Genomic DNA, 115343 nt, shown 5'->3' on the forward strand with positions numbered 1-115343 from the left:
TCGTTGGGTTCGGATCGATGGCCCACACCGAACGGCACGTACATCATCGGGGATCTGCATGATTCGTTGGTGATGGACTCCGAGACGTTTGGCCTGTCCAAGGAGGACGGTGGGTATAAGACCACCGTGGACTTTGCCACGCAGATGTCCTATTCGGGGATCTACGTGCACGCCGCGCCGTGGTCGGTGTGGGCGCAGGGCAATACGAATACCTCGCACGGGTGTATCAACGTCACCGACGAGGCCGCGCAGTGGTTCCAGAACACCGTCAAGCGCGGGGATATCGTTAAGGTGCGCAACACCATCGGCGGGGAGCTCAACGGGCTTGATGGGTTGGGGGACTGGAACATTCCCTGGGAGCAGTGGAAGGCCGGCAACGCCGAGGAATAAACCCGCCCGCCCCGCGGCGTCGCGCGGCCTTGCCATCCCTGGCGCGCGGGCCTGAGCTACCTTCGGGTCACGCCGTAGTCCGTGCGGCTGATCCACGCGGCGTTCTCGGCGTCCTCGCTGGGGTAGATGCGCACCTGCCCGTTCTGGGGCAGCTTCTCCACACCGCTTCTCCAGGCAAGTTCCCCCTCCCCCTCAGCACAGATCGTCCACATCCGGTAGACCCGGATCGCCCAGCTCTACATTCACCTCAGCCAAGGGCACCGTACCCGCTCGCCCAGCACGAATATCCGCCGCAATATCAACCACTCGGCACTCCCACTCCTCTTGCCGTCAGCTCAAAACTGGCCCCTCTCTTCAATCGACGCACCTCTTGTATTGACACTGCAATGAGCGACGGTTCATTTCCCCCACAAAGTCTAAGCCCCAAGAACCACGCCCCCGATAAGTAATTCCCTTCCCCTCCGATCACCCGGCTCAGCGCAGCGGGCCGAGCGGTGCCGGGCCCTCTGACCCCGGCACCGCGAGCCCCCACGCCCACCTCCATTACGACGTCAGCGGAAGGCGAAGCTCCAGGTCCCCCACCAGCTCGATCAGCTCCCGATCGTGCGTGATGACCACGAGGATCGCCCCGCGATCGGCGCATCGACGGATCACCGCCGCCATCGATTCCATCGACCGCAGGTCCAATCCGGAGGTCGGCTCATCAAAAACGAGAACATCGGCACCGCGCCCTCCCTCGCCCCCCACCGAGGCCGTGGCCACCGCTAATCGCTGGCGCTGACCCCCTGACAGGCTCAGCGGATGGCGGTCTTCGAGCCCCGCGAGGCCCAGTTCCCCCAGGATCCGCTTCACCTCGGCGGGTTCCGGCCTCCCCCTGCCCACCGCGAGCTCCTCTGCCACGCTGAACCCCACGAGCTGACGGTTCACGTCCTGCATCACCGCCGCGCACCGTCGGCGTCGCGCGGACCGAGAGAGTTCCACGCCATCCAGGGCCACGGAGCCGCGCGCCCGGTGAAGGCCGAGGAGAACGCGCGCCAAGGTGGACTTCCCCGCACCATTCGTCCCGGTGATGCAGGTCACCGCGCCGCGGGGCATCTGGGCATAGGGCACCGTCCACAATCGACGCCCACCCCGCGAGGCCGCGAGATCACGCAGTTCCAGCCCCTCGCCCGGCGCGCCGTGTTCCTCCAACGCGGAGGGAAGGGAGGGCTCCGCCGGTGCCTCGAGGCTGCGGAGCCGGGCCTCGCGGCGAGCGTCCTCGCCCATCGCCCAGAAGGCCTCCGCCGGTCGGTCCTCGGCGATCCGCCCCGCCCGGAGCTCCACCACCCGATCGACCACCCGCCTGAGGTGGTGCACCCGGTGCTCCGCCACGAGGATCGTCGCCCCCTCCCGGCGGAGCGCACCCACGGCCTCGGCCACTGCGGCGGTGGAGGCCTCGTCGAGGTTCGCCGTCGGCTCGTCCAGAAGATACACCGCGGGGCGCGCGACGAGGGCGGAGGCGAGCGCCACCCGCTGGCGTTCCCCGCCGGAGAGCTCGGTCATCTGCCGGTCGAGGAGGTGCTCCAGGCCCAGCCGCCGCGCCGCGGCGGCTACCCGCTCCAGGATCTCCTCGCGGGGAACGCCGTGATTCGCGGCTCCGAAGGCCACCTCGGAGAGAACATCCGTGGCAAAGAACTGTGTCCGGGGGTTCTGGAACACGGTGGCGCCCACCCTCCCCGCATCCGCCAGCTCCACATCGGCGGGGGTGATGCCGTTCACCGACACCGAGCCCTCGATCCGAGCCGGGCGCACGTGGGGGATGAGGCCGTTGAGCACGCCGATGAGCGAGCTCTTCCCCGCCCCGGATCCGCCCGTGACCAGGGCGCACTGCCCCTCCGGAACGTGCAGCTCCACTCGGTCCAGCAGGACGGACGGCTCATCGCCCCCGACGCTGACGGTGAGATCATGGGTGCGGATCATCCGACGCTCTCCTTGAGGGCTAGGGCGACCACGGCCGCAGTGAGAAGCACCGCGATGATGTCCACTGCGCCGAAGCGCAGTCGAACGACCGAGGTGGGCCGCCGGTGACCGCCGAGCCCCCGCAGAAGCGCCGAGGCGGCGATCTCATCGCCGGTGCGCAGGGAAGACGCCACGAGCGGAAGGACCGCGTGGCGCACCGCCGTCACCGGATGGAAAAACAACGCCGTCCCGGAGCGGACGACTCCCCGGAGCACCAGGGTTTCGCGCAAGGCCCGGGCATCATCGACCACGACCGGGAGGAACCGCACGGCGACGATGGCCGGGACCGCCAACACCCGCGGCACCCGCGCCCAGCCCAGCGCGGCCTGCAGCGCGCCAGTGGTGATGCCGCCAACGAGCACCCACGCGATGACCCCAGCGATAACGAAGCGGAGGGTGAGTCCCCCGGCGAAAAGCACAGTAGCGAGGATCTTTTCGGCCGTGCCCGCAGCGTCGGGAAGCACCAGGTGCACGAGGACCAGCAGGAGCGCCTCCGCTGCCACCAAGAAACCAGCAGCGAGAGGCCGACGTGCGGCTACGAGGCACAGCGCGGCGACGCCCACCCCCGCGACCTCCATGACCTCCGTGCCTACCGTCAGCAACGCCGTGTCCGCGATGAATAGGCACAGGATGGCCACCCGTGGATCGAGCGCACCGGCGAGTGTCCGGTTCACAGGCCGGCCCGGGAGAAGTAGGTGCGCGCCATCCACTGGCCGAGCCATCCGCCCGCCAGTCCCCCGAGGAAGAGGAGGACCCCCAGCGCGAGGATCATCGGGGCGGAAAAGAACTCGCTGAAGGCCCGGATCCATTCCTCATTGGGCGTTCCCGCATAGCGTTCCACCATCGCATCCCGCATGAACAGCAAGGGCAGCAGGTTCCCCAGCGGGTAGAGCCCAAACACGCCGTATCCCAGGACGCTGCGGCGGGGATCCGCATATCCGCCGCCGCGCAGGATCGCGTCCGCCAGCAGCCCGACGAGCACGGCGATGGGAACACCGACGAGGCCGTGGCCGAGCATCGCGGAGATCAGGCCCAGCAGCGTGGCCATCACGGTCACCAGGCCGAAGTGATGGACGCGCCGAAGGAACAGAATGAAGGGGATCCCGTTAAGAATGGCGGCGATGACCGCCCCCACGGGCTGGATCTGCGGCCCGAGGACGCCGATCATGTTGCATACCGTGCTGACCACGGCGATGATCACCGTGAACACCCCGAGGGATACCAGCTCGCTGCCCGTGGAGGGGCGGCGCTGCGCGGTGTGATCGGACTGTGTATGAATATTATTCGCCATCGTGATGACCTTTCTGTGATGTGCTGATGCCTACGCGTGGCGATAGGCGTGATGTGTGATTCCCGTTGGCGGGATGCGCCTGCCGGGCATCGCTCGGTGATCGGGGCCGAGGGCGGAGCGGCGTACGCCCCGCCCCCTGAACTGCGCGATTCTCAACGATCCGCCGCAAGATTCCAGCGGCCCGCCTCCTCCCGGAGCGACCAAAACCGCCGGTAGCGCTCGTCCGAGGCCGAGAGCTCCTCGTGAGTTCCCTCGGCCGCGATCCTACCGTGCTCCACCAGCAAAATGCGGTCCGCTCTGCGGATCGTCTCCAACTGATGCGCCACGACCACCACGGTCGCGTCCCTAGCGAGGTCCTCCAGGGCGGAGGTCACCGCGCGCCGGGTCGAGGAGTCGAGGGCGCTACTCGGTTCGTCGCACAGCACCAGCGGTGCCCGGCGGAGCAGCGCGCGCGCCACGGAAACTCGCTGGCGCTCGCCTCCAGAGAGCAGTCGACCGCCCTCACCCACCCGGGTATCCCAGCCCTCGGGCAGCCGCTCGACGATCTCCGTTACCCTCGCCCTCTCCGCGGCCTCGAGCAGCTCGGCCTCCGTGGCGTCCTCCCTGCCCAGCATGACGTTGGCCCGGAGCGTGTCGTCGAAGAGGTACACGTCCTGGAAGATCATGGAGATGTGCGCGTGCAGGTCCTCGGAGGCCATATCCCTCAGGTCCACGCCGCCGATGCGCACTGACCCTCCCGTAACATCCCAGAGCCGGGCAAGGAGCCTCACGATCGTCGTTTTTCCGGAGCCCGAGGGCCCGATCACCGCCGTGCAGCTGCGCGCCGCAAAGCGGGCGCTCAAGCCCTTCAGGACTTCCTCCTTGCCATAGGAGAAGGTGACGTCGTCCATCACCACCTCCGAATGGCGGGGATACGGCACGGGGTCGGTGGGCTCTGGCAGCGGCGCGGTCTCCAGCACCTCCCGGACGTCGTTGATCTCAGCCTCCGATTGATGCAGCGCGGTCTGCATCGAGGAGACAACCCGAAGCGGGCCGGCAGCGAGAGTGACCAGGCCGATAAGCGCCACCGCAGTCACGGGGTCGGCGCCGTCCAGGGCCGACCACACGGAGAGCGCCACGGCAATGCCGAGGACAGTCTGGATCACAAAGCCCTGGATGACCATCCCCCCGAGGGAGAGCCACAAGGCGCGCCGCCCCGCAGCGCGCTGCGCCTCCACTGCGCGACGCAACGGGGGATAATCGCCGGCCATCCCGGCGGAGCGCAGGACCTCCTGGTTACGCGAGAGCTCCAGAAGCCGCAGGTCCGTCTCGGCGCGCACCCCGCGCACGCGATCCTCGCCCGCCGACTCCCACCGGGCCGCCAGCCGCGAGGTCAGCCACACCACGGGCGCGGCGGCAACAAGGGCCACCCCCATCCGCCAATCCACCAGCAGCGTGCCCACGGCCACCGTCGCCGGCATGGCGACTCCGACGAGCAGCGGTACAAGCACATCCATCGCGGCAGTGGCCACGAACAGCGTGCCCCGGACCACCACATGGGACGCGCGGCCCTGGGTCTGCGGCCCAAACCAACTCAGCGGCAACCGGACCAACCTCTCCCCCAGCCCGCGATGCATGGACCGGATCACGCCGAGCGACGCCGTGAACCCGGCGAAGGTTGCCACGATGGTTACCGCGGCGTGCAGCACGAGGAAAACGGCCATGAACAGCGCGGCGTGCATCGCCCCCTGCCAATCGGCCCGCGCGATATCCGCGAGAACGGGAATGACGCATAAAACGACGATGCCCTGGGTTACCCCGGACAGGACGCCGAGGGCGACGGCCGTCAGCAGCTGGCGCCGCCCGGCCCCACCGGAGAGGGCAATGAGAGCGCGAATCATTTGGTGACCTCCTCTTCGTTCTGTTCCATGTCCTCCCACAGCCGGGCGTAGCACCCGCCCGCCGCCAGGAGTTCGCGGTGCGTTCCGCGCTCGACCACCCGGCCGCCGTCCATGACGAGGATCGCGTCAGCGTCGACGACCGTCGTGAGCCGGTGCGCGATGACCACCACGGTGCGCCCCGCGGTGAGCCTGTTAAGCCCCTCCTGGATCGCAGCCTCGGCCTCCGGATCCGTCGCGGAGGTCGCCTCGTCCATCAGTAAGATCGGCGCGTCCGCCAGCAGCGTGCGGGCGATGCCCACGCGCTGGGCCTCACCCCCGGACAGGCGCGCATCCTCCCCGATCACGGAGTCATACCCCCGGGGTAGGCAGGCGATGCGGTGGTGAATGTTCGCGGCCCGGGCCGCCGCCTCCACCTCCGCATCGCTCGCGCCCGGCGAGCCGAGCCGAATGTTCTCCGCGACGCTAAGGACCATGAGCTGCGGGTCCTGGAACACGGTGCCCACCAGGCCCCGCAGTACCTCCGGATCGATGTCCCGCACATCGACGCCGCCGATGGCGACCGACCCGCCGTGCGGGTCCCGATGCCGGGCGATGAGCGAGGCCAGCGTGGACTTGCCCGACCCGGAGGGGCCAACCAGCGCCGTAACCCCGCCGGCGGGGAGATCAGCGGTCACGTTGCGGACCACCGGATGATCCGGGTCATAGCCGAACGTGAGGTCGCGCAGCGAGACGGCGGTGCCGCTCGGGCGGATCGGCCGCTCGGGGCGCGGCAGCTCGGGTTCGTCGAGAACCTCGCTGATGCGCCGCGCGGCATCCACGGCCTGGGTCAGGGAGCGCTGACTCACCGCGACGGTCTGCACCGCGGCCGGCAGGAGCATGACGATCACGGTGACCACCACGAGGTCCGCGGGGCGGCTCCAGCCCGCACGAACGAACCACAGCCCGAAGGCCACCTCCACGGCTCCGGCGGTGGCGGCGGAAAGGAAGATCACCGCGCCGGCGTGGGCGCGCATCTGCGGGCGGACCATCTCACCGAACTCGGTGAGAAAGCGGGTGGAGCGCTCGGCAAAGCGGCGCGAGCCCTGCCCGGCCCGACCAAAAATCTTGAGGACGGCGATGCCGTTGACGTACTCCACGATGGCCTCGGATACGCCGGCCAGGCCCTCGTGAATCCGGTCCATGACCTCCGCGTTCGAGCGCGGGGCGAGGAGGCTATAGGTCAGGACGTAGAGCACCGCGGGAATTAGCGCGACGAGCCCGAGTCGCCAGTCCAGCACGCAGCAAACGATCAGGCTCACCAGCGGAGTGAGCACCCCGGCGGTGAACTCCACGATCGTGTGCGCCACAAGCTGGTGCAGCGAATCCACGTCATTCTGCGCGAGCTGCCGCACCCGACCGGACGAGCGGGCATCGAACCATCCCAGCGGCAGCCGGGATAGCTTGCGGGCGAGCTTCAGGCGCAGCCGGGCCTGAAGCTCCACGTCCGCGATATGCGTGACCAGCAGCGCCAGGGCGCCGCCGAGCACGGAGAATCCCAGGGCCGTGAGGAATAGCAGAGTGGGGCCCTGTAACGCGGCGGCGTCGCCGCCCCGGGTGAGGAGCCGGTGAGCAAGTTCCGCGAGGGCTAGGAACTGGATACCGGCGAGGACGGAGCCCACGATCTGGAGAACCAGCGCCACGGCAACGGCGGAAAGAACCGGGTGTATCGTGCGCAGGGTGATCGTCAGGGCCGACTCCTTGCCACCCTCCTTGTTGCTCCCCCGGGCGGGAACCGGAGCGGTCGAGGCGACCTCGGGGGCGCTCATAGCTCCGCTCCCTTCCTCGCGAGGCCGCCGCACAGGAGGGCGAGCTCGGGGCGGGTGAGGTGGTGAAGGTGGTCCCCGGGCACGCGGACCGGCCCCGTGACCCGCGTTCCCCAGCGGTGCCACCCGGCCGCGGCCTCGAGGGGAAGCTCGGTGTCCTCGCTTCCCCTTACTACAACGATGTGTGATGTCATGACGCTCTCCTGACGTCGAGTTGATCTATAGGTTTCAATGAGTCGGTAGTCCTCCCGGATCGCGGGGAGGTGCAGGGCGGCCACGTCCGGGTCCGCGAGCGCCCGGGCCGTGGAATCGCCGATCCGGCTCACGTCGGCAAGCAATTCCTCATCGGAGGCCCGATGTAGGCCGCCTCCGCCCGCGAGGTCGGGCGAGGCCTGGCCGCTGACCACCAGCACGGGTGGCCGCCGCACCGCACCCCGCCGCCGCAATTCCAGCGCCGCCTCGGCCGCCACCGTGGCGCCCAGAGAATGGCCGGCGAGCACGGCGGGGGGCTCCGGGAGGCGGACGAAGGCGTCCGCGATCTCCCTCGCGAGATCCTGGAGGGTAAGGGGATGTGGATCCGACATCCTCCGGTCCCGCCCTGGGTAGATCGCCCCGAGGACGCTCGGCGCCCCCGGGATTCCGGCCATGGCCCTGCTCCACGCGGCGTATTGCCGGGGGCTTCCGCCCGCATGGGGAAAGACGACCACGGCCGGGGCCTCGGGACCGCGCCACCCTCCGGGGACGGGCACGAGCACGCCGCTCATGGCTCCACCTCCGGGGGCTCGATGGGCACCGGCTCCCGCGAGGTAATCCGCGCCGGGGCGGGGAGCCGAGCGGAGACGTCGTACCACCACCGCAGCACCAGGAGGGTGCGGCGATCGCGGCGGCGGGCCTCCTCCGGCGACGCCCCGCCCTCCGTCAAGTCGGCGACGGCGGCGCGAATCGCCTCCGGCCACACGCGCCCCACGACGCCGCCCCACGTGGATGCGTCTGCATCCCCGCCCGGTGGCAGCCACGTCACCTCGGTGGCCCCCTCGGGATCGGCGATCCGCCCGCCGCGGGAATGCGGGCGCGGGTGCCACCGCGGCGCGGCCGCAGGCCCCTCCCACGTCAATTCCCCGTCCGCGGTCTCCACCACGGCCGACATGAAGGGTTGCGAGTGGTTATCCGGGTCCCTCGGGTCGAGTCGCCGCGCCACCATCACGTCCACGGGAATGCGCCCCCACCGCCCGGACACGAGCGCCCATTCCGGCGCCGCGGTGCCAGCGGAAGAGTGCGACCCCACGGGGACCGCGCCCAGCGCCTCCGCGAGGATGAGGCCGGCGCGATCCATGATCTGATGGCTAGTCCGGAGGAGGACGTGCGTCACGCGCGTCCGGCGCCGCAGGTGCTCCACCGCGCGAATAAACCACCGGACGGGGGCCGTGTACTCGTAGAGCCCGCAGGCGAGGAATCGGGTGCCGTGCCGCCTCGCCAGCGTCAGCTGCCGCGAGACCGCATCGGGCGCGAGGGGAAGCTCCTGAAGCACCGGGATGCCGGCGCGGAGAAAGCCCTCCGCGATCCGATCCCCCTCGCCCCCCACGATCTCGCTCCGCACAGCCACCACCGCGCCCGCAAGCGCGCCCGGCATCCGCTCCCACGAGGGGATCGAGGCGTCACCGAGGCTCACATAGGTCACGCCCAGCTCCTCGGCCAGCGCTCGCCCGGAGGGGCCGCCGCGCCCGCCGATGCACGAAAGCCCCGACCGGGGCGCGCCCGCGAGGGCCCGGGCGTAGTGCGCCCCGAAGCCCGCGCCGATGACGGCTATGCCGCCGGGCTGCCCTTCCCTCCGCTCGCAGGAGATCGTCACCTCCGGCCACGACGCCCAGGGATCGGCCGCCGCCGTGGCGGAGGCCCAGTGCGCCCCCGGCGCGATCGCGCCGCCGGTTCCCCGACCCACCACCGTCCTTGCGGCCTGGGCCGCCGCCATTCCGCTAGCCGCATAGCTGTCCTCGCACCGGAAGCGGGCGCGGACCTCCAGCCCCGTCGCCCCGCTGACGTGGACGTCGATGCCAAACCACGGCCTCTTCCCCGCCGCATCGCTCGTGGTCTGCGCCACCTCCTGCGCGGATACCTCAGCCACCGCAGCGGCCGTCATTTCCCCGGCCACCCACCGGCGCATCGCTGAGACCGTCTGCGGGGCGTCCATGAGGTTGGCCGCCCGGAGCTCGCCCACCCCGAGGGCGCCTGCGCGATGCGCGTACTCCTCGTCCAGGTGCACGCTCACCGTCGTCCCCTCCGGCGGCGCGTAGCCGGGTATGGCCACCTCGGAGTACCCGTGGCCGCGAAGCACCCGGCCGTCCCGCCAGATGGCGCCCGGCCACCCGCCGTCAGCGGAGAGGGAGCCCAGGTACTCGTCGAGGGTGGAGCGGGTGAGGCGCTGCTTCCCTCCGACCAGCATCGTGACGCGAGACTCCGCCGGGTCCCCGGCCAGGAGGACCGCCCGGGCCATCATCATTCCGGTCAGTCCGGGCTGAACCCCCGCCCCGAAGAGCGCCGCGCGGTCACCCTCGCGCGCCGGGCCGTCCGCCTCGCCGATCACCCGGTCCGAACCGCCGGGGTCCACCACGTGAAAGCCCGCGCGCAGGGCGGCCGCGGCGAGGGGAACGCTCACGGACGCCGAGGGGCCGATGGCGTTGAGGAGAACGGCCGAGCCGCCCGCCACCGCGCCCGACACCGCGGGGTGCTCCGCGATTCGATTCAGCACTGCCGACGCGGCCTCGCCGATCTCACCGGGGCCGCCGCCCGCGGGCAGGGAGAGCTCCTCGCACCACACGACGAGCGTGGGGTTCTCGGCGTTCGCCTCGCCCCGCAGCGCCTCGAGCCGGTCCCCCGAGCGGCCCACGAGCACCAGGGCGTCGCCCGGCCCGAGCCCTCGGGTGAGCTCCCGCACTGCGGCGGCCCCCACGGCTCCGGTCGCGCCGGTCACCACGGCCACGACCGGGCGGGGCACACCCCGCGCCGTCATTTCGTTCACGATATCTCCTTCGGTCGGTACATCAGGTCGGCGATGGCCGCGACGTGGCGGGGATCCAGGCAGGAGAAGTGGTCGCCGTCCACGTCCACGACCTCGAGCTCGCCCAGGCAGTGCTCCCTCCAGAAGGAGGTCATGTCCTCTCTCAGGCCCGGGAGGAAGGAGAGGGCCCCGCGCTGGCGCAGGAACCGAACCGGAACGGCCACGGGCGGCTCCGAGTACGCCACGACGGCCGCGAGGCTGTGCACGTAGACCTCGCGCAGGGATGCGAGGGATTCTCGGTCCCACTCCGGGTGAACCGCGAGGAATGCCGCCAACCGGTCCGCGCTCCCCGAGGGCGCCTCCCGGAGCTGAGCCCGCAGCCGGGGATCCGCGTGCCGGTCGAGCGCCTCTGCGGTGATGTCCGCTACACCCGCCTCCCGGGCGGAGCAGATCGCGGAGCCGAGGAGTTCCTCGTCTACGCCCAGGCCCATGTCCTGCGGTCGGGCCCGCAGGAGACGCGCGAAGCTGAAGTCGAGCAGCCTCGGATCCGTGACTATGAAGGGCATCCGGTAGGAGCTCACCACCGTCGCCTCGGCCTCGAATCCGCAGGCCGCCAGCCGATCCGCGATGCCCACCGCGAGCAGGCCGCCCATGCAGTACCCCACGACGGAGACGGGCTCCTCGGTGCTCCCCAGGGCGTCCAGGAGGGCGTCGCTATACCGCTCGGTGAGCTCGTGGAAGAGGATCCCGGCGTCGGTCTCCAGGTACGCATCGCCCGGCGAGCGTTCTATCCCGAGGACGGCTCCGGCGCCCCTGCTCCGCAGCTCCTCGACGAGGTGCCCGTAGGGGCCGAGGGTTCCCGAGCCGTCGTGGATGAGCACCGTCACGGGCCCGGATCCGGCGACGAGGGAGGTGATTCGCGGCGGGGCAGGGTCGGGTGCCGCGGCTGATGCTCGCCCCGGCGGCGCGGGCGGTGCGTCCGGCGCGGGGGCATCGCCGGGCGTCGCCACGCCGAGCGCGCGGCGACATCCGTCGGGCGTGGGGTCCGCAACAATAGCACGGAGCGTTTCATCCCAGCTGGGCAGGTCTCCGCCGAGGTCCCGGCGCATCTGCCCGATGCAGCGCGCCAGCAGGAGGCTATCGCCGCCGAGCTCGTGGAAGTCCGCGTCGCCGGGGAGGGCCTCCGTGGAGGGAAGGTCGAGCACCTCCCGCCAGGCCCGCTCCACCGCGTCCCGGCCTCCCCGCCGAGGAGCCGGGGCGGCGGGCGCCCCCGGGGTCGCCTCCCGCGCGGCGCGCTCCCCGACTCCCGCGAGGCCCACCACCGCCGATCGGTCGTGCTTTCCGTTCGGCGTCATCGGCAGCGCATCGACGACCATCACCCGGCGGGGAACCATGTACTCCGGCACGAGGCGCGCCACGGCCTCCCGGACCGCCTCCGGAGTCGGGGCGGCCGCCGCTCGCGGCGACGCTTCCCCGCCGTCCGGCCGCCGGAGAACGAACACGTGCTGCGCCCCCCGCTCCAGGACGTCGCCCGCGGGGGGCATGACCGCCACGGTCTCCAGGGGGGAGGCGTCGAGCGCCTCGCGCCATTCGGCCAGCGCGAAAAAGGGCGAACCCGTACGCGCCCGGGCGTCGGTGGCCCCAGTCAACCCCTCCTTGAACTCCATGGACGCCATAAGCGGCGCGTTCGTGGCCGTGGAGTCGATGATGGTTGCCACCCCGCCCGGGGCCAGCATCCGGAACACCGCCTCCACCGCGGCGCGAATATCCCTGGCATTGTGCAGCACATTGGCGCAGACGACCACGTCGGCCGAGCCATCCGGAACGCCCTGCCCCGCCGCGGGGCGGTTGATGTCCAGCAGTCCGGTGCGCAGCGCGGGCCATTCCCGCGCGGCTAGGTCCGTGAAGTACCGGGAGACGTCGGTGAACAGGTAATCCCAGCGGGAGGACGGCACCCCGTCGAGCGCGGCGAGAATATCGGCCGTCGTGCCCCCAACGCCGCCGCCGATCTCCACGATGCGGCACGGCCGCTCGTCCGTCGCCGCGCCCACCCGATGCGCCACCACCTCCGCGCACACCGCGTTGAGGTACGAGGAAAGCATGTTGCCCCCGTACGCCGCCCGGGCCACGTCGGTATCCCCCTCCGGAAAGAGAAGGCTCAGGGGATCGACCGAGCCATCGAGCAGGCCCGGCAGGGAATCGAGGCACCGGCGCAGGTATTCCAGCTGCACGCTGCCATAGCCGATCTCGCGGTCGAGGCGGCGGATCTCCGCCCAGCGGTCCTCGCGCGCGGCGGGACTATCCGGTGCCACGACCGACGTCACCGCCCCGTCGTCCACCGTGATCCGCCCGGCGGGGCGCAGCTCGTCCAGCCACCGCGCGATGAGCCCCGCACGCCCCTCGGCTCCCAGGGCAGCGGCCAGCTCCACGGCGGTCACGCCGCGATCGTCCCTGGGGTGGCGCTGAGACACCACGGCATCGCGGGCCCGGGCCACCTGCGCGGCCATGGCGTCCCGGGCGGCGTCCACCGCGAGGTCGCGGATGCGGCGGAAGGCCTCCGCGGCCGCGCCATCGACCCGGATGCGCTCGTGGAGCAGGCGCAGCCGCTCCGCGAGGGGGTCCACCTCCCCGATGGGACGCCGCTCCGGGACGACCACGGCGACGAGCTCCTGCGCTCCAGCGTTGCTCGGGGGGCCCGCCGCGACCAGCGCATCGGCTATCCCCTCCACCGACCGCACGGCGTTCTCCACGTCACCGATCTCGATCCGATGCCCCCGGATCTTGACCTGCCCGTCCCCGAGGCGTCCACCGAAGAAGATGACCCCGTCGCGGCGGCACACTCCAGCATCCCCGGTCAGGTATCGGCGCTCCCCCGTCGCCTCCTCCACGCCAAAGGCGCGCCGTCCGGCCTCGTCGGAGCCGAGGTATCCGACGGCAACCCCCGCGCCGGCAATCGCTATCTCGCCCCGCTGGCCCGGCGCGGCGGCCTCGCCGTCCCGGTTGAGCACCCACACGGCCTGGCCGGAGAGCGCCCTGCCATACGGAATGGGGCCACCCGCGTCGGTGGGGTCGCACCTGTGGGCGATCGACCAGATCGACCCCTCGGTGGCGCCCCCGAGAGCGAGAAACTCGGCCCCCGGAGCCGCCTCCCAGAGGCGGGCAGGCTGATCGGCGGGCACGCGATCCCCGGAGACAAGCACGCGCCGCAAGGGCAGGGGCCGCGCTGAGGGCGCGGCGGCATCCGCGCAGCGGTCGAGGAGGATCGTCAGTTGGGCGGGCACGGAGTTCCACACAGTCACGTCGTACTCCCGGATGTCGCGCTCCCACGTCTCCGGGTCGGGCGTGGTTCCACACGCCGGAATGACCACGGCCCCGCCCGCCCCGAGCAGGCCGAAAACGTTGAAGATGGCCAGGTCAAACGATGGGCGAGAGACCGCCAGGACGCGGTCGCGGGGGCCGAGGTCCAGGCGCCCGTGCATGTCGTCCAGGGTCGCTCGCACCTGGGAGTGCGTCACCGCGACGCCCTTCGGCGTGCCCGTCGAACCGGAGGTAAAGATGACGTAGGCCAGATCGCCCGGCGTCACTGCCCCCGCGCCCGAGCGCGCCCCCACCACCGGCCGCGCCAGGCCGCCGGCCAGGGCCTCCCGGAGAGCGCCCCGAGCCTCCTCCCACGCGGGGGCCTGCTCAGGTGCGGCATCGGCCGTCGGGAGCTCCACCGGCTCCCCGCGCACGTGCGCCGATGCCCCGGCGAATTCCCCGGCGGCGCGCCGCAGGACGTCCGCGACGCTGCGCCGCCGGACCTCGGGCCAGTGGGGATCGACGGGAACGAAGGGGCGCCCCGTCAGAAGGGCCGCGAGCTGGGAGGCGATCTGCGCCACGCCGGGCTCCTCGGCCACCACCACGGGCCCCTCGCCCTCCGGCAGGGTCCGCGCGATCCGCACCGCCTCCGCGTACAGCTCACCGCGGCTGACGCTCCGGCCCTCGTGCAGGACGGCGGGCGCGTCCGGATCCTCCAGCACCCGGCGGAGGAAGGGACCGTGGAGGAACGCGTCCGCGGGATCGCCGGAGGCCTCCGCCAGGGTGAGCGCGCGCCCGGCGGGGGCGGGGGTGCGCGGGGGAAGCGCCGCCGCCTCCCCCGTGGCGGCCGTCCCCTTCACCGCGATCCGGAAGTCCTCAAACGCCTGGTCCAGCACGTCGGGGTGGAATCCGCCGTCGCGGGAGTCCCAATCCAAGGTGACCCCCTCCCCCACGGGGGAGAGCTGCACATCCAGCAGCACCTGCGGGGTTTTGCTGATCGCGCTGTAGGGAACCAACCGCAGCACCCGGGGTTCCTCCTCGGCGCGCACGCCCACGGTGGAGGTGAACACCACCGGCACACTCCCGCGGCACTCTCCCCCGGCGGCGCGGAGATCCCGCAGGACGCGGACCCCGGGATACTCCGGGTGCTCCAGCGCATCCATCAGGCAGCCCTGAACGCCGAGGGCGTTCTTCCTGGGATCGGCCTCCAGCGGCGCATCGACGAGGACCGTGGAAGTGAAGTCCCCGACTACCCTGGACAGATCCCCGGGGCCTTCGGCGCGATCCACCGTGGTCACCGTCACCAGGGCGCGATCCTGCTCCGCCAGATCCAGGTCCGCGTAGCGCCGGGCGACGGCCATGAACATCCCCAGGACCAGGGCGGAGGGCGTCACCCCCGCATCGGCCGCGGCCTCGCAGAATCGGTTCCACTCGGCTTCGTCGAGGGCGAGGGAGCGGCGCGTGGTGCCCGCATCCCCGGTGGGGTCCGCGCCCGCGGCGTCCGGGGAGAAGACGAGCGCCGGGGGTAGGTCCCCCAGCCGGTCCCTCCACCACGCGCGGTCGCGCTCGATCGCGGCGCGCCCCTCGGGGGTTCGTCGGCGCCGGGCGCGCTCCTCGATCCAGTCCCGGAAGCTCGCCTCGGGCGCCGGCGGGGGCGAGCCCGGCTCGGCCAGGCACCGGTCCAGGTCGGCAACCACCGTCCGAATGCCCACGTAGTCGGTGATGATGAGGTCTACCGAGAGGTGGAAAACCGGATCCCCGTGGCCGAGGGTGAGCACGGCGTCCAGCATCGGCGCCTGGCCGATCGGATAGTTCTTTTCGCACAGCTCCCTCCGAACGTCGGCCCGCACAGCCTCGGCGGCCCCGGCCTCCCCCGGGACCTCGATCACGCGCAGGGGAACCTCGGCCCGGCGGTCGATGCGCTGCCTACCCTCGCGGTCGATCACCGCGCGCAGCATCGGGTGAAGGGAGACGACCCTGCTCCACGCCTCGGTCACCGCCGCGACAAGCTTCCGCGCCGGGTAGCGCTCGGGGTACTCCCCCCTGGCGCTCGCCAGGAGGGACACATCCACCGCGAACTCGGCGTACCCCTGGCAGGCTATTCCGCCATCCCGATAGGCCGAGGACCTCCCGAGAAGGTAGCTAGCCTGGACGTCCGTGAGGTCGAACCACTCATCCCCCTCGTCCTTATGGCCCGGGCCTTCGGGGGTGAGCTCACTGCGGAAATCCCCCAGGGTGGGGCGCGCCAGCAGGCTTCGCAGGGAGACCCGCATTCCGCGATCCCGCAGGCGGCGCACGACCTCCGTGGCCCGCAGCGAGTCCCCACCCTCCCGGAAGAAGTTGGTCTCCTCGGTGAGGGAGGACGCCGGGATGCCCAGGGCCGAGGCCCACGCCTCGGCGATCGGATCGGGCGTTTCGCCCGGCCCCCTGGGCGATTCCGTGCCGCCGATCAGCGCCTCGACGGTCCGGTCTACGATGCGCTGAACCCTCGCCTCGGGGAGAAGCTGCGTCAGGTAATCGGCGGTCAGGTGCAGCCCATCCCGGTCGTCCGCGACTTGGAGATCGAGCACCACCTGCGGGGTGGTGGATCCCGCGGCAACCCGGGTCCCAAAGCTCTGTTCCGCGAAGGCCCGGTTCCGGTTCGGCCCCCCGCTCAACCCGAGGCCGCAGGTGAACACCACCGGGAAGAGCCCGGCGGCCGGGTTACCCGTGGCGCGCACCGCGCGGGCCGCGACGCGGAGGGTGTCGCGCTCCGGCTCGCCCGCGCGGGCGAGCTCCGCCTGCGCCTCGGCGGCCGTCCCGGCGAGGGCCCCGGACCGCAGTCCCCTCAAGGACACGAGGCTAAGTGCCGTGAAGTCCCCCGCAACCTCGGGGATGCCCGGTGCCGTGAGGTCGCGGTCGAAGCGGGTGACGTTGATGGTCAGCGAGTCCGAGTGTGTCTCATCTGCCAGCACGCGGGCGAAGGCCGCGAGCACGCCCGCCGCGGGGGTAACCCTCAGTTCCGCCCACCGCGCGCACGCTGCCTTCCACCGGTCGGCGGGGAGGTCCGCGGAGACGCGCTCCATCCTCGGATTATTGAGGGAAAGCACGTCCGCGGCGGGCGGAACCAGGGGCGCGGGGGGCGCCGCGGCGAGCACCCGACCCACCTTGCTGGCGAGGTCCCCCGGGGCGAGCATCCCGGCGGCGGTGGGCACGGGGGCGGACTCCTCCACGAGCCACGGGCGCCGCGCCAGGTACTCCGCGAGCGTCGCCGCCCCTTCCCCCATCTTCCTCACGGCGCCGGGGTCCTCGTATGCCCGCGAGAGATCCTCCATCACCAGCATCATGGACGCGCCGTCGAGGAGGAGGTTGCTCATGGAGATCCCGAGCCGTCGGCCGTCCGCAAAGAGCGCCAGCGGGCCGGTTTCCCGGTGATCCGGCGCATAACCCCGCACCGCGAGCTCGGCGTCCGGTACCTCGGAGAGGATGGGCGGCGCGTCCCGCGGCGGCTGGATCACGAAGGCCTCGCCCGGGCGATCGAGGAGGGCGCGGAGCGCCGGATGCCGCTCCGCCACGGCCCTCACCGCCGCACGGAGGCGATCGACGTCCAGGCGCGGCGAGTCGAAGAGGAACCAGCACCGGGCCGGCACGCCCCCGAGCAACTGGTCCGGGTTCTCCCCCGCGAGATACGCGCGCTGAACCCTCGTCAGCGGCCATCGGTCGAGCGGCACCCGCGGGGCCTCCCGCGTCGGCTCCGCCTCGGGTTTCGCCGTGCGCCGCGCGCTGTCGGTCCGGGACCAGCGCTCGAGAAAGCCCCCGAAAGTGGGCTCGTTAAAGAGGTCTACCGCGCGGACCCCCTCGTGCCCGGCGGCGTGGAGGTCGGCCACCACCCGGGTGGCGATGAGCGAGTCGCCGCCCCGGTGGAAGAAGTCCGTGTCCCCGGGCAGGGGCGAGGGCACAGCGTCGAGGTCGGGAAGATGCCGGCGCCAGATTTCCTCCAACGAGGCCGCGGGCGATCGGGGCGCATCGCCCTCCCCCGCCTGGTCCGGAACCGGCGCCGCGACGGCGGGCACCGTGGTTCCCTCGCCCGGCGCGGCGCGCAGCACGAGGGTGTGGTCGTCCTCCGCCTCGAGGTACCGCAAGGCAAGGCCCCGGTCGCGGAGCAGCCCAAGAAGCTGCTCGGCATCGCTCACGGCGAGGTCGCCCCGGAGCATCGCGGGGTTGAGCACCGCCGCAGAAAGGAGGGAGGCGGCCGTCATCCGCCGAGCCTCCACGAGGTGCACCTCCGCCTCCGCACCCAGGGGAACGGAGGCGAGCGCCGCGGGCAGCCGCGGATCCCTGTGGAGGGTACCGCAGGCGAGGACCAGGTCGGCGGGGCCCTCGAGCTCCTCAACGCCGCCCACGCACGTCCGGCCCTCGACGGTCGCCAGGTCCGCGATCCGATCATCCGGTTCCACGACCGTCCAGCTGCCACGCCCCGGGGACAACGACGGGTCCGCGCCGAACCCGATCTCGACCACGGAGGCCCCGGGAGACAGGGCGATCCGCTGGCGCACCACGTCCATCGCCCGGATCACGGCGGGCTCCACGGAGACCAGCTCGCGCGGGGAGAGCACGGGGTGTTCCAGGAGCGAGTACCGGCGGGCCTTTCCGCACACGACGTCGGCCAGGTACCGGGCATCCCGCTCGGACCAGGACACCGGCGCGTCGCGCAACCCCGTGCCCTCGGGGCCCTCGCTCACGAAGCGTCGCCAGGCGGCGACGATCGGGCGAGCCCACGGCACGACGTCCGCGCCCCGCGCGTCAAGCTCCCTCGTGACGGCCTCGAGCAGCCCCGACGCCATGCCAATGCCGGGGGCCGCGCCCCGCGGCGGCGAGGCCTCAGCGACCGTCGCCCCCACCGCCTGCGCGAATCGCTCGAACATCGAGGAGAGCCGGGGCTCGTCGAGGACTCCCCGGGGAATATCCCACCGCAGCTCCACGAGCCCGCGATCGGCCCCGAGGGCGCAAACCTGGCAATCGATGAGGACGCCGGGGGTTCTGGTGAGCGACCACACGGGTTCGACGACCGCGCCCGAACCGCCCCCCGCCCCGGAGAGCGCAGCGGAGTCGTAGCCCAGCACCGAGGTAAATACCGCCGGGTATGCCCCCCTCCTCCCCTCGGAGACGGGCGCGGGGGTAAGGCCCGCCATCCCCTCAACGAGTTGATCCTGCACCCCACGGTGGTCCGGGGACCTGCGGCAGCGGCACACCGCCAGCTGGGAGAAGCAACCGAGGAGGGGCGGCCGCCCGGCGCCGGCCTCGGCGGGCCGATGAATGAGCGGCACCACGACCCCGACGTCCTCAAGTCCGGACTCGCCCGCGAGGACCGCGCCGTACTCCGCGAGGAGGTAGGCGGAGGGGGTCACTCCCAGCCGACGCGCGCGGCGCGCGAGGTCGGAGGCGGGAACCGTGGCGCGGAGGCTGTGGAAGCCCACGGCGCGCTCGGGGATGCGTATGACGGGGAGCCGCGGCGGACGCGGGGCGGAGTCCAACAGAACGCCGCTCGGCGGCGCGGCCGCGCGGCAGAAGGCCGCGAACTCCGCGATTGACCCGGAAAGCTCGCGGTGGCTTCCCGCCAGGGCGTCGGAGAGCGCCCCCACGATCTCCGCGAGGCTTCGGCCGTCGAGCGCAAAGTAGTCGATGGCCACGCCGAGCTCCGGGGAGTCCTCGCGGGGAATGATGAGTTCCAGGGGCGTCCGGGGTTCCCAGTCCTCCAGCGCCTCGCGCAATACTCCCCCGTGTTCCCCCATGACGGTGACCGTCACCGCCTCGTCGGAGGGGATCGCGCGCTGGGCGTCGTCCCCCGCCCGGACCACCCGCAGGGACGGGCACCGGCTGGCCAGGTCCCGCGCCACCGCCGTGACCTCGGCTCGGGTGAATCCCTCCGCGGGGGCAGCCCCGGGCCCTTCCCCGCGGCGGCGCAGGATCGCCGCGTAGACGGTCAGGGAGCGGACGGTTCCCCGGATTCCGTCGGCACCCAGTGCATAGGAGCGTTGGAGCGGGGACAGGGGAAACGCCTCCCCCTCGTCGGCGGGATCGACGGCCCCGGCGGGGGCGCTCGCGCGCCCGGCGCGCGGGTCCGGCGCAGGGGGCTGGGCGGCCGCGCACACTGCGGCGAAGTCCTCCAAGCGGGGGTGGGCGAACAGCTCCGCGGCGGTTACGCCCACTCCCCTGGCGCGCAGTTCCGCGCACGCCTCGGTGGCGGCGAGGCTGTCCCCGCCCAGCGCAAAGAAGTTCGCCTCGAGGCTCATCTCGCCGCTCATCTCGCCCGGCGCGTCGTTACCCAGGGCGCGCGCCCACGCCTCGCAGATCAGGGTCAGGGTCGCGGCGCGGTCGGGTCGCGGCGCCAGGCCCGGGTCCTCGTCCCCGATCCCGGCGATCGAGGCCACGTGGCGCGCGGCCCACGCGCGATCGAGCTTCCCGTTGGCCGTGAGCCCCACGGACTCGACCACCGCGATCTCCCTGGGCACCATGAACTCCGGGAGGCTCCTTTCGAGGTGGCCTCGCACCTCCTCCGGGGTCACCCGCGCCCCGGCGGCGGGAATGACGACCGCGGCCAGCGCGCGGTGCCCCGGCTCGGGGAGGGCGATGGCCTTGTCCACCCCGTCGACCTGGCACAGGTGGTGCTCCACGTCTCCGAGTTCCACGCGGTGCCCTCGGATCTTCACCTGATCGTCGCGGCGCCCGACGAAGAACAGCAGGTCATTCCCCTCCCCGGCCGTCTCCTCCGCAGCCCAGTAGCCGAGGTCGCCGGTGCGATACCAGCGCTGCGCGGGGGCGTTCCCCTGGCGCTGCCAGACGAACCTCTCCTCGGTCAGGTCATCCCTCCCGATGTACCCCTCAGCCAGGCTCCGCCCGCCGATCCACAGCTCGCCGGTCACGCCCGTCGGGCAGTCGCGGCCGTCCTCGTCCACGACGCGATATTCCTGTCCGGGGAGCGGGCGGCCGTAGGGCACCGAGGGCCACCCCTCGGGCAGGTCCGCGGGGCCGTCGAGGATGTACTCGTTGGACCAGATGCCGGCCTCCGTGGCGCCTCCCATGGCCACCACGCGGATCCCCTCGGCGATCGCCCGCAGGCGGCCGGGGAGGTCGAGCGGCACCCAGTCCCCCGAGACGAGGGCCAGCCGAAGCGGCAGGTGCTCCGCGCCCGCGGCCACGGCGAGCATGTCCGCCAGCGCGGGGGCGCTATTCCAGACGGTGACGCCGTGCCGCCGAATGAGCTCCGCCCAAGCGAAGGCGTCCCGACGATCGCCCTCTCCGATGCACACGAGGGCTCCGCCGGCTCCGAGGAGTCCGAAAATGTCAAAGACGCTGAGGTCGAAGTCCAGGGAGGAGACCGTCAGCACCCGGTCGGCGGGACCGATGGCGTGGCGCTCCACGACCGCGTCGATCGTGGTGGAGGCCGCCGCGTGGGAGACCACGACGCCCTTGGGGGTGCCGGTGGATCCCGAGGTGAAGATCACGTAGGCCGGGTCCTCGGGGGCGAGCGCCCTGGGAAGCACCTCCGGGGCGGCCTCGGCGTCGGGGCGCGGGGAGGACTCCTCGTAGACGGAGGGATCGACCCGCTCGATGACCGCAGCGGGCAGCGCCACGGACAGGATCGTGGAGAGCCGTTCCTGCGGCGCGTCCACGCTCACGGGGAGGTAGGTGGCGCCGAGGTACATCGCGGCCATCACCGCAGTCACCTGGTCGCGCCCCTTGGGCAGCCGGATGCCCACCACGTCCCCCGGCGCCACGGCGTCCGCGAGGGAGCGCGCCAGGGTCATCGCCGCGCGGTGAAGCTCCGCGTAGGTCAGCACGCCGCCTTCCGCCGGGTCGATCACGGCGACGGCCTCCGGGTCCAGCTCGACCCGCCGGAGGAAGGGCTCGTGGAGCAGACCGGCGGGGGCCGACGCATCGCGGCGAAGCGCCGCCCTGCGGTCCCGGACCCGGGAGGGCAGGCGCACCACGTCGTCGATCATGAGGCCGGCGACGGCCTCGCCATCGTCGGGGTTCTGCTCGGCGGCGTCGGCGATGGCGGCGAGTCCCTCCACGACCGCATCGAACAATTCCTCGCCCACCTGCCGGGGGTAGGCGCCGCTACGGACGTCCAGGGCCACGTGCACCTCGTCCTCCACGATGCGAAGGACCTGGAGATCGCACAGCACCTGCGGCGTCACCGAGCCGGTGGCTGTCAGCGACCCAAAGACCTCCTCCACGCGGGGATCGCACAATACGGCCTCCCCGCCGCAGGTCAGAACCACCGGGAGGACGCCGGGGTGGCCCTCGCCACGGCGAAGGGCCTCGCCCAGCTCGTCGATGGAGTCCCTTCCGATGCCGATGCGCCGGCGAAGCTCCGCGGTGGCCTCCCGCGCGGCCTCTCCGAGCGTCCGGCCCGCCGCCGCGTCCGGGCGCACGACCCACGTCTGGGTGCGGTCGAGCACGTCGCGGGGGGTGGCGCGGTGATCGAGGCCCGGGACGACGATGCTCAGGGCGTCCCGGCCCGACCACAGACCCACGGCGTGACGGTACACCGCCAAGACGAGCCCGGGACGGGTGGAACCGCACACCTCGGCGGCGCGCCCGAGGGCCTCCCAGCGGTCCGCGGAGAACGTAGTCTCGCGGCGAATCACGCCGTGCCCAATCGTCTCCGCGCGCCCGAGGAGCCCCCCGAAGGTCGGCGGGGGCGGGAGGTGATCGTATTCCGCGGCGCGGTCGGGTTTGGGGCCCGCGGCGGGGGCGCGGCGCCGCCCCGCGCGCTCGTCGCGGGCGATGTCGGCGAAGGTGCGCACGCCGGGGCGCTGCTCGTCGCCGGCCTCGGCCCCGCCTGCGTAGGCCGCCGCGAGGTCGTTGAGGACGACGCCGACCCCGGCGAGGTCCGCGGCGACCAGGGACACCGCGACGTGAACGATCTCCGTGGTCTCCCCGCGCAGGATGTCTATCCATCCCAGCTCGCCAGCGCCGTAATGGGCGTGCCGCGCCAGGATCTCCGCTCGCCGCCCCGCACAGATCTCCTCGATGTACCCCGCACCTTCTGTGTCTTCTGCGTCCCCTGAGCCCGCAGCGCCCGCAGTGCGATCGTGGCGTGCATCGTCCACCGAGATCGTCAGGGGGAGGCCCGCGCCTCCCTCCTCGGCGGGGGTGATCTCCCGGTGCTCGCCGTCGAGGATCGCCGAGCGCATGACGGGGTGGCGGCGCAGCGTTGCCACGGCCGCGCGGAGTCGTTCTATGTCGAGGTGGTCTCCCCCGCCGACGTCACGGTGGAACTCGAAGAGGGCCATGCAGTCTACCCCGCCCAGGGGCTGTCCGGGCTCGCGTCCGCGCAGGTAGGCGCGTTGCGTCGCGGTGAGCGGACGCCGTTGCCCGTCACTCGTGGCGGGGTCCGATCCCCCGCAGAGGGCGTCGGTGTGCGCAGGGTCGACATCGTGGTTATCCAGTGATATCCGGGGTCGATTGATCATGATCGTTCACTATACATCACTATTGATAATGATTACCATTATTAGTTAATCTCTCGACCTTTTCGACGGGTGAGTTAGAAAACGCTTAGCTAAGCACATGGCACATTAGGCCACCCTAGCCTATCCAGCCACACCACGATAGTGTACTATTCAGTCTATTGAACTTTTTGTCCATGGGGAATATCACCCTCCCCACCCCCGATTTTCACCCCCATCTTCGTCCCCCTATCCGAAGGACTTCTCATGAAAGCAGGCCTGACCACTGCCGTGGTCGCACTGTCCGCCGCGGTCATGACCCTCGACATGACCGTCGTCACGATCGCCCTCCCGGACATCGGTCGCGATCTCGACGCCGGGCTCCAGGACTCGCAATGGATCGTCAACGGCTACGTCCTCATCTTCGCCTCCCTCCTGCTCGGCTGTGGGGCCCTCTGCGACCGCGTGCCCCGCCGCCCCTTGTTCATCGGCGGCCACACCCTCTTCGGCCTGGCCTCCCTGCTCTGTGCCCTCGCGCCAAGCTCGGGCTGGCTCATCGCGGGCCGGGTGATCCAGGCGCTCGGCGCAACCCTCGTCTTTGCCACCTGCATGCCCATCCTCGCGGATACCCACGAGGGCGACGAGAGGGGACGGGCCCGCGCCGTCGGCGCGTTCACGGCCGCCGGGGCTGCGGCCGCCGCATTGGGGCCGCTGGTGGGCGGCGTGCTCGTGGGCGGCGGGGGATGGCGCTGGATCTTCGTGGTGAACCTCCCCGTGAGCGCGGTGGCCATCGCCGCGATGCTGGCGGCGGGGCGGGGAGCCCCCGAGCCGCAGCGGCGCAGCGGCTCCCCCGACTGGCTCTCCACCGCCCTCGTGGCCATCGGCGTGTTCACCCTCAACTACGCCCTGGTCACAGGCCCGACCTCCGGGTGGGGCTCCCCCTCGGTGCTCGCGGCAATCGTCGCAGCCGCCATCCTGCTCCTCTGCTTTGCGCGCCTCCAGCTCCGCCATGGCCGCGATGCGCTGCTGGACCTCCACCTGTTCCGGATCCCAACCTTCTCCGCTGCGATGCTCCTTTCCTTCACGGGCCGCCTGGTGACCTTCGGCCTGCTGCCATACCTCATCTTCTGGCTCTCCGGGCGGCAGCACCTCTCGCCGGTACAGGTGGGGTTCGTCCTCCTGGCGCTCGCCCTGCCGATGGTCGTCATCGCCGCCCCTTCCTCCGCCCTCGGCCACGGCAACCACGTCAACCTCGTCACCGGCGGAGCCATGTCGGTGACGGCAATCGGGCTGCTGTGGCTGGGACTGGCCTTGGGGCCGGATGCCACCTGGGCCCGCGCCCTCGGCCCCCTGTTCGTCATCGGCATCGGCTCGGGCGCGGCGATGCCTCACATGATGAACCTCGCCCTCGCCGTGGTTCCCGCCTCCCGTGCGGGGGCCACTACGGGCGCGGCGAACACCGCGTTCCCCCTGGGTACCGCCACCGGAGTCGCCGTGTTCGGCGCCCTCCTCTCCACCCGGGTGAATGCCCTCCCGTGGGCCCCCGCCCCCGCCCGGGAGGCCATCGCCTCGGGCCGCTTCGAGCTGCTGGGGCAGATGTTCCCCTCCTCCCTGGTCGAGGAGGCCATCGCCGCCTTCACCAGCGGTCTCTCGCTCATCTGCTTCACCGGAACGGCCCTCGCCGCGCTGTGCGCGGTCGTCTGCTTCACCGCGATCCACAGCCAGGACCGCCGGGAGGACTGAGGGCGGCCCGATGCCGTGGCGTCGGCCGCGCGGGGAGGCGTGCGGGGAGCCGCTGATCGCGGCGAGTGCTCCGGCCGCGCGGTTCCGAGGACGCGCCTCAACATCGAGCCGGGGCAGCGCGCGGCGGGCTTCACCCTCCGGCCCGGTGAGGGCCACAACCGACCGACGCCGGGAGCACTGCCCCTCCCCCACGCGCCCCGTCCGGCACTCAAAACCCCAAGCACCAGGGGCGCAGGGCACGCCCCTCCCCCGCGCCATCGCGCTCAACTCCTGCGGGGGTACAAAGCAGCCAAAGTCTATAATCAATGCAAGGATCTCTTCTCATGGCTGCTGGCGGTAGGAGGCCCCGATGTCCATGCTCAACGACCTACTCCCACCCGGCGCCGTGAACCTACACGGCGAGGCGCAGGACTGGCGCGCCGCCCTCAACCTCGCCGGTGGCCTGCTCGAGGAGGCGGGAAAGATCACCCCCGGCTAGACCGCGGCTATGGTGCAATCGGTGGAGGACCACGGCCCCTACATCGTGGTGGCCCCGGGGTTCGCGCTTGCCCACGCGCGCTCCTCGGAGGCGGTCAGGCAAACAGCGATCTCCTGGGTGCGCCTGAACAACCCGGTGCCGTTTGGTAGTAAGGCCCACGACCCTGTGGGCCTCGTCGTGGCGCTGGCCGCCCGGGATTCCTCGGCGCACCTGCAGACGATGAAGGAGCTGGCCGCCCTGCTCGGCAACCCGCAGGTGCGCGCGCAGCTCGACGCCCTGGGCACCGAGGAGGAGCTGCGTAGGATACTCCGGGACGGCACCGCGAGACCCCGGAAGAGCGAGGCCTCATGTGCGTCCGCCCCTGCCGTTACGGGGCGGCGAGGGGATTCCGTGCCCTCGAAGGGCAAGATCTATACCGTGTGCGGCAACGGCCTGGGTACCTCACTGTTCCTAAAGAACACCCTGGAGCAGGTGCTCGACGCCTGGGGCTGGGGGCCGTTTCTCACCGTGGAGGCCACGGACACGATCTCCGCCAAGGGCCGGGCGCAGGAGGCGGACTTCCTGCTGACCTCCGGCGCCATCGCCGCGACGCTCGGCGACGTCGGCGTGCCCGTGCGCGTGATCGAGGACTTCACCTCCGCCCCCGAAATTGACGCCGCCCTGCGCGATCTCTACGACATCTAAGGAACATCGATCATGGATTTTCTTCTCTCCATTGCGAACTTCCTGGTCAACGAGGTGCTATCCGTCCCCGCGTTCCTCATCGGCATCATCACCGCCGTGGGGCTGTCCGCCATAAATAAGGGCGCCGGGCAGGTCATGGGCGGGGCCATCAAGGCGACGCTGGGCTTCCTGCTCATCGGGGCCGGGGCCGACCTCGTCACCGCCTCCCTGGAACCGCTGGGCGCCATGATCACCGGGGCCACGGGCGCGCAGGGCGTGGTGCCCACCAACGAGGCGATCGTGGGCATCGCCCAGGATCAATTCGGCGGGAGCGTCGCCTGGATCATGATCCTGGGCTTCGCGGTATCGCTCGCCCTGGCGCGCCTCACGCCGATGAAGTACGTGTTCCTCACCGGCCATCACGTCCTCTTCATGGCCACACTGCTCACCATGATCCTGGCCACGGCCGGGTACGCCTCCTGGGTGGTGGTGCCCTTCGGCGCGATCCTGCTGGGCGTGCTGATGGTGTCCCTGCCCGCCATCGCGCACCCCTGGACGCGGCGGATCACCGGCGACGACTCCATCGCCATCGGGCACTTCGGCACCGCCGGGTACGTGGCTGCGGGCGCGGTGGGGTCGCTGGTGGGTGGCAAGGGAACCGCGCAGTCCCCCTCTACCGAGGACCTCAAGCTGACGGAGGGCCTACGCTTTCTGCTCGACTCCATGGTCGCCACCGCGCTCTCCATGGCGCTGATGTACCTGGTGCTGGCCGCGATGTTCCTCGCCCGGACCGGGCGGGCGAGGCGTTCGACGCCTTCCCCGACGGCGTCACCGGCGTGGGCAACTACCTCATGCAGTCGCTGACCCAGGGGCTGCAATTCGGCGTGGCCGTGGCCGTGATCCTCTTCGGCGTGCGCACCATCCTGGGCGAGCTGGTACCGGCGTTCCAGGGCATCGCCGCCAAGGTCGTGCCCGGCGCCATCCCGGCTCTCGACGCCCCCATCGTGTTCCCCTACGCCCAAAACGCCGTGCTGGTGGGCTTCATCGCCTCCTTCTGCGGCGGACTAATCGGCCTGGGCGCGCTCTCCCTATGGCTCAACCCCGCGTTCGGCGTCGCGTTGATCCTCCCCGGGCTGGTGCCGCACTTCTTCACCGGCGGCGCGGCGGGCGTGTACGGCAACGCCACCGGCGGGCGCCGGGGCGCGGTGTTCGGGGCCCTCGCCAACGGGCTCCTCATCAGCCTCCTCCCAGCCTTCCTGGTAGGCGTGCTCGGCACGTTCGGCTCCGCCAACACCACATTCGGCGACGCCGACTTCGGTTGGCTCGGATTGCTCTTGGAGTGGGCATCGCAGGCCGGGGGCGCGGTGGGGCTGGCATTAATTGGCGCCGTGGGGGTTTGGGGTGCTGACCCTGGGGTGGCTTTCCCAGAGGAAGCTGGTGGAGGGAAACTGGGTGCCTGCGAGGTGGCGGGGTGGGATGAGTGGTGCGGGGGTTCCGATGAGGTGGCTGAGTCCGAGGGGCGGAGTGAGGTGAGGACGTACCCGAAGATTTTGCCGCCGGAGGGGGCTCCGGTGCCACCGGGGAAGGCAAGCTAAATAAGGCAAGAATGATAGCACAATATCTTACCCGCGAGAAGGCAGACTGGTATGCAAGATTATTTTCGCAGATTAAAATTTTGAAATGGAGAATGGAATATTTACGGAATTGTAGATCAGTAAGGGGGCTATCAAATTAATTTGATAGCCCCCTTACTCTTACCTAACGTTAAATCGGAACTCCACCACATCCCCATCCGCCATCACGTACTCCTTGCCCTCCTGCCGTACCTTGCCCGCGGCACGCGCCTCGGCCATGGAACCCGCAGCATCCAGATCAGCAAAGGAGACGATCTCTGCCTTGATAAAGCCCTTTTCAAAGTCGGAGTGGATCACGCCCGCCGCCTGTGGGGCGGTCGATCCCTTACGGATAGTCCAGGCTCGGGACTCCTTCGGCCCGGCGGTGAGGTAGGTCTGAAGGCCCAGGGTGTCGAATCCGGCGCGGGCAAGCGTCGCCAGCCCCGGCTCGTCCTGCCCCACGGAGGCCAGCAGCTCCCTGGCCTCCTCCTCGTTCAACTCCAGCAGCTCCGCCTCGGTGGCGGCGTCCAGGAACACGCAGTCGGCGGGAGCCACCAAAGCAGAGAGCTCGGCCTTCCGCTCCTCCGAGGTCAGCACCGCCTCATCCGCGTTGAATACGTAGAGGAAGGGCTTGGCTGTCATCAGGTGCAGCTCCCGCAACGCAGCCAGCTCGATCTCCCCCGCCACGGAGGCGGCGTAGAGGGTGCGGTCGTCCTCCAGGATCGCCTGCGCCTTCTTCGTGGCGTCCACCAGCACGGCCTTGTCCTTATCCTTGCGCGCCTCCTTCTCCAGGCGCGGCAGGGCCTTCTCGATGGTTTGGAGGTCGGCCAGGATCAGCTCCATTTGGATCACGGAGATGTCGGCGGCGGGGTCCACCTTACCGTCCACGTGCACCACGTTGTCGTCCTCGAAGGCGCGCACCACATGGCAGATGGCGTCGGCCTCGCGGATGTTGGCGAGGAAGGCGTTGCCCATGCCCTCGCCCTCGGAGGCGCCCTTGACGATGCCCGCGATGTCCACGAAGGACACGGTGGCAGGCAGGATCCGCTCAGAGCCGAAGATCTCCGCCAGGCGGTTCAGGCGCGGATCGGGCAGCTCCACCAGGCCCACGTTCGGCTCGATGGTGGCGAACGGGTAGTTGGCCGCCAGCACATCGTTGCGGGTCAGGGCGTTAAACAGGGTGGACTTTCCCACGTTGGGCAGACCGACGATTCCAAGAGTAAGGCTCACGGTGGCCTATCCTATCAAGCCACCGCCCGGCCGGGCTTACACGTCCGGCTCCGCCGCCTCAAGCGGGTGCTGGGGCTGGGTGAAGGCGTCGGCGTCGCCCCGCGCCTTCTTGGTCACCACGGTGAACGCAGCGCTCACCCCGTCCCAGGGGCGCCGGGCCACGAGCCGTTCCATGCGGCGCGCCACCTCCCCGTGGGGATTGGCCCGGATCGCGGCAAAGAAGGGGCGCCAGTCCTCTATCCCGCCGTAGTCCAGCACGGCGTGGTACACCTCCGCGCCCCAGGTCTCGATGGGGTCGGCGGGGCCGCTGGCGCTGTTGCGGAACATCAGCGGGTCGATCACTCCATAACCTCCCTACCCGCACACCAACAACTTCCCCCACCAAAACCACTCCCGCCCCACATGCTACACTCGCCCACCCCGACCACAAGGACCCTTGCGCCATGAGAAACACCCTCCTGATCGTCCTCTCCGCCCTCCTCGGAGCCGCCCTGGCATGGTACTCCCTGATCTACTCACTCAGCCTCCCCTGCTACTTCCCCCTCCACCGAGCCGCCTTCCTGGGGGTTGTCACCGCGTTCTTCCTGGCCGCGGGCACCACTCTTCGGGGAGAATCCTCCCCCAGGACTATCGCCGTGCCCTGGTGCTGCGGGACGGGCGTCGCGTTCGCGTTCCTGGGCTGGCTCCTTGTCTCTTACGCCCAGTCCGCGAGCCGCTTCGACTCGCTGGGCTAACCCCCACCAAACCAGCCCCACCCCGCTCGGCTCACCCCGCCCCGCCACCCGCGTACCCTCAAAGCCATGAGCATCCTCCACCTCTCCCGCCGCGCCCTCACCGCGATCCTCGGCGTCGCGGGCGTCCTTCACTTCCTCAAGCCCCAGCCCTTCGATCAGATCGTGCCCTCCTGGGTTCCGGGGTCCCCGCGCCTGTCCACCTACGCCAGCGGCGCGGCGGAGGTCGCCCTCGCGGCGAGCCTGAACCACCCCGCCACCCGGAAGGTCGCGGCCAGGGCCGCGGCGGCGCTGTTCGTGGCGGTGTTTCCCGCCAACGTGGAGATGGCCCGCCAGTGGGTGCCGCAGTCGCGCGCCAAGGCCGCGATCTCCCTGCTGCGCCTGCCGCTGCAGATCCCCTTGGTCGCCAGCGCCCTGCGTCTGGCCCGCTAGCACCACACACAAGCCACCCCACACCCGCCGCGCCCACGCAACACGCCAGCGCCCACCACCACACAGCGCCCCCACGCGGCCGACCCCACGCAGCCGAACCAGCGCCCGCCCGGCGCTGGCCCCGCCGTACCTTTATCGGGCACAATGTCTCCTGTGACGGACAAGCAAGATACGCAAGCAGAGGCGGCCGAGCGGCCCGCCGAGGAGTCCCCCCGGGAGCCGTGCCCGCCGCCGGTGGATCGCTCCGTCATCATCAGCGATTCGCTGCGCTCCACGGCCCGGCTGTGCCTGCGCGTGCTCATCATCGTGGCCACGGCCTTCGTGGGCTCGATCATCCTGCGGGAGTTCTGGCAGGGCATCCTCCCGGTGATCCTGGCGATCATCGTGTGCACGGTGCTCTACGGGCCCACGGACTGGCTGCGCCGCCACCACGTCCCCGGAGCCCTGGCGGCGCTGCTCACGCTGCTCGCCTTCTTCCTGCTCATCGGCGGGGTGTTCGTGTTCATCGCCCCGGACATCGTGCGCCAGTCCGGCGTGCTGTATCTGCAGGCCTTCGACGGCATCCAGCGCCTGCGCCTGTGGCTGGAGCAGCCGCCGCTGAACATCGGCTCCACGGAGCTGGACGTGGTCATCAACGAGGCCGCCACCTGGCTTCAGGAGCAGGCGGGCGCGATCGCCGGGGGCATCCTCACGGGCGTGTCCACCGTGACGTCGATAGCCGTCACCCTGGGCGTGGTGCTGGTGCTCACCTTCTTCTTCCTCAAGGACGGCCACCGCTTCCTGCCCTGGGTGCGCGGGGTGGCCGGGCAGCGCCAGGGCTGGCACGCCACGGAGCTGCTCACCCGCTCGTGGCGCACGCTGAGCGGGTTTATCCGCGCGCAGGCGCTGGTCTCCCTGGTGGACGCGATCTTCATTGGGCTGGGGCTGGTCATCATCGGGGTGCCGATGGCCCTCGCACTGGCCGTCATCACCTTCCTCGCGGGCTTCATCCCCATCGTGGGGGCGTTTACCGCCGGGGCCCTGGCGGTACTCATCGCCCTGGTCTCCCTGGGCGTGCCGCAGGCGGTGGCCACGCTCGTGGTCGTGGTGGCGGTGCAGCAGCTGGAGGGCAACATCCTCTCCCCCATCTTGCAGTCGCGCGCCATGAACCTGCACCCGGTCATCATCCTGGTGTCCGTGACCATCGGCGGCAGCCTGTTCGGCATCGTGGGGGCCTTCCTCGCGGTGCCCGCCGCCGCGATGTTCGCGGTGCTCTTCCGCTACCTCCAGGACGTCACCATGCTGCGCTCCGGGGAACGGGAGCTTGCCGACGTCTCCTTTGTCACCCCCGAGGGCTCCGCCGTGGGGAGGCTGAGCGTGGAGAGCGGCCTGGAGCTGCGCGCCAAATATCACAGCCCCGACGATGCAACGCCGCGCTAGGATTGATCGACGTGTCTCATGTGACCCCTCACCCGCGCCCCTCCCAGGGCAGGCCCGCCGGGCTGCCCACGTGGTCCGGCGTGTCCATCGTGGTCGCGGCCCTGCTCACCGGGCTGCTGCTGAGCATGTTCAACCACACCATCGGCGCCCCGTACATCATCCTGTTCGTTCTTTCGAGCCTGGTGGTGGCCCTGTTCACGGAGGCGCGCGGCCTGTTCATCACGGTGGCCTGCATCCCGCTCTCCTTCACCGCGATCACGGTGTTGACCTCCTGGTTCAACGGGCGCGCGCTGAGCCCCAACATCTCGGGCTTCTCCACCACCGCGCTCGTCACGGCGCTCTACCCGCTGCTGCAGCTCTTCCCCGTGCTGTTCTTTGTCACCCTGGGCAGCACGCTCATCGCCTTCCTGCGCCTTTCCCTCCTGCGCCGCCGGGTTGCGGAGGGGGAGCGCCGGGAACGGGAGCTGCGGCGTCGCACCGCCGAGGCCGAGCAGCGCAACCAGGAGACGGTGAGCAGGCTCAACTCCACCTCGGCGGCCCGGCGCACGCGGCACGCCTCCTCCGGCCGCACCCCCCAGCGCCCACCGCGCACCGCCGCCCCGCCGGAGGAGCCCTCCTCCCCGTGGCCCTCGGATCGCGCCCGCGCCTCGTCCCGGCCCCGGCACTCCGCGCAGCACGCGGACCGGGAGCGCCGCACCTACCCCGGCGCGCCCCGGCAGGACTACCCCGGCGCCCGACGCCCCCATCGCCGGGACTACTGATACCGCTTAGCGACGCCCCGCCGCCCCCACCGGCCGCGGGGCGTCGCACTGTTCGGAGGCAGGGCTCGGGTTGAGGGAGCCATGCCGTTTCCACTCCGGGGTGTGACGGGAGTGGTGCACACCGGCCACAGCGCGGAATGAGAACGCCTTGCCACGCCACGGCGTTGCTCCTGGGGCTCCCACCAGCCCCGGGGCGGAATGAAAAGATCGTTCCATCCCACACCATGACGCCAGCGATCCCCACCAGCCCCACACCGGGGTGGAAAACGCCCCGCTATGCCTCACAGGGATAACATAAGCCCATGCACCACACACCGAAGAGAACCACCCCGTCCCCTACGAGAACGGGATCACCGAGGAACACCTCGAGGGGGCCGTCGGCACGCTCGGCTGGCTCCTGGACGTCGTGGACGATTGGGAGGCGTTCGCCGCAGCGGCGCGGGCCGAGGAACTCGCTCCCCAGGAGCTCGTGAGAAAGGCCGTGTCCCGCTACATCCACGCGGCCTAGCCCCCGCGCCGCGCGACGCCCCCGGCTACGTCCGGGCCGGGCGCAGGTCCCTGGGCAGCGCGAAGGTGATCTTCTCGCTGGCGGTGGTGATCTCCTCCACGGAGGTGTAGCCGCGCCGCGCTAGGGATTCCACCACGTCGCGCACCAGGATCTCCGGCACGGAGGCCCCGGAGGTCACGCCCACGGTGTCCACGCCGTCGAACCAGGAGTCCTCGATCTGGTTGGCGTAGTCGATGAGGTGGGCGGCCTCGGTGCCGTGCTTCAGGGCCACCTCCACCAGGCGCTTGGAGTTGGAGGAGTTCTGGGAGCCCACCACGATCATCAGTTGGCAGCGCTGCGCGATGGCCTTCACGGCCACCTGTCGGTTCTGGGTGGCGTAGCAGATGTCGTCGCTGGGCGGGTCCTGGAGGTGCGGGAAGCGCCGGTGCAGACGCTCGCGGATCTGCATGGTCTCGTCCACCGAGAGCGTGGTCTGGGAGAGCCAGATGAGCTTTTCCTGCTCCAGGAAGTCCGGCAGGGCGTCCACGCCGTCGAGGCCGTCCACAAGGTGGGTCACCTCGGGGGCCTCGCCCGCGGTGCCCTCCACCTCCTCGTGGCCCTCGTGGCCGATGAGCAGGATGTGGTAGCCGTCGCGGGCAAAGCGCTTGACCTCGTTGTGCACCTTGGTGACCAGGGGGCAGGTGGCGTCGAGGGTTTTAAGCTGTAACCCCTTGGCCTCCCCGCGCACCTGGGGGCTCACGCCGTGGGCGGAGAACACGAGGTGGGAGCCCTCGGGCACCTCGTCTGTCTCCTCCACGAAGATCGCGCCGCGCTCGGAGAGGGTGTCCACCACGTAGCGGTTGTGCACGATCTCCTTGCGCACGTAGACGGGGGCTCCGTACTTTTCCAGGGCGCGCTCCACCGTTTCCACGGCCCGGTCCACGCCCGCGCAGTAGCCGCGCGGGGCGGCCAGCAGCACCGTCTTGTCTCCGTCTGTCTTGCTCGCGGTCATGCTGACCACAGTAACCAAAGCCCGCCCCACGGGCATAGACTGGGTGAAACGATCATGTCCGCCAGTCAAGGAGAGCCGCATCACGCATGGCTAAAACCGTCACCACGGCCCGCAGCCCGCTGCCGGTACGCGAGTTCAACGCGATGGTCAAGGGGTGGATCGAGCGCCTGGGCCACATCTGGGTGGAGGGGCAGCTCACCCAGGTCAACGTCAAGCCCTCCTGGAAGCTCTCCTACCTGACGCTGCGCGATACCCAGGCGGAGGCCTCCGTGCAGCTCACCTGCCCCACCTCCCTGCTGCGCGACGCCCCCACGCCGCTCAAGGACGGCGACCGCGTGGTGGTCTACGGCAAGCCCGCCTTCTACGCCGGGCGCGGCTCCTTTTCCCTGTGGGCCACGGACATCCGCCACGTGGGCGTGGGCGAGCTGCTGGCCCGCATCGAACACCTGCGCCGCGCCCTGGCCGCCGAGGGGCTGTTCGACGCCTCCCGCAAGCGCCCGCTGCCCTTCCTGCCCACCCGGATCGGGCTGATTACCGGGCGCGGCTCGGCGGCCGAGCGCGACGTCCTCTCCGTGGCGCGGGACCGCTGGCCGGAGGTGGACTTCCGCGTCATCAACACCGCCGTGCAGGGGGCGTCGGCGGTGCCCGAAATCGTGGAGGCTCTGCGCGCACTCGACGCGGACCCCGAGGTGGACGTCATCATCATCGCCCGGGGCGGCGGCTCCGTGGAGGACCTGCTGCCTTTCTCCGAGGAGGCCTTACAGCGCGCCGTGGCGGCGGCGGGCACCCCGGTGGTCTCCGCGATCGGGCACGAGCCGGACACCCCGGTGCTGGACAACGTGGCGGACCTGCGCGCCGCCACCCCCACCGACGCCGCCAAGCGGGTGGTGCCGGACGTGGCGGAGCAGCGGGCCCTGCTCGGGGAGCTGCGGGCGCGCGGCGCGGCGGCCCTGCGGGGCTGGGTGCGCCGCGAGCGCGAGGGGCTGCGCCAGGTGCGCTCCCGCCCGGTGCTGGCGGACCCGCTCACGCCGATCCTCTCCCGCCGCGAGGAAGCCCGGCGCGCGCTGGCCACCATCCGCCGGGACGTGGAGCACACGCTCGGCACGGAGCGGGCCCGGGTGTCCGCCCTGCGCGCCCAGGTCTCCGCGCTGGGGCCCGCGGCCACCCTGGCGCGCGGCTACGCCGTGGTGCAGGTGGTCCCCCGCGACGGCTCCGACCCGCAGGTGGTGACCTCCATCGCGCAGTCACCGCCGGGCAGCCAGCTGCGCATCCGCGTGGCCGACGGCTCGATTACCGCCGCCGGCATGTCCGCCACCCCCGCCGACTAGAGCTTTGTATTAAGGAGAACGAGCATGAGCAATCCCGATACCTTTGGCACCGGATGGGCCGCCGAGCTCCCCGAGGTGTCCACGCTGAGCTACGAGCAGGCGCGCGACGAGCTGGTGGAGGTGGTCAAGATCCTGGAGCTGGGGCAGATGGGCCTGGACGAGTCCCTGGCCTACTGGGAGCGGGGGGAGGCGCTGGCGGCGCGCTGCGAGCAGCAGCTCGACCGGGCCTCCGCGAGGGTGGAGGCGGCCCTAGCTCAGCGCGGCTCGGAGGGCGCGGCCGAGGGCTCTGCCGACACCGCGCCCACCCCCGCGTCCCCCGAGGAGGCCGAGCGCAGGGGCTGAGCCTTGGCCGTGGCCTCGATGAGCGCCCGGAACTCCTCCTCGGTGGCCGCGCCGCTGAGCAGCAGGCGGGCATCCCCGAGGTCGGCCACCCAGAGGTCGCGGACCTCGCGGTCGGTGGAGGTGTAGACCTCGGTGGGGATACCCTCGATCTCCACGGAGCGGTCGCGCTCGCGCGGGTCCTCGTCGTAGCCGCGCACCGCCTCGGCCACCGGCTCCCCGGTCTGGGTGAGCTGGAGGTAGCCCTCGTGGTCGGTGATGTAGCCCACCACCGGCACCGGCTGCCCGCCCAGGCTGGAGCGGCGCGCGGAGTTGGCGGTCCAGCCCTCGGGGACCTCCGGCAGGCGCACCGGGAAGGCGGCGCTGGCGGCCTCCATCCCGAGGAAGGCGGAGGCGTCCGCCGTAGGCACAGGACCGTTTTCCGGGTTGCCCGGCTCGAAGGAGCACAGGCCGGTGGCCCCCACGCCCACCACCATCATCGCCACGATGGCCACGAGGGAGAGCGTCATGTCCCGGCCGTCTTGAAAGATCCTTGGTTTCTCTGCCACGCGCCTTAGTATCCCACTACCGCCGCGCGGAAAGCCACACGGTCCGCGCGGCTGGGTTCGCGGCGGGCGGCGCGGAAGGGGGCGCCGGAAACTCCAGGAGAAGTACGCCTGCCTACCCTCATTTGGGTGCAATATGTCCGCGCTTTGCCCCCGCGGTGCAACAATGTAGGGGTTCCCTGGTACCATTTTGCCCGCAGGAGGCCGCAGTACAGATGAATGAAAGCCGTCCAGAAAACCACAAGAACACCGAGGTGCCGGACCGCAACCTCGCCATGGAGCTGGTGCGCGTGACCGAGGCGGCGGCGCTGGCCTCCGGCCGCTGGGTGGGCCGGGGCATGAAGAACGAGGGCGACGGCGCCGCCGTGGACGCCATGCGCGAGCTCATCAACTCCGTGAACATGAACGGCGTGGTGGTCATCGGCGAGGGCGAGAAGGACGAGGCCCCCATGCTGTTCAACGGCGAGCACGTGGGCACCGGCTTCGGCGCCGAGGTGGACATCGCCGTGGACCCGGTGGACGGCACCACCCTCATGGCCGAGGGGCGCCCCAACGCCATCTCCGTGATCGCCGCCGCCGAGCGCGGCTCCATGTACGACCCCTCCGAGGTGTTCTACATGCGCAAGATCGCCGTGGGCCCCGAGGCCGCCGGGAAGATCGACATCGAGGCCCCCGTGGGCCACAACATCAACGCCGTGGCCAAGGCGAAGGGGCTGCACCCCTCCCAGGTCACCGTGGTGGTGCTGGATCGCCCCCGCCACGCGGACCTCATCGCGGAGATCCGCCGCGCGGGCGCCAAGGTGCGCCTGATCTCCGACGGCGACGTGGCCGGGGCCGTGGCCGCCGCCCAGGACGACGTGGCCAACTCCGTGGACATCATGATGGGCACCGGCGGCACCCCCGAGGGCATCATCACCGCCTGCGCCATGAAGTGCATGGGCGGCGAGATCCAGGGCGTGCTGGCCCCCCGCAACGACGAGGAGAAGGGCCGCGCCCTGGCCGCCGGGCACAAGCTGGGCCAGGTGCTGGGCACCAACGAACTGGTGCGCTCGGACAACTGCTACTTCGCCGCCACCGGCGTGACCAACGGCGACATGCTGCGCGGGGTGACCTACCGCAGCAACGGTGCCACCACCCGTTCCCTGGTGATGCGCTCCAAGTCCGGCACCCTGCGCTACCTCGAGTCCCGCCACCAGCTCTCCAAGCTCCAGGAGTACTCCGCGGTGGATTACCTCTCCGACCTCTGAGGTCATCATCACACCCACCCGGGCGGCGCTTATACGCCATACTGGACCATGGACTAGAACACGCGAGAAGCAAAGGTGATAGCAATGACCGAATACCGCATTGAGCACGACACGATGGGCGAGGTCAAGGTTCCCATCGACGCCCTGTGGCGCGCCCAGACCCAGCGCGCGGTGGAGAACTTCCCCATCTCCGGGCGCGGGCTCGAGGCCGCGCAGATCCGCGCGATGGGCCTGCTCAAGGCCGCCTGCGCCCAGGTGAACAAGGACTCCGGGGCGCTGGACGCCACCCTGGCGGACGCCATCATCGCCGCCGCCAAGGAGATCGCGGCGGGCAAGCACGACGATCAGTTCCCCATCGACGTGTTCCAGACCGGCTCCGGTACCTCCTCCAACATGAACACCAACGAGGTCATCGCCTCCCTGGCCAAGGCCGCGGGCGTGGAGGTCCACCCCAACGACCACGTGAACATGGGCCAGTCCTCCAACGACACCTTCCCCACCGCCACCCACGTGGCCGCCACCGAGGCCGCCGTGAAGGACCTCATCCCCGGCCTGAAGGTGCTGCGCGATTCCCTGGCCGCCAAGGCCGCCGAGTGGGAGTCCGTGGTCAAGTCCGGCCGCACGCACCTCATGGACGCCGTGCCGGTGACCCTGGGCCAGGAGTTCGGCGGCTACGCCCGCCAGATCGAGGCCGGGATCGAGCGCGTGGAGGCCACCCTGCCCCGCCTGGGCGAGCTGGCCATCGGCGGCACCGCCGCCGGCACGGGCATCAACACCTCCGCGGACTTTGGCGCCAAGGTCACCGAGGAGCTGCGCTCGCTGACCGGCCTGGAGGAGCTGAGCGAGGCCCGCAACCACTTCGAGGCCCAGGCCGCGCGCGACGCCCTGGTGGAGTACTCCGGCGCCATGCGCACCATCGCGGTGTCCCTGTACAAGATCGCCAACGACATCCGTCTGATGGGCTCCGGCCCGCTGACCGGCCTCTCCGAGATCCGCCTCCCGGACCTCCAGCCGGGCTCCTCCATCATGCCGGGCAAGGTTAACCCGGTGCTGTGCGAGACGGCCACCCAGGTCTCCGCCCAGGTGATCGGCAACGACGCCGCCATCGCCTTCGGCGGCACCCAGGGCCAGTTCGAGCTCAACGTGTTCATCCCCATGATGGCCCGCAACGTGCTGGAGTCCTCCCGCCTGCTGGCCAACACCGCCCGCGTGTTCGCCGAGCGCCTGGTGGACGGCATCGAGCCCAACGTGGAGCGCATGAAGACGCTCGCGGAGTCCTCCCCCTCCATCGTCACGCCGCTGAACTCCGCCATCGGCTACGAGGCCGCCGCCAAGGTGGCCAAGCACGCGCTGGCCAAGGAGATCACCATCCGCGAGGCCGTGATCGAGCTGGGCTTCGTGGACGGCGAGAAGCTCACCGAGGAGGAGCTGGACAAGCGCCTGGACGTGCTGGCGATGGCCAACACGGACCGCGATAAGCGCTAGAGACCCCTCTGCCCTCCCCGGGGCGCGGCGGCCACGGCCCCGTGTCCCGGGGTTTTTCATGTCTACGGCCCCGGCGTCGAACACCCACAGGCACAAAGGACTGCAAAAGTAGATCGCGTGCATTTTTGCACTCAGTATACTTTGGGGGTACCTTCTTGTCTCGTGCAGAACGACACCACCTCACTCCGGGAAGCAAAGCGGCGCACCACCCTGCGCGCCATCGAGGAGCAGGCCACCCGCCTGGTGCTCGAGCGCGGCTACGAGGCCGTGACCGTGGAGGACATCTGCGCGGCCGCTGAGGTCTCCCGCCGCACCTTTTTCAACTACGTGGAGTCCAAAGAGATCGCCGTGCTGGGCCGCCCGGCGCGCATGCCCCCGCCCGAGGAGCAGGAGGACTTCGTGCGCACCCGCCACGAGGACCTGGTGGCGGCGGTGCTCGACGCCCTCTTCCACGCCTTCGTGGCGGACCATGACGTCCAGCTCCTGCGGCACCGCAAGACGATCCGGCGCAATAATCCCGCGCTCTCCTACAACCACCTCGCGCAGTCCCACGAGGTTCACCACGCGGTGGCCCAGATGGTGCAGCGCTACGTGGACCACCACCCGGACCAGCGGCGGCTGGGCGGCCCCGGCGAGCACGAGGCGCACGCCGTGGTCACCCTGGCCAGCGCCGCGCTGCAACTGGGCATGCGGATGTGGATGGCGGAGCACGACACCACCGCGGAGTCCCTGCGCGCCAGCGGCCACCGCGCGCTGCGCAATCTTCGAGCAATACACCCCTCGACAGAGAAGGAACGATGACCACGCACACACCACAGCACCAGGAACCCTCGCGCAAACAGCGCCTGCCCTGGATCATCGGCGCGCTCATGCTCGCCATGCTCATGAGCTCCTTGGGCCAGATGATCTTCTCCACCGCGCTGCCCACCATCGTGGGCGAGCTGGGTGGGGTCAACCACATGACGTGGGTGATTACCGGCTTCCTCCTGGGCCAGACCATCGCGCTGCCGATCTTTGGCAAGCTCGGGGATCAGATCGGCCGCAAGGGGCTGTTCCTCTTCGCCAACTCCCTCTTCGTCCTCGGATCGCTCATCGGCGGCGCCGCGCAGTCCATGAGCGTGCTCATCCTGGCCCGCGTGCTACAGGGCGTGGCCGCGGGCGGCATGATGATCCTCTCCCAGGCGATCACCGCCGAGGTCACCACCGCCCGCGAGCGAGGCAAGTACATGGGGGTGATGGGCTCCGTCTTTGGCGTCTCCGCCGTGCTCGGCCCGATCCTCGGCGGCTGGTTCACCGACGGCCTGGGCTGGCGCTGGGGCCTGTGGCTCAACGTGCCCATCGGCCTGGTCTCCATCGCCGCCATCTCCTACCTCCTGCAGCTCCCGCCCAAGCCCAAGCGCCTGAACTTCGACTGGCTGGGCATGGTCACCATGTCCATCGCCACCGCCGCCCTGGTGCTCTTCATGACGTGGGGCGGCAACGAGTACGAGTGGGGCTCCCCGGTGATCCTGGGCCTCATCGCCACCGCCGTGGTCGTCGGCGCGCTCTTCGTGTTCGTGGAGACGCGCGCCCACGATCCACTGGTGCCCATGAGCCTGTTTCAGAACCGCAACTTCGTGCTCACCACCGTGTCCGGCTTCGGCATCGGGATCTTCATGTTCGGCTCCCTGGCCTACCTGCCCACCTACCTGCAGATGGTCCACGGCATGACCCCCACCCGGGCGGGCCTCATGCTGCTAAGCATGATGGTGGGCCTGATGGGCACCTCCATCGTGGTGGGCAACCTCGTCTCCAAATTCGGCCGGTACAAGGCCTTCCCCATCTTCGGCCTGCTCATCGTGTCCGTGGGCATGACGCTGCTGTCCACCCTGCACGCCGAGACCTCGCTGGTGATCGTGGGCCTGTACCTCTTCCTCTTCGGCTTCGGCATGGGCTGCTCCATGCAGATCCTGGTGCTCATCGTGCAGAACTCCTTCCCCGTGGGCATGGTGGGCACGGTGACGGCCACCAACAACTTCTTCCGGCAGATCGGCGGCTCCGTGGGCTCCGCCCTGGTGGGCGGGCTGTTCGTGGGCAACCTCACCACGCAGCTCCAGCGCAACCTGCCCGCAGGCCAGCAGCTCGGCGACGGCTCCTCGCACCTGACCCCCGGCGCGCTGGCGGACCTGCCCGAGCCCATCCGCCAGGCGATCGAGACCAGCTACAACGACGCCCTCACCCCCATCTTCCTGCTCCTCATGCCGCTGGCCCTGCTATGCTCGGCGGTCCTGGTGTGGGTGAAGGAAGACAAGCTGAAGGAGACGATCTCTTAGATCATGCGCGAGTGGCAGGCGGCCGCCATAGCGGTGGGCATCGCGAGCGTGATGTCCGCCGCGTGCGCCACGAGCGGGTGGCTGGCCCCGCTCGGCATCGCCCTCACCTCGTTCGCCTTAGCGGCCCGCGCCCTGCGGGCCGACGACCGCCCCGGCTTCTCCCCCGCCGCGCCGCGCGCCCTGATCTGCGCCTCCGCGCTGGGGCTGGCCCTCCTCGCCTTCTCTCCCACGGGACCGCTGGGCACCCTCGGCGGGCTGCTGGGCGCGTCGGCCTTCTGCGCGCTGAGCGTGGGCGTGTACGCGGTCACCCGAGAAAAATAGGCCGGGGCGCACCGTATGCGTCCCGGCCCTGTGAGGCGTACAACGTAGCTTAGTTATCCGGCAGGTCCTCCACCGCGATGTCCGGCTTGGGCAGCAGCTTCTCCCACACGTCCGTGTCGCGCCACTGGCCCGCCATCTCCCCGTAGGGCATCTTGGCCAGGTGGTGGTAGGTGCCCACCTTCTCGAAGCCGCGCGACTGGTGCAGCTTGGCCGAGCCCTCGTTCTCCGGGAAGATCCAGGAGTGGATGGCCCACTTGTCCAGCCTGGCGCAGGTCTCCACCAGGTGATCCAGCAGCGCGCCGGCGATGCCGCGCCCCCGGGCCTCGGGGCCGATGTAGATGGAGTCCTCCACCACCCCGCTGAACACCTGGCGGGAGGACACCGGCGCGGCGGACACCCAGCCGAGCACCTTGGCGTCGTCCTCCTCCTCGACCGCAACAAACACCGTCTCCATGATCTTGGAGGTGCGGAACTTATCCCAGGTGGGCGCCTTGCGCTCGTAGCTGGCATGCCCCGTATCCAGGCCATGCTCGTAGATGGCCTGGACCTGCGGGAAGTCCCGCTCCTCGAACGCTCTGATCCTAAAGGACGCTTGTGACATGCAGACGATTGTGACGCTTTCCACCGCCGCGCGCAACCGAGCGCCGCAACGAGGGGCTCGGCTATACCTCAGTGCTCCTCCAACAGGTCTGTGACCAGCTCCGCGATCGCGGAGCGCTCCGAGCGCCGCAGGGTGATGTGCGCGAACAGCTCGTGGCCCTTGAGCTTCTCGATCACCGCCTGCACCCCGTCGTGGCGGCCCACGCGGAGGTTGTCGCGCTGGGCGACGTCGTGGGTGAGCACCACCCGGGACCCGGAGCCCAGGCGCGAGAGCACGGTGAGCAGCACGTTGCGCTCGAGCGACTGGGCCTCGTCCACGATCACGAAGGCGTCGTGCAGGCTGCGCCCGCGAATGTGCGTCAGGGGCAGCACCTCGAGCAGGCCGCGCTCGTGGATCTCCTCGAGCACGTTGTCCGAGACGAGCCCCGATAGGGTGTCATACACCGCCTGCGCCCAGGGGTTCATCTTCTCGTCCTCGGAGCCGGGGAGGAAGCCCAGGGACTGCCCGCCCACCGCGTACAGGGGCCGGAACACGATGATCCTCCGGTGCTCCCCGCGCTCCAGCACGGCCTCCAGGCCCGCGCACAGGGCCAGGGCGGACTTACCGGTGCCCGCGCGGCCCCCGATGGAGACGATGCCCACCTCCGGGTCGTTGAGCAGGTCCAGGGCCACCCGCTGCTCCGCCGAGCGCCCGTGCAGCCCGAAGGCCTGCTGGTCCCCCGGCACCAGCACCAGCCTGCCCACCCCCACCCGGGCCAGGGCGGACTGGGTGGCCCCCTGCAGGCGCAGCCCGCAGTGCAGCGGCAGCTCGCGCACCGGGGTGCCCTCCTGGGTCTCCCCCTCCGGCAGGTCCACCTCCCCGTGGGCATAGAGGGCGTCGATAAACTCCCCGGGAATGTGCAGGGTGTCCATGCCGGAGTAGCCGGTGAGCACCACGTCCTGGGCGTGGTACTCGTCCGCGTCCAGGCCCACGGCCCCGGCCTTGACCCGCAGGGGCACGTCCTTGGTCACCACCGTCACCTCGTGGCCCTCCTCTTGGAGATTCAGGGCGCAGGCCAGGATGCGCTGGTCGCCGCCCTCCCCGCGCAGGGGCAGCGGCAGCACCGACTGATCCTGGTGGTTGAGTTCCACGCACAAGGTGCCGCCCTCCTCGTTGGCGGGAACCGGCTCGTCCAGGCGCGCGTAGGTGGCGCGCAGCTCCTCGAGGTGCCGCAGCGCCTCGCGGGCAAACCACCCCAGCTCCGGGTGCTGACGCTTGGCCTCCAGCTCCGAGACCACGGCCAGGGGCAGGATCACGTGGTGCTCGGCGAACTTGCTCAGGCACCGGGGGTCCGAGAGCAGCACCGAGGTATCGATCACGTAGGTGCGGGCGTGCGACGAAGGCATGAGGCTCCATTCCTTACAAAGACAGCGGGGCAACGGATAGGTGACGCCACCACGGCAAAAGGCCCCCGCATTCGCAGAATGCGGGGGCGGATGCGCGGATTCGGTGTGACCACGAGGCCAGGCTAGGCACCGCAGGTGGATAGCAGTTGAACGCGGGGTGAAGTTTTCTTACCTCCGGCCCCAGCCCCCCAGCCCCCAGACCCGCAGCCCCGCAAACCCGCGCGGGGCTAGGACTGCACCTCCGCCCCGTACTGGCCCTCCGCGTCCCGGGCCCAGGAGACGCTGCCGCGCTCAAAGCGCTGGATCCATCCGCTGCCGTCCGGCAGCTCCTCCTCCCCGGCCACCGGCAGCCCCACCGGGGCGCCCAGGCCGCCCTCGCGCAGCCAGATGCGGGCGAGCTTGCCGCGCACCCGCTGCACGCCCGTTTCCGGGGAGTACACCACCGAGGAGCCGTCGCTGAACTCCACGAGGTAGCGCTGCGGTTCCTCGGCGGTCACGGCCAGCACCGTCGCCCCGCCCTCCTCCGCCTGCTCCGTGGCGCGGGCCACCTCCGGCGGCACCGGGGTACCGCCCACCTTGTGCTCCGCTGTGGCCGGGGCCGTCGGCTCGCCGGTCCGCTCGGCGGCGGGGTTCTCCCCCGGCGCGGCACACCCCGCCGCGAGCGCCCCGCACAGCGCCAGCGCACCCCACCTCGCCGCCCTCGCCTGCCTGCTCATCTCGTCCTCCTGCGGTTACCCGCGTTCCTGCCCGCCCGGTGTTGATCCCTCTGCGTCTTTTTCTTCTCGCCCCGCGCCCTCCCGGCCCGGCGCTCCTGTTTGGCCTTGGCCTTCTCCCGCGCGCTGCGCCTGGGGGCCGCCTGCCGCGAGGAGTTGCGGGTGCGCCCGCGCGCGATGCCCACGAAGTCCTGGATCGCGTCGCTATCCGCCTCGCGGCGCCACACCAGGGCGATGTGCGTCTCCGGCACGGGTTCTCCCCGCTCGTCCGCGTCCCCGGCCAGGGGCAGGGGCACCACCTGCTTGCGGCTGAGGATCTTGAGCAGGGGGCGCGGGGCGATCGCCACGCCCACGTTGGCCGCCACCACGGCCAGCGCGGCGCGCACCTGGGCCACGTTCACCTCGCCGGAGGCGGGCACGCGGTACTGCACCATCTCCCCGGCGAGGTCCGCGGCGCCCACGGGGTCCCCGGCCTCGGCAAAGATGCTGCCCTTGGGCACCGCCACGCCGCGCGCCTCGGCGTAGAGGCGCACCACGTGATGATCCTGCCCCACCCGGGCGTCGGGCAGGCGGGCCAGAGCGAGGTCCGCCTCGCCCGCCTCCAGCAGGGCCAGGGGGTCCTCGCTGTCCAGGGGCATAAGCCCGCCGTGGTCGGTGCGCTGCGCAAAGCGATCGAACCACTTTCCCGGTTCCGTGCCGGTCACAAAGGCGAGGCGCAACATGCGGATAATGCTACCGTGAGACAGCATGAGTGAAACCAACCAGGACGTGCGCACCCCCTCCGGCACCGCGATGAGAGCGCAGACCGCCGCCAAGAAGCTCGGCATTTACCTGCCCGCCGCCCCCGCCGAGTTCCGCGAGGGCGCCATCACCCACGCCGAGCTGCGCGACCTGCAGGAAAACCCGCCCGAGTGGCTGGCGGAGCTGCGCCGCACCGGCCCGCACCCGCGCCCCGTGGTGGCCCAGAAGCTGGGCATCACCATCGCCGCCCTCAAGCGCAACGACATGGACAAGCCCATGACCACCGCCGAGATCAAGGAACTGCTGGCCCACCAGCCGGAGTGGCTGGGCCGGGAGCGCGCCGCCCTGGCCGAGGGGCGCGCCGCCGGGGAGGACGACGCCGCAACGAGCGGCGAGGCCTAGCGCCCCCTGCCCCACGCGGCACCGAGGCGGCGCCCCACGGCTCCTACGGGAGGACCGGGGCGCCGCCTCGGTGCGTTCTTGCGTTCCGGTACCGCGTGGGTACCGCGCGGGCGCCGTGGGGGCGCCGTGGGGTTTTAGCTCAGCATCCTCCAGTCCTCGATGCCCTCGTAGAGCGGGTAGTGCTCCGCGATCTTGGCCACGCGGGCGCGCAGCGCCTCCACGTCCGCGTTCTGGCCCGCGGCCAGGGCGGTGCCGATCACGTCCGCGACCTCCTCGAAAGCGGCGGCATCCAGGCCTCGGGTGACCAGGGCCGAGGTGCCGATGCGCAGGCCGGAGGAGACTGCCGGCGGGCGCGGGTCGAAGGGCACGGCGTTGCGATTGACCGTGATGCCCACCTGGTGCAGTAGGTCCTCGGCCTGCTGGCCGTCCAGGTTGGAGGTGCGCAGGTCCGCCAGCACGAGGTGCACGTCCGTGCCGCCGGTGAGCACGTCCACGCCCGCCGCGCGGCAGTCCTCGGCGGTCAGGCGCTCGGCCACCAGGCGCGCGCCCTCCAGCGTGCGCTGCTGGCGCTCCTTGAACTCCTCGGTCCCGGCGATCTTCAGGGCCGTGGCCTTGGCCGCCACCACGTGCATGAGCGGGCCGCCCTGCTGCCCGGGGAACACGGCGGAGTTGAGCTTCTTGGCCCACTCCTCCTTGGCCAGGATCAGCCCGGAGCGCGGGCCGCCCAGCGTCTTGTGCACCGTGCTCGAGACGATGTCCGAGTGCGGCACCGGGGAGGGGTGCAGCCCGGCGGCCACCAGGCCCGCGAAGTGCGCCATGTCCGTCCACAGCACCGCCCCCACCTCGTCCGCGATGGAACGGAAGGCGGCGAAGTCGATGGTGCGGGGGTAGGCGGACCAGCCCGCGATGAGCACCTTGGGGCGGTGCTCCAGGGCTAGCTCGCGCACGCGGTCCATGTCGATGCGCATCGTCTCCGAGTCCACCTCGTAGGCCACCACGTCGTAGAGGCGCCCGGAGAAGTTGATCTTCATGCCGTGGGTCAGGTGCCCGCCGTGCGCGAGGGAAAGGCCCATGATCTTATCGCCGGGGCGGGCCGCCGCGTGCAGCACGGCGGCGTTGGCCTGGGCGCCGGAGTGCGGCTGCACGTTGGCGTACTCCGCACCAAAGAGGGCCTTGGCGCGGTCCCGCGCCAGGTCCTCCACCACGTCCACGTGCTCGCAGCCGCCGTAGTAGCGGCGGCCGGGGTACCCCTCGGCGTACTTGTTGGTGAGCACCGAGCCCTGGGCCTCCAGCACGGCGCGGGGCACAAAGTTCTCCGAGGCGATCATTTCCAGGGTGCTGCGCTGGCGATTCAGCTCCCCCGAGATCGCCTGGGAGACCTCCGGGTCCACCTCGGCCAGGGGGGTTGTGCGCACGTCCTTGCTCATCGCGGCCTGAGCCACCTTTCGTTTTTGAGGAAACTTCCCCTGAGAGTCTAGCCGCACCCCGCCCCTTTACCCACCTCTTTATGCCGCGCCCGGCGCTCCCTCGCCGCGACACCGCCGCGACACCGCCACGTGCCGCCGTGTGGCCCCGGTGGCGACCACGCGCCCGGCGCGCCCCCACCGCACCACCCGCCGCGCCCCTGACCGCCACCGCACCGGCGCGATGACCGCACCCGGCGCGGTTCGGGGCACAATGGTGGGCATGTCGCGTGCCCCCGTCGTCAGCCCCTACCTCGACTTCGACCGCCCCCAGTGGCGGCAACTGCGCCAATCCATGCCCCAGGTGCTCACCGAGGAGGAGGTGGTGCGGCTGCGCGGAATCGGCGAGAACATCGACCTCGCGGAGGTGGCGGAGGTCTACCTCCCGCTGAGCCGCCTCATCCATCTTCAGGTGACCGCGCGCCAGAAGCTCAGCGAGGCCACCGAGACCTTCCTCGACGGCACCCAGCGCCCCCACGCCTCCCGCGAGCACCCGCCCTTCATCATCGGGCTGGCGGGCTCGGTGGCGGTGGGCAAGTCCACCACGGCCCGCGTGCTCCAGGTGCTGCTGCAGCGCTGGGACTCTCACCCCAAGGTGGACCTGGTCACCACCGACGGCTTCCTCTACCCCGCCGCCGAGCTGCGCGCGCGCCGCATGATGAACCGCAAGGGATTCCCGGAGTCCTACGACCGCCGCGCCCTGCTGCGCTTTGTCACCGAGGTCAAGTCCGGCGCCCCCGAGGTGCGCGCCCCCGTATACTCCCACCACCTCTACGACCGCGTGCCGGACCGGGAGCACGTGGTGCACCGGCCCGACATCCTCATCCTCGAGGGGCTCAACGTGCTGCAAACGGGCCCCACGCTCATGGTGTCCGATCTCTTCGACTTCTCCGTGTACGTGGACGCGCGCACCAGCGTGATCGAGCGCTGGTACATCGACCGCTTCCTCACCATGCGCCAGGGGGCCTTCCGCAAGCCCGGCGCGCATTTTAGGCACTTCGCGGAGCTTGACGACGCCGCTGCGACCCGCGCCGCCCGGGAGATCTGGCAGTCCATCAACCTGCCCAACCTGGTGGAAAACATCCTGCCCACCCGGGTGCGGGCCTCCTTGGTGCTCACCAAGGACAGCGACCACCGCGTGCAGCGGGTCAGGCTGAGAAAGATTTAGCCCTGCTCGGGCGTATGCCTCGTGGATCATGCGGGCGCCATATCCCACGATGAGCCTTCCCCAGAATCATCTTCTTCCCGACGACAGCTTCTTCTGCGTGCTAAGCCATACCACCGCCACATTCAATGCATATGCCGTGCCTTCCATTTTTGTTCTTGATCTTTTCTCAAAAAGGATGCGCCCCTAGAAGGCTTCCAGGGAAGCATTTTTCACGACGGAGAAGATCGTTTGACCAGATAATAGAGTTTGGAGTGAAATAGCGTGCCCGCCATACGCGCCGGGCAAGATCCACCGACCAACGAGCGTCCGATCCCTCGCAAAAATGATAGTGCGAAATACGCATAAGCAGGGCACATGTCCAATCTGCCAACTGAATGGTTCCGTAGAGACGATTATCCGCCTGGAGTGGGATCTCAATAATGCTATCGGTGTCCCCCTCACGGGAATAGATGGTACGCCCCAGGGTAGCCACCGCACGCTCCCGATTATCCGTGTCGGTAGCATCCATAATGATGAACATATTCCCACCCTTAACCTTCGCATATGTGCCAAGGCGCCGTGCGGTTTGAATCAGACAATGAGCCTCTCGATCCTTCGATGTTTCTCCTGTGACGGAGACAGGCCCGCAAGGCGTCTCTTGGCCAAAGAAAAATATGCGCCCACCCACGGAATCTAATTTTTCATAAATACGTTTCAAAGCAGGGCGTATTTCACCACCATACCTGGAAAGGTTCGTGGAAGTAAGAAGCCGCGCTCCCTTCTTCTCCCATCGGTGTGGATGCGCCCTATCCCTCTCAATCTCCCAGGACAGGAGATCCCACTTTATCTGCTCAAAATAACCACCAAGAGCCCGCGCATGTTCGGCGGGAATAACATAGCCCCCGTAGCCAAAAATCGGGTGAGTGTTATATTTCCTGTGCTCAGGACTGATAAAAGGACCCTGGTGGCCGAACTCATCAAGGTAAGCGATAAACATTTCTTCCCCCATATACGCTCGGAGGTCAGGTCATGCACATGACCTGACCTCCGGAATCAGCGCGGTACGCGTATCCCAACGCCGCCACTGGGTATCAGACTAAGCACCCCTCTTATATCTGTCAAGCGCTATATTCCCGCGGGGCACCCCCTCAATGCACGTGCGCCTCCACCCACTCCACAATGGGCTCCAGCTCCCCCAGGTCCACCCGGTCCACGTCCTTGTTGTAGGCCCGGATCATGGCGCGCTCGTTCTCAGATTTCCCCGGCTTGAGGCGCAGCGCCCCCACGATGCCGCGCAGGATCTGGCGGTGCGCGGTGGAAAGCCGGGAGTAGTACAGGGCGCCGGGGAGGTAGAAGCGGCTCACGCGCGGGGCCTTGTCCCCCAGGATTCCGGCCATCTGGTCCTTGCGGCGGGCCTCCTCCACCAGGGTCATGCCCACGGCCACGCAGGCCACGGGCCGCCCGCCGAGGTCGTGGCGGGCCGCGTAGGAGGCGGCGGCGATGGTGGGGCCGAGGACCGGGGAGAGCACCACGAGCGGCCCGGCGTCCGCCGCGTCGCCGGGGCCCGGGGGCCGCGCGGGGTCGTCAAGCGGCTCGGCGGTGGTGCCAAGCCGCCGGGCTAGGGCCTCGGCATAGCGCCGGGTGGCCCCGTAGGTGGACTGGTACAGAACCTGGGTCATGAGCCTGCCCTACTTTCCGAATCGTCGGGTGCGCTTGGAGTATTCGCGCAGGGCGCGCAGGAAGTCGATGCGGCGGAAGGCCGGCCAGTAGGTGTCGGTGAACCAGATCTCGGAGTAGGCGGCCTGCCAGAGCAGGAACCCGGAGAGGCGCTGCTCGCCGGAGGTGCGGATCAGCAGGTCGGGGTCCGGCTGCCCGGAGGTGTAGAGGTGGTGGGATACGGAGTCCACGGTGACTTTCTCCGCCAGCTCCGCCGCCGGGGTGCCCGCGGCGACCTCGCGCTCCACGAGGTCGCACACGGCATCCACGATCTCCTGACGCCCGCCGTAGCCCACGGCCACGTTGACGGCCACGCCGGTGTGCCCCTGCGTGCTCGCCACCGCCTGCGCGATGCGCGTTCCCACCTCGGTGGGCAGGGCCTCCAGGTGCCCCACCAGGCGCACCCGGCAGTTGTTGGCCGGGGAGGCCAGCTCGTCCACCACGTCCGCGATGATCGCCAGCAGCATGCCGAGTTCCTCGGGGCTGCGGCGCAGGTTCTCGGTGGACAGCAGGTACACGGTGACCAGCTCCACCTGTGTGTCGCGGCACCAGCGCACCATCTCCCCGATCTTGCGCGCGCCCACGCGGTGCCCGTGGCTCACATCCTCGAATCCGGCCTCGCGCGCCCAGCGCCGGTTGCCGTCGCACATGACGGCCACGTGGCGGGGCTGCGGCAGCCCCTTGAGTTCCCGGCGCAACCGCAGCTCGTAGAGCGGGTACAGCAGGCGGCGCGGGAGGAGGTTCACGCGCGCTAGTCTACGCCGGATCATGGGCCCTAGAGCCAGTGCTTCTTCTTGTGATCGAGCACGCCCGCCTGCTCCATCGCCGCGTCCAGGGCCTGCTCGTCGAAGGGGTCGATGCCGTGCTTCTCTGCGAACATGCGGCGGCGATTCATCCGGCTAAAGCGGCGGTGAAAGGCCCAGCCGAGGTACAGCACGGCGGCGGCGAGCAGCACGAGCACCAGCAGGCCGATGGGCGAGGCCTTGCCGAAGTCCGCGCCGAGGGGGCCGCTGCCCTGCTGGGCCAGCACGGAGTACCCCTGAGCGGCGTAGGCGGAGAGATCAGACACCATCATCACGCCCACCAGTGTATTGCCTGCCCCGCGCTACTCCAAGCCCCGCCGCCGCGCCTAGGTCTGATGCTAGGGGCGCTCCACCCCGGCAAAAAGGTCGCTCTCCGGCAGGGCGGTGGGAACCCGGGTGGCGGCCAGCTCGAACTCCTCCGTGGGCCACAGGCGCGCCTGCTCGGCGGCGCGCGTGATGAGGAATCCCCCGTGGGGGTCGATCTGGGTGGCGTGCGCGCGCAGCGCCTCCTCCCGCGCCTCGAAGAACTCGGCGCACGGGACCTGGGTGGTCACCCGGGACATGATGTCCACCTGGTTCTCCTCCATCAGGCCCAGCATCTCGGCATAGGGGCTGGCGTCGCCGCGCTCCACCAGGAGGTCGTGGAAGAGCTTGAGGCGCTCGTACACAAAGCCGTGGGTGTAGTAGAGCTTGAGCGGCTCCCAGGGCTCCTGGGGTCCGCCGCCCTCGGGGTCCTCGGTGGCAAAGGCCGGGTCGCCCGCCTTCTCCCAGGCGATCATGGAGGCCTCGTGCACCTTGAGGTGATCGGGGTGCGGATAGCCGCCGTTTTCGTCGTAGGTGATGATGACGTGCGGGCGGAATTGGCGGATGACCTCCACCAGCTCCACGGCCACGTCCTCGCCGCTTTCCAGCCCAAAGCAGCCCTCCGGCAGCGGGGGCAGCGGGTCGCCCTCGGGCAGCCCGGAGTCCACGTGCCCCAGCCAGCGGTGCTCCACCCCCAGCGCGGCGGCGGCGCGCTCCATCTCCTCACGGCGCACCCGGCTGATGTTCTCCCGAATCCCGGGGCGGTCCATCGCCGGGTTGAGGATGTCCCCGCGCTCGCCCCCCGTGCAGATGAGTACCATCACGCGGTGCCCCTCAGCGGCGTATTTGGCCATCGCGGCGGCGCCCTTGGAGGCTTCGTCGTCCGGGTGCGCGTGGATCGCTAGCAGGCGCAGTCCGCTCACGTGGATCACGGTTCCTTTCCTCTTGTTCGTGCGGCGCGGGCACGTCGTGCCGTTTTTATGTGCCTACATCTTAGGCCCCTCGATTGCCGGGGAGGGCATATAAATCGGCTAGTCTATACAGGACTGTTCGCACACGTTTTGCACTGGTGGTGGAAACACATGGCCTCACAGCCCTTTGAGCGTCCCCGGTCCCGGTACGGCGCCGCCCGCCCCACCGAGGGGTCCAAGGGACTCAGCGGGAAGGTCATCGCCGTCCTCATGGTGGTGCTGCTCATCGCGTTCGTGATCGTGGTGGCGCGCTACCTCTCCACGCGCGACGAGCCCACAGTGAAGGCCGCCATGACCAACTTCGAGCGGGTGGACGACGCCACCATGCACCTGGACATTGACGTCACGCGCAGCCAACCAGGCGTGCCCAGTTACTGCATCGTCACCGCGATGAACTACGACAAGGCGGAGGTGGGGCGCCGCGAGGTGCTGATCCCCTCCGGAGGCCCGGAGACGCAGCGCCTCGCGGTGGAGATCCCCACGCGCGACCGGGCGGTATCCGGGAGCGTCTACGGATGCTCCACGCAGATCCCCTCCTACATGGATCTGTAGCGCGCCTATGCTAGACCTGCACACATAACGATGAATCGGTGAAAGGACACCCACATGGCAGATGAGCAGAAGCAGTACATCACCCCGGAGACCAAGGCCAAGCTGGAGTCGGAGCTGCAGGCCCTGATCAACCACCGCCCCGTGGTGGCCGCCGAGATCAACGAGCGCCGCGAGGAGGGTGACCTCAAGGAGAACGCCGGTTACGACGCCGCCCGCGAGATGCAGGACCAGGAGGAAGCCCGCATCAAGCAGATCTCCGAGATCCTGGCCAACTCCACCACGGAGCGCTCCAGCATGATCGAGGGCGTGGCCCACGTGGGTTCCGTGGTGCACGTCTACTACAACGGCGACGAGAACGATAAGGAGACCTTCCTCATCGGCACCCGCGCCGCCGCCTCCGACAACAAGGATCTGGAGACGTACTCCGAGCAGTCCCCGCTGGGCGCCGCCGTGGTGGGCGCCAAGGAGGGCGAGACCCGCGAGTACACCGCCCCCAACGGCAACACGCTCACCGTGACGGTCGTCTCCGCGGCACCCTATGATTCGGACAAGGCCGCTACCCCCCGTTCCTCCAAGTAAGGTTCCCGTTCTTTCCCCGAGAGGACTTACCCCCATGACCATTTCCCGTTCCCTCGCCCTCGCCGCCGTGGCGGCCTCCGCCCTGGCCATCGCGGCGTGCAGCCCGCCGCACCAGCAGGACTCCGAGGACAAGGTGGCCACCGCCACCAGCTTCTCCGCCTCCCCGCAGCGCGCCGCCTCCGCGCCGGCCTCCACGGCCTCGGCAAGCGCCACCACCAGCTCGGCCCCCTCCGAGCTGAACGCGAACGCCACGCAGTTCATCGACTGCACGCGCACCCCCACCGTCGAGCCCTCGCAGGTGCAGCTCGATTGCTTTGGCGCCAACCAGGTCACCGCCCTGGAGTGGGAGTGGGACACGGACTCCGCCACCGGCCAGGGGGTGCAGATCAACCCGAACGGCTCCACGGAGCGCGTCACCCTGGAGCTGAGCGAGCCGGTGACCGTGGACGGCTCCCCGGTGTTTTCTCAGGTGAGCCTCAACGGGCGCCCCCTCGACGCCTCCTAGATCGCCCTTTCGGGTTCCTCACCACATAGAAGGAGGGCCCGTCCCCTACCGGGACGGGCCCTCCTTCTATGCTTCCCCCGGCGAGGAGGCCGGGGCCCGCGCTTAGTCGTTGCGCAGGTAGCTGAGCAGGCGCAGGATCTCGGTGTAGAGCCACACCAGGGTGACCGCCAGGCCCAGGGCCACGCCCCAGGCGTTCTTCGCCGGGGCACCGGCGCGGATCAGGCGATCGGCCTGATCAAAGTCCTGGAGGAAGCTCATCGCGGCGAGCACGATGCACACCAGGGAGAACACGATGGCCAGCGGGCCGCCGTCGCGCAGCGGGTTGAAGTCGAAGATGAGCGCGGTGAGGAGGTTGCCCAGGGCCAGCACCGCGATGCCCACGATCACGCCGGTGAGGATGCGGTTGAACTTGGGCGTGACCTTGACCGCGCCGGTGCGGTACACCACGAGCATGCCGATGAACACGCCCACGGTGCCCAGGATGGCCTGGCCGATGATCGCCATGTCCGCGCTGCCGCTGCCCGTCATCCCCTCCGTGAAGCCGGTGTTGGCAAAGAGGAAGGAGAAGCCGCCCACGAACAGCCCCTCGAAGGCGGCGTAGATGAGGGTGACGGCGGCGGAGCCGAAGCTCTTGCTAAACGCGGAGACCAGCACGGTGATAAAGCCGCCGATGGCGCCCACGCCGGTGAGCAGCACCGCCAGGCTGGGGTTGCTCATCCCGATCACGAAGTTCACGATGCCCAGGCCGATAATGATGGCGAGCGTGATGCCGGTCTTGGTCACCACGTCGTCGATGGTCATCGGGCGCTCGGCGGAGGCCTGCTGGTAGCCGCCCTCGCGCAGCTCGCGCTCGGTGGTCTCTGTGAGGTTGCTAAATACCGGGTTGCTGCTTCTCATCGCGGTTCCCCAGTCCTTTCCTTTGCTCGGAGCATGTCACTATGGTGAACGCGGCACACACCTTCAAAGTTCCCCTTTTCCGTTTTTGCCCGCTGAGACCCGTCGCGGCTACCATGAGTTCAACCAATTGAACTTTTTATGATCGTGAGGTGAAACGGTGCTTTCCTCCCCCGAGGCCCCCGCCCGCAGGCAGCCAAGGATCACCAGCCTGCTCGGCCCCGCCTTCGTGGCCGCCATCGCGTACGTGGACCCCGGCAACGTGGCCGCCAACCTCTCCGCCGGGGCGGAGTACGGCTACCTCCTGCTGTGGGTGCTGGTCCTGGCCAACCTCATGGCGGCGCTGGTGCAGTACCTCTCCGCCAAGCTCGCGCTCGTCACCGGGCGCAGCCTCACGGCGGAACTCTCAGGGCGGCTCCCCCGCGTCCCGCGCTGGCTCTACTGGGGCCAGGCGGAGATCATCGTGGCGGCCACCGACATCGCGGAGGTCATCGGCGGCGCGGTGGCGCTGCACCTCCTCTTTGGCACCCCGCTCCTGCTCAGCGGGTTCATCGTCTCGGCGGTGTCCCTGGCCATGCTCGCCCTCCAGGGGCAGCGCACCCAGCGCAGCTTCGAGGCTGTGATCGTGGGTTTCCTCGCTGTCATCACCCTCGGGTTCGTCTCGGGTTTGTTCGTCTCCGGGCTCGATCTGGGCGCGATGGCCCAGGGGCTCGTCCCCCGATTCCAAGGCACCCCCACCGTCCTGCTCGCCGCCAGCATGCTCGGGGCCACCGTCATGCCCCACGCCATCTACCTGCACTCCGGGCTGGTGCGCGATCACCGCTTCCGCCCGCAGGTCGAGGACGGCATGCGCCACTACCTGCGCGCCACCAAGGTGGACGTGGGCCTGGCGCTGACCGTGGCGGGCAGCGTGAACATCGCCATGCTCTGCCTGGCCGCCCAGGCGCTGCGCGGCGTGGAGGGCACGGACACCATCGAGGGGGCCCACCAGGCCGTGGCCACGCACCTCGGCGCGGGCATCGGCGTGATCTTCGCCATCGGCCTGCTCGCCTCGGGGCTGGCCTCCACCTCCGTGGGATGCTACGCGGGGGACATGGTCATGCGCGACCTCCTGCACATCCGTGTCCCCCTGCTGGCCCGCCGCTGCATCACCCTCGTGCCCGCACTCATCATCCTCGCCTCGGGGGCCGAGCCCACCTGGGCCCTGGTGCTCAGCCAGGTGGTCTTAAGCATCGGCATTCCCTTCGCCCTCATCCCCCTGGCCTGGCTCACCTCCCGCGCCCGGGTCATGGGGCGATGGGCCAATCCCGCGCCCCTGAACGCGGCGGCGGGTGTGGTGTGCGCGGCGATCGTAACGCTCAACATCGCACTCATCTGGCTCACGCTCACAGGCCAGGCCTAGCCACGGCGTGAGAAAGGCCATAGTGCGGGGGCGCGCAAAAACTGAATCGGCCTGAGTTTTTCGGAGACTACGGGTAAAAGCCTTACTGGGCTTTTCGGGTGGTGTTGAATTCCTCGTACTCCTGCTCGTATTCAATCGGGGGAACGTCACCGATCGACGAATGCAGACGCTGGTGATTGTACCAGTAGACCCACGAGGCCGTTTCCGTTTCGACCTCCCGGGCATCCCTCCATGTGCATGCGGGATCGACGTCGATGAGCTCAGTCTTGTACAGCCCAATCGTCGACTCCATCATCGCGTTGTCCAGAGCATCACCGACCGAGCCGATCGAGCCCTGGAGTCCGGCGTCTGCCAGCGCGTCGGTGAACGCCAGCGAGGTGTATTGCGCCCCGGCATCCGAGTGATGGACGATGCCGGTGGCGGTGAAATCCATGCGGGTGCGTCTGCGGCTGAACAACGCGTGTTCCAGGGCCATGAGCACCATCCTGGTGTCCATCACCGTGGTGACGACCCAGCCAAGGACCTGCCGCGAGTAGGCGTCGACGATGAAGGCGACGTAGCAGAATCCCTCCCGCGTCCAGGCGTAGGTGAAGTCCGCGATCCACCACTGATCCGGATGCGACGGATACCTCCACCGACGGCCTATTCGGTCCGGGTGCCGGCGGTGCGCAGGATTGGCCACGGTCGTCTTCTTGCGGTGCATCCCGCGGGACACACCGCGGATGCCGGTGATCTTCATCAGCCGTTCCACCTGGTCACGACCAATAAGCATGCCGTCACGGATGGCTGCTTTCCAGAGCTTGCGCCGGCCATAGACCTTGCGGTTTTCCTCCCACAGTCGGTAGATGCGGTGGGCGGCGTACGCTTCGTCGAGTTCGGCTCCGGTGGGGCCGAAGCCGCGGGACTGGTGGGCGTAGAAGGTGCTCGGGGCAATCGCGATGCCGTGGGCAGTCAAGGTTTCGCAGATTGGCTCGACCCCGAAGCGGTTCCGGTAGGTGCGGATGAAATCCACGACTACCAAAGTTTGCGGTCGAGCTCCGCTTGGGCGAAAAAGCTGACGCCGTCTTGAGGATCTCATTGGCTCGTCGCAGTTTGGCGACTTCCTTGGCCTGCTCCTGGTAGGCAGCCTGGAGCTGCTCGTAAGACAGGGAGCCGGGCTGGGGTGCTTGTTCCTGCTTTTCCTGTTTTCGGATCCAGTTGCGCAGGGTGGATTCCTTTACGCCGAGCAGTTCGCCGATCTCTCGGCGGGCGGCTGCCTTGGAGATGTCGCCGTCTTCGAGACGTTCGAAGTACATACGTACCGCGCGTTCTTGGGTGGCAGTGTCGTACTTGCTGGGCCGTGCCATGATGCTGATCGTCCTCCTAGGGTAAAACCTAGTCTCCGACCAACCCAGGCCGCCTCAACCAGACCAAACTAAGATGACGCGCGCGTCAAAATTAACGCTGACCTTTAGATAGACGGGTAATTACAGAGCCCGACAGCCCCGTAATCTCGGCTATCTCCCGCGCCGTTATGCGCATGCGTAGCGCAGCAGCAAACGCCTCTCTACGACGCACCTTCGGCAGCTCCACCGCCCTCACAGCTTCCTCATATTCGCGCTGCGCAAGCGTCCAGCAGTCGCCGTTTCTCCGCTTCGTCCATGCCTATCAGCCTAGAGGGCGCCAATACCCCGCAGACCCCCAACTCATCCCACCACCTGGACCCCATAAAGTCTATACATTATATAACCCGGCTCACCAGCAAGGCCAACTTCCGTACACACCCATAATGGGGGGATACGCCTCCGTTTCCACGCAGAGGCCAAGATAATGCCCTAAGGTTCAAGTCAACGGAAAGGAGATACAGGATAGAGAATCGAAAATAAAAAGCGTACCCAGGATTTTTCCTTCACTAAAAACAAGAAAGGTTGAAGCAATGAAAAAACCATTAAAGCAATTACACTAAGCACCGCTCTCGCATTAACCTTTCCCCACAGCGTCGCAAATGCAGAAACCGACAATGAAAAAGAAACCGTCTGGCCTGAAGATGCAATAGTCGAAACGCTAGAAAATATATCGGAAGAGGACCTCCAGTTTGTCGAAAAGGTAGCTTCCATCGGAGAACACTACCAGGGAGCAGAAGACGAAAAACTAACCGTTGACCTGACCGATGAGGAAATCAAGTCAAACTACGATTTCTCAGATTCCGAGCTTGAACAGCTTCACGCAATCATGAATCTCGATCAAGAGACCCTTGATCGCGGCAAGAGTGATAAGCGGATCGTCACAACATATGACCACCGTCTTGGACACATCAGTAATAACGATCTCAAGTACGGTGCTGCAGCTACTCTCGTTGCTGCAGCCGAAGCGGGCCCCTATGCCCTAGAGGCAGCCTTCATTGCCTGGGCATCCATCGAAGCAGGTCCAATCGGGACGCTGGTTGCCTCAGTCGGTGGTGCACTCGGTTTTGCTTTCTTCGCTGATCTCGCCCTTAAAATCACTGGAGCTGTCGCACAGGGTAAGGGGATAACCTTCTATAGCAAGTGGGGATTCCCGCCGCTAAGGGCAGAAATCGAAGATGATTAATATGATGTCACCTACTGGGCCCACATCTCGAATCTATGAGTTGATTGGTGCAGTTTTCGCGGTATGCGCATCTTCCATCATAGAGGTTCATGGGTTTTCCGGTTTTCTCGCAGATTCTTGGTACCCATGGATGTATGCAATAGCCCTGCTTGCAACATTCGGCATGGCTATTCATGCGAAGAGTAATTTACGGGACAGGTGGGCCGAGAAGATTCGCACCACGTTCTTTTTCATGGCAATCATTTTCATTTCCATAGCATTGCCTAATGACATTTCCCGTGTTGCTACTATCATTTTTGCAGTCACACATCTATTTATCCCAACGAAACTTAATTCAAACCGGGATAAAATAGAGGGGAAAATAGCCAAGCAGCCGCACTACAGCGGGTAAATAAAGTGCCATATACGCAGTACATGCACATTAATTTTGGTTAGTTGAGTGTCCTTCCATGGAAGGAAACTCAACTACATCATAAGGGATTCGCCCCCTTTACACCAACGGACAGCGGATGTTCCCAGCTTTGCATAACCCACAATCTTACCCTATTTTTTGAAATTCTATAATTAATACCTACAATCTGCACGACATAAACTGGTTAGAATAATATCCCACTGATATAAATATTGCTATAAAAGTAGAGAAAATATTTCAGGCGTGAAAATCATTTTTTCTTGCACTGGAGAGCTTCTATAATCACGTCTCCCGGCTTACACTCCATAACAAGCGCCGCCAGTACAGCTAGATCACTCTCGTTCAGACTGCGTGGTAGGCGGGCTATTAGTGCAGCGGTGAGTTCTTCGGGGGTCCTATGGCTTGCCAGCGGCCGTCGTCGGCGTCGATGAGGAGCATCATGTTTTGATTAGACTGCGGGGCCGTGGCGCGGGTTCCCTGGTGGCGAAAAAATGTTCTGGTGGTGGGGTTTGGGGCTGGTTTGTTTGTGATGGGTTTATGATGGAAGTGGCTCGTTTCCCCCGTCTCCGACCCTGTTTTCCCTGGTTATAGTGCCCCCAGTCGGACTCGAACCGACACTGAGCAGATTTTAAGTCTGCTGCCTCTGCCAATTGGGCTATAGGGGCCTACGCCACCCGGCCTGGGGAACCAGAACGCGGGCTCCCGGCGCACCGGGCGGGTGCTTCGGTTGAGTATAGCGCGTGAGCGCGCGGCGGGATCAAGCAGGATCGCGGAGGCTGTCGATGATCCCGTCCAGGATGTCCTTCTCCGAGATCACAAAGGACCTCGCGGGCGTTTCCCGCTCGATCACGTCCATGATCTCCTGGACGATGATGGCGCCGGAGCCGATCACGTCGGCGCGCCCCTGGTGGATCACGGGGTTCATGGCCCGCTCGGCCGAGGGGGTCGCGGCGAGCTGGCCGGTGAGCACCCGCAGGGCGTCGAAGTTCAGCTCCGAGCAGTGGATCATGGAGGGGTCGTAGCGCTCTAGGCCCTGGGCCAGCGCGGAAAGGGTGGTGAAGGTGCCCGCGCAGCCCACAAAGGTCGCGGCGCGGGACAGCGGCACGAGGGTGGTGACCGTGTCCAGGCGCTCGCGGATGTAGTCGCGGGCGATCTCCGCCTCCGAGGCCGTGGGCGGGTCGCTGCGCATGATCCGCTCGGTGAGCCGCACGCAGCCCATCTGCGCGGAGGTGGCCCCGGCCAGGTCGCCGTCGTGGGGGCCCACCACGAACTCGGTGGAGCCGCCGCCGAGGTCGATCACGCAGAAGGGGCCGGCCTCGGCGGGCAGGTCCCGCACCGCGCCCCGGAAGGACAGCAGGGCCTCCTCCTCCCCCGAGATCACCTCGGCCTGCGCGCCCGGTTGGACGCGCCCCAGCAGCTCGGCGGTCATGGCGAAGAAGTCCTCGCGGTTCTCGGCGTCGCGGGTGGCGGAGGTGGCCACCATGCGCACGCGCTCCACCTTCTCGAAGAGCATGGTGTCCACGTAGCGTTCCAGCGCGGCGCGGGTGCGCGCCAGGGCGTCGGGGTGCAGTTCGCCGGTGGCGTCCACGCCCTGCCCCAGGCGCACGATCTCCATGGTGCGGTGGATCTCCCGGGGGATACCGCCCACGATCTCGCTGATGAGCAGGCGGATGGAGTTGGTTCCGCAGTCGATGGCGGCGAGTCGAGTCATCGGGTGCCCCTTACGCTCGGGAGAAGTCAAAGTCGTCCAGGTTGATGCCCAGGTCTGCGGCGGTGGGCCAGTCGGCGGGGATGGCGGTACCGCGCAGGTTTCCGTGGTCGGCGGCCATCGCCACGGCCTCCGTTCCCAGCCGCAGCCTGCCGGGCCCCTCCGCGAGCGCGTAGGCGATGAGCACGTGCAGGCACTTCACACGGTCGGGCATGCCGCCGCCGGAGAAGTCGGTGCCCAGGTCCTCGATGGCGTTGCGGGTGGCGAGGTAGTGCTCGTGGGCCTCGCGGTAGTCGGCGGCCAGGGCATCGTCGCGCCCCAGGCGCTCGGTCATCCAGGCCATCACGCGGGCCACCTCGAGGCGCGAGGCCTCCGCCGTGAGCCGGGGGTCGGTGAGGTAGTACAGCGTGGGAAAGGGCGTGCCGTCCTCCAGGCGCGGGGCGGTCTTGACCACGGCGGGGGCGCCGTCCGGGGTGCGGTAGGCGATGTCGAGCACCCCGCGCGGGGCGCGGCCCAACTGCTCGGCAACGGTGGAAAGATCGGCTGCGCTGACTGTCATGCCGATCAGTCTAGGGGACGCCCCTCCTCGATGGGCATGTGCGTGTCCACCTCGCCCGCCTCCAGCGGCTCCTCGGAGGTGGCGGAGTCGGGGGTGGCGATGGAGTCCCACAGCACGCTCCACCACTGCTGCGTGCCCTCCTCGTCCTGGTCCTGCGCGGCCTCGGAGCTGGTGCTCATGGCGGGGTCCAGGATGCGGAAGGCGGTCTCCCCCTCCTCGATCACGCCCAGGCGCTTGCGAGCCTCCTCGCGCTGGTAGGCCTCCGAGCCGTAGCGGTCGATCTCGCGCAGCAGGCGGTCCTTTTCCTCCTGTTTCTGCGCGATGGCCTCGGTGGTACGGGCGATGTCCGTGCGCCCCTGGAAGTAGTTGCGCAGCGGCACCGCCACCGCCCCCAGAATGAGGATGGCCACTACCACGATCACGGCGCTCTCCGCGATGCTCAGCCGCACGGTGGGCACGCGAAGCCGGGCGCGCGGGCCTTCCGGTTCTGTATCGCGGTGGGACACCGGAACGCGCCCGCGCTGGCGCTTGGGTTTCCGGTCGCTGGGTGCCATAGGGTTCTTATCTTAGCGCGAGGATGGATTCCAGCGCCGCAGCACTCACGCTCACCTCGTCTCGCCCCACCCTGAGCAGGGCCATGCCCGGGTAGGGCGGGGGCAGGACCTCCACCCGAGCGCCGGGCAGCACCCCGTGGTCGCTCAGGTAGCGCAGCAGGGCGGGGTCGCGGTCGCGCACCCGCTCCACCACGGCGCTCGCCCCCGGCGGCACCGAGGACAACGCCACCGCGCCCGGCTCGTCCACGTGGCCGTCCACGCCGGGGATGGGATCGCCGTGCGGGTCCCGCTGCGGATGCCCCAGGGCGGCGTCGATACGCTCCACGAAGGTGTCCGAGACGGCGTGCTCCAGCACCTCGGCCTCGTCGTGCACCTCATCGAGGCGGTAGCCCAGGTACTGCACCAGGAAGGACTCGATGAGACGGTGGCGGCGCACCAACTGCACGGCCAGGCGGTGCCCCTGCTCGGTGAGCGTGACGTCCCCGTAGGGGGCGTGATCCACCAGGCCCGCGCCGACCAGCCTCTTGATGGCCTCCGACGCCGTGGATCGGCGCTGCCCCAGGGCCGCCGCGAGGTCGGAAAGGCTGGCCGCGCCGCCGTCCCACTCCTGGCGATCGTAAATCGTCTTCAGGTAGTCCTGGGAGCGTTCCGGCAGGTCCGTGATGTGCATGGGCACCATTGTAAGCAGCGCCCCGCCCGGCCCCGACGCCCGCGCTTGCCAGGTTCCGCGCCGGGCGGAATAATTTCCCCGTGGATATATTTTTCTCTAAAAAACTTGTTGCGTTGACCGCCTGCCTCGCGGCCCTCCTGCACGGGATCGCCGCCCCCGCCCAGGCCGCACCGCTCTTCGACCCCGACGACCCCTTCTACCTCCCGCCACCCACCCTGCCCATACAACCCGGCGTACCCATCCGCACGGCCCCCGCGCCCGATCTCCTCCCCCAGGGCTGGCCCGCCCGCGCCTCCAGGATCCTGTACTCCTCCACGCTGAGCGACGGCGCGCCAGTGGCCGTCTCCGGAATACGGCTGGAACCGACCCTCCCGTGGCTCGGGGAGGGGCCGCGCCCCACCCTCGTCATCGCACCCGGCACCCGCGGGGCGGCCGACGCCTGCGCGCCCTCGCGCGGACTACTCTCCATCGATCCCCACACCGCCGCCCTGGGCATGAACTACGAGCTTCCCATCGCCCACCTCGCCCTCCTGGCCGGGGTCCGGGTGACCATGACCGACTACGTGGGGCTCGGCACCCCCGGGGCACACACCTACGTGCGCCACCGGGAGGAGGCCGCCGCCGTGCTCGACGCCGCCCGCGCCACCCTCCTCGACGCCTCCGCCGACGCCAACTCCCCCGTCGGCCTTTGGGGATACTCTCAGGGCGGCGGGGCCACCGCCGCCGCGGCGGAGCACGCCGCCTCCTACGCGCCCGCGCTCAACATCGTGGGCACCTTCGCCGGGGCACCGCCCGCGAACCTCGCGGAGGTCATCGACGCCGTGGACGGCAACGCCATCTTCGGGGTTCTGGGCATGGCGGTGATGGGCTTTTCCGAGCGGAACCCCGCGATCTTCCGCGAGGAGATCGCGCCCCTACTCAACGCCGAGGGGTGGCGCTACTTCACCGAAACCCCCGCCATGTGCATACCCGACGCCATCCTCGCCTGGGGCGGGCGGCACAGCAGGGAGCTCTCCACCACCGGGGAGTCCTTCTCCGAGACGATCGCCCACTCCCCCATGCTGCGCCGGGCGCTCGACGCGCAAAGGCTGGGCCAGCGCGCCCCCACCGGCCCCGTGATGATCCACGCCGGCGTCAACGACGACACCATCCCCTACCCGCAGGTGCGCGCCCTGGCCGACGCCTACTGCGCCACCGGAACGCCGGTGCTCTTCCGCAGCGACCCGCTGCCCGAGGTCGCGCCGGGCAGCACCCTCAACCACGTCCTTCCCCTCGCGGGCGGCCTGGGCGATAGCTTCGGGTACCTGCTGGACAGGTTCCAGGGGATACCGGCGCCAAGTAACTGCGGCGAGCACTAGACGCGCGCGGGGGTATCCGACACTCGGTGGTTATAGAGCGGCTTCAAAGAGGCGGTCGATGTACTCCTCTACCTCAACGCCCAACCCCCACGACAAATCCGTAAAGGACTCGCTGCCGTACATGTACCACTGCCCCGCCACACCATCTGAGGTAAACACATACCCCGACCCCCACGACAACGACGGCCCCTGACCCGGATCCAACACCCAATTGCGATCCCTCCACCACTGCACACTCGCCCGGCCCGAACGGACCTCCATCTCCGGCGGGGCAGGCACCACCAGAGGTTCGGGCCGAGGCCCCTCAGGCGCAACCTTAAGACACGAACACCCCGGGGCTAGCTCGCCTTGGAAAAAGGAGGTACGCCCCTGCTGCCTCCACTGCGGAGACAGGAGGAAGTGCTCCAACACCAGCCACCACATGACCTGCTTCCAGGCCACCTCAAAACAACCCGCCTGCGCGATCCCGCCGGAGGCCTCCCTGCCACGATCCGTCAGCACGCACGGCCACCAGCCCGCAGGCTGCTGCCGCTTGCGGCGCACCCCCACATCCCCCGGGCCCGTTTCCAACGGCCCGTCCTCGCCGTACATCACGTAGGTATCGCCCACCCACACCGAGCGATCCACCTGCCGACCGAGGTGCCGCTGCACGGCCTGCTCATAATGCTGCACGCCCCGCACCACCGTCTGCCAGTCCTCATCGCTTAACGGCGAGAACGGGACGTACCAGGAGACAGCATCCGCGTTGTTCTCGGCCAATGATAAAGCCGCAAAGTCCGCTACCTTCATACCCTTTACTCCTCTGCTTCCCTACCGCCGTCGTCTGCGAGAGGTTTGACGATGCCCCTTGCGATCAACTCCGCAACGGATACCGGCTCGACCCCTACGCAGGTATCGCCAACGTAAATCTGTTTTTCACACAGATGCTGGGTGCCACCCCCGGGCTGCTCGAACGCGGGGGCAACACGCCCCGAGCGGATGTGTATTCCCTCCGGGAGGGATGTGCGGGTGTGCTCGAGCCGCAGGTAGGGGTCAAGCTGTATCCACGGGGGCAAGGAGCGCATCGGAAAGCTATCCGTAGCATTCCACATATAGTTGCCCTGCACCCTGCCGATGCGATCCCACATCATGCTCTCCTCTTACTCTTGAAGGCTTTGTACGTTTTCTTCTGGCTACAGACTACGAGGCGACCACCACCACTGCGTACACCGCTGCCGTGCGCACCACCACACACCACGAGTGCTTTCAAGACGATCCCACCCGGAACAAGAGATCCACCCACTCCTCTACGCCCAGACCGAATGACCAGGAAAGGTCCGATCTATTTCCCATAGGGCTTTCGATCCATGAATCTTCATCATGCCGATCAAGGAATATATATCCCGGACCAGAAAACGGGGAGGAGTACACACCCTGTTCTCTTATGCTGTAGCGAGACATGACACTATAGTATGCAGCCTCGGCACCTTCGGTGAAGCCTTCCAGAAAATCATTATCACGCCCGATCCTAAAGAGATGAGACCGATCCATGTTCCATGCAGAAAAGAAGGAGCTCCTACGAGATTCATACCACAGGCCGGAAAAGAAGAAGTTCTCCCAAATAAGCTTTCCTATAACATTTTTCAAGACAATTCAAATGTGGAAGACCGAAAAACAGATAGGGTTTCCTCACCCCTGTCGGACAATGATGCAACTTGCCATTGACAGAAACGTACTTGGCGCCGAATCCCTGTATATCCTTCAGTAAAATCCAACGGGCCTTGATCCCCATACATGATATATGAGTCACCACCCCAGAGCCCTTTATCGGGTTGATAACCAAAATAACGGTGCACGCCTTCCTCATACCTGCGCAAGGAACGGGTTACAATATCCCACTGCCCATCGGTCACATGAAAATCGCAAATAGGACCACTATTCCTTTCCGCCAGCCATAGAGAACCGTAAGGCATTATTTTCATAAAACACCGCCAAGGAAGCAGGAGGATATACCACGGAAAGCGCTACACATTGTCAGCATCTTTCAGATCAGAGAATCCCGCCTCAAAGAGAAGATCCACCCAGTCCGATGGATCCATATGAAATGCGTAAGCAATGTCAAATAAATCCCTCAAACGGGTGTGGTACCATAAATCCTTTTCCATATCCGCCCCTATAAGGATTCCAAAACCCATATATGAAGGAGACCCCGGACCATTACAGGGAGGCAGGTTTGTTCGTGAGATGAAAGAATCCCACACCTCTCCACACTCTCCCGAGGGAAATCCTTCACTATTAATTTCAATCCGCAGAACCCCTGGTGGAAGAATTTTTTCAAAGAAAAATATCCCCCCTCCCTTTTCCCATCTTTCGGAATAGAGAAAACATCCCCGCACCAAATCCCAAAGAAAGAACATGCTTCCATGTCAAGTCAAAGGACCCAAATAAATCAAAGCTATACGATTCTTCATCCCGATCAGAAAGGAATACAGACAACCAGGTCGATATTATCCTCTTCCTTGGACCTAGCCGTACACCGACATACAAAGAATCCATCTCTAGCTGGCCAGAATCTCCGTACATAATATACGAGTTACCAACCCAAACCCTCTTATCGGGTTGATAACCAAAATAACGGTGCACACCTTCCTCATACCTGCGCAAGGAACGGGCTACAATATCCCACTGCTCAGCGGTCACCCGAAAATCACACCCAGAACCACTATTTCCTTCCGCCCACCACAGAGAACCGTAAGGCATAATATACATAGAGCTTACACCTTCCTGAGATAATTCTTACCCAGAAGAAATCCCAAACTCGCCATGTCAAACACTCCGGTATTTTCATTAAACTCCTCAAATACGTACTGCATTCCCCCTCCCGACTGTTCAAAAGCGGGAGCGATCTCACCGAACCGAACCCTCATATTATCGGGCAGTGGAACATTTGTCCGTATAGGTTCCGCGTATTGGCCTAAGGCCTTGTCTGGATACATGGAACGCATCGGGAAAGAATCTCCCCTGTTACCTAAGAACTTCCCCTTTGGATGATCAATCCGGTCCAGCTCCACCCTATCAGAAATGCCATATACCACCGTAAGTAAAATATCGAAATATTAGGGTACGATTACAAAAATCTAAGATGGTGAATTAATTTGGAATCTTTAATCATAAAATACCCCAACATTATATAACATGCTAGACTTTGAATTTAATGCCTCAGGTTACCACATCCCAGCTCCTCGGCTCGTCGAAATACAGTCTCCCATTTTCCCGCTCGGGAATCGGAAATTCTCCACCCCTTCCCAGTGAAGAACATTAGCAACATATCAACCCTGCAAGCCCACACGTTGAATAAAACTACTATAGTCATTCTAGTATACGGGACATTAAACAAGTCTCGCACAGAAAGTTCCATCATCAGCATTGAGGGGATGAGAACTAATATTCCCACGACAGGGAGAACTACCGACATGAACAAGAATTGAAAACTAAAAATCCTCCCCTCAATGACATAGAATGCAGAAACGGAAATGAAAACTACAATCAGGGAATGGCAATGTGTGCATGCGCCAATACTCTCGCCCTTAAATCATCATAAGGCATCACTCTATATATACGCAGCTAGAATTGCAACTCAAATAAAAGAAAGGGCTATTATCTGAAATGAAATCATGAATAAAACAACGCCCACTTAGATCCTAACAGTAAATCCCTTCACACTTTCTTGGACTAGAGAATTTTGTCTTGAGCTTTTTGCCCTACATATTCGCCAGCCTGTCCTCCATATTCACTCCCAAAGTAACCTCCAATAGCGCCGCCGAGAGGAACAGTAAGTGGAGCAAAAGGCCCTCCTAGCGCCCCTATCGTCGCCCCTATATAGGTTCCGCCTACTCCACCCCCGATGCCTCCAATCGCTTTCCCAGCACGTCCTCCCGCATGCTCAGAATCCGTAACAACTTGCACAGCTTCCGGGGCAACCGAAATTACAGTTCCCGCCGTACCCATTCGATTCAGTACTTTCGAATTAGATATAGCCTTCCCAGCCTTCTCCATCGAACTAGGTGTCCTATGCTTTCCAACCTCTCGATAGACTTTCTCCCCTCCTATCTTTTCTTTTACATTATCAGCTCTATGCGAAGATTTCTGCATATCCCCGCCAAAGGTAGAAGCCACACCAACAACTTCATGAGTCTTTTCAACGACTTTCCCCTGATCCTTTGGTGGGCGCGGCGGCGGTGCGCCAATACGCTTGATCTTCCGCCTCGGAGCGTCAGACTTCAGCGACTTACCAGCATCACTCTTACCCGAGCCCTTCGCGCCCTTCTTCTCCGGCAACGGCTCATACGGATTAGGCTGAGGCCCTCCCACCGCCTTGATCTTCCTACGAGGGGCATCCGGCGGCAAGGGCTTGCCCACCCCACTGTAATCCGGCGGTAACGGCTTACTCCCCGCAGGATACTTCTTGATCAGGTCCTTGCCCTGCTGGCTCTGCGGGGACGGAGTACAAACATTCTGCGGATCCTGCTTAGGATACTTCCCCAACAAATTCTTCTCTCCCGCAGGAGAAGGCGGCGGAGCACCAACACTCTTAATCTTCCGCCGAGGCGCATCCGGTGGCAAAGGCTTACCCACGCTCTGTGTTTTACCCGCAGGCGGCGTCGTGGGCTTAACAGGCTTACCCTGCCCCTTCCCCGGCGGCGGGGCACCAACACCCTTAATCTTCTTCCGCTCAGGTTTCCCAGCAGCCTTACCAGCCTTATACCCACCAGTACCGCTCTTACGCCGATCCGGATCCGCCAACACAGGCAACAACGTCGTACGCTCCGGATCTACCACCTGCACAAGCTGATTGCCCTCACCCACCTCATACCACGTCGGCACCCGACGCCCGGCGGCATCAAACGCCCACGGCGCATCCACATGCTCCACCACCTCACCGCGGGCATCCACAACATCCACGGACCCATCAGGGTTCTTCACCATCCGCCCACCAACAGTAACATCCATCTCAAACACGTGCTCCCGCGCGGACTCCGGCCCCTCCAGCAGCACCAGGGACTGCTTTCGTCCCCCTCCCCAGTCAATATCCATGCGGTGCGCATCGTCACGACGGCGTATGCGCCTGCCCACAGCCGCAGCCGCTCCTACTGCCGCCCCGACACCACCGAGCATCCCATCTATCGGGGAGTCCCCGCCCCGGCTCACTACCGCCTCAGTGGGCGATGACTCACCACGCACACTCCTATCACCCCGCACGTCCGGGGCCGAAATGGTACTCGTCGTGGTGGGGGAAGATTCCTCGCGGTTTTCTTCAATATCAAAAACCTGCCCACCACACCCTGATCACGGATCACCGACGTGCGCCCATCCTGCGGGTCTATCACCACGACCTCACCGGTGGCCCGCCCCTTGTCATCCACCACCAGGCTACGGCCCTGCTCATCCGCCACCACCTGCACGCGCTGCGGCGTCGCCTCGTCCTGCCCGTTGTGGTCTCGAGAGATCTCCACCTCCCACGCCGCTACCCGAGGAACATTCGAACGCGCCGAATCCGCACCGCTTACACCAGAGAGCCGCCCCGAGGAATCGCCCTGACCTCCGTAACGCCCACCTAAGCGCGTATCCCGCATATCCTGGGAGTACTGGGATTCTCGCGGCCCAAAACCCTCATAATGATGCACCCTCCCCGGATGAGGAGAAGAATCATCCCACCGATGAGTGCGCTGATGCCCAGACTCCTCCTGACTCCCCAAGGGCTGATCGCCCACCACCGGCGGGCTCCCCGCCCCCGGCTGGCTCCCGTTGGGAGCGCCATCAGGAGCACCCGGCCCGCCGACGCATACATAGGGCGGCCACGCACCAGGACCGGGTTCTTGCCCCGGGTGCACCGCTCTCCACAGCGTCTCCTCGGTGGCATTCCACTGGGCAGTCTCCCGCTCACACCGTTGCGCGGGAGTCTCCGCCTGCACCACAGGCGCACCCAACCCGCACCACCACTCCAACACCCCGGCCGCCATCAGCCCCCGACCGTACCTTAACACCGCCTTGGCCATATCACTTCTCTCCCCGCATCACCGACCACAACCCCATCGCCCCCGCCGCAACAAGGCCACCGGTGAGCATCATCGCAAGCATGTACACCAACATCACCGGAACATAACCCCACCGCTGCACAAATCCGACCATGCCCTCGCTACACGCCAACACCGCTACCATGCCGACCAACCCCAACAAGAGTTTGCCCACCGCGACCCACACCGCCACACCAGCAGGCGATGCGGTTGCAGAATCCGCAGGCCCTCCCGTCTCCACCGGATAAACCGCCTCACCCCCACCCTGGTCATACTCGTCTACCACCACGGCCTCATCTACCCCGCCGTCATACACATCATGCTGTCCCATGACATACCCCTGTCTGCTACCCCACGCCTTACCGAATACGCTGGGCATCCCCGTAGACGCTCACCGCATCTACCGAGGTCACCGACGAAGCAGAAACAGTCACATACGAACGCACCGTCACAGGCCCGAAACACCCATTAACCTGGAGATGCGCCCCAGTAAAACCACCACCAGCACGCTTAAACCCCGGGTCAACAGGCATAGACACCAACGCCACATTAGTCACCTTGCCCGGATGAAAATGCCCCCGAATACTCGGCGTCACCTCCGCCTTCGCATCCAACCCCGCCTCCCCCTTCGCCGTAGCATCCCCGCCGACCTCCGCCTTACCCGTGGCATCCGCGCCCACCTGTGGCTTCACCTTCGCATCCGCGCCCGCCGTCAACGACCCCTCCGGCAGGGTCACCTTCACATCAGGCCCGGCCTCCCCAGCAAGCTGCGCACTGGGACCACCATCTACCCCCATGCTGGCGTGCGGGCCACCCTCCATACCCACCGTGGCGTGCGGGGCAACCCCCACCGTCCCCGTCACGTCATAATCCACACCACCGGACACATCCACCCCGCAACCAATCTGATACCCCCGCCTCAAACACCGCACCGGACAACTCCGGGAACCCCTCACCATCAATCCACACCCGACCCGTGACCGTGCCAAAAGCCTCCCCCGTGGTCACAGACGAATCCAAAGGCGGCGCCACATGAATACGCTCCTGGGACTTCACCGCATGCAGCACCCAACCATCCGCCGTCACACGCTCCACCTGACGATCAGGCAACACCTTCTCCCCACCAAAGGGAGCCACCGGGTACGGCAAAAAATCAATCACCGGACCCGCCCTAGCCACACCCGCCCCACAGGCCACCGCTCCGGACAACGCCACAACCACAAACCCCACACGACGCAACATACAAACACCCCCCTTAACACACGATAAACCAACACTGAAAAACCCTGCAATAACCCTGAAACTACTCCCCCACCCACACCCCGTCCACCCCCTCCACAGTGCTATAACCCACACCCCAAAAAGCCACCACCACAACCCCGAAGGTCTATAATCCCCCAGGAAGAAACGCTAAAAATCTAGCCAATTTGCCCGCCCGGACACAAACAAACCGGAAAATCACCAACCCAAAAACGAAAGAAATAATATAGCCAGCGGCCCCCTTCATCGCATGGCCCCCACGCACCCACAAAAACAAAAGCGGTGGGCCGCCCCCCCCCGGCACGGCCCACCGCTGATCTACCCCCGACGCAGGCTCCTAGCCCCGGAAACGCGGGAAGGCGTCGCGCCCCGCGTACACGGCGGCCTCGCCCAGCTCCTGCTCGATGCGCAGCAACTGGTTGTACTTGGCCACGCGCTCGGAACGGGCCGGGGCGCCCGTCTTGATCTGCCCGCAGGACAGCGCCACGGCCAGATCCGCGATGGTGGTGTCCTCCGTCTCGCCGGAGCGGTGGGACATCATGGTGCGGTAGCCGTTGCGGTGCGCCAGCTCCACGGCGTCGAAGGTCTCGGTGAGGGTGCCGATCTGGTTGACCTTGACCAGCAGGGCATTGGCGGCCTTCTTCTCGATGCCCTCGCGCAGGCGGGCGGGGTTGGTCACAAAGAAGTCGTCGCCCACGATCTGCACCTTGTCCCCGATGGCGGCGGTCAGGGCGGTGTAACCCTCCCAGTCATCCTCCTGCAGCGGGTCCTCAATGGAGACGATGGGGTACTCGTCGATCAGCTCCTCGTAGACCTTGGCCATCTCCTCGGCGGTGTGCTGGCCGCCCTCAAAGTGGTAGGAGCCGTCCTTGTAGAACTCCGAGGAGGCCACGTCCAGGGCCAGGGCCACGTCCTTGCCGGGCTCAAAGCCCGCCTTCTTGATGGCCTCCACGATGAGGTCCAGGGCCTCCTTGGTGGAGCCCACGGAGGGGGCAAAGCCGCCCTCGTCGCCCAGGCCGGTGGACAGGCCCTTGGACTTAATCACGGACTTCAGCGCGTGGTACACCTCGGCGCCGGTGCGCAGCGCCTCGGCGAAGGTCTCCGCGCCGATGGGGGCGATCATGAACTCCTGGACGTCCACGCCGGAGTCCGCGTGGGCGCCGCCGTTGACGATGTTCATCATGGGCACCGGCAGCACGTGGGCGTTGGGGCCGCCGATGTAGCGGTAGAGCGGCAGCCCGGCGGACTCGGCGGCGGCCTTGGCCGTGGCGATGGACACGCCCAGGATGGCGTTGGCGCCCAGGCGGGACTTGTTCTCGGTGCTGTCCAGGGCGATCATCGCCTGGTCGATCAGGCGCTGGTCGTCGGCCTCCATGCCGGCGATCTCGTCCGCGATCTCCTCATTCACGTTTTCTACGGCCTTGGTCACGCCCTTGCCCAGGTAGCGCTCGCCGCCGTCGCGCAGCTCGTGCGCCTCGTGCACGCCGGTGGAGGCGCCGGAGGGCACGCCGGCCACGCCGTGCGCGCCGTCGTCGAGGAACACCTCCGCCTCAACGGTCGGGTTACCGCGGGAATCCATGATCTCGCGGGCAAAAACGTGCATGATGTCAGCCACCGTGGCCTCCTATTGCCATATCAATCGGTACTTTCCTGGGACGGGGCGCGCCAGCGCGCCTCCCCGCTCAATTGTTCCAGAAAATCCCCGCGCGTGGGTGCCCGAGTCTGCCCGAACATGCCCGGCTGTGACTAAGGCCCCCTCATAAGGCCCCTCTAGGGTGCCGGTTGGCGCAGCGCGTAGGAGTTGGCGGTGTCGCGCACCTTCACCAGGTACTCCTGGGACATGTTGTAGGAGTGAATGGCGTCCTCCCACTGGTCGGCGTCGCTGAGGTCCCGTCCGGAGCACAGGAGGTGGGCGGCGGTGAGCGCGGCGTCGTCGATCTGCTGCGGGTCCGCCGTGCCGTCGCCGCTGGCGTCGCGCCCGTAGCGCGCCCAGGACTCCGGGATGAACTGCATGGGGCCCACGGCGCGGTCGTGCTCGCTGTCCCCGTCCAGGCGGCCGCCGTCGGTGTCCGGGATCTCCTCCACGCCGGGCGAGCCGTCGAGGGGGATGCCCACGATGGGCGGGGAGACCACGCCGTCCTCCCCGATGCTGGAGTGGCTGAACCACTTGCCGGAATAGGTGCCGTGGCGCGTCTCCACGTAGCCCAGGCCCGCCAGGGTGGTCCACCGCAGGTGGCAACCGGGCCAGGCGTCCGCGGCGATCAGCTCCGCGTTGCCGTAGGCGCGCAGCGCGGCCTCGGGGATGCCGGTGTCCTCCGCGAGGGGCTTGGCCCAAAAGCCCAGCTTGTCCGAGGTACGCCCCGGCGCGTGGACGTCGATCCCGGGGACCTCCTCGCCCGCGCGCGGCGGGATCTCCCGGGGAACAGGCTGGAGGCTGCGCACCCCCTTCTCCCCGCCCAGCACGGCAAACCCCCAGGCCACCAGCGCGATCACCAGGACGAGGGCAAGCACGATGCCGCACCCGCAGCCCGCCGCCCTACGCCCTTCACCCGCCATGAGGATTCATGGTAGCGCAGCGCTCCCGCCGCTTGCCCTCGGCCCACAGGCGCTTCTGCTCGGCCGCCGGCACGACCTCCTCGGTGCCGTCGAAGAGGTACGGCGCACGCGAGCGCATCTTATGCACAAAGCTCATGGCCACGCCGTCCAGGTCAAAGTCCCCGCGCTCCTCCGCGAGCTGGGCGTGAAAGAGCACCTGCAGCAGCACGTCTCCCAGCTCCGCGCGCAGGTCCCGGCTGGTGCCGCCCCCGCGCACCTCCTGGGCGAACTCCGCCGCCTCCTCAAGCAGGTAGGGCACCAGGGTGGCGTGCGTCTGCTCCCGCTCCCACTGCCCGATCCGGCGCGCCCGGCGCATCACCTGGCGCGCCCGCCACACAGGATCGTCCAGGCTCGGCGCCGCCACGGCCTCGCAGCCCTCCGGGATCTCCTCCGGCAGCGTGGTCACCAGCGTGCCCTCCCCGAGCGGCAGCAGCTCCCCCAGCCGCCTCACCACGCCGGGCGGCACCTCCTCGGTGCCGCGCACCGGCCCCGTGCAGCGCCCCCAGGCGTCCAGGGGGATCTGGGCGGGCCAGCGGGCGTCGAGAAGCAGCGCGAGCACTACTGCTCGTCGGGGGTATCGGCCTGAGACTGGCCGCCGATCTTGTCGTCGATGGCGTTGCGCACCTTGTCCACCTGATCGGCCTTGTCCTCGCCCAGCTTGTTCTTGGCCAGGTCCGCGGCCTTGTCCAGCACCTGATCGGTCTGCTGCTCGGCCTTATCGGACTTCAGGAACTCCCCGGCCTTCTGCTTTGCCTCGTCAAGAAAACCCATTGCTTTCATCCTTTCGCTGTTCTTATGCAACTAGCGCCCTCCCACGGTACGGGATATTCGGCGGGCGGGTTTATCTCCATTGCCCAATCCGATAAATTGGTTGGGTGACTGTAGGAATCTCCCAGGAAGAAAGCACCCCCTCCGTCCCCATGTGGACGCTCGTGGCGCTCATCATCGGCTCCACGGTGGGCGCCGGGATCTTCTCCCTGCCCCAGAATATCGCCTCCGTGACCGCGCCCGGCGCCATGCTCATGAGCTGGGCCATCGCCGGGGTGGGCATGCTGTCCGTGGCCTTCGTCTTTCACATCCTGGCCCGCCGCAAGCCGCACCTCAACTCCGGGGTGTACGCCTACGCGCGGGCCGGGCTGGGGGACTTCATCGGCTTTGCCTCCGGGTGGGGCTACTGGCTGGGGTCCGTCATCGCGCAGGTGGGATACGCCACGCTGTTCTTTACCACCCTGGGCCACTACGTGCCGATCTTCTCCGAGCAGCACCGGCTCGCCACCGCCCTGGAGGTCTCCGCGCTGACGTGGATCATCTTCTCCATCCTGGCGCGTGGCGTGCAGCAGGCCGCCCTGCTCAACACCGTCACCACGGTGGCCAAGCTGCTGCCCATCTTCTCCTTCATCGTGCTCACCGCCTTCCTCGGCTTTAGCTGGGACCGCTTCACCCTGGACTTCTGGGGCGCGGCCAGCGGCGCCAGCGTGTTCGAGCAGATACAGGGCACCATGCTGTTTACCGTGTGGGTGTTCATCGGCATCGAGGGGGCCTCGGTGTACTCCCGGCAGTCCCGCTCCCGGCGCGACATCGGACGCGCCACCGTGATCGGCTTCCTCTCCGTGCTGGCCCTCCTGGTCAGCGTGTCCGCCCTCTCCTTCGGCGTGCTCACCCAAGCGGAGCTGGCGGCGCTGCCGGATAACTCGATGGCCTCCGTGCTCGAGGTCGTGGTGGGCCCCTGGGGCGCGGGGCTCGTCTCGGCGGGCCTGTGCCTCTCCGTGCTGGGGGCCTACGTCTCCTGGCAGATGCTCTGCGCCGAGCCCCTCATGCTCATGGCGGCCGACGGCCTCCTGCCCCGCAGGGTGGGCGCCACCAACGGCTCCGGCGCGCCCTGGATGGCGCAGCTCGTGTCCACCGCCGTGATCCAGATGTTCGTGGTGGTGTTCTTCCTCAACGAGACCACCTACGTCTCCATGGTGCAACTCGCCACCGTGCTCTACCTGCTGCCCTACCTCTTCTCCGCGCTCTACCTGGTGCTGCTGGCCGCCCGGGGGCGCGGGCTGACGCACCCGCGCGCGGGCATCGCCTTTAACGACGCCGGCCCCGCCATGAGCGCGCGCGATAACCAGCGCCACCTGCTGGTGGGCGGGGTTGCCCTGGTGTACTCCCTGTGGCTGTTCTACGCCGCCGACCCCACCTACGTGCTCTTCGGCGCGCTGGCGCTGCTGCCCGGCCTGGTGCCCTACGCGGTCACCCGGCTGCGCAGGCGCGAGCCGCTGTTTAGCCCCTTCGAGTGGGCCGTGGTGGCGGTGGTGGTGCTGGCCTCCGCCGTGGCGGCCTGGGGCCTGGGCACGGGCGCGCTGAGCCTGTAGGGCATTTTGTTCCACTCCCAACCACACAAAAATTAAGACCTGTACCAAAAACTCTTTGGTGCAGGTCTTCGCATATCAAAACCGAAAAAACAAGGAAACATAACCATTGTACAATATACACAGCATACTGGCAGCAAGCGGGAAGAATTTATGCTTCTTTTTCAAAAAATTTAAACAACCCTTGCCAAACCGCAAAGACTTGCCTAGGATCGAAATCACACCACCCCATACCCGTAACGGAGTTCATCTTGAAGAGATTTCACACACCTTCCCTAATGACAGCAATCGTAACGACAGTCGCAACAAGCTTTTCCCTTGCACCAGCAGCCAGCGCGGTAGACAATACGTGGTTTGAGGGAATCGTAAAGCCGGGAGAAACAAAAACGGAAGGTGCACCATCGACAGGTTTCCTGCGAAACTCCAGCAGTGCCGATAGCGGCCTTCATGGAAATCCTTTTGTCCGAATGACATGCAGGCTCGGAAACTACACCGCCGTCGGCGGCGATAGCTGTGAAGTGCGTGGTGATGAACTCAATAATGAACCCGCCTCATTCACCTATAAACACATGGAAGTAAACATGGGTGGAGCGGGACAGGAAGCCCCCGCAAAAGCCTGGATTGGTGGTATACTGGACGGAGGTATGACTCTCTTCGCCCAAAATGTACTGGATTACGATCCAGAGTCCCAACGCTGGGAAAATGGAAATCGTCGAGCATACATCAACAAGATTTCCAATGAGATGATTGAGCTTGCCATCACAGATGGCATAGTCACAGCCTCCACCAAAACAGATATATCCACCTACCAGGAGAAGGGCATTCGCAGCGTTCTTGACGATGGAAAAGAACGAACCAGCCTCTTGATATTCCCAGAAGATCAAGAAGTTTTCGAAAACTCTAGCATCGAAAACGCAGAAGTAAAGGATAATGTTGTTAGCCGAAAGGGGAACGAATCAAGAGTCCAAAATATTTCCATAAAAAATGGGGAGAATAAGCTTGAGGTAATGCTCCTATGAACAGAATAGTAAAAATTTCTACCCTAGTATTCTTAACCTCACTTTCCCCTCTCCTTTCCTCATGTTCCACAGACTCGAAGGATGACCAAGCATTACTTGCAGCCACAGAAAAGGCCGCTAGCGAAAGAGGGATTGATTCCGGAAATGTGATACTCACTCTCGCCAATATATATGGTGATGAATGGAAAGAATACGTTGCACTTTGTTCCGATGCACCACGAAATCAGGTAGCAGAAGCACTCAGTGTAAAAGAAAGTGATTTGCCAGAGCTACAGCAGGATGATAATGCCCTACTGCGCCTCGACGGCACAAAAGTCGCTGCCGAGGTCCACCCCAAGGAAAACTTCCTCCTCTGTAGCGGGATTAATGCGCCAGCATATCGCATCACAAGTGAAACTGTCTCCATCTCAGACGGAAGACAGCTTCCCCCCCCCCTAACTCTCTTTGGTGGCTTAGTAGCTCCAATACGGAGCCACTCCTCTAGCCAAGTTAGCCCTCGTGGGTGACCTTGCCGCGCAGCACCGTGGCGGCCACCTTGGTGTGGAACTCCATCCCGGCAAAGGGGGTGTTCTCCGCCTTGGAGGCCAGCTCGCGCGGCTCCACCGTCCAGGGCCGATCCTCCGCCACCACGGCGAGGTTCGCGGGCTCGCCCACCGCCAGGGGGCGGCCGTGCCCGGGCAGCTTGGTGATCTGCGCGGGCCGCTCGCTCATCACCTTGGCCACCCAGCGCCAGTCCGCCAGGCCCTCGCGCACGAAGATCTCCGCGATGATCGCCAGGGAGGTCTCCAGGCCCAGCATGCCGGGCAGCGCGTGGTCGAACTCGCAGCACTTGTTCACCGCCGCGTGGGGGGCATGGTCGGTGGCCACGCAGTCCAGCACGCCGTCGAGGAGCGCCTGGCGCAGGGCCGTCACGTCGGAGTCCTCGCGCAGCGGCGGGTTGACCTTGTTCACCGCGTCGTAGGTTTCCAGGCGGGCGTCGGTGAGCAGCAGGTGGTGGGGGGTGACCTCGGCGGAGACCTCGATGCCCTGCTCCTTGGCCCACTTCAGCAGGCTCACGGTACCCGCGGTGGAGGCGTGACAGATGTGCACGCGGCCGCCGTAGTCGCGGCTAAGCAGCAGATCGCGGGCCACGATGGACTCCTCGGCGGCGCGCGGCCAGCCGCGCAGCCCCAGGCGGGCGGCGGTGGGGCCCTCGTGGGCCACGGCGGCCTCGGTGAGCACCGGGTCCTCGCAGTGCTGGGCCAGCAGCACGTCGTGCGCCTTGGAATACTCCACGGCGCGGCGCATGAGGGCGGAGTTATCCACGCAGGTGCCGTCGTCGGAGAACACGCGCACGCGGGCCTGGGATTGCGCCATCAAGCCCAGCTCCGCGAGCTGCGTGCCCTCGCGGTTCTTGGTGATGGCCCCCACCGGGTGCACGTCGCACAGCCCGGCCTCCTGGCCCTTGGCCCACACGGCGTCGGCCAGCACGGGCTGGTCGATCACGGGGGTGGTGTTGGCCATCGTGAACACGGCGGTAAAGCCGCCGCGCGCGGCGGCCCGGGAGCCGGTGGCGATGGTCTCGGCGCCCTCGCGGCCGGGCTCGCGGAAGTGCACGTGCATGTCCACCAGGCCCGGCAGCAGCACGCCGCCGCGGCCCTCCACCACGCGGTTCGCGGCGGCGTCGCCCGCGTCCAGGGAGGCGATCACGCCGTCGGTGACCAGGACGTTCACCGGCTCGCCCTCGCCGTAGGGGCGCACCTCGCGGATGAGCAGGCTGCCCGGCTCGGGGGCGCCCAGCGGGCCGGTCTGGGGGTAATCGGTTGCCATGATTGTTGTTGTCTCCTCTTGTGAGTTATTCGCCCAGGACGGTGGCAAAGAGCACGGCCATGCGCACGTGCACGCCGTTGGTCACCTGGTTGAGCACCACGGTCTGATCGGAATCCGCCACGTCGTAGCCGATCTCCATGCCGCGCAGCATGGGGCCCGGGTGCATCAACAGCGCCCCCTTGGGCATCTTTGCCAGGCGGCGCGCGTCGAGCCCGTAGCGCGCGGCGTACTCCCGCGCCGAGGGGAAGAACCCGCCGCGCATGCGCTCCTGCTGCACGCGCAGCATCATCACGGCGTCCGCGTCGGTGATCTCGGCGTCGAGATCGTAGGAGGTCTCCACCGGCCAGGTCTCCACGCCAAAGGGCATGAGCGTGGGCGGAGCCACCAGCACCACCTGGGCCCCGACCTTGGTGAGCAGCTCCACGTTGGAGCGCACCACGCGCGAGTGCAGGCAATCGCCCGCGATCACCACCTTGCGGTCCTTGAAGGAACCGAGGCGCTGGCGCATGGTCACGGCATCGAGCAGCGCCTGGGTGGGGTGGGCGTGCTGGCCGTCCCCGGCGTTAATCACGCACGGGCCGTCCCCGCCGGGGGCCACCCACTGCGCGAGCTGCGCGGGCGCGCCGGAGCAGGGGTGGCGCATGATGATGGCGTCCGCGCCGAGCGCCTTGAGGGTCAGGCCGGTATCGCGCAGGGACTCGCCCTTTTGCACCGAGGAGGTGGAGGCGGAGATGTTCACCGTGTCCGCGCTGAGCCACTTGGCGGCCAGCTCGAAGGAGGAACGGGTGCGGGTGGAGTTCTCGTAGAAGAGGGTAAAAACGGTCTTGCCGCGCAGGGTGGGGAGCTTTTTTACCTCGCGCTCGGAGAGGAGCCTTTGAAAGTTATCGGCCTCGTCCAACAGGGAGGTGATCTCCTCCGCGCTGAGGTCCGCGATGCTCAACAGGTGCTTCATTTACTCGGCCTTCTCCTCGCGGGTATCGGGGCTGGTCTCGGGGCCTTCCGGGCGGCGCAGCAGCACGGCGTCGCGGCCGTCCACCTCGTCGAGCAGGACGTCGATGTCCTCGCTGAGCGCGGTGGGCACGCTCTTGCCCACGAAGTCCGCCCGGATGGGCAGCCTGCGGTGCCCGCGATCCACCAGCACCGCCAGCCGCACGGCCTCCGGGCGGCCGAGATCGCGCAGGGCGTCGAGCGCCGCGCGCACGGAGCGGCCGAAGAACAGCACGTCGTCCACGAGCACCACCGTGGCGCCGTCGAGCCCCTCGGCGGGGACGTCGGTGCGCTGCAGGGTCCGGTGCGGGCCGGTGGCGAGGTCATCGCGGTAGAGGGTGATGTCCACCGACCCCACGGCCACCTTCTCCCCCGAGAACTTCTCGATGCACTGGGCCAGGCGCCGCGCCAGCGGCACCCCCCGCGTGGGAATGCCGAGCAGCACCACCCGTTCGCCCTCCGCCGACCCCAGCGCCGTCTTTTCAATGATCTGGTGCGCGATGCGCGCCACGGTGCGCTTGATATCCGCTGCGCTCAGCAGCTCTACCTCGTGTCCGTGCGTGCTCATCGTGACCTCCTTCCCCGCCTCTCTGTGCGGCTACTTAAAGGATGCCTTTATGCGTGAAGCGCAAGAAAACCACGGCCCTTCTCGCTCCACCTCACGCTAGCACAGCGCGCCCCGCGCAACCGGGCGCATGGCGCATCTCTCATCGCCGCCACGGGTACGCTGAGCCCCCTCCCCTCACGCCCGCGCGGCCGCGCACCCAACGTGCGCCCGGCGGCCGCCTAGGACAGGGTGGCGTACATGATCGCCTTGATGGCGTGCATGCGGTTCTCGGCCTCATCGAACACTCGGGAGCGTTCCCCCTCGAACACCTGCTCGGTGACCTCCATCTCCTCGATCCCGTACTGCTCGGCGATCTCCGCGCCCACGGTGGTGGCGGTGTCGTGAAAGGCCGGCAGGCAGTGCATGAAGATGGCGTCCTTGTCCGCCCTCCCCATCAGCTCGGCGGTCACGCGGTAGGGCTCCAGCGCGGCGATGCGCTCGCGCCACAGCTCCTCGGACTCCTCGCCCATGGAGACCCAGATGTCCGTGTACACCACGTGCGCCCCGGCCACCGCCTCCCGGGGATCCTCGGTGAGCGTGACGCTGCCGCCGCTGCCCCGGGCCAGCTCGCGGCAGGTGCGCACGAGATCGTCCTCCGGCATCTGGGCGCTGGGGCCGCAGGCCACAAAGTGCAGGCCCAGCTTGGCGCAGACCACCATGAGGGAGTTGGCCACGTTGTTGTGGGCGTCCCCCATGAACACCAGTTTGAGGCCCGCAACGCCCTGGGGAAAGTTCTCCTCCACCGTGAGCATGTCCGCGATCATCTGCGTGGGGTGGAACTGCGTGGTCAGCCCGTTCCACACGGGCACCCCGGCGTACCGGGCCAGCTCCTCGACGATCTCCTGACCGTATCCCCGGTACTCGATGCCGTCGTACATCCGCCCCAGCACCCGGGCGGTATCCCTGATGGACTCCTTCTTGCCCATCTGCGAGTTGTTCGGGTCCAGGTAGGTCACCCCCATACCCAGGTCCCTGCCGCCCACCTCGAAGGAGCACCGGGTGCGCGTGGAGGTCTTTTCAAAGAGCAAGACGATGTTCTTGCCCTCGAGGTACCTGTGCGGGGTCCCGGCGCGCTTGAGCCGCTTGAACTCCCTGGATAGATCGATGAGGTAGCGGATCTCCTCCGGGGTGTAATCCAGCAGGGTGAGAAAGTGCCGCCCGCTGAGGTTGATGGTCATGGTGTCCCCTTTCTAAGGGATGTCTTATAGAGAAAAGTTGTACCCGCACTCGGCGCCTTGCGGGGCCGAGGAGCGCCCGAGTAGCGCACGCGCGCCCGGTTCCTTCCCTCGACCCGACTCGGCACCCATGGTTCTCACCTTTCTTTCACCCTCTTTCCCCGCGCGGGAAAGAGATACAGAATAATCTAGGCCACAGCGGACCCAAAAGGGCGCATTTGCGTTTTTCTCCGGGGAACACCGCCGCACCCTGGGGGAGGCACCCCGCAGATGCCCCCCGGCGCGGGCCCGCGCCGCCTACTCCCCCACCGAGATCACAGAGTTCCCTGTGTTCCCTGTGTTCCCTGAGTCCGCCGAGGCACCGGCCCCGCCGGCGGCCTCCTCCCGCCCGCGCACGTCCAGCGGAGGGACGTCGAACAGCGAGGTCAGCGCGTTGGCCGCCCACTGCAGCAGCTCCTCGTCGCGCAACTGCGGGTCTGTGACCTTCGGCCCCGCCTTGGGGAAGGGAAGCTGCACCGCCTTGGCCGCCGCCCGGTAGGTGGCCCCCGGATACAGCCGCCGAAGGCGCACCTGCTTGGAATCCGGCAGCTCCACCGGGTGCAACTTGATCCGGGTGCCCTGCACGCCCACGTCCGCGATGCCCGCCGCGCGGGCCTGCCTGCGCAGCCGCGCCACCGCCAGCAGCCGGAGGACCTCGCGCGGTAGCTCGCCAAAGCGGTCCCGCATCTCCCCGACGATCGCGCGCAGGTCCTCCTCCGAGCCCGACGCCGCGATCTTGCGGTACGCCTCCAGGCGCAGCCGCTCCGCGTTGATGTAGGTGTCCGGTATGTGGGCGTCCACCGGCAGGTCGATGCGGATCTCCTTGGGCCCCTGGTCCGTGGCGTCCAGGGGCTGCCCGGTGGCCAGCGCCCGGTACGTCTCCACGGCCTCCCCCACCAGGCGCATGTAGAGGTCAAAGCCCACCCCGGCGATGTGCCCGGACTGCTCCGAGCCCAGCACGTTGCCCGCGCCGCGCATCTCCAGATCCTTCATGGCCACCGCCATGCCCGCTCCGAGGTCGTTGTTCTGCGCGATCGTGGAGAGGCGATCGTAGGAGGTCTCCGTGAGCGTGGCCCCGCGCGGGTAGAGGAAGTAGGCGTAGCCGCGCTCCCGGGAGCGGCCCACCCGGCCTCGGAGCTGGTGGAGCTGGGACAGCCCCATGTGGTGCGCGTTCTCCACGATGAGGGTGTTGGCGTTGGCGATATCCAGGCCCGTCTCCACGATGGTGGTGCACACCAGGACGTCATACTCACGGTCCCAGAAGCCCTGCACCGTGCGCTCCAGCAGCTCCTCGCTCATCTGCCCATGCGCCACCACGATGCGCGCCTCCGGCACCAGCTCGCGCAGCTCGCGGGCCTTCGTCTCGATGTCGCGCACCTTGTTGTGGATGAAAAACACCTGGCCGTCGCGCAACAACTCGCGCCGGATCGCCGCCGCCACCTGCTGGCTCTCCTCCGCTCCCACATAGGTGAGCACCGGGTGGCGATCCTCCGGTGGGGTCAGGATGGTGGACATCTCCCTGATCCCGGACATGGACATCTCCAGGGTGCGCGGGATCGGGGTGGCGGACATGGTGAGCACGTCCACGTGGCTGCGCAGCGCCTTGATGTGCTCCTTGTGCTCCACGCCAAAGCGTTGCTCCTCGTCCACCACGATGAGCCCGAGGTTCTTCCACCGCACGCCCGTCTGGAGCAGGCGGTGGGTGCCCACCACCACGTCCACCGTGCCGTCGGCCAGCCCGGCGAGGATCTCCCGGGCCTCCGCCGGGGAGGTAAAGCGCGACAACCCCCGGATGGTCACCGCGAAGCCCTCCATGCGCTCCTCGAAGGTCTTGAGGTGCTGCTGCGCCAGCAGCGTGGTGGGCACCAGCACCGCCACCTGGCGGCCGTCCTGCACCGCCTTGAACGCCGCGCGCACCGCCACCTCGGTCTTGCCGTAGCCCACGTCGCCCACCACCACGCGATCCATCGGGGTGGCCCGCTCCATGTCCTCCTTGACGGCCTCGATGGCCGCCATCTGATCCTCCGTCTCCACGTACGGGAAGTTGTCCTCCATCTCCCGCTGCCACGGCGAATCCGGGGCGAAGGCGTGCCCCGGCGCGGACTGCCGCTTGGCGTACAGCTCCACCAGCTCGCTGGCGATCTCGCGCACCGCCGCCCGCGCCTTCTTCTTGGTGTTCTTCCAGTCCGATCCCCCCATCTTGGACAGGGTGGGGGCCTCCCCGCCGGTGTACTTGCTCAGCAGGTCCAGCGAGTCCATGGGCACCCAGAGCTGATCCGCGGGCTGGCCGCGCTTGGAGGCCGCGTACTCCAGCACGATGTACTCGCGCCGCGAGGTCTCGTCGCCCGCCCGGATCGCGCGCTCCGCCATCTTGATGAAGCGCCCGATGCCGTGCGTCTCATGCACCACGTAATCGCCCGCCTTGAGCGCCAGCGGGTCCACGCGGTTGCGACGCCGCGCCGGGCGCCGCTTGGCCCCGGCGATGTCCCCCACCCGGTTGCCGGTCAGGTCCGTCTCCGTGAGCACCACGGCCCCGGAGAACACCAGGCCCGCGTGGCTCAGGGCCTGATAGAGGGTCACCTCGCCCGCGCGCGGCTCCCACGCCGGGGTGGCCACGTGCGCGCGGATGCCCTGCTCCGCGAAGCGCTCCGTCATCCTCTTGATGGCCCCCTGGGTGGGGGTGATGTACGCCGCGCGGCCCCCACCGGTGGTGTGCGCCCGCAGCAGCGCCATCATCTCCTCGATCTTGGCGAGGTCCCCGCGCGGGGCGGGCACCGCCTCGAACTCCAGCGGCAGCGTCTCCTCCTCCGGGCCCTCCAGCATCCCCGGCGGAGAGAACGTCCACCACGGCACCTCGGACCCCTCGGCGCTCACCCGCAGCGAGTCGAAGGATCGGTAGGAACTGGCGCTTAAGTCCAGGCCCTCGGCGGAAATGGGGGCCGCGCCCTGCGCGCCCATCGCCGCGGCCTCCCAACCCGCCTCCAGGAACTCCCGGTCGGTGGCCTCCAGGTCCGCGATGCGCCTGCGGATCTTCTCCGGCCCCACCAGCACCATGTGCGTTCCCGGGGCCGCAAGCTCCGGCAGGGTGGCCAGGGGGGCGTCGCTGAGCACGGAGAGCAGCGCCTCCATGCCGTCGGCGGGCTGGCCCGCGGCGATCTTGCTCAGCAGCTCCACCAGGGTCGGGTTGCCCGGGTAGCGCCGCGCCAGCTCCTCGGCGCGGGCCGCCACCTCCGGGGTGATCGGCAGCTCGCGGGCCGGGTACAGCTCCACCTCCGGCACCGTGGCGTCCGGCAGGGCGCGCTGATCCGCCACGGAAAAGTGCCGGATCTCCGTGATCTCATCGCCCCACAGCTCCACGCGCACCGGGTAATCCGCGGTGGTGGGAAAGACGTCGAGGATCCCGCCGCGCACCGCGAACTGGCCGCGCTTGGCCACCATGTCCACGTGCTCGTAGGCCCGGAACACCAGGTGCTCGGTGAGCGCGCTCAGGGGGTAGTCCTGCCCCTCGCGCACCACGACGGGCTCGCGGCCCTCCACCCGCGTGAGGATCGGCTGGCTCAGCGCCCGGGCCGCCGCCACGACCACCCGGTAGCGCGAAAGATTGCGCAGCACCCGCGCGCGCCGCCCCACGATGTCCACGCCGGGGCTGAGCCGCTCGTGCGGCAGCGTCTCCCACGAGGGGAACAGGGCCACCTTCTCCCCCAGCATGGCCCGCAGCTCCGCGCTGAGGTCCTCGGCCTCCCTGCCCGTGGCGGTGACCACGATGACCGGCGCGGCGGACGAGAGCGCCGCCACCGCCCAGGGGCGCACCTGATCCAGCCCCGTGAGGTGCAGCTCCGGGGCGCCCGCGTGGGTGAGCATTCCCGTCAGCTTGGGGTCCTGGCTTACCACCTTGAGCAGGCCCGCCAACGCGGGGGCCTGCGCGGTCTCCTCTGCCACCTGCTTTGTTCCTTCTTCCTTCACGTCGGTTCCTCCCCGCGTCCTCACGGGCGCGCGTGCGGCGCTTTTTTCGGTGCTCGTCGCGCGGCCGAACGCGCGCTCGGACCCCACTTACCCTACGCGGGCGGCGGTTGCATGCGGGAGCGCCCCATGCGCTACAGTGTATTAACGCGCTGGGGCTCATCGCCCGGGCGCGGTTCCCCATGGTGTAATCGGCAACACTACGGTTTTTGGTACCGTCATTCTAGGTTCGAGTCCTGGTGGGGAAGCGGATCGGGGAATCATCGCCAAGGAATACGCGGCAAATGAGCAGGTCGCCCGCTATGCGGCGTGCAGCGCAGTGTTGAGGCATGGCCGCCGCAGAGGCCCGCGCGGGATTGTTGCGGGATCGCCCCTCCGCCGTGCGCGGCCAGCAATATCCAAAAGTACCGACTTCCCGGCAAACCCTTGACACCCCATTCTGGCGATACTTATTCTCGGGCTCTACATTTCCTTTCGTGTTATTCCCCCCCCCACTAGGAGCCACACCATGCGTGCACAGCGTTTCCTTGCCACCGCGGGCGCGGCGGCCCTCCTCACCGCAGGCGCGGTCGTCCCCGCCCACGCCGAGGACGGCGCCGAGAACGCCACCCAGCCCGCCGCCGAGCAGTCCTCCTCCTCGGCGGACGCCGCCAACACCGAGGCCCCCTCGCAGGACCCCCAGGAGGCCCTCTCCCCCGTGGAGCAGGCGGAGTTTGACCTGCGCAAGCAGGAGCTCTCCACCGAGCAGGCGAAGCTCTCCATCGATTCCGTCAAGAGCGTGCTGAAGATCGCCCTGTTCTTCAGCGGCGTGGGCATCCCCCTCGCCCTGGCCCTCTAAGCACCCAACGGTCACCAGAACGAACAGGAGCCACACCATGCGTGCACAGCGTTTCCTTGCCACCGCGGGCGCGGCGGCCCTCCTCACCGCAGGCGCGGTCGTCCCCGCCCACGCCGAGGACGGCGCCGAGGGGTCCGGGGCGCCCAGCGAGGGCTCCTCCCTCCCGGTGGATACCAGCGAGTACGACGAGCTGGACGTCACCCCGGAGCAGAGGGAAGAACTGGTCAAGAGGAAGCAGGAGCTTTCCACCGAGCAGGCCGAGGTCACGTTCGACGTCGCCAAGTCGATCGCGCAGATCGCCCTGTTCTTCAGCGGCGTGGGCATCCCCGCCATGCCGCTGCTCTCGGCTCTCTAGGACGGGGCCACATCGGAGACCTCGCGAACGAGGCGGCCCCGCCGGGCGCGACGGCGGGGCCGCCTTTCCTTATCCCCCCGCCGTGGGGCCTTAGCCGTGAGGCGGGATCTTCTCCCAGGACTCCACCCCACCCGGGGTGGCATAGAACAGCTCGTGCAGCGGCGCGGCGTCGCCGGGGGTGGCTCCCTCCTCGATCACGGCAGCCCACCGGGGATCGCGCCGCGTCACCTTATCGAGCAGGAGATCGCGCTCGTAGGCCACCTGACCGCGCCGCACGGGTAGGCGGACATCAAGCGGGGCGTCCGCGGGGCGGCACACCAGGTCCCGGTTGAAGCGATAGCCGCGCCGGTCCGCCTCGTCGGCCAGCCCGTGCAGGTAGAAGCAGACCGCACCCACGGGGTCGGGGCAGGAGCGGAACCTGTCCAACTGCGGGTGGTTCCGGTATCCCCTGGTCAGACCGCGAAGAACCTTCTGCGCCAGCAGCGTCTCCCGCCAACAGGCCACCAGGCCCTTGCCATCCACAAGGCTCGGGTGCAGCGACCATATCCTCACGCGCGGCCCCCTAGCCCAGCTCGTGCGCCAGGGCGGCGTGGATCGTGTCGTGGCAAAAGACAAAGCCGCAGCGGCGCAGGGCGCGGTGGTCCACGCGCTGGCTGGCAAGGGCCAGCTCCCGCGCGCCCTGCTCGCCCAGGAGAAGCGCCGGGGCAAGCCTCGGGACCGGGAGGATCGTGGGCCGGTGCAGCACCCGCCCCAGGGCCCTGGTGAAGTCCTTGTTGGTGATCTTCTCCGGGCCAACCGCGTTGACGGGGCCACGCAGATCCTCGTTGCGCACGGCCACGGCGTAGATGCGTACGAGGTCGTCGCCGCCCACCCAGGGGAACCACTGCCCGCCCCCGGCCAGCGGGCCGTTGAGCCCGAGCCTGGTGAGCGTGCCCAGGATCTTCAGCAGCCCCCCGGTGCGATCCAGCACGAGGCCCGTGCGGACGTTGACCACGCGCACCCCGCCGTCCCGGGCGGGCTGGCACGCGGCCTCCCACTCGGCGCAGACGTCGGCCAGGAAGCCGCCCCCGCGCCCCGATTCCTCGTCCACGAGGCCGTCGCGGGCGTAGCCGTAGAAGCCCACGGCGGACGCGCAGACCATGGTGGTAACGGACTCGGTGCGGGCCGCGACCTCCGCGAGGCGGCGGGTGGGCCCCACCCGCGATTGGCGGATGGCCTCTTTGTGCTCGGCGCTAAAGCGGCCAAAGATCGGCTCGCCCGCCAGGTGAATGAGCGCGTCCACGCCCCGCAGTATCGAGGGGTCGGGGTCCTCGGGGTTCCACAGGCGGGACTGCACCGAGGGGTCCGTGCGCACCAGCGGGATCACCGTGTGCCCCTGCCACCGGAGGTACCTGGTGAGCTTGCTGCCCACCAGGCCCAAGCTGCCGGTTATCGCAACAACGGGAAGGTTATTCTTCGAGGTATTCATGAGACCACGGTTCCTTCACGAGATATATCGCCGGAAATGCGAGACCTTTCCCCTTCACGGGCGGCCACACAATGCCGCATACATTCTACCAAGAAAATAACCCGCACCCGAAAAATAAAACCCGTCCCATTTAATACCAAATCTCCACCGCGGGGAGAATCACAGAGAGAAAGAGGACGCCCCTCGACGCCCCCGGCAGGCCTAGCCGAGCAGCGCCCTGATCTCGTTGATCGGCGTGTAATAGGAGCGGTTCTTTGCGTTACCTCCCGCGAGCACGCCCACGAGGTTGTCCTGGGCATCCACGAGGGCCCCGCCCGAGTTCCCGCCAAAGGTCTGAATATCGGCGGAGATGATGAAGGAGTAGAATTTCCCATCGTTCTTAATGGAATACCACTTGGGATTCGGGTCCACGATCGCGCCCCGGCCACGGTTGCCCGGCGCCTTGATCTGCACGGGATCGCCGCTCTTGAGCCTCGCGGAGTCCCCCGCGCCCACGTGCCCCTTGACGGTCACACCGGGGGCGAGGTCGATCTTGGCCACGTCGAGCTGCTTACCCCGCGGCAGATCGGTACCCAGGGCGGACACCCTGCCGATCACCCCGGCACCGGCCCGAGAGGTGATCTTGTCCCCCACCTTTCCGCCCTCCAGGCAGTGCATGGCGGTATAGGCCGTGGTGGCGCTCACGATGCTTAAGGCGCAGGGGGCGTTATTCGGCCCCCGGATCGCCTCGCCCTGCTGAATGGCGGGCGCGGCCTGCGCCGGGGCCACCGCCGTCGTCACCGGCGCGAGCGCCAGCAGGGACGCCGCCAGCGCCGCCGTGCGCGCGCCCCGCGCGCGCCGAAGAACTAAGCCCACTCCCATTGGTTTTCCGTCCTCACGTTTGATGAACCGACCTTGACGTACAGCGCAGGTTACACCCGCGCGCCTCGCGCCACAATAGATGTTCCACCCACCCCGCCGAGGGCCAAGGGGGGGGTACGCGCACCCCGGGAGCGGAAACTCACAGCAAAAAATCAGGAACCCGCCCCCGCCGCTACGTGATGTATCCCATTCTCACCCCGCCTCATCTCCTCACCAACACCCGGGGCCTCCCCGCTACCCGGCGCGGGCCCCGAGAGCTGGGCACCGCACCACCATCGGAGCCACCGGCCAACACCCGCCCGCCCCCTCGTTATCCGATCGGATACCCCGCCGCCCGGCGCACCGCCCTGGGGGAATCCCCAGCCTCCACGCTATGTTCGCCTTGCCGAACATATATGTCCATGCGGGGGTGGCGCGACGTTGCGGCGGGATGTACGGCCCCGCCCATCGGTGGAATAGTGCAGCAGTACATCTTTTCCCCTCTACACGTAAAGACGTTCCCTTCATGCCCTCCTACCCCCTGGCGGATCATCTTCACTTCGTCCGCTCCCGCTCCCCCTATTACCGGCGGCTCTACCGGCACCTGCCCCCGCGCGTCACGCTCGGCGACCTCCCCGTGATCGACCCCGCCTCCTTCTGGCGGGCCAACAGCCCGGGGAGCAACGCCGTGCTCACCGAGCCGCCGTCCGACGCCCTGGTGCTGCGCAGCGGCGGCACCACCGGCGCGCCCAAGTTCTCCTGGTGGAGCGCGGCGGAGTGGCGGGAGTTCTGCGGCGCCTTCGGCGCGGGGATCGCAGAGACCGGCCTAAAACCGGGGGCGCGGGTGGCCAACCTCTTCTACGCGGGGGATCTCTACGCTAGCTTCACGTTCGTGCTGGATTCCCTGGCCGCCTGCCCGCTGGCCACCACCCGCTTCCCGCTCGGCGGGGGCCTCAGCCCGCGAGACGCCGCTCGGGCGCTCGACGAGCTGCGCATCACCGCCATCGCCGCGCTGCCCACCACCGTGATCGGCATCGCGGAGCACCTGGTGGCCCAGGGCCGCTGCCTGCCCCGGGTGGAGCACATCCTGATGGGCGGCGAGCTGCTCTTTGGCGATCAGCGCCCCATCCTGCGCGCGGCCTTCCCCCAGGCACGCCTGGGGTCCGTGGGTTACGCCAGCGTGGACGCCGGGCTGCTGGGCCGCCCCGTGGGCGGGGAGGACCTGCGGGTGCACCGCACCTGGGCGCCGTACACCGTCACGGAGATCCTGGACGAGGAGACCCACGCCCCCATCACCGAGGCCGGGGTGCCCGGCGCGCTGGTGGTCACGGACCTGCGACGCCGCCTCATGCCCATCGTGCGCTACCCCGCCGGGGATCGGGCGCAGTGGGTGGACCCGCAGGCCGGGACCTTCCGGCTGCTGGGGCGCACCGGGGACGGGCTACGCATCGCGCACATCACCATGTACACCGAGGACGTGCACGCCGTGGTGGAGCGCCAGGACGCCGACCATCGGATCACCGCGCTGCAGCTCGTGGCCCGCCACGAGGACGGCATGGACGGCCTGGTGCTGCGCGCCGCCGTGGCCGACCCCAAGGGCGACCGGGAGGAGCTGGGCCGCCTGGCCGACGGGATCGTTGCCGCGCTGCTGCGCGAGCGCCCCGCCTACGCCGCTGCGGTGGGCAAGCGCCATGTGCTACCGCTCGCGGTGGAGTGGGTGCGCCGCGTGGACCTCGCCACCCACCCGCGCTCGGGCAAGCTGCTGCGGGTGATCGACGTCAGGCCGCAGCGATGAGCGCCCCCGTGGTGCTGCGCAACCACCGCTTTGCCGCCGTGTGGGCGGGGCAGTTTCTCACCCAGGCCGCCGCGCGGCTCTACCAGGTGGGCATCGTGTGGTGGCTGGTGGGGCTTACCGGCGGGGCCAACCCGGGCCGCCAGGCGGGCGTGCTGCTCATGGCGGCGACCCTGCCCGCCGTGCTCCTGGTGCCGCTGTCCTCCCGGCTGATCGCCCGGTGGGACCGCCGGTGGGTGCTCGCGGGGACGGCGGGCGCGGCGGGCGCCGTGGGGCTGATCACGGCGGCATGCGCGGCGCTCTCCCCCGGCGCCGCGCTGCCCTTCGCGGCGCTGTGCCTGGTGGCCATCGCCCTGGCCTCCTGCCAGGCGGTGTTCGACCCCTGCCTGACCACCTCCATCCCGGAGCTGGTGGAGGACGAGGACATCGAGGCCGCCACCGGCTTCCAGCTCGCCACCCAGTCCGTGGCCGGGCTTGCCGGGGGCTTCCTGGGACCGCTGATCGTGGAGGGCCTCGGCGCCGCGGGGCTGCTGGCCACGTGCGCGGCCGCCTACCTCGCGGCGGCGGGGCTCGTGGGCGCGCGGCGCTTCCCCCACCCCGCCCCGCGCGGGGCCACGGGTGCCGCCGCGCCGCGCCCGTGGGGCGTGCTGCGGCGGCTGCCCACCGTGCGCACCATGCTGCTGTGCTTCACGGCAGCCAACTTCTTTACCACGGCGGTGTTCGTGCTCATGCCGCTGTTCGCGCGCACGGTGTTGCACACCACGGGAGCGGCCGTCTCGGTGTTCGAGGCCGCGCTCGGCGCCGGAACGATCCTGGGTGCCGCTGTGGGGCCCCGGCTGCCGCTGCGGCTGCCCACGGTGGGCGGGGCGGGCCTGGGGCTCACCGCCGCCGGGCTGGCCCTGCCGGGCCTGATCCCGCACGCCGCCGTCACCGCCGCCGGGCTGGTGCTGGCGGGGGCGTGCATCGGCACCATCGGGGTACGCTTTGTCTCCCTGTTCCAGCGCGCCGTGCCCGCCGGGGACAAGCCCGCGTTCTTCACCGTCATGCAGGCCCTCATCAGCGCCACCCTGCCGGTGTCCTCCCTCGTCTTTGGGGCGCTGGGGGACGCGGTGAGCGTGCGCGCGCTGTTCCTGCTTCAGGGGATCGGCCTTATCCCCGTGGCGCTGCTGGCGTGGCGGGCGGCCTCCCGGATGAGCCTCACCGCAGAAAGGCCCGCGCCATGATCCCCAGGTCAAGCGACGCCCTCGCGCTGGTGCGCCTCTACCGGGACGTCTACGGCGGGACCTACCCCCTGGCGCTGGGCAGGGACGAGGCGGAGGTGCGCCGCCTGCTCGCCCTGCCCACCACCCACTGGCGGGTGGTGCGCGGCCCGCAGGGCACGCCGGTGGCCTCCGCGATGGTGGTGGAGGACCCCCTGCTGGGGGTGGGGGTCTTGGCCGGGATCGCCGTCCACCCCGATCACGCGGGCCACGGCCTGGCGCACCTGGTGTCCCAGGCCGCCTGCGCCTCCGCCTTTGGCAACCGCGCCTTCCCCTCCGCCTACGCCACCGTGCGCCTGTGCTCCCCGCAGGCCCAGCGGGTGGTCCTGGACCAGGGCTTTCGCCCCGTGGGCGTGCTGCCCCGCGCGGCGCGGCTGGCCCGGCGCGAGACCCTGGGCCTGTTCGTGCGCCACGCCCCCGGCGCCTGGGAGGCGCGCCGCGCCCCGGGCAGCCTGCCCCTGCGGCTGCTTCCGCTCTACTCCCGCGCCCTGGCCGCCCTGGGCCGGGAGGGGCGGCTCGTCCCCGCGCCCGCAGCGGCGCCCTCCTACCCCCACGGTCGGGCGCCCCAGCCCGGCACCGCGCCGCCGCTGCGGCTGTACCGGCTGGATGAGCGCCGCCCCCGCCGCCACGCGATCGCCACCGCCTCCGGGTCCTCCGGCGTGGTGGTGGACCTCGATCCCGCCAACGGCAACGCCCGCCTGGTAAACACCTGGCCCAGCCACCACGTCCTGCCCCGGCTGCTGGGCCCGGCGCTTGACGTGCTGCGCGCGAGCGGAATCGACTACCTGGACGCCGCGATCCCCCTGATCGGGGAGGCCGATAACGCGGCCGTGGAATCCCACCTCGCCGCGGGCATGAGCCCGACCGCCTACTACCCGGCGGCCTACCGCCACGGCGGCGCCCTCCACGACCTCGTGTTCCTGGCCTGCTGCGCCGAGCCCGTGGAGCGCCACCTGCTGCGCCCCTGCTCGGACATCACCGCCTTTCTCACCCCGTAAGGACCCCATGAGCCTCCCCCACGACCTCCCGCTCGCCGTGCCCGACCCCGCCGCGCTGCCCCACGTGCAGAGGCTGTGCGACCTGCGCCACCCCTACGCCGCAGGCCAGGACACCGACCGCCTCTTCGACCTCGCCATGGCGGAGGTCAACGCCTGGCACCGCGCCCGCAGCCCCTTCTGGGACCGGGTGCTGCGCGCCGAGGCGGAGCACTCCCCCGGCGCGGAGCCGCCGCTGATCCCGGCCGCCTTTTTCAAGCGCCACGAGGTCCTTTCCGTCCCCCGCGAGCAGGTCGCCCTCCGGCTGACCTCCTCGGGCACCAGCGGGCAGAAGTCCCAGATGTTCTTCGACGCCTGGTCCATCGGCGCGGCCCAGCGCATGGTGGCCTACATCTTTGACCACTACGGCTGGTACGCCCCGCATGCCCCCGTGGACTACCTGCTCTTTAGCTACGAGCCCGCGCCGCGCCTGCGGGTGGGCACCTCCTTTACCAACAACTACCTGTGCGACTTCGCCCCCGCCCGCCGCGTCACCCACGCGCTGCGCCACACCGGCGCCGCCGGGGCGGGCCCGGCCCACGAGTTCGATCCCTTCGGCGCCCTCGCCGCCATCGAGCGCGCAGCCGGGGACGCCGTCCCCCTACGCCTCTTCGGCTTCCCCGCCTTCCTCGCCGCCACCCTGCGGCGCATGCGCGACCTCGGGCGCCCGCCCGTGGAGCTGCACCCGGACTCCCTGGTGTTCCTGGGCGGCGGCTGGAAGAACCACGCGGACCGGGAGATCCCCAAGGAACAGCTCCGAGGCATGGTCTCCGACCTGCTGGGCATCCCGCCCGCCCGCGTCCGAGATAGCTTCGGTTCCGTGGAGCACTGCGTGCCCGTGGTGGAGTGCGCCCACCACCGGCTCCACCTGCCCGTCTGGTCGCGCGCCGCCGCCCGCGACGTGGCCACGCTTAAGGCCCTGGGTTACGGGCAGCGCGGCTTCCTCCACCTCACCAGCCCCTACATCACCTCCGTGCCCGCCCACAGCGTGCTCATGGGGGACGTGGCCTCCGTCCACCCCGCCCACGAATGCGGCTGCGGGGCCGACACCGACTGGATCATCCTCCACGGCCGCGCCGGGGTCAGCCGCAACCGAAGCTGCGCCATCGCCGCCGCCGAACTGCTGAAAGGACACGCATGAAGCACCTGTGGCAAGGCCGGGACATCGATAGCCCCGAGGCCCTCTCCCGGCTGGAATCCCTCGACGCCCTGACCCACCAGGAGCTGGACTCCCCGCTGCCCGCCCGCGTGGTCCTCCACGCGTGTGCGCGGGTGAGCGAGGACCTCCGGCAGCCGGACTCCCCGCTGCGCGCCCGGCTGGGCTTCCTCGACCCCGCCGCCGTGGAGGCCCTCGCCCTGGCGCTCTCGCGCCGCACGCTGGAGGATCGGCTCTTAGGCGAGCTGGGGGATCGCCTGGACCCCGCCCGCCTGCGGCGCCCGGACGCCCACCGATCCATCTACGAGGCCTGGGCCCCGGTGGGCCTGCTTGTGCACATCGCGCCGGGCAACGCTCCGGTGGTGGGGGCGCTCAGCGTGGTGGAGGGGCTGCTCACCGGCAACCTCAACGTGCTCAAGACGGCCAGCGGCTGCCACCGGGCCACGGTGGAGATCCTCTCCGCGCTGTGCCGGGCCGACCCCACCGGGGCGCTCGCCCGGAAGATCATCGTGGTCTCCTTCCCCTCGGACCGGCGCGACTGGCAGGAGGCGCTGTGCCGCCACGCGGACGCCATCGCGGTGTGGGGCGGCGAGGAGGCGGTGGCCGCCTTTAGCCGCCTGGCCCCCGAGGGCTGCCGGGTGGTGGCCTGGGGGCACCGCATCTCCCTGGCCTACCTCTCCCCCGAGGCCGCGCGGGACGACGCCGTGCTGGACGCCCTCGCGGCGGACGTCTGCCGCCTGGAACAGCAGGCCTGCTCCAGCCCGCAGGTGGTGTACCTGGACACCCACAGCTTCCAGGAGGTCACGGCGCTGGCCGCCCGCCTGGCCCGCCGCCTGCGCCAGGCCGATCCCGCCGCCACGCAGCCCTCGGAGGCCGAGCGCGCGGAGATCACCACCGTGCAGCGCGTGGCCGAGCTGGAGGCCCACCTCGGCCACACCGAGGTGCTTGCCGACCCCGCGGGCGGGTGGCGGGTCATGGCGGATCGACGCCCCGAGCTGGCCGCCTCCCCGCTGCACCGCAGCGTGTGGGTCAAGCCGCTGCCGCACCGGCGCATCGGGGAGATCCTGCGGCCCATGCGGCGCTACCTACAGACCGCCGCCGTGGCAGGAACCCCGGCGGAGGTCGCCGCCGCCTCCCGCCGCCTCATCGCCGCCGGGGTCACCCGCGTCACCTCCTGCGGCGCCATGATCGAGGGCTACCCCACGGAGCCGCACGACGGCCTCTACCCCCTTCAGCGCTACTCCCGCAGGGTCTCCGTGCGGCGCACCGAGGAGGAGTACCGCGCCGTGGCCTCCCCCGACGACCTCCTGGGGGCGTCGATAAGCCTCCCGCCCGCCCACTCCCCGACGATCGGCAAGCCCGAGGTGCAGCGCGCCCTGGCGAGCCTGCCGCCGAGCGCCGCGCAGCTCTACTTCCAGTCCGGCGGCAGCTCGGGCGCCCCGGCGCTCTCCCTGTTTACCTACCGCGACTACAACGACCAGATGCGCGCCGTGGCGGAGGGGCTGCTCGCGGCGGGCTTCGATCCCACCCGGCAGCGGGTGGCCAACCTCTTCGTGGGCGGCAACATGTACGGGGGTTTCCTTAGCTTTTTCACCTCCCTGGAATACCTCGGCGCGCAGCAGCTTCCCATCTCCGTGTCCACCCACCCGGACTACGCGCTCATCGCGCGGCTGACGATCCGCCACCGGGCCACCGCCCTGTTCGGCATGCCCTCGCACCTGTGGCGGCTGCTGCGCGAGCGGCGCGAGGAGCTGATCCGGTACGGCGGCATCCGGGAGATCTACTACGGCGGCGAGCACTTCCAGCCCGCGCAGGTGGCCGCCCTGAAGGAGGAGTACGGCATCGAGGTGATCCGCTCCGCCACCTACGGCAGCACCGACCTCGGCCCGCTGGGCTACCAGTGCACCCACTGCACCGGCTCCGTCCACCACCTGCACGCCACGCTGCTGGACCTCGAGGTGCTGGACATGAACGAGGACCGCCCCGTGCCCGACGGGGAGGTGGGACGCCTGGTGTTTAGCTCCCGCGTGCGCGCCGAACAGCGCCTGGAGCGCTACGAGATCGGCGACCTCGGCCGCCAGGTGCCGGGCCGGTGCGGCTGCGGCAGCCTGGTGCCGCGCCTGGAACTCTTGGGCCGCTACGGCGACGTGTTCCGGGTGGGCAGCCGCTCCTTCCACTACCAGAACTTTGCCGACGCCCTGGCCGAGCGCTGCGGCTACGCCGGGGACGCGCAGGTGCGGGTGGACTGGTGCGGCGACCGCGAGCGCGTCCGCGTGCTGCTGGATGCCGACGCCGCGCCGCGCCTCGGGGCGAGCGCCGCGCGCGAGGCGTTGATCGAGACCGTACCCTACCTCGGGCTCTCGGTGGCGGAGGGGCTGCTAAGCCTTGAGGCGGAGGCGGTGCCGGCGAGCGAGATGGAGCGCACCGGCTCGAGCGGGAAGCTGAAGCGGGTGGTGGACGGGCGCTAGGCGGCGCGCTGTGTTGCTAGCGTGAAAGGGACAGCGATACAACCACGACCCCCTCTTTCTCCCCCATGACAGCACACACGCACCCCGCCCTCGAGGCCCGCGACGTGACCGTCCGCCTCGACGGCGCAGCCGTCCTCTCCCGCCTCAACCTCTCCGCCTCCGCTGGGGACAGCGTGTCCATCGTGGGCCGCAGCGGCGAGGGCAAGACCACGCTGCTGCACACGCTCGCCGGGCTGATCACCCCGGAGGAAGGCAGCGTGTACGTCAATGGCCGCAGCCTCTCCGGCCTGTCCACCCGGGAACACGACGCCCTGCGCCTGTCCGAGATCGGCTACGTATTCCAGTTCTCCGAGCTGGTCCCGGAACTCACCCTGGTGGAAAACGTCATGCTCCCCCGCTACGTCCGGGGAGAGCCGCGCACGAAGGTGCGGCGAGACGCACTGGAGCTGCTGGCGGGCGTGGGCATCGACCGCGACACCGCGCACCGCCGCCCCGCCCGGGTCTCCGGCGGCCAGGCGCAGCGGGCGGCGATCGCGCGCGCCCTGTCCATCGAGCCCACCGTGCTGCTCGCCGACGAGCCCACAGGTGCCCTCGACCCCGCGACCTCCGAGTCCGTGCTCGCCACCCTGCTGGAACAGACAAGGAGCAGGGGAACATGCCTCATCATGGTCACGCACGACGAGGAGGTCAGCCGCACGGCGCACCGCCGCCTGGAACTTAGAGGAGGGAGACTCCATGAGAAGGCCGCGTAACTCCGGTGCGACGTGGCGCTCGATACGCCTGGGCGCCACCATCAGCCTGCGGTCCCGCTCCCTCGGGCGCGTGGCGGTCATCGCCGCCACCGCCGTGGCGGTGCTGTTCCTCTGCCTCGCCTCCGCGCTGCCGCAGATGATCTCAGATCGCGCCGAACGCGCCGAGGCCCGCCTGCCGCGCACCGAGTTTCTCGCGGAGGAGAGCGTACCCTACGCCCAGGTTTCCTCCCGACTCACGCTCCCCGACGGAAAGGAGGCCACCACCTTCCTCGTGGCACCCGGAAACGCGCCCGTCACGGAGGTCCCACCGCCACCCGGCATCGAACAGCTCCCCGCACCCGGCACCTACGTGGCCTCGCCCGGATTACAAAAACTCCTGGATACCGGGGAGGCCACACTCCCCGGTACACCCGTAGGTACAGTGGGCGTGGAAGGTCTACGCTACCCCGACGAGCCGGTGGCGTGGGTAGGCGTGGAGCCGCAGGAAATCGACTTGCCGGGTAGCGCACAGGCTCTTCCCTTTATCGCTTCCGCCTCCAAGGCACACGGGTTCGGACACGCGCATCACTTACCGGCTTCGCAGTATCAGATTGCGGACCTCGACATGCAACCGGCAGTCAAAGCGCTACTTTTGGTCTGTGCCCTCCTCGCGGCGCTGCCTTGCCTCATCGCCGCCACCACCGCCAGTTCGCTCCTCGCGCGGCAACGGTACGTCTCTTTAACCACACTGGTTTCCTCCGGTATTTCTCGCCGCACCAGCAGGATCATCGCGGCCACGGAGACTCTGTATATCCAGGTAACCGGGTGGGTCAGCGGCATGCTCGGCGCCGTACTGCTCTCGCCCCTCCTGTGCCTCGCCATGCCCGCCGAGGCTCGGTGGTTCGCCCGGGAACTCACCGTATTCTCCTGGCCGGTGTTCTGCGTGGCTCTCGCCTCGATCTCGTGGTGCACGATGAGCGCCTACCGCCAGCGTACTGCACCGCGTACCTCCCGGAAACGCTCCATCACGGCATGGCCCATAGGCATATGCCTCATCCTGGCAGCTTGGCTCCTGCGCGATCTGCTCGTGGACCTTCTCAGTGGTTCTCCACTCTACATAGGAATCGCCGGGCTGGCCCTGTGCGCCCTGAGCCTGCGCGGGACCATCTCCTTTCTCACCGCCGCAATAGCGCGCAGAATAGCCCGACGATCACCCGCAGCGCTCCTCGCGGGCACTCGTCTCAAATCCGAGCATGTCTCGGCCTCGCGCGGACCCGCCGCGGTGGGATTAGCGATCCTAGCGGCCGCCCTGACCACCGTCATCACTACTCAGCTGATCACCTATCTCACCGATCAAGCAGATCTTAATGGGCCCGGTTCCCTAGTAGCTACAGGTAAAGCAGAGAAAATTTTAGCCGAAATTCCCGGCGGTACCCCTATGCTAAGCCCCACGAACGATAGCCCACTCATCGCCGATTGTGCCTCCCTGGCTGAGGCGAAGCAGGTAGAACTAAACTGCAATCCGGAGACCGTAGTGGATATAGGCAAAGTAGAACAGCCAAGCATACTCCCCTACCCCACATGGCTTTTCTCCTTCGCCTCCACGCTCCTAGACCGGCCCGTCGCCCCACGCGAGGCCAACTTAATCTACTACCCGGACCTTTCCCCGGAACAGGCGCAAGAACTCCTGTACATAGACCCCCTGGCCTTCGTGGACTCCAAGCCGGTTCACGACGCCGCCCGGCTCTACGGACGCGGTCACGTCATCGAGCTGTACCGTATAGCGGGCTGGTGGACCGTCTTCGCCTGCACCGTGTTCACGATCGTCGCGGCGGCCACCACGGCGTCGGGGCGCAGACGGCTCACCGCCGCGCTGGGTGTGGTGGGTATCAACGCCTCGCTGCAACGGCGTGCATGGTTCCTCTACGCCCTGGTGCCCCTGGTGGTGGCCGCCGGGATCAGCGCGATCACGGCCACCATCACGGACATCGCCTTCATTAATGTGGTGGAGATCAGCGAGGTTTTGGATCCTGGGCAGGTCACCGAGCCCCTCACGATCGCGGGCGCCGTGGCGCTGCTCTCCGGGGTGATCTACGCGCGCATCGCCGCCCGCGCGGCGCGCACCCGGGTGGACGTGGCCGATCTGCGCTCGGAATAGACGGGATACAAGCACAACCTCACGTGGTCTCTTCATTCATCGCCCGCACGCGGGCGATGCTCTCCTCGATGCGAATCGAATCGCCTAGATGGCGCATTTCCGCTTTTACCACGTCCAGCAGCCGCTCTGGGACGGAATGTTTCCGCCGGGCGGCCACCCCACATACCCAGATCAAGCCCGTACCAGGTATCCCCGTACGCCCCGTTGTGCACCAGTAGCAAGAATCCCCAGAGGTGTTGCAGAACCGCCAGCGCCACCGCATCATCGGCGTATAAGTCCGCGAGCCGCTCCCGTGTCCTCGGCTGATTCGGCAGGTTTCCGCTACCCATGCCCCTCCCCCACCATCAGCGCCGCCCGCTCCCCCGGCCCGACGATCACAAACTGCCCCATCATGCCGGAGTCCTCGTGCAGGAGCATGTGGCAGTGATACATGTAGGCCCAGTGGGGATCGGGATAGTAGCCAAACTCCACCGCCAGGCGCGCCGTGGCTCCGGGCGGCAGGGCCACGGTGTCCTTCCACCCGGAGGTGAATACCTCCGACTCCGTGCCGTCGAGGGAGAGCACCCTAAAGGCGGCGTCGTGGATGTGGAAGTTGTGTATCCAGTCCGCGTTCTCGTTGGTCACCGTCCAGATCTCCGGGCCCTGGCGGTCGATGGTCGCGTCCACGCGGCCCATGTCCATGGATTGCCCGTTGATCTGGAAGGTGTTGAGCACGAACTCGCGCTCTATCGCCCCGGCTACCGCCACGTCGCGGGCGGCGTCGGGATTGAGGGTTCGCGGCAGCTCCGGGGAGGCGGCGAGGTTCTCCGCCGCCCGGATCTCCAGCAGGTCGAAGGAATCCTGGAGGCCAAAGTCCAGGCTGTATTCGTCCTGGGGCACGCCGAGGTTGTCGGGGAAGGGCCTCGAGACCAACCTCACCGTCTCCCCCGGCTTGAGGCTCACCACGATCTCGGCGCGCTCGCCGGGGCTGATCGGCAGGTCGGTGGCCTCGATGGGCTCGGGCAGGAGTCCGGAGTCGGTGGCCACCACGTGGAAGGGGCGCTCGTCGGAGAAGCCCAGGCGGTAAAAGCGCATGGTGGCGGCGTTGAGCAGCCGCAGGCGCAGCGCGGAGGCGGTGGCGTCGAAGTAGGCGTGGGTGATGCCGTTGACGGTGGGGGTATCGCCCTTGAGCCCCAGGTCGGGGTCGGATTCCTCGTCGAGGCGGCCGTCCTCGTGGAACTTCTGGTCCATGATCGCCACGGGGATGTCGTCCACCCCGTACTCGGAGGGCAGCGGCAGGGCGCGGGATGCCTCGTCCTCGACGAGGATCATCCCGGCCAGCCCCCGGTAGGCGTGCAGGGCGGTGCGCTCGTGGGGGTGCGGGTGGTACCACAGCGTGGCGGCGGGCTGGTCCACCGTCCAGCGCGGCCGCCACTGCTGCCCCGGCGCGATGGGCTGGTGCGGGCCGCCGTCGGCGCTGGCGGGCAGCTTCATGCCATGCCAGTGGATGGTGGTGGTCTCGTCGAGCCGGTTGATCACCTCCATCTGCACGTCCTCGCCGCGGTGCAGCCGCAGCGTGGGGCCGAGGTGCGCGCCGTTGAAGCCCCAGGCGGGGGTGGTGGCGTCGGGGAGGATCTGCGCGTCCACGGCCGTGGCGTCCAGGCGGAAGGTGCGGGCGGCGTCGATAAGCTCCCCCTCGGCCAGCGGGGGGATGGGCAGGGGGCGGGCCTGGCCGGAGTAGCCGCGCGGGGTGGGTTGCCCGGCGGAGCAGGCGGGCAGCAGCGGGGCCGCCGCCAGGGCGAGCGCGCCCAGGCCCGCACCGCGCAGAAACGTTCTTCTCTCCACCGCCGCCTCCTCGATCGTGTGCGGTTCTTGCCACCACCCAGGCTACCCCCGGCGCCCACCCGAAGGGTTATGCTGTGCTGGTTACCGCGTTTCCGCAAACCCCGTCGGAGGTACCCTTTCCGTGTCCGTTGCAACCACCGCTGACTGCGCCGTCATCGTCCTGGCCGCGGGCGCCGGCACCCGCATGAAGTCGGCCACCCAAAAGACCCTGCACGCCATCGGCGGCCGCAGCCTGCTCTCCCACAGCCTGCACGCCGCCGCGGCCATCGAGCCGGAGCACCTGGTGGCCGTGGTGGGCCACCAGCGCGAGCAGGTCAACCCCGCCGCCGAGGCCATCGCCCAGGAGCTGGGCCGCCCCGTAGTGCAGGCGGTGCAGGAGGAGCAGAAGGGCACCGGGCACGCCGTGCAGTGCGCCCTGAACGCCATCCCGGACTTTAAGGGCACGGTGATCGTCACCAACGGCGACGTCCCGTTGCTGCTCCCGGAGACGCTGAGCAAGCTCCGGGAGGCGCACACCGAGTCCCCCACCGCCGTGACGGTGCTGACCCTCGAGCTGGAGGACCCCACCGGCTACGGGCGCATCGTGCGCAACGAGGAGGGGCAGGTGACCAGCATCGTGGAGCAGAAGGACGCCTCGGATGCCGAGCGCGCCATCCGCGAGGTCAACTCCGGGGTGTTTGCCTTCGACGCCGACGTGCTGCGCTACGGGCTGGCCCACCTGGACTCCGATAACGCCCAGGGCGAGCTGTACCTCACGGACGTCCTGGGGATCGCCCGCGAGGAGGGCCACACCGTGCGCGCCCACCTGGCCGACGACCCCCGCGAGCTGGCGGGCGTGAACGACCGCGTGCAGCTCGCGGCCGCGGGCCAGGAGCTTAACCGCCGCACCGTGGAGGCCGCCATGCGCGGCGGGGTGACCGTCACCGACCCCGCCAGCACCCGCATCGACGTCACGGTCACCCTGGGGCGCGACGTGACCATCGAGCCGGGTACCCAGCTGCGCGGCGCCACGAGCGTGGCCGACGGCGCCGTGGTGGGCCCGGATACCACCCTGGTGGATGTGACCGTGGGCGAGGGCGCCTCCGTGGTGCGCGCCCACGCGCTATCCTCGGTCATCGGGCCGCGCTCCTCGGTGGGGCCCTTTACCTACCTGCGGCCCGGCACCGAGCTGGGCGAGGGCGGCAAGCTCGGGGGCTTCGTGGAAACGAAGAACGCCACCATCGGGCGCGGCTCCAAGGTGCCGCACCTGACCTACGTGGGCGACGCCACCATCGGGGAGGAGTCCAACATCGGGGCGTCAAGCGTGTTTGTGAACTACGACGGCGTGAACAAGCACCACACGGTGGTGGGCGATCACGTGCGCACCGGCTCGGACACCATGTTCATCGCCCCGGTGACCGTGGGTGATGGCGTGTACTCCGGGGCGGGTACAGTAATTAAGGAAGATGTCCCTGCGGGGGCGCTGGTGGTCTCCGGCGGGCGCCAGCGCAACATCGAGGGATGGGTGGAACGCAAGCGCCCGGGGTCCCCGGCCGCCCGGGCCGCCCAGCGGGCGCGCGCCGCGCGGCCCGCCTCCGACCAGTCCGGCGCCGACCAGGAAGGCTAACGCAGATCCCATGACTGCTCACTGGAAGCAAACCCACAAGAACATGATGCTGTTTTCCGGGCGTGCCCACCCGGAACTCGGTGAGGAGGTGGCCAAGGCGCTCGGCATCGAGCTAACGCCCACCACCGCCAGGGACTTCGCCAACGGCGAGATCTTCGTGCGCTTTGAGGAGTCCGTGCGCGGCTCCGATTGTTACGTGCTGCAATCCCACACCCAGCCGCTGAACAAGTGGCTCATGGAGCAGCTCATCATGATCGACGCCCTCAAGCGCGGCTCCGCCCGCACCATCACGGCGATCCTCCCCTTCTACCCCTACGCCCGCCAGGACAAGAAGCACCGGGGCCGCGAGCCGATCTCCGCCCGCCTGGTGGCCGACCTGCTGCGCACCGCCGGGGCGGACCGCATCGTCTCCGTGGACCTGCACACCGATCAGATCCAGGGCTTCTTCGACGGCCCCGTGGACCACATGCACGCCATGCCGATCCTCACGGACTACATCTCCTCCAAGTACTCCCTGGACGATCTCTGCGTGGTCTCCCCGGACGCCGGGCGCGTGAAGACCGCCGAGAAGTGGGCCAACACGCTGGGCGACGCCCCCATGGCCTTCGTGCACAAGACCCGCAGCCTGGACGTGGCCAACCAGGTGGTGGCCAACCGCGTGGTGGGCGACGTGGAGGGCAAGGACTGCATCCTCATCGACGACATGATCGATACCGGCGGCACCATCTCCGGGGCCGTGGGCATCCTCAAGGAGGCCGGGGCGCGCTCCGTGGTGATCGCCTGCACGCACGGCGTGTTCTCCGATCCCGCCCGCGAGCGCCTCTCCCAGTGCGGCGCGGAGGAGGTCATCACCACCGACACCCTGCCGCAGTCCACCGAGGGCTGGTCCAACCTCACCGTGCTCTCGATCGCCCCGCTGCTGGCGCAGACCATCAACGAGATCTTCGAGAACGGCTCCGTGACGCACCTCTTCGAGGGCCAGGCGTAGCCGGGCGCCACGCAAAGGTAAGGGGGCCGCGCTGTTCGCGCGGCCCCCTTTTCGTGTTGCGCTCCCGCTCCCCCTGTGTTGCGCTCCCCCGCCTGTAGTCCGGCCCCGCCGTGGATGTTGGACCGCCCGCTACGCGCGGGGCAGCTCCCCGCCGTTGGCCTGGCGGCACAGGTGCGCGGCGATCAACAGGGAGGCCGGGAGGATAATCAGGGCGCCCAGCAGCAGGGTCAGAACGATCCCCAGCATGCCAAGGATCGATCCCACCACGTACAGCAGGATCAGGCGGATGGCGTTGTGCCACACCGCCGTGCTGCCCTCCACCACGGCGTGGCCAAAGCCGTAGCCGTCGGCCGCGTACCAGGCCCACGCCAGCGTGAACAGGTGCGTGAGCATGGTCAAGAAGAACGCCAGCAGCCCGCCCACGACCGCCCCGAGGTGGTACCAGAAGCTTGTGTCATTACCCACCCCCTCGAAGCGCGGCGGCATGGCCGCGCTGACCAGGTAGTCCACCGCCCACCAGAACACCGCCGCGGCCAGGGAGATGAGGACCACCCGCCAGTAGTGGGTATCGCGGAAGAAGTCCCGGTACCCGATCCGGGGGCGGCTCACCTGGGCCAGCGCGCCGGAGTACAGCGGCGGCGTGAGCAGCAGCGGGATGAGCGCGATCTCCGGGCCAAACCCCCATTCCAGGCCCCAGCCCTCGGGGGTCAGCCCCTCCAGGTCCACCCCCAGGGCGTGCTCAACGCCCACCAGGGTCAGGCCCAGCAGCGCCAGCGCCGCGAACACGGATACCGCCAGCAGCAGCGTGCCCAGGATCCAGACGCCCGGGTTGCGCCACAGGGTGAAAAAGGCCCAGCGCACCGCCTCCATCACGTCGAGCTTTGTCCGCCCCCGCGAACTCCCCCGCCCCACGGTGGGGTGCTCCTCGCTCCACGCCGCGTTCTTCTCCCCTTGCGTGCCATCCATGCTCACCGTGCGCTCGTCCCCATATTTTATTTAACGAAAATCGAATAATTCCCCCACACGCTAACACCGCTGCTCACACCCCACAACAGATGCCCTCGGCCTTGCCTCACACCGGCGCGCGGTGCTAAAATCGTTCAGTCTCGGCGAGGGCCCCAATCGGGGCCGTTATCGACGCGATCGTGAGTAACTCTTGGAGCACGGATTTTCCCTGCGGAGACTCGGCGAGCACGCGAGCCGGCCGCAGGTTTTTTGTTGCGGCCCGCTCCCTTTCACTGACACAACGATGATGGGAGAGTCTCATGGCTGCTAAGTACCCCACTCTTGAGGCCAAGAACCGTACCGAGTTTGGCAAGGGCGCCGCCCGCCGCCTGCGCCGCGACTGGCAGATCCCCGGCGTGATCTACGGCCCGGAGCTGGACGGCGTGGTCCACTTCTCCGCACCGCTGCTGGACATGCAGGCCCTGGTGCGCAACAACGGCGTGAACGCCATCGTGGAGATGGACATCGAGGGCGAGAAGTACCTCACCATGGTGAAGAACGTGGACCAGAACGTGCTCACCCTGGACATCGACCACATCGACCTGCTGGCCATTAAGCGCGGCGAGAAGGTCGAGGTGGAGGTTCCCGTGGTGCTCGAGGGCGAGCCCGCCGCTGGCACCATGTCCATCCAGGACGCCGACGTGCTCCTGGTCGAGGCCGACGTGCTCAACATCCCCGAGGAGATCACCGTCTCCATCGAGGGCCTCGAGGTGGACACCAAGATCACCGCCGGCGAGCTTGACCTGCCGGGCGACGTCACCCTGATCGCGGAGGAGGAGACCGTGATCGTCTCCATCACCTACCCCGAGGTGGACGAGGAGCTGGAGGAGGCCGCCGAGGCCGCCGAGGAGGGCGGCGCCGAGGCCGGTGCCGAGTCCGAGGAAAGCACCGAGGAGGACGCGGAGTAATCCGCCTCCCCCACCCAACGCCCCGACGGGATACCCGCCGGGGCGTTGTTCTTATTCTGCGTTACCCTGTATGTTCATGAGCACCCCTCCCTTCCTCGTCGTGGGCCTGGGCAACCCCGGCGCGCGCTACGCCCCCACCCGCCACAACCTCGGCGTCATGGTCCTCGAGGAGGTGCTTGCCCGCCACCCCGGCTCCCGGCTTGGCGTGCACCGCAAGACCAACACGGACGCGTGCTCCGTGGGCGGGCTCATCCTGGCCCGCCCACGCTCCTTCATGAACCTCTCCGGCGGGCCGGTCCGGGCCCTCGCGGACTTCTACAAGGTGCCGCCGCCCCGGATCGTGGTGATCCACGACGAGCTGGACCTGGACTTTGGCCGAATCAAGGCCCGCCCCGGCGGCGGGGATCACGGGCACAACGGGCTGCGCTCCATCACCAAGGCCCTGGGCACCAAGGACTACGCGCGCCTAAGCTGCGGGATCGGCCGCCCGCCGGGGCGCATGGACCCGGCGGCCTTCGTGCTCAAGCCGTTCTCCCGGACGGAACAAGAGCACCTGCCGATCCTATGCGCCGACGCCGCCGACGAGCTGGAAAGGCTGCTAGCCTAGGGGCCTATGCGCCTGGCCACACTGCGATCCCCCGATGGCGGCACGCACGCCGCCCGCCTGGATCCCGACCCCACCACCGCCACTGTCCTGGCGGGCTACCCCAGCGTGGGGCACCTGCTGCGGCAGGAGCACTGGGAAGAGATCGCCCGCACGGCCACGGGCTCGCGGCGCGTGGTGCGGCCCCAAGACCTCGCCCCCGTGATCCCGCGCCCGGGCAAGATCGTGTGCGTGGGGCTGAACTACGCCCGCCACATCGAGGAGATGGGCCATAAGCGCCCGGACGTCCCCACGCTGTTCATCAAGTTCCCCGAGGCGCTGACCGGCCCCTACGACGACGTGCCGCTGCCGCCCTGGGCCCAGCAAGCGGCGGACTTCGAGGGCGAGCTGGCGGTGGTCATCGGCACGCGGGCGCGGCGCGTGTCCGCCGAGGCCGCCGCCGAGCACATCGCCGGGTACGCCATCATGAACGACTACTCCCTGCGGGATTACCAGTACCGCACCCAGCAGTGGCACCAGGGGAAGTCCCTGGAGCGCTCCAGCGGCTTTGGCCCCTGGCTGACCACCCGCGATGCCTTCCGGCCCGGCGCGCCGCTGCAGACCTGGCTCAACGACGCCCCCATGCAGGAGGCCCGCACGGATGACCTGGTCTTTTCCCCGGAGGCACTCATCGAGTACATCAGCGCCCTGTATCCGCTGGAACCGGGCGACGTGATCGTCACCGGCACCCCGGCGGGCGTGGGCCACGCGCGCTCCCCCAAGCGCTACCTGCGCCACGGCGATACCGTGCGGGTGCGCGTGGAGGGGCTGGGAGAGATCGCCAACACCACGATCTTCGAGGAGGAATAATGCGGGTATCCAAGGCAACCGTCACAAAGATCGTCTGGCTCCTCGTCCTGGCCTTCCCCCTCTTCGGCGGCACCGGCGCGCGCTACCACCCGTTTTCCGCCCTGTTTGGCATCGCCACCGCGCTGGCCGCCGCCGGGGCCGTCGTCTGGGGCCTGCGCATCATGAAGACCACGCGCGCCGACGTCTTTATCACGCGCACCTTTTCCGTGTTCTGGCCACTCTACCTGCTGCTGGCCGCGGCGGGAATCGGAAGCTGGGAATGGCTGAGCGTGCTCATCTGGCCGTTCGTCATATGGATGACCATCGTGGAGAATCACTACTTCCTCACCTGGGCCAAGAGCCTCGAACCCGAAACGGAGTAAGCATGCGCACCCGCCGCGCCCGCCTGTTCAACCTCGCCTGGCTGATCGCGGTCGCCCTGCCCTCCTTCGGCACGGCGCGCGAGGGCATGGAGAAGCAGTATTACTCCCTCGCGCCCGCGCTCGGCGGCCTGCTCATGGCGGCGGCAGTGATCGCCACGCTGTGGGCGGTGCGCACCGTGTTTTCCACCCGCCCGGATCGCTTTGTCAACCGCACGTTCCTGGTGTTCGCCCCCATCTACGCGCTCGAGGCCACCCTCTACATCGGCGGCCGGGAGTGGATCGCCGTTCTATTCTGGCTCGCCGTGGCGTTCATGCTGCTGGTGAACAACCCGAGGTTCCTCTGCTGGGCGCGGGGCCTGAACCGGCGGCGTCGCGTGGCCTAACCCTGCAGGGGCTGCGGCGGGCGGCCACCCGACGGGGGCGGACCCTGCGGGGCGTTATCACCGGGGCCACCCGGGCCGCCGGGCCCTCCTTCACCGCCCGGTCCGCCCTGGCCCGGCATGGGCGCGGGGTTGCTCATCTCCTGCTCGGTGGTGGGGTCGATCGCGACGTCGATAGTGAGGGTGTAGCCATCCCGCGCGGAGCCGCTCACGGCGGGCACCTGATCGTCCCAGCCGTCGCTGAACACGTTGTCCGTGTCCAGGGTGATCTGGGAGAAGTTCTCCGCCGATCCCGCGTACCGGGAGTCCGAGTAGCAGGCGCGGGCCACCTCCTCGGGCACCACGAGCTGGGAGGTGAGCACGTTGTTGTTCACGTCCGTGATGGAGGCGGAGTCGGGGAATACCTCGAAGTGGATGTGCGGCCAGCGCCCGGCGTAGCACCCGGGGACGATGGTCTGGAAGGTCACAGTACCGTTGGAGTCCGCCACCTGCACGCCGCGCAGGTAGGTCTCCTCCAGCAGGGCGTCGTCGTACATGGAGTAGCGCCCCTCGGCGTCGCAGTGCCAAATGTACACCGCCGCGCCCGCGTAGGGGGCGTTGCTCTTGGAGAGGTCGATGAGGTTCAGCCGCACGGTCAGCGGCACGCCGTCCGCGGTGGCCCCGCCGCCGATGGAGGATCGGATGTCCGAGCGCTCCACCCCGGTGATGTCCAGCACGTCGGGGCCGTTGGAGCCGTCGCCGGGGTAGGGCCCGGCGGTCTCGGTGTTCATCTCCTCGGGCACGGCGGCCCCGGCGTTGCCGGTGGCCGTGGAGCTGGCCCGCTGCGAGGACTCGGAGGACTCAGAGCCGGGCGCGCAGGCGGCCAGGGCGAGGGCCCCGGCGCCAAGGCCCAGGCCGCCGAGGAGCCTGCGGCGGCTGAGCACGGTGCCGAGGTCGAAGGCCAGGCCCTGATCCTCGGGACCCTCGTTCTGGCGGTCGAGGCGGCGGCCCTCAAAGCGATGGACCTCACCGTCTGCGGCGGGGCCACGGTCCTCGGCGGAGGGGTAGGGGCGAAAACGAAACACGGAAGGGTCCTTTCGGGGAAAACCAACGGAACGCACCCCACGCTAGGGCCCCTCCCTCCCCGATTACCGAGCGTTTCCTGTGAGGCTACCGAGTAGTTCCATAATGTCTGCTGCGGGTAGAGGTTTGGCCTCCCGGTAGCCCTCCCCCGCGAGGCAATAGGCGCAGTCGGGGTCGGAGCGCAGCGGCTTGAGCAGGGCATTCAGGTGCGGATAGGAGGGCGGAACCTCCCGGTACTCGCGGGTAAAGGCCGTGGCCAGGCCGCGCGCGTAGCGCCCGGAGAAGGCCCGCGTGGACACCGTCTCCGCCTCCGCACGCTCCAGGAGGCTGCGGTTGGCCGCCGAGGTTCCGGCCTCCCGAGCCAGCAGAAAGGCCGTGCCGCAGGACGCCGCGCGCACCCCCGGCCAGGTCAGCGCCTCGGCCACCACCCCCGGGGTGGAAAGACCCCCGGCCGCCACCAGGGGCAGGTCCACCGCCCGGGCCACCGCACCCACCAGCTCCCGCAGCGGGCGGGCGTCCGGTTCCTCCTGCACCGTCCAGGTGGAGCGATGCCCGCCCGCCTCCGGGCCCTGCACAACCAGCGCGTCCGCCCCGGCACGCGCGGCGGCCACGGCGTCGCGCTCGCTTGTCACCGTTACCCAGACCTCCACGCCGTAGGAGTGCAGGCAATCGACCTCGTGCGGTGAGAACACGCCGAAGGTGCTGCTGACCACCGCCGGGCCAACTCCCTCCCGGACGGCGTCCAGCACGGCGGCAAACTTGGCGTCCCACCCCATCGTGTAGTCCACCGCGGGCAGCGCCGGGGCGGGCTGACCGTGGCTCTCGAAGAAGCCCGCGAGGTCGCCCACGAGCCCCTCCAGGGCTGAGAGGTCCCCGTAGGGCTGCTGCGGGCAAAAGAGGTTCACCCCGTATCGGACGCCCGCCGCCTCCCGCATGTCCGAGGCCAGCCGCCCCGCGTCGATCGAGCCCGAGGCCAGAAAGCCCAGGCCCCCGGCGCGCGACGCCGCCGAGGCCAGCGCCGGGGTGGAGGGGCCGCCGGCCATCGGGGCCGCCACGATGGGCGTAGAAAGGGTGTCAAGGATGCTCATGCTCTCCAAGGCTATGTGACATGATGAGGCGGTGGCACTCTTTTCTCGAATCATGCACCTCCTGCGCCCCTCGGCCACCCCCGAGGCCGACCTCCACGGCGTGCAATGGCTCATCATCGGTCTAGGCAACCCCGGCGCGCGCTACGAGCGCACCCCGCACAACGTGGGCTACCTGGCTCTCGACGCCCTGCGCGGCGGCGCGCCCCTGCTGCCCTACCCCGGCGCGCCGGTGACCGCCTGCCGCGCGAGCATCGACACCGTGCCTGTGGCCCTCCTGCGCTCCACCACGTACATGAACGAATCGGGGCAGGCCGTGGCCCCCCTGGCCGAGGCCCTGGGGCTGCCGCCGGAGCGCGTGGTGGTGCTGCACGACGAGCTGGACCTTCCCACCGGCACCGTCCGGCTGCGCCAGGGAGGGGCGGAAAACGGCCACAACGGCTTGAAGTCGCTCAGCGCGGAGCTGGGCTCGCGCGACTACGTGCGCGTGCGCATGGGAATCTCGCGCCCGCCCAAGGGCACCCCCGTGGTGGACTACGTGCTGGGCGACCTGGAGGACACCCCCGAGCTGCGCACCGGGATCGAGAACGCCGCGGAGGCCGCACGCCTGGTGGTGGGCCAGGGGCTGGCCCGCGCCCAGAACGAGATCCACCGGCGCTAGGAACGGGGCTGCCCCTGGATTAGGCCGCCCGCGCCGCGCGCTCCAGCTCGCCCAGCAGGGCGTCCAGGGAGGCGGCCTGGCGCTCACCGGGGGTGAACACGCCGTCCTGGACGTCATCGAAAATGCTCAGAGCAAGCTGCGTGCGCAGCATGGGGCACTCGAAGTTGGCCATGATGGCCCGCCAGTGCTCCACCGCCCGGATGCCGCCGGAGGCGCTGTAGCCCACAAAACCCAGGGGCTTACCCCGCCACTCCGCACCCAGGCAGTCCACAGCGTTCTTCATCGCGCCGGGCACGGAGCGGTTGTACTCGGGGGTGATGAACACGAAGGCGTCGCAGGCGTCGATGACCCGCGACCACTCCTGCACGCGCGGGTCCTCGTAGCGCTTGTTGGCCGCTGCGGGCAGCACCTCGGAGGCGTAGAGGGGGAGGTCAAAGTCCTTGAGGTCGATCAGGACGTACTCGCACGCGCCCGAGGCCGCGCGCTCCCCTCCCGCCCGGGCCACCCACCGCCCGATCTGCTCGCCCAGGCGACCCTGGCGAATGGAACCAACGATGATGCCGATCTTCATGGGAGTATCTTCTCCCAGATTTATGGATACGTCAATAAAAGCGGTGGGGCACGCAGCCCGGCTCCGAATCCTCCGAGTCCGAGGGCCTGAAGTACCCTAATACCCTATGAGCACCGCCGCTGAAGCCTCCCGCCGCCGCACCTTCGCCGTCATCGCCCACCCGGACGCCGGTAAGTCCACCCTCACCGAGGCCCTGGCCCTGCACGCGCACATGATCGCGGAGGCCGGCGCCGTCCACGGCAAGGCGGGCCGCAAGGCCACCGTCTCGGACTGGATGGAGATGGAAAAGGATCGCGGCATCTCCATCGCCTCCTCCGCCCTGCAGTTCGAGTACGCCCCGGACGGGCACACTGGCGAGCCCTACATGATCAACCTGGTGGACACCCCCGGCCACGCGGACTTCTCCGAGGACACCTACCGCGTGCTCATGGCTGTGGACGCCGCCGTGATGCTCATCGACGCCGCCAAGGGCCTCGAGCCGCAGACCCTGCAGCTATTCCGGGTGTGCAAGGCGCGCGGGCTGCCCATCATCACCGTGATCAACAAGTGGGATCGCGTGGGCCGCTCCCCCCTAGAGCTGGTGGACGAGATCGTCGCGGAGATCGGCCTGCAGCCCACCCCGCTGTTCTGGCCCGTGGGCGAGGCCGGGGACTTCCGCGGCCTGGCCCGCGTGGGGGACTCCGGGGAGGTCAGCCAGTACATCCACTTCACCCGCACCGCGGGCGGGGCGAGCATCGCCCCGGAGGAGCACCTCGATCCGGAGGCCGCGGCGCGGCGCGAGGGCGAGGTGTGGGAGACCGCCCAGGAGGAGGCGGAGCTGCTGGCCGCCGACGGCGCCCTGCACGATCAGGACCTCTTTGAAAACTGCGAGACCTCTCCCCTCATCTTCGCCTCGGCCATGCTCAACTTCGGCGTGCACCAGATCCTCGACACCCTCTGCGCCCTGGCCCCCGCCCCGCACGCGCGCGCGGCGGACGAGGCGGCCGTGGCGGCGTCGACAAGCGCGATGGACAGCGAGCGCGGCGTGGACGATGCCTTCTCCGGCGTGGTCTTCAAGGTGCAGGCGGGCATGGACCGCAACCACCGGGACACCCTGGCCTTCATGCGCGTGGTCTCCGGGGAGTTCGAGCGCGGCATGCAGGTCACCCACGCGCAGTCGGGGCGCTCCTTTTCCACCAAGTACGCGCTCACGGTGTTCGGCCGCACCCGCGCCACGGTGGAGACGGCCTACCCGGGGGACATCGTGGGCCTGGTCAACGCAGGGGCGCTGGCCCCGGGCGACACGATCTTCGCCGGGCGCAAGGTGCAGTACCCGCCCATGCCGCAGTTCGCGCCCGAGCACTTCCGCACCCTGCGCGCCAAGTCCCTGGGCAAGTACAAGCAGTTCCGCAAGGCCCTGGATCAGCTCAACGCCGAGGGCGTGGTGCAGATCCTGCGCAACGACGCCCGAGGCGACGCCGCCCCCGTGATGGCCGCCGTGGGCCCCATGCAGTTCGAGGTGATGCAGGCGCGCATGCTCAACGAGTACGGGGTGGAGACGCAGGCCGACCCGGTGCCCTACAAGGTGGCCCGGCGCACGGACGCGCAGTCCGCGCCGGGGCTGGGCAGGCAGCGCGGGGTGGAGATCTTCACCCGCACCGACGGCGAGCTGGTGGCGTTGTTTGGCGATAAGTGGAAGCTGGCCTTCGTGGAGCGCGAGCACCCGGAGTTCACGCTGGAACCGATGGTGGCGGACTAGATGGCGCGCTGGCTGCCCCGGTTCCTGCGCGGCCCGCGCCGCAGCCCCGCCGCGCGCCTGCCCCGGCCGCCGCGCGCGGCGCACCGGGTTCCGGTGCCCCACCTGCACGCGCACACGGCGGAGTCCCTGGTGGTGCTCACCACCGCCCCGGAGGCGCTGCCAGCGCTGCGATCAGCGCTGGACCGGGGCACCGCGCTACACCTAACCTGCACGGGCGCCCGGGACGTGACGCTCATGCCCGGCGAGGGCCCTCCCACCCTCGACCCGGACGAGGGGTGGCTCATCCCGCTGCCGGAGGAGACCCGGGAGTTCCTGCTGCACGGCGTCCCGGAGGAGGCCGGGGCATGGGAGCTGCCGGGGACGAACGTGGGGCTGGTGCTGGAATAGGGGCCCGGCCGCCGCCCGGTGAGCCCCACGCCATGCCCCATCAACCACCCCCACCAACGAAGAAAGGCCCCCGAATCCCTCGGGGGCCTTGCGCCGCGTGACACGGCCTCGTGTTATCTCAGCGTTTGCGTGAACGCTTATGCGCCAAAGCGCTGCACCACGTAGGAGCCGTCCTCGGCCTGGGCGATGCCGATCTTGCTCATCTCGGGATCGAGCACGTTCTCCTTGGCGCCCGGGTTCTCCATCCAGACGCGCAGGACCTCGTCCGCGCTCGGGAGGGTGCCAAACCAGGCCACGTTCTCCACCTCGGCGTCATCGGAGTGGCTCACCTCGTGGTTACCGCACATCTCCTCGGCCCACTGCTGGGCCGTCCAGCCCAGGGTGGTGTCGTAGCGCAGGGCGTCGAGCCCCTGGTCCTCGCGCTCGGCGTTGGTCAGCTCGAAGATTTCCTCCGCCAGGGCGATCGCGGCGGACTGGCCGCTCGCCTGCGTGGTCTCGGTCGCGGAGGCCTCCTCCGCGGCCGCCACGGCGGCACCGCTCATTCCTGCGGTCAGGGCGATGGCGCAGGCCAGGCCCTTGAATACGTAGCGTCGTTTCATTATTGCAACCCCTTTCGTAACGCTCTCTGAATACCTTATAAGGATTCACTGGGGTTTTCCATATCGAGCGGGCTTTTTGCCGCGCATCTCACGCGCAGCCCACCACACACGCCACCCCCATACATGACCTCCTTCACAAAAGACCGGCCCAACGCTACACTCGGACCCACACTCAAGGATTGTTGAACAATCAGGGAAGGAGCACCGTGATCGGCATCGACCTCAACGCGGATCTGGGAGAGACCACGGCGGGAAACCCCGTGGCAGACGACGCCGCCATGATCGCCCTCGTCTCGAGCGCCAACGTCGCCTGCGGCTTCCACGCCGGCGATCCGCACTCCATCTCCGCCACCGCCCGCCGGGCCGCCGAGCGCGGCGTCTCCCTTGGTGCGCACGTGGGGTACAACGACGCCCCCGGCTTCGGCCGCCGCTTCATCGACTACGACCCCGCCGAGCTGGCGGACGAGGTCTTGTACCAAATCGGGGCGCTCTCCGCGCTCGCCGCCGCCCACGGCGCCACCGTCTCCTACGTCAAGCCCCACGGGGCGCTGTACAACGCCATCGTGACGCACAAGAAGCAGGCGCAGGCCGTGATCGACGGGGTGCGCGCCTTCGGGGACCTCCCCCTCATGCTCCTGCCCGGCGGCGTGGCCGTGGATCTGGCCGAGGGGCGCGGGATGACGGTGATCCGCGAGGCGTTTGCGGACCGCGCCTACCTCCCGAACGGCACCCTGGTGAGCCGCCGCGAGCCCGGCGCTGTGCTGCACGGAACCGAGGAGGTGCTGCGGCGCGTCCGCCAGGTGGCCACCACCGGTGCCGTCACCGCCATCGACGGCACCGTGGTGCCCGTGGACGCCCAATCCGTGTGCGTGCACGGGGACTCCCCCGGCGCGGTGGACATGGCCCGGGCCATCGTGGAGGGCCTGCGCGCCGACGGCATCGCCATCCGCAGCGCCGTGGCCGCGCCCGCCACCGTCGAGGGGCCCACCGCCTCATGAGCGCCGCGATCCACCGCGTGGGCACCCGCGCCCTGCTCGTGGAGCTGGGCCAGCTCGACCTCGCGCTGCGCTGGCACGCCCACCTGAGCGCCCACCCCCTGCCCGGGCAGCGGGAGGTCATCGCGGCGGCGGCCACCGTGCTCGTGGTGCTGGACTCCGACCGCCAGGCCGAGCGGGCGGCGCGGGCCCTCGGCTCCCTGACCCCGCAGGCGGCCGCCGCGTCCTCCGCCCGCGAGGTGGAGGTGGAGGTGGTCTACGACGGCCCGGACCTCGAGGACACCGCCGACCTCCTGGGGATCTCCCGCGAGGAGCTGATTGCGTGGCACACCGGCACCCGGTGGCGGGCGGCCTTCGGCGGCTTCGCCCCCGGATTCGCCTACTGCGCCCCCGCCGACCCGGAGCGGGCGCGCCGGGTGCCGCGCCTGAGCAGCCCGCGCACCCGGGTGCCGCACGGCGCGGTGGGCCTGGCGGACTCCTTCTCCGCCGTCTACCCGCGCACCTCCCCCGGCGGCTG

The 115343-nt window shown here is 68.5% G+C and carries 101 protein-coding genes, 1 tRNA gene, 2 pseudogenes and 1 other annotated feature (1 of these 105 running past the window's edge); of the genes and pseudogenes, 48 read left to right on the plus strand and 56 right to left on the minus strand.

Going from position 1 to position 115343, the window contains the following annotated elements; genetic code table 11:
- On the plus strand, positions 1–390 hold a 390-nt coding region (locus tag B140_RS0108710; protein WP_156801717.1), incomplete at its 5' end, for a L,D-transpeptidase.
- A gap of 543 nt (positions 391–933) precedes the next feature.
- Here the strand turns inward: B140_RS0108710 and B140_RS12345 are convergent.
- From B140_RS12345 to B140_RS0108760, 8 genes are all read right to left on the minus strand, one after another.
- The gene (locus B140_RS12345; protein WP_018118979.1) at positions 934–2349 is read right to left on the minus strand and encodes an ABC transporter ATP-binding protein; all 1416 of its coding nucleotides are present in this window, start codon (positions 2347–2349) and stop codon (positions 934–936) included.
- Entirely contained in the window at positions 2346–3026 is a 681-nt protein-coding gene (locus B140_RS0108725) for an energy-coupling factor transporter transmembrane component T (RefSeq protein ID WP_244874411.1), read from the minus strand. Before B140_RS0108725 ends, B140_RS12345 begins: the two co-directional genes overlap by 4 nt.
- Before the next feature lie 32 nt (positions 3027–3058).
- Positions 3059–3679: an MptD family putative ECF transporter S component gene (locus tag B140_RS0108730; RefSeq protein WP_018118981.1), complete on the minus strand. Its 621-nt coding sequence runs from the start codon at positions 3677–3679 to the stop codon at positions 3059–3061.
- Positions 3680–3831: 152 nt separating this feature from the next.
- Positions 3832–5559, minus strand: coding sequence for an ABC transporter ATP-binding protein (locus tag B140_RS0108735; protein WP_018118982.1), 1728 nt, complete (start codon positions 5557–5559; stop codon positions 3832–3834).
- On the minus strand, positions 5556–7364 hold the full coding sequence (locus B140_RS0108740; protein WP_018118983.1) for an ABC transporter ATP-binding protein: 1809 nt from the start codon (positions 7362–7364) through the stop codon (positions 5556–5558). Before B140_RS0108740 ends, B140_RS0108735 begins: the two co-directional genes overlap by 4 nt.
- Entirely contained in the window at positions 7361–8125 is a 765-nt protein-coding gene (locus tag B140_RS12350; RefSeq protein WP_018118984.1) for a thioesterase II family protein, read from the minus strand. Before B140_RS12350 ends, B140_RS0108740 begins: the two co-directional genes overlap by 4 nt.
- A complete protein-coding gene (locus B140_RS0108755) occupies positions 8122–10368 on the minus strand; it encodes a Gfo/Idh/MocA family oxidoreductase (protein ID WP_342341593.1) in 2247 nt (748 codons plus the stop codon). The genes B140_RS12350 and B140_RS0108755 overlap by 4 nt, the downstream gene beginning before the upstream one ends.
- Before the next feature lie 5 nt (positions 10369–10373).
- The gene (locus B140_RS0108760) at positions 10374–23114 is read right to left on the minus strand and encodes a non-ribosomal peptide synthetase (RefSeq protein WP_156801719.1); all 12741 of its coding nucleotides are present in this window, start codon (positions 23112–23114) and stop codon (positions 10374–10376) included.
- 243 nt (positions 23115–23357) lie between these two features.
- Here B140_RS0108760 and B140_RS12355 point away from each other — a divergent pair, with 243 nt between their 5' ends.
- The 3 genes and pseudogenes from B140_RS12355 (at position 23358) to B140_RS12365 (ending at position 27569) form a co-directional block, all read left to right on the plus strand.
- Positions 23358–24833 (plus strand): MFS transporter, encoded by a 1476-nt coding sequence (locus tag B140_RS12355; RefSeq protein WP_083912284.1) that lies wholly within the window; start codon positions 23358–23360, stop codon positions 24831–24833.
- Positions 24834–25182: 349 nt separating this feature from the next.
- Positions 25183–25995: pseudogene (locus tag B140_RS12360) on the plus strand (PTS sugar transporter subunit IIAB).
- A gap of 12 nt (positions 25996–26007) precedes the next feature.
- Positions 26008–27569, plus strand: a pseudogene (locus B140_RS12365) (PTS ascorbate transporter subunit IIC).
- A gap of 159 nt (positions 27570–27728) precedes the next feature.
- On the opposite strand, the gene ychF reads toward B140_RS12365, so the two are convergent.
- Positions 27729–28817, minus strand: coding sequence for a redox-regulated ATPase YchF (gene ychF / locus B140_RS0108785; protein ID WP_026166180.1), 1089 nt, complete (start codon positions 28815–28817; stop codon positions 27729–27731).
- A 36-nt stretch (positions 28818–28853) separates the two neighbouring features.
- A complete protein-coding gene (locus tag B140_RS12370; RefSeq protein ID WP_018118991.1) occupies positions 28854–29159 on the minus strand; it encodes a hypothetical protein in 306 nt (101 codons plus the stop codon).
- 101 nt (positions 29160–29260) lie between these two features.
- Here B140_RS12370 and B140_RS0108795 point away from each other — a divergent pair, with 101 nt between their 5' ends.
- From B140_RS0108795 to B140_RS13000, 4 genes are all read left to right on the plus strand, one after another.
- A complete protein-coding gene (locus B140_RS0108795; RefSeq protein ID WP_018118992.1) occupies positions 29261–29551 on the plus strand; it encodes a hypothetical protein in 291 nt (96 codons plus the stop codon).
- A 66-nt stretch (positions 29552–29617) separates the two neighbouring features.
- Positions 29618–29980, plus strand: a complete 363-nt coding sequence (locus B140_RS0108800) for a DoxX family protein (RefSeq protein WP_018118993.1) — start codon at positions 29618–29620, stop codon at positions 29978–29980.
- 144 nt (positions 29981–30124) lie between these two features.
- Positions 30125–31399 (plus strand): AI-2E family transporter, encoded by a 1275-nt coding sequence (locus tag B140_RS12375; protein WP_083912285.1) that lies wholly within the window; start codon positions 30125–30127, stop codon positions 31397–31399.
- Between the two features lie 11 nt (positions 31400–31410).
- Complete coding sequence (locus tag B140_RS13000; protein ID WP_156801720.1) at positions 31411–32160, plus strand: DUF6542 domain-containing protein; 750 nt, start codon at positions 31411–31413, stop codon at positions 32158–32160.
- 533 nt (positions 32161–32693) lie between these two features.
- On the opposite strand, the gene B140_RS0108820 is transcribed toward B140_RS13000, so the two are convergent.
- Positions 32694–33659: a 4-hydroxy-3-methylbut-2-enyl diphosphate reductase gene (locus tag B140_RS0108820; RefSeq protein ID WP_018118997.1), complete on the minus strand. Its 966-nt coding sequence runs from the start codon at positions 33657–33659 to the stop codon at positions 32694–32696.
- Between the two features lie 86 nt (positions 33660–33745).
- Here B140_RS0108820 and xseA point away from each other — a divergent pair, with 86 nt between their 5' ends.
- The gene (gene xseA / locus B140_RS0108825; protein WP_018118998.1) at positions 33746–34987 is read left to right on the plus strand and encodes an exodeoxyribonuclease VII large subunit; all 1242 of its coding nucleotides are present in this window, start codon (positions 33746–33748) and stop codon (positions 34985–34987) included.
- Positions 34988–35011: 24 nt separating this feature from the next.
- Positions 35012–35329, plus strand: coding sequence for an exodeoxyribonuclease VII small subunit (locus B140_RS0108830; RefSeq protein WP_018118999.1), 318 nt, complete (start codon positions 35012–35014; stop codon positions 35327–35329).
- Here B140_RS0108830 and B140_RS13390 read toward each other — a convergent pair.
- The gene (locus B140_RS13390) at positions 35242–35874 is read right to left on the minus strand and encodes a DUF4245 domain-containing protein (RefSeq protein ID WP_280512660.1); all 633 of its coding nucleotides are present in this window, start codon (positions 35872–35874) and stop codon (positions 35242–35244) included. The two genes, B140_RS0108830 and B140_RS13390, sit on opposite strands and share 88 nt — an antisense overlap.
- Before the next feature lie 212 nt (positions 35875–36086).
- On the opposite strand from B140_RS13390, the gene glpX reads away from it, so the two are divergent.
- From glpX to B140_RS0108860, 5 genes are all read left to right on the plus strand, one after another.
- Positions 36087–37118: a class II fructose-bisphosphatase gene (gene glpX / locus B140_RS0108840; protein ID WP_040426369.1), complete on the plus strand. Its 1032-nt coding sequence runs from the start codon at positions 36087–36089 to the stop codon at positions 37116–37118.
- Between the two features lie 84 nt (positions 37119–37202).
- The gene (locus tag B140_RS0108845) at positions 37203–38603 is read left to right on the plus strand and encodes a class II fumarate hydratase (protein WP_018119002.1); all 1401 of its coding nucleotides are present in this window, start codon (positions 37203–37205) and stop codon (positions 38601–38603) included.
- Between the two features lie 162 nt (positions 38604–38765).
- Positions 38766–39404 carry a TetR/AcrR family transcriptional regulator gene (locus B140_RS0108850; RefSeq protein ID WP_018119003.1) on the plus strand — a complete coding sequence of 213 codons (639 nt, stop codon included), beginning with the start codon at positions 38766–38768 and terminating at the stop codon, positions 39402–39404.
- Complete coding sequence (locus B140_RS0108855; protein ID WP_018119004.1) at positions 39401–40915, plus strand: MDR family MFS transporter; 1515 nt, start codon at positions 39401–39403, stop codon at positions 40913–40915. The genes B140_RS0108850 and B140_RS0108855 overlap by 4 nt, the downstream gene beginning before the upstream one ends.
- Before the next feature lie 3 nt (positions 40916–40918).
- Positions 40919–41236 carry a hypothetical protein gene (locus B140_RS0108860; protein ID WP_018119005.1) on the plus strand — a complete coding sequence of 106 codons (318 nt, stop codon included), beginning with the start codon at positions 40919–40921 and terminating at the stop codon, positions 41234–41236.
- A 49-nt stretch (positions 41237–41285) separates the two neighbouring features.
- On the opposite strand, the gene B140_RS0108865 is transcribed toward B140_RS0108860, so the two are convergent.
- From B140_RS0108865 to B140_RS0108880, 4 genes are all read right to left on the minus strand, one after another.
- On the minus strand, positions 41286–41837 hold the full coding sequence (locus tag B140_RS0108865) for a GNAT family N-acetyltransferase (protein WP_018119006.1): 552 nt from the start codon (positions 41835–41837) through the stop codon (positions 41286–41288).
- Positions 41838–41905: 68 nt separating this feature from the next.
- On the minus strand, positions 41906–43222 hold the full coding sequence (phoH2, locus tag B140_RS0108870; protein WP_018119007.1) for an RNA 5'-3' helicase PhoH2: 1317 nt from the start codon (positions 43220–43222) through the stop codon (positions 41906–41908).
- 227 nt (positions 43223–43449) lie between these two features.
- Positions 43450–43938, minus strand: coding sequence for an LGFP repeat-containing protein (locus B140_RS13005; RefSeq protein WP_018119008.1), 489 nt, complete (start codon positions 43936–43938; stop codon positions 43450–43452).
- A complete protein-coding gene (locus tag B140_RS0108880) occupies positions 43935–44657 on the minus strand; it encodes a LysR substrate-binding domain-containing protein (protein ID WP_018119009.1) in 723 nt (240 codons plus the stop codon). The genes B140_RS13005 and B140_RS0108880 overlap by 4 nt, the downstream gene beginning before the upstream one ends.
- A 25-nt stretch (positions 44658–44682) precedes the next feature.
- Between B140_RS0108880 and B140_RS0108885 the strand changes: the two genes are divergently transcribed.
- Positions 44683–45078, plus strand: coding sequence for a DUF5997 family protein (locus B140_RS0108885; protein ID WP_018119010.1), 396 nt, complete (start codon positions 44683–44685; stop codon positions 45076–45078).
- Between the two features lie 134 nt (positions 45079–45212).
- Here the strand turns inward: B140_RS0108885 and glyA are convergent, their stop codons facing one another.
- Positions 45213–46505 (minus strand): serine hydroxymethyltransferase, encoded by a 1293-nt coding sequence (gene glyA / locus B140_RS0108890; protein ID WP_018119011.1) that lies wholly within the window; start codon positions 46503–46505, stop codon positions 45213–45215.
- A 220-nt stretch (positions 46506–46725) separates the two neighbouring features.
- On the opposite strand from glyA, the gene coaA reads away from it, so the two are divergent.
- A complete protein-coding gene (gene coaA, locus B140_RS0108905) occupies positions 46726–47709 on the plus strand; it encodes a type I pantothenate kinase (protein WP_051069290.1) in 984 nt (327 codons plus the stop codon).
- A 166-nt stretch (positions 47710–47875) separates the two neighbouring features.
- Here the strand turns inward: coaA and B140_RS13395 are convergent, their stop codons facing one another.
- From B140_RS13395 to mca, 5 genes are all read right to left on the minus strand, one after another.
- The gene (locus B140_RS13395; protein ID WP_083912288.1) at positions 47876–48685 is read right to left on the minus strand and encodes a DUF3800 domain-containing protein; all 810 of its coding nucleotides are present in this window, start codon (positions 48683–48685) and stop codon (positions 47876–47878) included.
- Positions 48686–48836: 151 nt separating this feature from the next.
- A complete protein-coding gene (locus B140_RS0108910) occupies positions 48837–49367 on the minus strand; it encodes a flavodoxin domain-containing protein (RefSeq protein ID WP_018119013.1) in 531 nt (176 codons plus the stop codon).
- A 9-nt stretch (positions 49368–49376) separates the two neighbouring features.
- A complete protein-coding gene (locus B140_RS0108915; RefSeq protein WP_051069287.1) occupies positions 49377–50174 on the minus strand; it encodes an isoprenyl transferase in 798 nt (265 codons plus the stop codon).
- A 5-nt stretch (positions 50175–50179) separates the two neighbouring features.
- Positions 50180–50479, minus strand: coding sequence for a hypothetical protein (locus tag B140_RS0108920; RefSeq protein WP_026166183.1), 300 nt, complete (start codon positions 50477–50479; stop codon positions 50180–50182).
- 66 nt (positions 50480–50545) lie between these two features.
- Positions 50546–51433 (minus strand): mycothiol conjugate amidase Mca, encoded by an 888-nt coding sequence (gene mca / locus B140_RS0108925; protein WP_026166184.1) that lies wholly within the window; start codon positions 51431–51433, stop codon positions 50546–50548.
- A gap of 159 nt (positions 51434–51592) precedes the next feature.
- On the opposite strand from mca, the gene B140_RS0108930 reads away from it, so the two are divergent.
- Genes B140_RS0108930 through B140_RS12395 form a run of 3 tightly spaced genes read left to right on the plus strand, consistent with a single transcriptional unit; the run spans position 51593 to position 53117 of the window.
- A complete protein-coding gene (locus B140_RS0108930; protein WP_018119017.1) occupies positions 51593–52033 on the plus strand; it encodes a DUF4307 domain-containing protein in 441 nt (146 codons plus the stop codon).
- A gap of 54 nt (positions 52034–52087) precedes the next feature.
- Complete coding sequence (greA, locus tag B140_RS0108935) at positions 52088–52612, plus strand: transcription elongation factor GreA (RefSeq protein WP_018119018.1); 525 nt, start codon at positions 52088–52090, stop codon at positions 52610–52612.
- Between the two features lie 34 nt (positions 52613–52646).
- Positions 52647–53117, plus strand: coding sequence for a hypothetical protein (locus B140_RS12395; protein ID WP_018119019.1), 471 nt, complete (start codon positions 52647–52649; stop codon positions 53115–53117).
- Between the two features lie 102 nt (positions 53118–53219).
- Here the strand turns inward: B140_RS12395 and B140_RS0108945 are convergent, their stop codons facing one another.
- Positions 53220–54014, minus strand: coding sequence for a Bax inhibitor-1/YccA family protein (locus B140_RS0108945; RefSeq protein ID WP_018119020.1), 795 nt, complete (start codon positions 54012–54014; stop codon positions 53220–53222).
- Between the two features lie 157 nt (positions 54015–54171).
- Here B140_RS0108945 and B140_RS0108950 point away from each other — a divergent pair, with 157 nt between their 5' ends.
- Entirely contained in the window at positions 54172–55413 is a 1242-nt protein-coding gene (locus tag B140_RS0108950) for an Nramp family divalent metal transporter (RefSeq protein ID WP_018119021.1), read from the plus strand.
- Positions 55414–55495: 82 nt separating this feature from the next.
- Here the strand turns inward: B140_RS0108950 and B140_RS0108955 are convergent.
- Together B140_RS0108955 and B140_RS13820 are read right to left on the minus strand one after the other, a co-directional pair.
- Positions 55496–56759, minus strand: a protein-coding gene (locus tag B140_RS0108955) for an IS3 family transposase (RefSeq protein ID WP_156801721.1) whose coding sequence is annotated in 2 segments (ribosomal slippage) — positions 55496–56465 and positions 56464–56759 — 1266 coding nt in all. Because the reading frame shifts where the segments join, the coding sequence is not laid out codon by codon here.
- Positions 56339–56469, minus strand: a sequence feature (AL1L pseudoknot). Its footprint overlaps the gene before it by 131 nt.
- A gap of 480 nt (positions 56760–57239) precedes the next feature.
- Positions 57240–57509: a hypothetical protein gene (locus tag B140_RS13820; RefSeq protein WP_156801722.1), complete on the minus strand. Its 270-nt coding sequence runs from the start codon at positions 57507–57509 to the stop codon at positions 57240–57242.
- 115 nt (positions 57510–57624) lie between these two features.
- On the opposite strand from B140_RS13820, the gene B140_RS13825 reads away from it, so the two are divergent.
- Both B140_RS13825 and B140_RS13830 read left to right on the plus strand, forming a co-directional pair.
- Positions 57625–57981: a hypothetical protein gene (locus tag B140_RS13825; protein WP_156801723.1), complete on the plus strand. Its 357-nt coding sequence runs from the start codon at positions 57625–57627 to the stop codon at positions 57979–57981.
- The gene (locus tag B140_RS13830; protein ID WP_156801724.1) at positions 57974–58372 is read left to right on the plus strand and encodes a hypothetical protein; all 399 of its coding nucleotides are present in this window, start codon (positions 57974–57976) and stop codon (positions 58370–58372) included. The genes B140_RS13825 and B140_RS13830 overlap by 8 nt, the downstream gene beginning before the upstream one ends.
- A 612-nt stretch (positions 58373–58984) precedes the next feature.
- Here B140_RS13830 and B140_RS0108960 read toward each other — a convergent pair.
- From B140_RS0108960 to B140_RS0108980, 5 genes are all read right to left on the minus strand, one after another.
- A tRNA-Leu gene (locus tag B140_RS0108960) sits at positions 58985–59058 on the minus strand.
- A gap of 92 nt (positions 59059–59150) precedes the next feature.
- A complete protein-coding gene (locus B140_RS0108965) occupies positions 59151–60104 on the minus strand; it encodes a Ppx/GppA phosphatase family protein (protein ID WP_018119023.1) in 954 nt (317 codons plus the stop codon).
- A 10-nt stretch (positions 60105–60114) separates the two neighbouring features.
- Positions 60115–60660, minus strand: a complete 546-nt coding sequence (locus B140_RS0108970) for a DUF501 domain-containing protein (RefSeq protein ID WP_018119024.1) — start codon at positions 60658–60660, stop codon at positions 60115–60117.
- A 5-nt stretch (positions 60661–60665) separates the two neighbouring features.
- Positions 60666–61214, minus strand: a complete 549-nt coding sequence (locus B140_RS0108975; RefSeq protein WP_026166185.1) for a septum formation initiator family protein — start codon at positions 61212–61214, stop codon at positions 60666–60668.
- Between the two features lie 7 nt (positions 61215–61221).
- Positions 61222–61884 (minus strand): metal-dependent transcriptional regulator, encoded by a 663-nt coding sequence (locus tag B140_RS0108980; protein ID WP_018119026.1) that lies wholly within the window; start codon positions 61882–61884, stop codon positions 61222–61224.
- Positions 61885–61964: 80 nt separating this feature from the next.
- Here B140_RS0108980 and B140_RS0108985 point away from each other — a divergent pair, with 80 nt between their 5' ends.
- Positions 61965–63242 (plus strand): lipase family protein, encoded by a 1278-nt coding sequence (locus tag B140_RS0108985; protein WP_244874413.1) that lies wholly within the window; start codon positions 61965–61967, stop codon positions 63240–63242.
- Positions 63243–63272: 30 nt separating this feature from the next.
- On the opposite strand, the gene B140_RS0108990 is transcribed toward B140_RS0108985, so the two are convergent.
- The 12 genes from B140_RS0108990 to B140_RS0109030 form a co-directional block, all read right to left on the minus strand.
- Positions 63273–64031 carry a hypothetical protein gene (locus B140_RS0108990; protein ID WP_018119028.1) on the minus strand — a complete coding sequence of 253 codons (759 nt, stop codon included), beginning with the start codon at positions 64029–64031 and terminating at the stop codon, positions 63273–63275.
- A 5-nt stretch (positions 64032–64036) separates the two neighbouring features.
- Positions 64037–64372, minus strand: a complete 336-nt coding sequence (locus tag B140_RS14645; RefSeq protein ID WP_018119029.1) for a TNT domain-containing protein — start codon at positions 64370–64372, stop codon at positions 64037–64039.
- Between the two features lie 873 nt (positions 64373–65245).
- Complete coding sequence (locus tag B140_RS13835; protein ID WP_156801725.1) at positions 65246–65638, minus strand: hypothetical protein; 393 nt, start codon at positions 65636–65638, stop codon at positions 65246–65248.
- Positions 65639–65995: 357 nt separating this feature from the next.
- The gene (locus B140_RS13400) at positions 65996–66316 is read right to left on the minus strand and encodes a TNT domain-containing protein (RefSeq protein ID WP_169332534.1); all 321 of its coding nucleotides are present in this window, start codon (positions 66314–66316) and stop codon (positions 65996–65998) included.
- Between the two features lie 637 nt (positions 66317–66953).
- Positions 66954–68315: a hypothetical protein gene (locus B140_RS13840; protein WP_156801726.1), complete on the minus strand. Its 1362-nt coding sequence runs from the start codon at positions 68313–68315 to the stop codon at positions 66954–66956.
- Positions 68316–69278: 963 nt separating this feature from the next.
- Positions 69279–69626 carry a hypothetical protein gene (locus B140_RS0109005; protein WP_018119030.1) on the minus strand — a complete coding sequence of 116 codons (348 nt, stop codon included), beginning with the start codon at positions 69624–69626 and terminating at the stop codon, positions 69279–69281.
- A gap of 28 nt (positions 69627–69654) precedes the next feature.
- Positions 69655–70254 (minus strand): MspA family porin, encoded by a 600-nt coding sequence (locus B140_RS14650; protein WP_425304664.1) that lies wholly within the window; start codon positions 70252–70254, stop codon positions 69655–69657.
- Positions 70160–70537, minus strand: a complete 378-nt coding sequence (locus tag B140_RS14430) for an MspA family porin (RefSeq protein WP_244874414.1) — start codon at positions 70535–70537, stop codon at positions 70160–70162. The genes B140_RS14650 and B140_RS14430 overlap by 95 nt, the downstream gene beginning before the upstream one ends.
- A gap of 355 nt (positions 70538–70892) precedes the next feature.
- The gene (gene eno / locus B140_RS0109015) at positions 70893–72170 is read right to left on the minus strand and encodes a phosphopyruvate hydratase (RefSeq protein WP_018119032.1); all 1278 of its coding nucleotides are present in this window, start codon (positions 72168–72170) and stop codon (positions 70893–70895) included.
- Positions 72171–72325: 155 nt separating this feature from the next.
- Positions 72326–73111: a lytic transglycosylase domain-containing protein gene (locus B140_RS0109020; RefSeq protein ID WP_018119033.1), complete on the minus strand. Its 786-nt coding sequence runs from the start codon at positions 73109–73111 to the stop codon at positions 72326–72328.
- Positions 73101–73709 (minus strand): MazG nucleotide pyrophosphohydrolase domain-containing protein, encoded by a 609-nt coding sequence (locus B140_RS0109025; protein ID WP_018119034.1) that lies wholly within the window; start codon positions 73707–73709, stop codon positions 73101–73103. The genes B140_RS0109020 and B140_RS0109025 overlap by 11 nt, the downstream gene beginning before the upstream one ends.
- Positions 73709–73921, minus strand: coding sequence for an antitoxin (locus B140_RS0109030; RefSeq protein WP_018119035.1), 213 nt, complete (start codon positions 73919–73921; stop codon positions 73709–73711). Before B140_RS0109030 ends, B140_RS0109025 begins: the two co-directional genes overlap by 1 nt.
- Positions 73922–74025: 104 nt before the next feature.
- Between B140_RS0109030 and B140_RS0109035 the strand changes: the two genes are divergently transcribed.
- From B140_RS0109035 to B140_RS13850, 3 genes are all read left to right on the plus strand, one after another.
- Positions 74026–75510: an amino acid permease gene (locus B140_RS0109035; RefSeq protein ID WP_026166186.1), complete on the plus strand. Its 1485-nt coding sequence runs from the start codon at positions 74026–74028 to the stop codon at positions 75508–75510.
- A 275-nt stretch (positions 75511–75785) separates the two neighbouring features.
- Positions 75786–76526: a hypothetical protein gene (locus B140_RS13845; protein WP_156801727.1), complete on the plus strand. Its 741-nt coding sequence runs from the start codon at positions 75786–75788 to the stop codon at positions 76524–76526.
- Positions 76523–77032, plus strand: coding sequence for a hypothetical protein (locus tag B140_RS13850; protein WP_156801728.1), 510 nt, complete (start codon positions 76523–76525; stop codon positions 77030–77032). The genes B140_RS13845 and B140_RS13850 overlap by 4 nt, the downstream gene beginning before the upstream one ends.
- Here the strand turns inward: B140_RS13850 and B140_RS0109040 are convergent.
- The 5 genes from B140_RS0109040 to mfd form a co-directional block, all read right to left on the minus strand.
- The gene (locus B140_RS0109040) at positions 77016–78335 is read right to left on the minus strand and encodes a dihydroorotase (protein ID WP_018119037.1); all 1320 of its coding nucleotides are present in this window, start codon (positions 78333–78335) and stop codon (positions 77016–77018) included. The two genes, B140_RS13850 and B140_RS0109040, sit on opposite strands and share 17 nt — an antisense overlap.
- Positions 78336–78360: 25 nt before the next feature.
- Positions 78361–79287, minus strand: a complete 927-nt coding sequence (locus B140_RS0109045) for an aspartate carbamoyltransferase catalytic subunit (RefSeq protein ID WP_018119038.1) — start codon at positions 79285–79287, stop codon at positions 78361–78363.
- Positions 79288–79890 (minus strand): bifunctional pyr operon transcriptional regulator/uracil phosphoribosyltransferase PyrR, encoded by a 603-nt coding sequence (gene pyrR, locus B140_RS0109050; RefSeq protein ID WP_018119039.1) that lies wholly within the window; start codon positions 79888–79890, stop codon positions 79288–79290. It abuts the gene before it with no gap.
- A gap of 218 nt (positions 79891–80108) precedes the next feature.
- Positions 80109–81107 carry an ornithine carbamoyltransferase gene (gene argF, locus B140_RS0109055; RefSeq protein WP_018119040.1) on the minus strand — a complete coding sequence of 333 codons (999 nt, stop codon included), beginning with the start codon at positions 81105–81107 and terminating at the stop codon, positions 80109–80111.
- Between the two features lie 294 nt (positions 81108–81401).
- Positions 81402–85004, minus strand: a complete 3603-nt coding sequence (gene mfd, locus B140_RS0109060) for a transcription-repair coupling factor (RefSeq protein WP_083912303.1) — start codon at positions 85002–85004, stop codon at positions 81402–81404.
- Positions 85005–85611: 607 nt separating this feature from the next.
- Here mfd and B140_RS0109065 point away from each other — a divergent pair.
- Positions 85612–85941, plus strand: coding sequence for a hypothetical protein (locus B140_RS0109065; RefSeq protein ID WP_018119042.1), 330 nt, complete (start codon positions 85612–85614; stop codon positions 85939–85941).
- Positions 85942–85978: 37 nt separating this feature from the next.
- On the plus strand, positions 85979–86296 hold the full coding sequence (locus B140_RS0109070; protein WP_018119043.1) for a hypothetical protein: 318 nt from the start codon (positions 85979–85981) through the stop codon (positions 86294–86296).
- A 90-nt stretch (positions 86297–86386) separates the two neighbouring features.
- On the opposite strand, the gene B140_RS0109075 is transcribed toward B140_RS0109070, so the two are convergent.
- The 3 genes from B140_RS0109075 to B140_RS0109085 all read right to left on the minus strand — a co-directional run bounded on the left by B140_RS0109075 (position 86387) and on the right by B140_RS0109085 (position 88619).
- Complete coding sequence (locus B140_RS0109075) at positions 86387–86848, minus strand: pyrimidine dimer DNA glycosylase/endonuclease V (RefSeq protein ID WP_026166187.1); 462 nt, start codon at positions 86846–86848, stop codon at positions 86387–86389.
- A 10-nt stretch (positions 86849–86858) separates the two neighbouring features.
- Entirely contained in the window at positions 86859–87764 is a 906-nt protein-coding gene (locus B140_RS12405; RefSeq protein ID WP_083912290.1) for a TIGR01777 family oxidoreductase, read from the minus strand.
- Positions 87765–87965: 201 nt separating this feature from the next.
- Positions 87966–88619, minus strand: a complete 654-nt coding sequence (locus B140_RS0109085) for a trypsin-like serine protease (protein ID WP_156801729.1) — start codon at positions 88617–88619, stop codon at positions 87966–87968.
- Between the two features lie 511 nt (positions 88620–89130).
- Here B140_RS0109085 and B140_RS0109090 point away from each other — a divergent pair.
- The 7 genes from B140_RS0109090 to B140_RS13855 all read left to right on the plus strand — a co-directional run bounded on the left by B140_RS0109090 (position 89131) and on the right by B140_RS13855 (position 99202).
- On the plus strand, positions 89131–90399 hold the full coding sequence (locus B140_RS0109090; protein WP_018119047.1) for a phenylacetate--CoA ligase family protein: 1269 nt from the start codon (positions 89131–89133) through the stop codon (positions 90397–90399).
- The gene (locus B140_RS0109095; RefSeq protein WP_040426375.1) at positions 90396–91619 is read left to right on the plus strand and encodes an MFS transporter; all 1224 of its coding nucleotides are present in this window, start codon (positions 90396–90398) and stop codon (positions 91617–91619) included. Before B140_RS0109090 ends, B140_RS0109095 begins: the two co-directional genes overlap by 4 nt.
- Positions 91616–92653: a GNAT family N-acetyltransferase gene (locus B140_RS13010; protein ID WP_018119049.1), complete on the plus strand. Its 1038-nt coding sequence runs from the start codon at positions 91616–91618 to the stop codon at positions 92651–92653. The genes B140_RS0109095 and B140_RS13010 overlap by 4 nt, the downstream gene beginning before the upstream one ends.
- A gap of 7 nt (positions 92654–92660) precedes the next feature.
- The gene (locus B140_RS0109105) at positions 92661–93830 is read left to right on the plus strand and encodes a LuxE/PaaK family acyltransferase (RefSeq protein WP_018119050.1); all 1170 of its coding nucleotides are present in this window, start codon (positions 92661–92663) and stop codon (positions 93828–93830) included.
- A complete protein-coding gene (locus B140_RS0109110; RefSeq protein WP_018119051.1) occupies positions 93827–96313 on the plus strand; it encodes an aldehyde dehydrogenase family protein in 2487 nt (828 codons plus the stop codon). The genes B140_RS0109105 and B140_RS0109110 overlap by 4 nt, the downstream gene beginning before the upstream one ends.
- Positions 96314–96378: 65 nt before the next feature.
- Positions 96379–97065, plus strand: a complete 687-nt coding sequence (locus B140_RS0109115) for an ABC transporter ATP-binding protein (RefSeq protein WP_018119052.1) — start codon at positions 96379–96381, stop codon at positions 97063–97065.
- A gap of 70 nt (positions 97066–97135) precedes the next feature.
- Positions 97136–99202 carry a hypothetical protein gene (locus B140_RS13855; RefSeq protein ID WP_156801730.1) on the plus strand — a complete coding sequence of 689 codons (2067 nt, stop codon included), beginning with the start codon at positions 97136–97138 and terminating at the stop codon, positions 99200–99202.
- A gap of 321 nt (positions 99203–99523) precedes the next feature.
- On the opposite strand, the gene B140_RS0109125 is transcribed toward B140_RS13855, so the two are convergent.
- Positions 99524–101026, minus strand: a complete 1503-nt coding sequence (locus tag B140_RS0109125) for a multicopper oxidase family protein (protein ID WP_018119054.1) — start codon at positions 101024–101026, stop codon at positions 99524–99526.
- 121 nt (positions 101027–101147) lie between these two features.
- Between B140_RS0109125 and glmU the strand changes: the two genes are divergently transcribed.
- Both glmU and B140_RS0109135 read left to right on the plus strand, forming a co-directional pair.
- Positions 101148–102632 carry a bifunctional UDP-N-acetylglucosamine diphosphorylase/glucosamine-1-phosphate N-acetyltransferase GlmU gene (glmU, locus tag B140_RS0109130; protein WP_018119055.1) on the plus strand — a complete coding sequence of 495 codons (1485 nt, stop codon included), beginning with the start codon at positions 101148–101150 and terminating at the stop codon, positions 102630–102632.
- Positions 102633–102642: 10 nt separating this feature from the next.
- Complete coding sequence (locus B140_RS0109135) at positions 102643–103620, plus strand: ribose-phosphate diphosphokinase (RefSeq protein ID WP_018119056.1); 978 nt, start codon at positions 102643–102645, stop codon at positions 103618–103620.
- 129 nt (positions 103621–103749) lie between these two features.
- On the opposite strand, the gene B140_RS0109140 is transcribed toward B140_RS0109135, so the two are convergent.
- Positions 103750–104586: a hypothetical protein gene (locus B140_RS0109140; RefSeq protein ID WP_018119057.1), complete on the minus strand. Its 837-nt coding sequence runs from the start codon at positions 104584–104586 to the stop codon at positions 103750–103752.
- A 299-nt stretch (positions 104587–104885) separates the two neighbouring features.
- Between B140_RS0109140 and B140_RS0109145 the strand changes: the two genes are divergently transcribed.
- The 5 genes from B140_RS0109145 (at position 104886) to B140_RS0109165 (ending at position 107731) form a co-directional block, all read left to right on the plus strand.
- Positions 104886–105533, plus strand: a complete 648-nt coding sequence (locus tag B140_RS0109145) for a 50S ribosomal protein L25/general stress protein Ctc (protein ID WP_018119058.1) — start codon at positions 104886–104888, stop codon at positions 105531–105533.
- A gap of 76 nt (positions 105534–105609) precedes the next feature.
- Positions 105610–106140, plus strand: coding sequence for an aminoacyl-tRNA hydrolase (gene pth / locus B140_RS0109150; protein WP_026166188.1), 531 nt, complete (start codon positions 105610–105612; stop codon positions 106138–106140).
- Between the two features lie 6 nt (positions 106141–106146).
- Positions 106147–106986 (plus strand): fumarylacetoacetate hydrolase family protein, encoded by an 840-nt coding sequence (locus tag B140_RS0109155; RefSeq protein ID WP_018119060.1) that lies wholly within the window; start codon positions 106147–106149, stop codon positions 106984–106986.
- Positions 106986–107348: a hypothetical protein gene (locus B140_RS0109160; RefSeq protein ID WP_018119061.1), complete on the plus strand. Its 363-nt coding sequence runs from the start codon at positions 106986–106988 to the stop codon at positions 107346–107348. The genes B140_RS0109155 and B140_RS0109160 overlap by 1 nt, the downstream gene beginning before the upstream one ends.
- A 2-nt stretch (positions 107349–107350) precedes the next feature.
- Positions 107351–107731: a hypothetical protein gene (locus B140_RS0109165; protein WP_018119062.1), complete on the plus strand. Its 381-nt coding sequence runs from the start codon at positions 107351–107353 to the stop codon at positions 107729–107731.
- Here B140_RS0109165 and B140_RS0109170 read toward each other — a convergent pair.
- Entirely contained in the window at positions 107728–108792 is a 1065-nt protein-coding gene (locus tag B140_RS0109170; protein ID WP_018119063.1) for a dioxygenase family protein, read from the minus strand. The two genes, B140_RS0109165 and B140_RS0109170, sit on opposite strands and share 4 nt — an antisense overlap.
- Positions 108793–108855: 63 nt before the next feature.
- Positions 108856–109878 carry a nitronate monooxygenase gene (locus tag B140_RS0109175; protein ID WP_018119064.1) on the minus strand — a complete coding sequence of 341 codons (1023 nt, stop codon included), beginning with the start codon at positions 109876–109878 and terminating at the stop codon, positions 108856–108858.
- A gap of 52 nt (positions 109879–109930) precedes the next feature.
- Between B140_RS0109175 and pth (B140_RS12415) the strand changes: the two genes are divergently transcribed.
- Positions 109931–110536, plus strand: coding sequence for an aminoacyl-tRNA hydrolase (pth, locus tag B140_RS12415; RefSeq protein WP_018119065.1), 606 nt, complete (start codon positions 109931–109933; stop codon positions 110534–110536).
- A gap of 19 nt (positions 110537–110555) precedes the next feature.
- Here pth (B140_RS12415) and B140_RS0109185 read toward each other — a convergent pair whose 3' ends face one another.
- On the minus strand, positions 110556–111107 hold the full coding sequence (locus B140_RS0109185; protein ID WP_018119066.1) for an NADPH-dependent FMN reductase: 552 nt from the start codon (positions 111105–111107) through the stop codon (positions 110556–110558).
- 106 nt (positions 111108–111213) lie between these two features.
- Here B140_RS0109185 and B140_RS0109190 point away from each other — a divergent pair, with 106 nt between their 5' ends.
- Together B140_RS0109190 and B140_RS12420 are read left to right on the plus strand one after the other, a co-directional pair.
- Entirely contained in the window at positions 111214–112845 is a 1632-nt protein-coding gene (locus B140_RS0109190) for a peptide chain release factor 3 (protein ID WP_018119067.1), read from the plus strand.
- Entirely contained in the window at positions 112846–113232 is a 387-nt protein-coding gene (locus B140_RS12420) for a hypothetical protein (protein ID WP_018119068.1), read from the plus strand. It begins immediately after the preceding gene.
- Between the two features lie 137 nt (positions 113233–113369).
- Here the strand turns inward: B140_RS12420 and B140_RS0109200 are convergent, their stop codons facing one another.
- Entirely contained in the window at positions 113370–113831 is a 462-nt protein-coding gene (locus B140_RS0109200) for a CAP domain-containing protein (protein ID WP_018119069.1), read from the minus strand.
- Positions 113832–114037: 206 nt separating this feature from the next.
- Between B140_RS0109200 and B140_RS12425 the strand changes: the two genes are divergently transcribed.
- Both B140_RS12425 and B140_RS0109210 read left to right on the plus strand, forming a co-directional pair.
- Positions 114038–114829 (plus strand): LamB/YcsF family protein, encoded by a 792-nt coding sequence (locus tag B140_RS12425; protein WP_018119070.1) that lies wholly within the window; start codon positions 114038–114040, stop codon positions 114827–114829.
- On the plus strand, positions 114826–115343 hold the 5' portion of the coding sequence (locus B140_RS0109210) for a 5-oxoprolinase subunit B/C family protein (protein ID WP_018119071.1). 1024 nt of this gene lie beyond the right edge of the window; the window shows 518 of its 1542 coding nt (coding positions 1–518); the start codon lies at positions 114826–114828; its stop codon lies off the right edge, out of view. The genes B140_RS12425 and B140_RS0109210 overlap by 4 nt, the downstream gene beginning before the upstream one ends.

This window comes from Corynebacterium mastitidis DSM 44356, assembly GCF_000375365.1.
Classification (GTDB): Bacteria; Actinomycetota; Actinomycetes; order Mycobacteriales; family Mycobacteriaceae; genus Corynebacterium; species Corynebacterium mastitidis.

What these genes read in the sequence shown, in the direction of transcription:
- B140_RS12345 (WP_018118979.1), bottom strand. Translation starts at nt 2,349, where the DNA reads ATGATCCGCACCCATGATCTCACCGTCAGCGTCGGGGGCGATGAGCCG.
- B140_RS0108730 (WP_018118981.1), bottom strand. Translation starts at nt 3,679, where the DNA reads ATGGCGAATAATATTCATACACAGTCCGATCACACCGCGCAGCGCCGC.
- B140_RS0108735 (WP_018118982.1), bottom strand. Translation starts at nt 5,559, where the DNA reads ATGATTCGCGCTCTCATTGCCCTCTCCGGTGGGGCCGGGCGGCGCCAG.
- B140_RS0108740 (WP_018118983.1), bottom strand. Translation starts at nt 7,364, where the DNA reads ATGAGCGCCCCCGAGGTCGCCTCGACCGCTCCGGTTCCCGCCCGGGGG.
- B140_RS12350 (WP_018118984.1), bottom strand. Translation starts at nt 8,125, where the DNA reads ATGAGCGGCGTGCTCGTGCCCGTCCCCGGAGGGTGGCGCGGTCCCGAG.
- B140_RS0108755 (WP_342341593.1), bottom strand. Translation starts at nt 10,368, where the DNA reads ATGACGGCGCGGGGTGTGCCCCGCCCGGTCGTGGCCGTGGTGACCGGC.
- B140_RS0108760 (WP_156801719.1), bottom strand. Translation starts at nt 23,114, where the DNA reads ATGATCAATCGACCCCGGATATCACTGGATAACCACGATGTCGACCCT.
- B140_RS12355 (WP_083912284.1), top strand. Translation starts at nt 23,358, where the DNA reads ATGAAAGCAGGCCTGACCACTGCCGTGGTCGCACTGTCCGCCGCGGTC.
- B140_RS0108795 (WP_018118992.1), top strand. Translation starts at nt 29,261, where the DNA reads ATGAGAAACACCCTCCTGATCGTCCTCTCCGCCCTCCTCGGAGCCGCC.
- B140_RS0108800 (WP_018118993.1), top strand. Translation starts at nt 29,618, where the DNA reads ATGAGCATCCTCCACCTCTCCCGCCGCGCCCTCACCGCGATCCTCGGC.
- B140_RS12375 (WP_083912285.1), top strand. Translation starts at nt 30,125, where the DNA reads ATGTCTCCTGTGACGGACAAGCAAGATACGCAAGCAGAGGCGGCCGAG.
- B140_RS0108820 (WP_018118997.1), bottom strand. Translation starts at nt 33,659, where the DNA reads ATGACCGCGAGCAAGACAGACGGAGACAAGACGGTGCTGCTGGCCGCC.
- xseA (WP_018118998.1), top strand. Translation starts at nt 33,746, where the DNA reads ATGGCTAAAACCGTCACCACGGCCCGCAGCCCGCTGCCGGTACGCGAG.
- B140_RS0108830 (WP_018118999.1), top strand. Translation starts at nt 35,012, where the DNA reads ATGAGCAATCCCGATACCTTTGGCACCGGATGGGCCGCCGAGCTCCCC.
- glpX (WP_040426369.1), top strand. Translation starts at nt 36,087, where the DNA reads ATGAATGAAAGCCGTCCAGAAAACCACAAGAACACCGAGGTGCCGGAC.
- B140_RS0108845 (WP_018119002.1), top strand. Translation starts at nt 37,203, where the DNA reads ATGACCGAATACCGCATTGAGCACGACACGATGGGCGAGGTCAAGGTT.
- B140_RS0108855 (WP_018119004.1), top strand. Translation starts at nt 39,401, where the DNA reads ATGACCACGCACACACCACAGCACCAGGAACCCTCGCGCAAACAGCGC.
- B140_RS0108860 (WP_018119005.1), top strand. Translation starts at nt 40,919, where the DNA reads ATGCGCGAGTGGCAGGCGGCCGCCATAGCGGTGGGCATCGCGAGCGTG.
- B140_RS0108865 (WP_018119006.1), bottom strand. Translation starts at nt 41,837, where the DNA reads ATGTCACAAGCGTCCTTTAGGATCAGAGCGTTCGAGGAGCGGGACTTC.
- phoH2 (WP_018119007.1), bottom strand. Translation starts at nt 43,222, where the DNA reads ATGCCTTCGTCGCACGCCCGCACCTACGTGATCGATACCTCGGTGCTG.
- B140_RS13005 (WP_018119008.1), bottom strand. Translation starts at nt 43,938, where the DNA reads ATGAGCAGGCAGGCGAGGGCGGCGAGGTGGGGTGCGCTGGCGCTGTGC.
- B140_RS0108880 (WP_018119009.1), bottom strand. Translation starts at nt 44,657, where the DNA reads ATGTTGCGCCTCGCCTTTGTGACCGGCACGGAACCGGGAAAGTGGTTC.
- B140_RS0108885 (WP_018119010.1), top strand. Translation starts at nt 44,683, where the DNA reads ATGAGTGAAACCAACCAGGACGTGCGCACCCCCTCCGGCACCGCGATG.
- glyA (WP_018119011.1), bottom strand. Translation starts at nt 46,505, where the DNA reads ATGAGCAAGGACGTGCGCACAACCCCCCTGGCCGAGGTGGACCCGGAG.
- coaA (WP_051069290.1), top strand. Translation starts at nt 46,726, where the DNA reads ATGACCGCACCCGGCGCGGTTCGGGGCACAATGGTGGGCATGTCGCGT.
- B140_RS13395 (WP_083912288.1), bottom strand. Translation starts at nt 48,685, where the DNA reads ATGTTTATCGCTTACCTTGATGAGTTCGGCCACCAGGGTCCTTTTATC.
- B140_RS0108910 (WP_018119013.1), bottom strand. Translation starts at nt 49,367, where the DNA reads ATGACCCAGGTTCTGTACCAGTCCACCTACGGGGCCACCCGGCGCTAT.
- B140_RS0108915 (WP_051069287.1), bottom strand. Translation starts at nt 50,174, where the DNA reads ATGATCCGGCGTAGACTAGCGCGCGTGAACCTCCTCCCGCGCCGCCTG.
- B140_RS0108920 (WP_026166183.1), bottom strand. Translation starts at nt 50,479, where the DNA reads ATGATGGTGTCTGATCTCTCCGCCTACGCCGCTCAGGGGTACTCCGTG.
- B140_RS0108930 (WP_018119017.1), top strand. Translation starts at nt 51,593, where the DNA reads ATGGCCTCACAGCCCTTTGAGCGTCCCCGGTCCCGGTACGGCGCCGCC.
- greA (WP_018119018.1), top strand. Translation starts at nt 52,088, where the DNA reads ATGGCAGATGAGCAGAAGCAGTACATCACCCCGGAGACCAAGGCCAAG.
- B140_RS12395 (WP_018119019.1), top strand. Translation starts at nt 52,647, where the DNA reads ATGACCATTTCCCGTTCCCTCGCCCTCGCCGCCGTGGCGGCCTCCGCC.
- B140_RS0108945 (WP_018119020.1), bottom strand. Translation starts at nt 54,014, where the DNA reads ATGAGAAGCAGCAACCCGGTATTTAGCAACCTCACAGAGACCACCGAG.
- B140_RS13820 (WP_156801722.1), bottom strand. Translation starts at nt 57,509, where the DNA reads ATGGAAGCTACCTTTTCGACAAACTGGAGGTCCTCTTCCGATATATTT.
- B140_RS13825 (WP_156801723.1), top strand. Translation starts at nt 57,625, where the DNA reads ATGAATCTCGATCAAGAGACCCTTGATCGCGGCAAGAGTGATAAGCGG.
- B140_RS13830 (WP_156801724.1), top strand. Translation starts at nt 57,974, where the DNA reads ATGATTAATATGATGTCACCTACTGGGCCCACATCTCGAATCTATGAG.
- B140_RS0108965 (WP_018119023.1), bottom strand. Translation starts at nt 60,104, where the DNA reads ATGACTCGACTCGCCGCCATCGACTGCGGAACCAACTCCATCCGCCTG.
- B140_RS0108970 (WP_018119024.1), bottom strand. Translation starts at nt 60,660, where the DNA reads ATGACAGTCAGCGCAGCCGATCTTTCCACCGTTGCCGAGCAGTTGGGC.
- B140_RS0108975 (WP_026166185.1), bottom strand. Translation starts at nt 61,214, where the DNA reads ATGGCACCCAGCGACCGGAAACCCAAGCGCCAGCGCGGGCGCGTTCCG.
- B140_RS0108980 (WP_018119026.1), bottom strand. Translation starts at nt 61,884, where the DNA reads ATGCACATCACGGACCTGCCGGAACGCTCCCAGGACTACCTGAAGACG.
- B140_RS0108990 (WP_018119028.1), bottom strand. Translation starts at nt 64,031, where the DNA reads ATGAAGGTAGCGGACTTTGCGGCTTTATCATTGGCCGAGAACAACGCG.
- B140_RS14645 (WP_018119029.1), bottom strand. Translation starts at nt 64,372, where the DNA reads ATGATGTGGGATCGCATCGGCAGGGTGCAGGGCAACTATATGTGGAAT.
- B140_RS13835 (WP_156801725.1), bottom strand. Translation starts at nt 65,638, where the DNA reads ATGTTCTTTCTTTGGGATTTGGTGCGGGGATGTTTTCTCTATTCCGAA.
- B140_RS13840 (WP_156801726.1), bottom strand. Translation starts at nt 68,315, where the DNA reads ATGGATATTGACTGGGGAGGGGGACGAAAGCAGTCCCTGGTGCTGCTG.
- B140_RS0109005 (WP_018119030.1), bottom strand. Translation starts at nt 69,626, where the DNA reads ATGGGACAGCATGATGTGTATGACGGCGGGGTAGATGAGGCCGTGGTG.
- B140_RS14650 (WP_425304664.1), bottom strand. Translation starts at nt 70,254, where the DNA reads ATGGTGAGGGGTTCCCGGAGTTGTCCGGTGCGGTGTTTGAGGCGGGGG.
- B140_RS14430 (WP_244874414.1), bottom strand. Translation starts at nt 70,537, where the DNA reads ATGTTGCGTCGTGTGGGGTTTGTGGTTGTGGCGTTGTCCGGAGCGGTG.
- B140_RS0109020 (WP_018119033.1), bottom strand. Translation starts at nt 73,111, where the DNA reads ATGGCGGGTGAAGGGCGTAGGGCGGCGGGCTGCGGGTGCGGCATCGTG.
- B140_RS0109030 (WP_018119035.1), bottom strand. Translation starts at nt 73,921, where the DNA reads ATGGGTTTTCTTGACGAGGCAAAGCAGAAGGCCGGGGAGTTCCTGAAG.
- B140_RS13845 (WP_156801727.1), top strand. Translation starts at nt 75,786, where the DNA reads ATGACAGCAATCGTAACGACAGTCGCAACAAGCTTTTCCCTTGCACCA.
- B140_RS13850 (WP_156801728.1), top strand. Translation starts at nt 76,523, where the DNA reads ATGAACAGAATAGTAAAAATTTCTACCCTAGTATTCTTAACCTCACTT.
- B140_RS0109040 (WP_018119037.1), bottom strand. Translation starts at nt 78,335, where the DNA reads ATGGCAACCGATTACCCCCAGACCGGCCCGCTGGGCGCCCCCGAGCCG.
- B140_RS0109045 (WP_018119038.1), bottom strand. Translation starts at nt 79,287, where the DNA reads ATGAAGCACCTGTTGAGCATCGCGGACCTCAGCGCGGAGGAGATCACC.
- pyrR (WP_018119039.1), bottom strand. Translation starts at nt 79,890, where the DNA reads ATGAGCACGCACGGACACGAGGTAGAGCTGCTGAGCGCAGCGGATATC.
- argF (WP_018119040.1), bottom strand. Translation starts at nt 81,107, where the DNA reads ATGACCATCAACCTCAGCGGGCGGCACTTTCTCACCCTGCTGGATTAC.
- mfd (WP_083912303.1), bottom strand. Translation starts at nt 85,004, where the DNA reads ATGCTCACCCACGCGGGCGCCCCGGAGCTGCACCTCACGGGGCTGGAT.
- B140_RS0109065 (WP_018119042.1), top strand. Translation starts at nt 85,612, where the DNA reads ATGCGTGCACAGCGTTTCCTTGCCACCGCGGGCGCGGCGGCCCTCCTC.
- B140_RS0109070 (WP_018119043.1), top strand. Translation starts at nt 85,979, where the DNA reads ATGCGTGCACAGCGTTTCCTTGCCACCGCGGGCGCGGCGGCCCTCCTC.
- B140_RS12405 (WP_083912290.1), bottom strand. Translation starts at nt 87,764, where the DNA reads ATGAATACCTCGAAGAATAACCTTCCCGTTGTTGCGATAACCGGCAGC.
- B140_RS0109090 (WP_018119047.1), top strand. Translation starts at nt 89,131, where the DNA reads ATGCCCTCCTACCCCCTGGCGGATCATCTTCACTTCGTCCGCTCCCGC.
- B140_RS0109095 (WP_040426375.1), top strand. Translation starts at nt 90,396, where the DNA reads ATGAGCGCCCCCGTGGTGCTGCGCAACCACCGCTTTGCCGCCGTGTGG.
- B140_RS13010 (WP_018119049.1), top strand. Translation starts at nt 91,616, where the DNA reads ATGATCCCCAGGTCAAGCGACGCCCTCGCGCTGGTGCGCCTCTACCGG.
- B140_RS0109105 (WP_018119050.1), top strand. Translation starts at nt 92,661, where the DNA reads ATGAGCCTCCCCCACGACCTCCCGCTCGCCGTGCCCGACCCCGCCGCG.
- B140_RS0109110 (WP_018119051.1), top strand. Translation starts at nt 93,827, where the DNA reads ATGAAGCACCTGTGGCAAGGCCGGGACATCGATAGCCCCGAGGCCCTC.
- B140_RS0109115 (WP_018119052.1), top strand. Translation starts at nt 96,379, where the DNA reads ATGACAGCACACACGCACCCCGCCCTCGAGGCCCGCGACGTGACCGTC.
- B140_RS0109135 (WP_018119056.1), top strand. Translation starts at nt 102,643, where the DNA reads ATGACTGCTCACTGGAAGCAAACCCACAAGAACATGATGCTGTTTTCC.
- B140_RS0109140 (WP_018119057.1), bottom strand. Translation starts at nt 104,586, where the DNA reads ATGGATGGCACGCAAGGGGAGAAGAACGCGGCGTGGAGCGAGGAGCAC.
- B140_RS0109145 (WP_018119058.1), top strand. Translation starts at nt 104,886, where the DNA reads ATGGCTGCTAAGTACCCCACTCTTGAGGCCAAGAACCGTACCGAGTTT.
- pth (WP_026166188.1), top strand. Translation starts at nt 105,610, where the DNA reads ATGAGCACCCCTCCCTTCCTCGTCGTGGGCCTGGGCAACCCCGGCGCG.
- B140_RS0109155 (WP_018119060.1), top strand. Translation starts at nt 106,147, where the DNA reads ATGCGCCTGGCCACACTGCGATCCCCCGATGGCGGCACGCACGCCGCC.
- B140_RS0109160 (WP_018119061.1), top strand. Translation starts at nt 106,986, where the DNA reads ATGCGGGTATCCAAGGCAACCGTCACAAAGATCGTCTGGCTCCTCGTC.
- B140_RS0109165 (WP_018119062.1), top strand. Translation starts at nt 107,351, where the DNA reads ATGCGCACCCGCCGCGCCCGCCTGTTCAACCTCGCCTGGCTGATCGCG.
- B140_RS0109175 (WP_018119064.1), bottom strand. Translation starts at nt 109,878, where the DNA reads ATGAGCATCCTTGACACCCTTTCTACGCCCATCGTGGCGGCCCCGATG.
- pth (WP_018119065.1), top strand. Translation starts at nt 109,931, where the DNA reads ATGCACCTCCTGCGCCCCTCGGCCACCCCCGAGGCCGACCTCCACGGC.
- B140_RS0109185 (WP_018119066.1), bottom strand. Translation starts at nt 111,107, where the DNA reads ATGAAGATCGGCATCATCGTTGGTTCCATTCGCCAGGGTCGCCTGGGC.
- B140_RS0109190 (WP_018119067.1), top strand. Translation starts at nt 111,214, where the DNA reads ATGAGCACCGCCGCTGAAGCCTCCCGCCGCCGCACCTTCGCCGTCATC.
- B140_RS12420 (WP_018119068.1), top strand. Translation starts at nt 112,846, where the DNA reads ATGGCGCGCTGGCTGCCCCGGTTCCTGCGCGGCCCGCGCCGCAGCCCC.
- B140_RS0109200 (WP_018119069.1), bottom strand. Translation starts at nt 113,831, where the DNA reads ATGAAACGACGCTACGTATTCAAGGGCCTGGCCTGCGCCATCGCCCTG.